The organism is Streptomyces sp. NBC_01446 (genome assembly GCF_026340095.1).
Taxonomy (GTDB): Bacteria; Actinomycetota; Actinomycetes; order Streptomycetales; family Streptomycetaceae; genus Streptomyces; species Streptomyces aureus.
The window spans coordinates 3,234,060-3,349,402 of sequence record NZ_JAPEPO010000001.1 but is presented as its reverse complement, the minus strand read 5'-3'; the positions used below and the strand labels follow the sequence as shown (position 1 = coordinate 3,349,402).

The 115,343-nt window shown below is 71.1% G+C and carries 96 protein-coding genes and 2 riboswitches (2 of these 98 cut by a window edge); of the genes, 55 read left to right on the top strand and 41 right to left on the bottom strand.

The window, feature by feature from the left end; all coding sequences use genetic code 11:
• Window positions 1-388 carry the 3' portion of a glycerol-3-phosphate dehydrogenase/oxidase gene (locus tag OG456_RS14790; protein ID WP_266561091.1) on the top strand. Its footprint begins 1,319 nt before the window's first position, so only the last 388 of its 1,707 coding nucleotides appear in the window; its start codon lies off the left edge, out of view; it ends in the stop codon at window positions 386-388.
• A 174-nt stretch (window positions 389-562) separates the two neighbouring features.
• Here the strand turns inward: OG456_RS14790 and OG456_RS14785 are convergent, their stop codons facing one another.
• Window positions 563-1,606 (bottom strand): serine hydrolase, encoded by a 1,044-nt coding sequence (locus OG456_RS14785; RefSeq protein ID WP_266561090.1) that lies wholly within the window; start codon window positions 1,604-1,606, stop codon window positions 563-565.
• Window positions 1,607-1,720: 114 nt separating this feature from the next.
• Here OG456_RS14785 and OG456_RS14780 point away from each other — a divergent pair, with 114 nt between their 5' ends.
• From OG456_RS14780 to OG456_RS14750, 7 genes are all read left to right on the top strand, one after another.
• The gene (locus OG456_RS14780; RefSeq protein ID WP_266561088.1) at window positions 1,721-3,805 is read left to right on the top strand and encodes a serine/threonine-protein kinase; all 2,085 of its coding nucleotides are present in this window, start codon (window positions 1,721-1,723) and stop codon (window positions 3,803-3,805) included.
• A 129-nt stretch (window positions 3,806-3,934) separates the two neighbouring features.
• Window positions 3,935-6,457 (top strand): protein kinase, encoded by a 2,523-nt coding sequence (locus OG456_RS14775; protein WP_266561086.1) that lies wholly within the window; start codon window positions 3,935-3,937, stop codon window positions 6,455-6,457.
• A 225-nt stretch (window positions 6,458-6,682) separates the two neighbouring features.
• A complete protein-coding gene (locus OG456_RS14770) occupies window positions 6,683-8,248 on the top strand; it encodes a serine/threonine-protein kinase (protein WP_266569251.1) in 1,566 nt (521 codons plus the stop codon).
• A gap of 100 nt (window positions 8,249-8,348) precedes the next feature.
• On the top strand, window positions 8,349-9,941 hold the full coding sequence (locus tag OG456_RS14765; protein ID WP_266561084.1) for a serine/threonine-protein kinase: 1,593 nt from the start codon (window positions 8,349-8,351) through the stop codon (window positions 9,939-9,941).
• A gap of 70 nt (window positions 9,942-10,011) precedes the next feature.
• A complete protein-coding gene (locus OG456_RS14760) occupies window positions 10,012-11,718 on the top strand; it encodes a serine/threonine-protein kinase (protein ID WP_266561082.1) in 1,707 nt (568 codons plus the stop codon).
• 128 nt (window positions 11,719-11,846) lie between these two features.
• A complete protein-coding gene (locus tag OG456_RS14755; RefSeq protein WP_266561080.1) occupies window positions 11,847-13,475 on the top strand; it encodes a succinic semialdehyde dehydrogenase in 1,629 nt (542 codons plus the stop codon).
• A 30-nt stretch (window positions 13,476-13,505) separates the two neighbouring features.
• On the top strand, window positions 13,506-15,347 hold the full coding sequence (locus OG456_RS14750; RefSeq protein ID WP_266561078.1) for a GMC oxidoreductase: 1,842 nt from the start codon (window positions 13,506-13,508) through the stop codon (window positions 15,345-15,347).
• 66 nt (window positions 15,348-15,413) lie between these two features.
• Here the strand turns inward: OG456_RS14750 and OG456_RS14745 are convergent, their stop codons facing one another.
• On the bottom strand, window positions 15,414-16,433 hold the full coding sequence (locus OG456_RS14745) for an LAETG motif-containing sortase-dependent surface protein (RefSeq protein WP_266561076.1): 1,020 nt from the start codon (window positions 16,431-16,433) through the stop codon (window positions 15,414-15,416).
• A 300-nt stretch (window positions 16,434-16,733) separates the two neighbouring features.
• On the opposite strand from OG456_RS14745, the gene OG456_RS14740 reads away from it, so the two are divergent.
• Entirely contained in the window at window positions 16,734-17,459 is a 726-nt protein-coding gene (locus OG456_RS14740) for a hypothetical protein (protein ID WP_266561074.1), read from the top strand.
• A 600-nt stretch (window positions 17,460-18,059) separates the two neighbouring features.
• On the opposite strand, the gene OG456_RS14735 is transcribed toward OG456_RS14740, so the two are convergent.
• Complete coding sequence (locus OG456_RS14735; protein WP_266561072.1) at window positions 18,060-18,377, bottom strand: chorismate mutase; 318 nt, start codon at window positions 18,375-18,377, stop codon at window positions 18,060-18,062.
• Window positions 18,378-18,700: 323 nt separating this feature from the next.
• Between OG456_RS14735 and guaA the strand changes: the two genes are divergently transcribed.
• Window positions 18,701-20,287 carry a glutamine-hydrolyzing GMP synthase gene (gene guaA, locus OG456_RS14730; RefSeq protein WP_266561070.1) on the top strand — a complete coding sequence of 529 codons (1,587 nt, stop codon included), beginning with the start codon at window positions 18,701-18,703 and terminating at the stop codon, window positions 20,285-20,287.
• Window positions 20,288-20,402: 115 nt separating this feature from the next.
• Here the strand turns inward: guaA and OG456_RS14725 are convergent, their stop codons facing one another.
• Window positions 20,403-20,882, bottom strand: a complete 480-nt coding sequence (locus OG456_RS14725; RefSeq protein ID WP_266561068.1) for a pyridoxamine 5'-phosphate oxidase family protein — start codon at window positions 20,880-20,882, stop codon at window positions 20,403-20,405.
• Between the two features lie 117 nt (window positions 20,883-20,999).
• Here OG456_RS14725 and OG456_RS14720 point away from each other — a divergent pair, with 117 nt between their 5' ends.
• The 3 genes from OG456_RS14720 to OG456_RS14710 all read left to right on the top strand — a co-directional run bounded on the left by OG456_RS14720 (window position 21,000) and on the right by OG456_RS14710 (window position 23,883).
• Window positions 21,000-21,791, top strand: a complete 792-nt coding sequence (locus OG456_RS14720) for a class II aldolase/adducin family protein (protein ID WP_266561066.1) — start codon at window positions 21,000-21,002, stop codon at window positions 21,789-21,791.
• A gap of 152 nt (window positions 21,792-21,943) precedes the next feature.
• Window positions 21,944-23,230: a hypothetical protein gene (locus tag OG456_RS14715; RefSeq protein WP_266561064.1), complete on the top strand. Its 1,287-nt coding sequence runs from the start codon at window positions 21,944-21,946 to the stop codon at window positions 23,228-23,230.
• A 125-nt stretch (window positions 23,231-23,355) separates the two neighbouring features.
• Window positions 23,356-23,883, top strand: a complete 528-nt coding sequence (locus OG456_RS14710) for a DoxX family protein (RefSeq protein WP_266561062.1) — start codon at window positions 23,356-23,358, stop codon at window positions 23,881-23,883.
• Window positions 23,884-24,014: 131 nt separating this feature from the next.
• On the opposite strand, the gene OG456_RS14705 is transcribed toward OG456_RS14710, so the two are convergent.
• Both OG456_RS14705 and OG456_RS14700 read right to left on the bottom strand, forming a co-directional pair.
• Window positions 24,015-24,239, bottom strand: a complete 225-nt coding sequence (locus OG456_RS14705; RefSeq protein ID WP_266561060.1) for a hypothetical protein — start codon at window positions 24,237-24,239, stop codon at window positions 24,015-24,017.
• Window positions 24,226-25,617: a PspC domain-containing protein gene (locus OG456_RS14700; RefSeq protein ID WP_266561059.1), complete on the bottom strand. Its 1,392-nt coding sequence runs from the start codon at window positions 25,615-25,617 to the stop codon at window positions 24,226-24,228. The genes OG456_RS14705 and OG456_RS14700 overlap by 14 nt, the downstream gene beginning before the upstream one ends.
• A 186-nt stretch (window positions 25,618-25,803) precedes the next feature.
• Between OG456_RS14700 and OG456_RS14695 the strand changes: the two genes are divergently transcribed.
• Window positions 25,804-27,093: an ATP-binding protein gene (locus OG456_RS14695; protein ID WP_266561058.1), complete on the top strand. Its 1,290-nt coding sequence runs from the start codon at window positions 25,804-25,806 to the stop codon at window positions 27,091-27,093.
• Entirely contained in the window at window positions 27,090-27,815 is a 726-nt protein-coding gene (locus OG456_RS14690) for a response regulator transcription factor (protein ID WP_266561056.1), read from the top strand. The genes OG456_RS14695 and OG456_RS14690 overlap by 4 nt, the downstream gene beginning before the upstream one ends.
• A gap of 159 nt (window positions 27,816-27,974) precedes the next feature.
• Here the strand turns inward: OG456_RS14690 and OG456_RS14685 are convergent, their stop codons facing one another.
• Window positions 27,975-29,045, bottom strand: coding sequence for an NlpC/P60 family protein (locus OG456_RS14685; protein WP_266561054.1), 1,071 nt, complete (start codon window positions 29,043-29,045; stop codon window positions 27,975-27,977).
• Window positions 29,046-29,338: 293 nt separating this feature from the next.
• Between OG456_RS14685 and OG456_RS14680 the strand changes: the two genes are divergently transcribed.
• The gene (locus OG456_RS14680; RefSeq protein WP_266561052.1) at window positions 29,339-29,692 is read left to right on the top strand and encodes a hypothetical protein; all 354 of its coding nucleotides are present in this window, start codon (window positions 29,339-29,341) and stop codon (window positions 29,690-29,692) included.
• Window positions 29,693-29,765: 73 nt separating this feature from the next.
• On the opposite strand, the gene OG456_RS14675 is transcribed toward OG456_RS14680, so the two are convergent.
• The gene (locus OG456_RS14675; protein ID WP_266561050.1) at window positions 29,766-30,713 is read right to left on the bottom strand and encodes a tellurite resistance/C4-dicarboxylate transporter family protein; all 948 of its coding nucleotides are present in this window, start codon (window positions 30,711-30,713) and stop codon (window positions 29,766-29,768) included.
• A gap of 27 nt (window positions 30,714-30,740) precedes the next feature.
• Complete coding sequence (locus OG456_RS14670; RefSeq protein ID WP_266561048.1) at window positions 30,741-31,910, bottom strand: C40 family peptidase; 1,170 nt, start codon at window positions 31,908-31,910, stop codon at window positions 30,741-30,743.
• Window positions 31,911-31,918: 8 nt separating this feature from the next.
• A riboswitch (cyclic di-AMP (ydaO/yuaA leader) is annotated at window positions 31,919-32,082 on the bottom strand.
• A 254-nt stretch (window positions 32,083-32,336) separates the two neighbouring features.
• Between OG456_RS14670 and pcrA the strand changes: the two genes are divergently transcribed.
• Window positions 32,337-34,847, top strand: coding sequence for a DNA helicase PcrA (pcrA, locus tag OG456_RS14665; RefSeq protein WP_266561046.1), 2,511 nt, complete (start codon window positions 32,337-32,339; stop codon window positions 34,845-34,847).
• Window positions 34,848-34,874: 27 nt separating this feature from the next.
• On the opposite strand, the gene OG456_RS14660 is transcribed toward pcrA, so the two are convergent.
• Window positions 34,875-36,467 carry a M23 family metallopeptidase gene (locus OG456_RS14660; protein ID WP_266561044.1) on the bottom strand — a complete coding sequence of 531 codons (1,593 nt, stop codon included), beginning with the start codon at window positions 36,465-36,467 and terminating at the stop codon, window positions 34,875-34,877.
• Between the two features lie 221 nt (window positions 36,468-36,688).
• A complete protein-coding gene (locus tag OG456_RS14655) occupies window positions 36,689-37,693 on the bottom strand; it encodes an alpha/beta fold hydrolase (protein ID WP_266561042.1) in 1,005 nt (334 codons plus the stop codon).
• A gap of 438 nt (window positions 37,694-38,131) precedes the next feature.
• Here OG456_RS14655 and OG456_RS14650 point away from each other — a divergent pair, with 438 nt between their 5' ends.
• Complete coding sequence (locus OG456_RS14650; RefSeq protein ID WP_100594811.1) at window positions 38,132-38,548, top strand: cobalamin B12-binding domain-containing protein; 417 nt, start codon at window positions 38,132-38,134, stop codon at window positions 38,546-38,548.
• Window positions 38,549-38,660: 112 nt separating this feature from the next.
• On the opposite strand, the gene OG456_RS14645 is transcribed toward OG456_RS14650, so the two are convergent.
• Both OG456_RS14645 and OG456_RS14640 read right to left on the bottom strand, forming a co-directional pair.
• The gene (locus tag OG456_RS14645) at window positions 38,661-40,298 is read right to left on the bottom strand and encodes a DUF5691 domain-containing protein (protein WP_266561039.1); all 1,638 of its coding nucleotides are present in this window, start codon (window positions 40,296-40,298) and stop codon (window positions 38,661-38,663) included.
• A gap of 62 nt (window positions 40,299-40,360) precedes the next feature.
• A complete protein-coding gene (locus tag OG456_RS14640; RefSeq protein WP_266561037.1) occupies window positions 40,361-41,758 on the bottom strand; it encodes an SWIM zinc finger family protein in 1,398 nt (465 codons plus the stop codon).
• A 179-nt stretch (window positions 41,759-41,937) separates the two neighbouring features.
• Here OG456_RS14640 and OG456_RS14635 point away from each other — a divergent pair, with 179 nt between their 5' ends.
• The 7 genes from OG456_RS14635 (at window position 41,938) to sucD (ending at window position 51,906) form a co-directional block, all read left to right on the top strand.
• Window positions 41,938-43,077, top strand: a complete 1,140-nt coding sequence (locus tag OG456_RS14635) for an AAA family ATPase (protein WP_266561035.1) — start codon at window positions 41,938-41,940, stop codon at window positions 43,075-43,077.
• Window positions 43,074-45,482 carry a DUF5682 family protein gene (locus OG456_RS14630; protein WP_266561033.1) on the top strand — a complete coding sequence of 803 codons (2,409 nt, stop codon included), beginning with the start codon at window positions 43,074-43,076 and terminating at the stop codon, window positions 45,480-45,482. Before OG456_RS14635 ends, OG456_RS14630 begins: the two co-directional genes overlap by 4 nt.
• A complete protein-coding gene (locus OG456_RS14625; RefSeq protein WP_266561031.1) occupies window positions 45,482-46,684 on the top strand; it encodes a VWA domain-containing protein in 1,203 nt (400 codons plus the stop codon). Before OG456_RS14630 ends, OG456_RS14625 begins: the two co-directional genes overlap by 1 nt.
• Window positions 46,685-47,132: 448 nt before the next feature.
• Window positions 47,133-47,798, top strand: a complete 666-nt coding sequence (locus OG456_RS14620; RefSeq protein ID WP_266561029.1) for a hypothetical protein — start codon at window positions 47,133-47,135, stop codon at window positions 47,796-47,798.
• 149 nt (window positions 47,799-47,947) lie between these two features.
• Entirely contained in the window at window positions 47,948-49,333 is a 1,386-nt protein-coding gene (locus OG456_RS14615) for a hypothetical protein (RefSeq protein ID WP_266561027.1), read from the top strand.
• Window positions 49,334-49,821: 488 nt separating this feature from the next.
• Entirely contained in the window at window positions 49,822-51,003 is a 1,182-nt protein-coding gene (sucC, locus tag OG456_RS14610) for an ADP-forming succinate--CoA ligase subunit beta (protein WP_266561025.1), read from the top strand.
• Window positions 51,004-51,024: 21 nt separating this feature from the next.
• Window positions 51,025-51,906, top strand: a complete 882-nt coding sequence (gene sucD, locus OG456_RS14605) for a succinate--CoA ligase subunit alpha (RefSeq protein WP_266561023.1) — start codon at window positions 51,025-51,027, stop codon at window positions 51,904-51,906.
• Between the two features lie 115 nt (window positions 51,907-52,021).
• On the opposite strand, the gene OG456_RS14600 is transcribed toward sucD, so the two are convergent.
• Window positions 52,022-53,194, bottom strand: coding sequence for a helix-turn-helix domain-containing protein (locus OG456_RS14600; RefSeq protein WP_266561021.1), 1,173 nt, complete (start codon window positions 53,192-53,194; stop codon window positions 52,022-52,024).
• A gap of 122 nt (window positions 53,195-53,316) precedes the next feature.
• Between OG456_RS14600 and OG456_RS14595 the strand changes: the two genes are divergently transcribed.
• Window positions 53,317-54,999 carry a DUF6350 family protein gene (locus OG456_RS14595; RefSeq protein WP_266569249.1) on the top strand — a complete coding sequence of 561 codons (1,683 nt, stop codon included), beginning with the start codon at window positions 53,317-53,319 and terminating at the stop codon, window positions 54,997-54,999.
• 74 nt (window positions 55,000-55,073) lie between these two features.
• Here the strand turns inward: OG456_RS14595 and OG456_RS14590 are convergent, their stop codons facing one another.
• Window positions 55,074-55,919: a hypothetical protein gene (locus tag OG456_RS14590; RefSeq protein ID WP_266561019.1), complete on the bottom strand. Its 846-nt coding sequence runs from the start codon at window positions 55,917-55,919 to the stop codon at window positions 55,074-55,076.
• Window positions 55,920-56,132: 213 nt separating this feature from the next.
• Between OG456_RS14590 and purN the strand changes: the two genes are divergently transcribed.
• Both purN and purH read left to right on the top strand, forming a co-directional pair.
• Window positions 56,133-56,798 (top strand): phosphoribosylglycinamide formyltransferase, encoded by a 666-nt coding sequence (gene purN / locus OG456_RS14585; protein ID WP_100594959.1) that lies wholly within the window; start codon window positions 56,133-56,135, stop codon window positions 56,796-56,798.
• The gene (purH, locus tag OG456_RS14580; protein ID WP_266561015.1) at window positions 56,795-58,357 is read left to right on the top strand and encodes a bifunctional phosphoribosylaminoimidazolecarboxamide formyltransferase/IMP cyclohydrolase; all 1,563 of its coding nucleotides are present in this window, start codon (window positions 56,795-56,797) and stop codon (window positions 58,355-58,357) included. Before purN ends, purH begins: the two co-directional genes overlap by 4 nt.
• Window positions 58,358-58,629: 272 nt before the next feature.
• On the opposite strand, the gene OG456_RS14575 is transcribed toward purH, so the two are convergent.
• Window positions 58,630-59,262 carry a hypothetical protein gene (locus tag OG456_RS14575; RefSeq protein ID WP_266561013.1) on the bottom strand — a complete coding sequence of 211 codons (633 nt, stop codon included), beginning with the start codon at window positions 59,260-59,262 and terminating at the stop codon, window positions 58,630-58,632.
• Between the two features lie 235 nt (window positions 59,263-59,497).
• On the opposite strand from OG456_RS14575, the gene OG456_RS14570 reads away from it, so the two are divergent.
• The 9 genes from OG456_RS14570 (at window position 59,498) to OG456_RS14530 (ending at window position 71,725) form a co-directional block, all read left to right on the top strand.
• Window positions 59,498-60,361 carry a bifunctional methylenetetrahydrofolate dehydrogenase/methenyltetrahydrofolate cyclohydrolase gene (locus OG456_RS14570; protein ID WP_100594794.1) on the top strand — a complete coding sequence of 288 codons (864 nt, stop codon included), beginning with the start codon at window positions 59,498-59,500 and terminating at the stop codon, window positions 60,359-60,361.
• A gap of 37 nt (window positions 60,362-60,398) precedes the next feature.
• The gene (locus OG456_RS14565; protein WP_266569247.1) at window positions 60,399-60,818 is read left to right on the top strand and encodes a DUF3017 domain-containing protein; all 420 of its coding nucleotides are present in this window, start codon (window positions 60,399-60,401) and stop codon (window positions 60,816-60,818) included.
• A 644-nt stretch (window positions 60,819-61,462) separates the two neighbouring features.
• Complete coding sequence (locus tag OG456_RS14560) at window positions 61,463-62,605, top strand: XRE family transcriptional regulator (RefSeq protein WP_266561010.1); 1,143 nt, start codon at window positions 61,463-61,465, stop codon at window positions 62,603-62,605.
• Between the two features lie 341 nt (window positions 62,606-62,946).
• Window positions 62,947-63,939: a malate dehydrogenase gene (locus OG456_RS14555; RefSeq protein ID WP_116510870.1), complete on the top strand. Its 993-nt coding sequence runs from the start codon at window positions 62,947-62,949 to the stop codon at window positions 63,937-63,939.
• A gap of 394 nt (window positions 63,940-64,333) precedes the next feature.
• Window positions 64,334-65,836, top strand: a complete 1,503-nt coding sequence (locus tag OG456_RS14550) for an aldehyde dehydrogenase family protein (RefSeq protein WP_266561009.1) — start codon at window positions 64,334-64,336, stop codon at window positions 65,834-65,836.
• Between the two features lie 102 nt (window positions 65,837-65,938).
• Window positions 65,939-67,477 (top strand): GMC family oxidoreductase, encoded by a 1,539-nt coding sequence (locus OG456_RS14545; protein WP_266561006.1) that lies wholly within the window; start codon window positions 65,939-65,941, stop codon window positions 67,475-67,477.
• Complete coding sequence (locus OG456_RS14540; protein ID WP_266560999.1) at window positions 67,477-68,757, top strand: glycine betaine/L-proline ABC transporter ATP-binding protein; 1,281 nt, start codon at window positions 67,477-67,479, stop codon at window positions 68,755-68,757. The genes OG456_RS14545 and OG456_RS14540 overlap by 1 nt, the downstream gene beginning before the upstream one ends.
• Entirely contained in the window at window positions 68,757-70,730 is a 1,974-nt protein-coding gene (locus tag OG456_RS14535) for a proline/glycine betaine ABC transporter permease (protein WP_266560997.1), read from the top strand. The genes OG456_RS14540 and OG456_RS14535 overlap by 1 nt, the downstream gene beginning before the upstream one ends.
• A gap of 53 nt (window positions 70,731-70,783) precedes the next feature.
• Entirely contained in the window at window positions 70,784-71,725 is a 942-nt protein-coding gene (locus OG456_RS14530) for an ABC transporter substrate-binding protein (protein ID WP_266560995.1), read from the top strand.
• 60 nt (window positions 71,726-71,785) lie between these two features.
• On the opposite strand, the gene OG456_RS14525 is transcribed toward OG456_RS14530, so the two are convergent.
• Together OG456_RS14525 and OG456_RS14520 are read right to left on the bottom strand one after the other, a co-directional pair.
• The gene (locus OG456_RS14525; protein WP_266560993.1) at window positions 71,786-72,235 is read right to left on the bottom strand and encodes a carboxymuconolactone decarboxylase family protein; all 450 of its coding nucleotides are present in this window, start codon (window positions 72,233-72,235) and stop codon (window positions 71,786-71,788) included.
• Complete coding sequence (locus tag OG456_RS14520; protein ID WP_266560991.1) at window positions 72,232-72,756, bottom strand: carboxymuconolactone decarboxylase family protein; 525 nt, start codon at window positions 72,754-72,756, stop codon at window positions 72,232-72,234. Before OG456_RS14520 ends, OG456_RS14525 begins: the two co-directional genes overlap by 4 nt.
• 47 nt (window positions 72,757-72,803) lie before the next feature.
• Between OG456_RS14520 and OG456_RS14515 the strand changes: the two genes are divergently transcribed.
• On the top strand, window positions 72,804-74,228 hold the full coding sequence (locus tag OG456_RS14515; RefSeq protein WP_266560989.1) for a PLP-dependent aminotransferase family protein: 1,425 nt from the start codon (window positions 72,804-72,806) through the stop codon (window positions 74,226-74,228).
• A gap of 52 nt (window positions 74,229-74,280) precedes the next feature.
• Here OG456_RS14515 and OG456_RS14510 read toward each other — a convergent pair whose 3' ends face one another.
• Together OG456_RS14510 and rocD are read right to left on the bottom strand one after the other, a co-directional pair.
• Window positions 74,281-75,126, bottom strand: coding sequence for a hypothetical protein (locus OG456_RS14510; protein ID WP_266569245.1), 846 nt, complete (start codon window positions 75,124-75,126; stop codon window positions 74,281-74,283).
• Between the two features lie 162 nt (window positions 75,127-75,288).
• Complete coding sequence (gene rocD / locus OG456_RS14505; protein ID WP_266569243.1) at window positions 75,289-76,506, bottom strand: ornithine--oxo-acid transaminase; 1,218 nt, start codon at window positions 76,504-76,506, stop codon at window positions 75,289-75,291.
• A gap of 126 nt (window positions 76,507-76,632) precedes the next feature.
• Window positions 76,633-76,719: riboswitch (ZMP/ZTP riboswitch) on the top strand.
• 61 nt (window positions 76,720-76,780) lie between these two features.
• On the opposite strand from rocD, the gene OG456_RS14500 reads away from it, so the two are divergent.
• Entirely contained in the window at window positions 76,781-78,229 is a 1,449-nt protein-coding gene (locus OG456_RS14500; protein WP_266560986.1) for a glycine hydroxymethyltransferase, read from the top strand.
• Between the two features lie 80 nt (window positions 78,230-78,309).
• On the opposite strand, the gene OG456_RS14495 is transcribed toward OG456_RS14500, so the two are convergent.
• From OG456_RS14495 to OG456_RS14485, 3 genes are all read right to left on the bottom strand, one after another.
• On the bottom strand, window positions 78,310-78,951 hold the full coding sequence (locus OG456_RS14495; protein ID WP_266560984.1) for a hypothetical protein: 642 nt from the start codon (window positions 78,949-78,951) through the stop codon (window positions 78,310-78,312).
• A 250-nt stretch (window positions 78,952-79,201) separates the two neighbouring features.
• Complete coding sequence (locus tag OG456_RS14490; RefSeq protein ID WP_266560983.1) at window positions 79,202-80,071, bottom strand: hypothetical protein; 870 nt, start codon at window positions 80,069-80,071, stop codon at window positions 79,202-79,204.
• Complete coding sequence (locus OG456_RS14485; RefSeq protein ID WP_266560982.1) at window positions 80,058-80,705, bottom strand: RNA polymerase sigma factor; 648 nt, start codon at window positions 80,703-80,705, stop codon at window positions 80,058-80,060. The genes OG456_RS14490 and OG456_RS14485 overlap by 14 nt, the downstream gene beginning before the upstream one ends.
• A 287-nt stretch (window positions 80,706-80,992) precedes the next feature.
• On the opposite strand from OG456_RS14485, the gene trpS reads away from it, so the two are divergent.
• Entirely contained in the window at window positions 80,993-82,006 is a 1,014-nt protein-coding gene (gene trpS, locus OG456_RS14480; protein ID WP_266560980.1) for a tryptophan--tRNA ligase, read from the top strand.
• 51 nt (window positions 82,007-82,057) lie between these two features.
• Complete coding sequence (locus OG456_RS14475; RefSeq protein ID WP_266560977.1) at window positions 82,058-82,639, top strand: 2'-5' RNA ligase family protein; 582 nt, start codon at window positions 82,058-82,060, stop codon at window positions 82,637-82,639.
• 37 nt (window positions 82,640-82,676) lie between these two features.
• On the opposite strand, the gene OG456_RS14470 is transcribed toward OG456_RS14475, so the two are convergent.
• Window positions 82,677-83,432 (bottom strand): decaprenylphospho-beta-D-erythro-pentofuranosid-2-ulose 2-reductase, encoded by a 756-nt coding sequence (locus OG456_RS14470; RefSeq protein WP_266560972.1) that lies wholly within the window; start codon window positions 83,430-83,432, stop codon window positions 82,677-82,679.
• Between the two features lie 199 nt (window positions 83,433-83,631).
• Window positions 83,632-84,969: an FAD-binding oxidoreductase gene (locus OG456_RS14465; RefSeq protein ID WP_266569241.1), complete on the bottom strand. Its 1,338-nt coding sequence runs from the start codon at window positions 84,967-84,969 to the stop codon at window positions 83,632-83,634.
• Window positions 84,970-85,338: 369 nt separating this feature from the next.
• Here OG456_RS14465 and OG456_RS14460 point away from each other — a divergent pair, with 369 nt between their 5' ends.
• The 4 genes from OG456_RS14460 (at window position 85,339) to OG456_RS14445 (ending at window position 88,401) form a co-directional block, all read left to right on the top strand.
• Window positions 85,339-85,857, top strand: coding sequence for a phosphatase PAP2 family protein (locus OG456_RS14460; RefSeq protein WP_266560970.1), 519 nt, complete (start codon window positions 85,339-85,341; stop codon window positions 85,855-85,857).
• Between the two features lie 143 nt (window positions 85,858-86,000).
• Window positions 86,001-86,909 (top strand): decaprenyl-phosphate phosphoribosyltransferase, encoded by a 909-nt coding sequence (locus tag OG456_RS14455; protein ID WP_266560968.1) that lies wholly within the window; start codon window positions 86,001-86,003, stop codon window positions 86,907-86,909.
• Between the two features lie 119 nt (window positions 86,910-87,028).
• Complete coding sequence (locus tag OG456_RS14450; protein ID WP_266560966.1) at window positions 87,029-87,493, top strand: GtrA family protein; 465 nt, start codon at window positions 87,029-87,031, stop codon at window positions 87,491-87,493.
• A complete protein-coding gene (locus tag OG456_RS14445) occupies window positions 87,481-88,401 on the top strand; it encodes a YihY/virulence factor BrkB family protein (RefSeq protein WP_266560964.1) in 921 nt (306 codons plus the stop codon). The genes OG456_RS14450 and OG456_RS14445 overlap by 13 nt, the downstream gene beginning before the upstream one ends.
• Window positions 88,402-88,478: 77 nt before the next feature.
• On the opposite strand, the gene OG456_RS14440 is transcribed toward OG456_RS14445, so the two are convergent.
• Window positions 88,479-89,999, bottom strand: coding sequence for a D-alanyl-D-alanine carboxypeptidase (locus OG456_RS14440; RefSeq protein WP_266560962.1), 1,521 nt, complete (start codon window positions 89,997-89,999; stop codon window positions 88,479-88,481).
• On the opposite strand from OG456_RS14440, the gene OG456_RS14435 reads away from it, so the two are divergent.
• The 3 genes from OG456_RS14435 (at window position 89,938) to OG456_RS14425 (ending at window position 93,360) form a co-directional block, all read left to right on the top strand.
• Window positions 89,938-90,177 (top strand): SCO4848 family membrane protein, encoded by a 240-nt coding sequence (locus OG456_RS14435; RefSeq protein ID WP_266560960.1) that lies wholly within the window; start codon window positions 89,938-89,940, stop codon window positions 90,175-90,177. The two genes, OG456_RS14440 and OG456_RS14435, sit on opposite strands and share 62 nt — an antisense overlap.
• Before the next feature lie 83 nt (window positions 90,178-90,260).
• Window positions 90,261-91,577, top strand: a complete 1,317-nt coding sequence (locus OG456_RS14430; protein ID WP_266560958.1) for a metallophosphoesterase — start codon at window positions 90,261-90,263, stop codon at window positions 91,575-91,577.
• 226 nt (window positions 91,578-91,803) lie between these two features.
• A complete protein-coding gene (locus OG456_RS14425; protein ID WP_266560955.1) occupies window positions 91,804-93,360 on the top strand; it encodes an ABC transporter substrate-binding protein in 1,557 nt (518 codons plus the stop codon).
• Between the two features lie 95 nt (window positions 93,361-93,455).
• Here the strand turns inward: OG456_RS14425 and OG456_RS14420 are convergent, their stop codons facing one another.
• A complete protein-coding gene (locus OG456_RS14420) occupies window positions 93,456-94,895 on the bottom strand; it encodes a HAMP domain-containing sensor histidine kinase (protein ID WP_266560949.1) in 1,440 nt (479 codons plus the stop codon).
• Between the two features lie 161 nt (window positions 94,896-95,056).
• The gene (locus OG456_RS14415) at window positions 95,057-95,731 is read right to left on the bottom strand and encodes a response regulator transcription factor (protein ID WP_266569239.1); all 675 of its coding nucleotides are present in this window, start codon (window positions 95,729-95,731) and stop codon (window positions 95,057-95,059) included.
• Between the two features lie 328 nt (window positions 95,732-96,059).
• Between OG456_RS14415 and OG456_RS14410 the strand changes: the two genes are divergently transcribed.
• A complete protein-coding gene (locus OG456_RS14410; protein WP_266569237.1) occupies window positions 96,060-98,558 on the top strand; it encodes an MMPL family transporter in 2,499 nt (832 codons plus the stop codon).
• On the opposite strand, the gene OG456_RS14405 is transcribed toward OG456_RS14410, so the two are convergent.
• Window positions 98,488-99,813 (bottom strand): MFS transporter, encoded by a 1,326-nt coding sequence (locus OG456_RS14405; RefSeq protein WP_266560947.1) that lies wholly within the window; start codon window positions 99,811-99,813, stop codon window positions 98,488-98,490. The genes OG456_RS14410 and OG456_RS14405 overlap by 71 nt on opposite strands.
• A gap of 94 nt (window positions 99,814-99,907) precedes the next feature.
• On the opposite strand from OG456_RS14405, the gene OG456_RS14400 reads away from it, so the two are divergent.
• Window positions 99,908-100,414 (top strand): MarR family winged helix-turn-helix transcriptional regulator, encoded by a 507-nt coding sequence (locus tag OG456_RS14400; RefSeq protein ID WP_266560945.1) that lies wholly within the window; start codon window positions 99,908-99,910, stop codon window positions 100,412-100,414.
• 217 nt (window positions 100,415-100,631) lie between these two features.
• Here the strand turns inward: OG456_RS14400 and OG456_RS14395 are convergent, their stop codons facing one another.
• From OG456_RS14395 to OG456_RS14370, 6 genes are all read right to left on the bottom strand, one after another.
• The gene (locus OG456_RS14395) at window positions 100,632-101,846 is read right to left on the bottom strand and encodes a D-alanyl-D-alanine carboxypeptidase family protein (protein ID WP_266560943.1); all 1,215 of its coding nucleotides are present in this window, start codon (window positions 101,844-101,846) and stop codon (window positions 100,632-100,634) included.
• A 24-nt stretch (window positions 101,847-101,870) separates the two neighbouring features.
• Window positions 101,871-102,713, bottom strand: a complete 843-nt coding sequence (locus tag OG456_RS14390; protein ID WP_266560941.1) for a TetR/AcrR family transcriptional regulator — start codon at window positions 102,711-102,713, stop codon at window positions 101,871-101,873.
• Between the two features lie 9 nt (window positions 102,714-102,722).
• Window positions 102,723-103,232 carry a thiol-disulfide oxidoreductase DCC family protein gene (locus tag OG456_RS14385; RefSeq protein ID WP_266560939.1) on the bottom strand — a complete coding sequence of 170 codons (510 nt, stop codon included), beginning with the start codon at window positions 103,230-103,232 and terminating at the stop codon, window positions 102,723-102,725.
• A 5-nt stretch (window positions 103,233-103,237) separates the two neighbouring features.
• On the bottom strand, window positions 103,238-103,648 hold the full coding sequence (locus tag OG456_RS14380; protein ID WP_227296884.1) for a hypothetical protein: 411 nt from the start codon (window positions 103,646-103,648) through the stop codon (window positions 103,238-103,240).
• 111 nt (window positions 103,649-103,759) lie between these two features.
• Window positions 103,760-104,161, bottom strand: a complete 402-nt coding sequence (locus OG456_RS14375; RefSeq protein WP_266560936.1) for a VOC family protein — start codon at window positions 104,159-104,161, stop codon at window positions 103,760-103,762.
• 44 nt (window positions 104,162-104,205) lie between these two features.
• Window positions 104,206-105,135, bottom strand: a complete 930-nt coding sequence (locus tag OG456_RS14370) for an SMP-30/gluconolactonase/LRE family protein (RefSeq protein WP_266560934.1) — start codon at window positions 105,133-105,135, stop codon at window positions 104,206-104,208.
• Between the two features lie 110 nt (window positions 105,136-105,245).
• On the opposite strand from OG456_RS14370, the gene OG456_RS14365 reads away from it, so the two are divergent.
• On the top strand, window positions 105,246-105,701 hold the full coding sequence (locus OG456_RS14365; protein WP_266569235.1) for an Lrp/AsnC family transcriptional regulator: 456 nt from the start codon (window positions 105,246-105,248) through the stop codon (window positions 105,699-105,701).
• 81 nt (window positions 105,702-105,782) lie between these two features.
• Here OG456_RS14365 and OG456_RS14360 read toward each other — a convergent pair whose 3' ends face one another.
• The 5 genes from OG456_RS14360 to OG456_RS14340 form a co-directional block, all read right to left on the bottom strand.
• Window positions 105,783-106,547, bottom strand: coding sequence for a succinate dehydrogenase iron-sulfur subunit (locus tag OG456_RS14360; protein WP_116510811.1), 765 nt, complete (start codon window positions 106,545-106,547; stop codon window positions 105,783-105,785).
• Window positions 106,547-108,301: a succinate dehydrogenase flavoprotein subunit gene (sdhA, locus tag OG456_RS14355; protein ID WP_266560930.1), complete on the bottom strand. Its 1,755-nt coding sequence runs from the start codon at window positions 108,299-108,301 to the stop codon at window positions 106,547-106,549. The genes OG456_RS14360 and sdhA overlap by 1 nt, the downstream gene beginning before the upstream one ends.
• A gap of 23 nt (window positions 108,302-108,324) precedes the next feature.
• A complete protein-coding gene (locus tag OG456_RS14350) occupies window positions 108,325-108,813 on the bottom strand; it encodes a succinate dehydrogenase hydrophobic membrane anchor subunit (protein WP_266560928.1) in 489 nt (162 codons plus the stop codon).
• An 8-nt stretch (window positions 108,814-108,821) separates the two neighbouring features.
• A complete protein-coding gene (sdhC, locus tag OG456_RS14345; RefSeq protein ID WP_100594758.1) occupies window positions 108,822-109,202 on the bottom strand; it encodes a succinate dehydrogenase, cytochrome b556 subunit in 381 nt (126 codons plus the stop codon).
• Window positions 109,203-109,351: 149 nt separating this feature from the next.
• Window positions 109,352-109,951 (bottom strand): 2-oxo-4-hydroxy-4-carboxy-5-ureidoimidazoline decarboxylase, encoded by a 600-nt coding sequence (locus tag OG456_RS14340; protein ID WP_266560924.1) that lies wholly within the window; start codon window positions 109,949-109,951, stop codon window positions 109,352-109,354.
• Window positions 109,952-110,278: 327 nt separating this feature from the next.
• Between OG456_RS14340 and OG456_RS14335 the strand changes: the two genes are divergently transcribed.
• From OG456_RS14335 to OG456_RS14320, 4 genes are all read left to right on the top strand, one after another.
• Complete coding sequence (locus tag OG456_RS14335; protein WP_266560923.1) at window positions 110,279-111,880, top strand: glycoside hydrolase family 20 protein; 1,602 nt, start codon at window positions 110,279-110,281, stop codon at window positions 111,878-111,880.
• A 157-nt stretch (window positions 111,881-112,037) separates the two neighbouring features.
• Window positions 112,038-112,547: a hypothetical protein gene (locus OG456_RS14330; protein WP_266569233.1), complete on the top strand. Its 510-nt coding sequence runs from the start codon at window positions 112,038-112,040 to the stop codon at window positions 112,545-112,547.
• Between the two features lie 75 nt (window positions 112,548-112,622).
• On the top strand, window positions 112,623-113,180 hold the full coding sequence (locus OG456_RS14325) for a hypothetical protein (RefSeq protein WP_266560922.1): 558 nt from the start codon (window positions 112,623-112,625) through the stop codon (window positions 113,178-113,180).
• The gene (locus OG456_RS14320) at window positions 113,180-113,944 is read left to right on the top strand and encodes a hypothetical protein (protein WP_266560920.1); all 765 of its coding nucleotides are present in this window, start codon (window positions 113,180-113,182) and stop codon (window positions 113,942-113,944) included. Before OG456_RS14325 ends, OG456_RS14320 begins: the two co-directional genes overlap by 1 nt.
• A gap of 295 nt (window positions 113,945-114,239) precedes the next feature.
• Here the strand turns inward: OG456_RS14320 and OG456_RS14315 are convergent, their stop codons facing one another.
• Window positions 114,240-115,343 carry the final stretch of an FG-GAP-like repeat-containing protein gene (locus OG456_RS14315; protein WP_323136329.1) on the bottom strand. It continues 1,578 nt past the right edge of the window, so 1,104 of the gene's 2,682 nt are visible here — the last part of the coding sequence; its start codon lies beyond the right edge, outside the window; its stop codon occupies window positions 114,240-114,242.

The window sequence follows — 115,343 nt, the reverse complement described above, 5'->3', positions numbered from 1 at the left end:
TCTGCTCAACCGGTACGGGTCGTTGGCGGAGGAGGTGCTCGACCTGGTGGCCGCCGACCCCGGGCTCGGCGCGCCCCTCACCGGCGCCGACGACTATCTGCGGGCCGAGGTCGTGTACGCCGCCTCGCACGAGGGGGCGCGGCATCTCGACGACGTGCTGACGCGGCGCACGCGGATCTCGATCGAGACGTTCGACCGGGGGACGCGGTGTGCGCGTGAGGCGGCGGAGCTGATGGCTCCGGTGCTCGGCTGGGACAAGGACCAGATCGAGCGGGAGGTGGAGCACTACGAGAAGCGGGTGCAGGCCGAGCGGGAGTCTCAGCGTCAACCGGATGACCTCTCGGCCGATGCGGCGCGACTGGGGGCGCCGGATATCGTGCCGCTGTGATGGGGTGCGCCGGGGTTGCGCTGGGGGCTGTGCCCCCAGGCCCCCTTCGCCCTGCGGGCTCGTCCTCAGACGCCGGACGGGCTGGAAGGGTGTGTGCTCGGCCTCAGGTGCCGGGCAGGGGCAAAGGGTGCGCTCTGCCTCAGCCGCCGGGCAGGGTGAACGGTGTGCTCGGCCTCAGGTGCCGGATCGGCTGAATGGCTGACAGAACTCTGCTGTCAGTAGGCGGCGTTCCAGTTCTGGGGTGTTCTTCGCGGTGTCTGTGTTGGTGCGGAACGTGACGACTCTTGACGCCGTTCTCGTTGCCTCCGTGCGGACGTAGCTGCCCTCGATTCGTCCGTTGTGGCCCCATATCGTCGTTCCGCAGGGGAGCTTCGTGGGGTAGAGGCCCATGCCGTAGCGGCCTTGTGCGGTGCGGGTGTTGAGCATTGTGCGGAGTTGGTCCGGGGGGAGGAGGCGGCCCTTCAGGAGGGCCGTGTAGAAGCGGTTCAGGTCGGTGAGGGTGGAGATCAGTTCGCCTGCGGCGCCGGCCACGCGGGGGTTCAGAGTGGTTACGTCGTCGCCTGTCGCGTCGTACGCGCGGCCGTGTGGCGTGGGCAGCGTGGTGCGGGTGCCGGGGAACGACGTGCCGGTGAGGTGGAGCGGTTCGATGATGCGGCGGCGGGCCTCGGTCGCGTACGAGTGGCCCGTGACCTGGCCTATGACCATGCCCAGTACGACGTAGTTGGTGTTCGAGTACGACCAGTGGCCGCGAGGGCTCGGAGGGTCGGCCTCGGCCAGTTGTACGGCCGTTCTGGGGGATACCGGGATGGTGCCGTGCGTGCGCGCCGTGAAGTCGGGCAGGCCACTGGTGTGGGTGAGAAGCGAGTGGAGGGAGACGGCATGGTCACGCAGTAGGCCGGGGAGGTGGTCGTCCACCGTGTCCGAGAGGCGCAGGCGGTGTTCGGCGGCGAGTTGCAGCACGACCGTCGCGATGAACGACTTCGTGATGCTCCCGGCTCGGAAGTGGTCGGTGCGGCGGATCGTGGGGCCGGTGCGTACGAAGCGCGTCGTCCCGCCCTCGCGGGCGAGCAGCGCCGCGGCGGGGGCCTTGCCCTCCGTGACCAGCAACGGAAGAGTGGCGTCCGTGGCCGGGGTCGCGAGCGTCGTGGAACTGCCCGGAAACATACAGAAGAGGGTCGCTGCCAGGGGTATCGCCAGCAGTGTCCGAAGTGCGGGCATGGCGGTCCCTCCGTGTGTGCGGTCCATCATGCGGGACGGCCGACCCTGGGCGTGGAGTGGTCCCCGGGTAAGGGACAATGAAGGCTCTGTCAGGGCGGGTTGCAGAGGGGACGCATGTCGGAGGCGGAGCAGGCGGGCACAGCTCGTCAGGACAAGAGTGCACGTCTCCTCGCCGGGCGCTACCGGCTGGGAGAAGTCCTCGGCCGCGGCGGCATGGGCACCGTGTGGCGGGCGAAGGACGAGACGCTCGGCCGGACGGTCGCCGTCAAGGAACTGCGGTTCCCGTCGAGCATCGACGACGAGGAGAAGCGGCGCCTGATCACGCGAACGTTGCGTGAGGCGAAGGCGATCGCGCGGATCCGGAACAACAGCGCGGTGACGGTCTACGACGTGGTCGACGAGGACGACCGGCCGTGGATCGTGATGGAACTCGTCGAGGGCAAGTCCCTCGCGGAGCAGATCCGCGAGGACGGCCTGCTGGAACCGCGGCGCGCCGCCGAGGTCGGGCTCGCGATCCTCGACGTGCTGCGCGCTGCGCACCGCGAGGGCATCCTGCACCGCGACGTGAAGCCGTCGAACGTGCTGATCGCCGAGGACGGGCGCGTCGTCCTCACGGACTTCGGCATCGCCCAGGTCGAGGGCGACCCCTCGATCACGTCCACCGGCATGCTCGTCGGCGCGCCCTCGTACATCTCGCCGGAGCGGGCGCGCGGGCACAAGCCCGGCCCCGCCGCCGACCTGTGGTCGCTCGGCGGACTGCTGTACGCGTCGGTGGAGGGCGTTCCTCCGTACGACAAGGGGTCCGCCATCGCGACCCTGACGGCCGTCATGACCGAGCCGGTCGACCCGCCCAAGAACGCGGGGCCGCTGGAGAAGGTCATCTACGGGCTGCTCGCCAAGGACCCGGAGCAGCGGCTCGACGACGCCGGGGCGCGGGCCCTCCTCAACGACGTCCTGCACGCTCCCGAGCCCAAGGACGAGGAACCTGAACCGGTCGACGCGACCAAGGTCGTGCCGCTGCCGCCCATTCCCGAGCAGACACCCAAGGCGCCCAAGGCGCCCAAGGTGCGCTTCGGTAAGGGAAGTTCGCCGGGGGTTGCCGCGGGGTCCGGGGCTTCGGCTGCTTCCGTGAGCCCCGCGGACGCCGGTGACGGCACCGGCGCGGGTAAGAGGGGCGAGGAAGCCGCCGAGAAGCTGCGCGGTGCGCTGCGGTCGGTGCGGAAAGCCGCTGCCGCGGCCACCGCTGCGACGGCGGCCGGTGCGGCCGGCAAGAGTGGCGGGGCCGCGTCCGGCGGTACGGAGGAGGCATCCGCGCATCCCGCGGCCGGGCAGGGCGGTTCGGGTGTTCCGGCGCAGCCCGCCGGGCCGCCGCGTACGCCGGCGACCAGGGCCTCGCTCACGGACGTGGTCCCGCGGCGCACCCTCGTGATCGTCGCGGTGCTCGTCGCGCTCGCCGTGATCGGCACCGTCATCGGTATCGCGTTCAGCGGTGGCGACGACGGCGGTTCCGCCAAGGGCGGCGACAAGTCCGCCTCCGCGGGAGCGACCGGAGGCGGCGGCGGAGGCAGCGGTAGCGGTAGCGGTAGCAAGGACAAGGGCAGCGGGTCCGGCGGCGGCAACGACGCGGCTCAGGACGGCGGCAAGGGCTCCGACAAGGGCCAGGGCTCCGGCTCGGACACCGACAAGGGCGGCGACAAGGACAGCGACGCCGGCCAGGGCGCGTCGCCCGGCAGCACCAGCGGCGGCAGCGGGGTCCCGGGCGGCAGCGGCGCAGCCTCGACGTACAAGCACGACCAGGGCTTCTCCATCGGCCTCCCGAAGGGCTGGAAGTACAGCTCGACGAGCGCGGCGGGGGCCCGCTTCACGGGTCCCGACGGGCAGAAGCTGCTCGTCGGCTGGACGACGACACCCAAGTCGAACCCGGTCCAGGACTGGCGCAACCAGGAGCAGTACATGCGCCGCTCCCAGTACGACCGGATACGCATAGCGGCCGTCGACTTCCGCGGCTGGAACACGGCGGACTGGGAGTTCACGTACGTCGACGGGGGCACCAAGTACCGCTCGATCGACCGCGGTTTCGTGGTCAACAGCGGTCTCGGGTACGGCCTGATGTACACGGCCAAGGCCGCCGACTGGGACGGTGCGCAGCGCAAGGCCGCCTGGCAGACGTTCACCAAGACGTTCAAGCCGAAGTCCTGAGCCTGAAAGGGGTCCGACACGTATCGTGAGTGCCTGCGGACCGTGCGCAGCCGTATCGGTACGCATCACTGCGCACAACAGGGCGCAGAACGAGCGGAATTGACCACCGGGCGGACAGGGGGACGCGTCGTGGAGGACTATGCCGGCCGAGTGCTCGCCGACCGCTACCGCCTGCCGCTGTCGCCGGCCGACGCGTACGAGTTCGCCCAGACGCGGGCGTTCGACACCTACAGTGGCCAGGAAGTCCTGGTCAGGCAGGTGCCGTTACCCGAAGTCGTCGAGGCCGAGGTGCTCGACACCGGAGGGCTCCCGGACGGGTTCGTACCGCGTGAGTCGCGTGGCCGGCGCGAGCGGGGGGACGCGGCGCGGACCACGCGGAGGCCGACGGACCCAGCGGTGCGCCGTGCCATCGAGGCCGCGCAGGCCGCCGCCCAGATACCCGATCACCCAAGGCTCGACCAGGTCTTCGACGTGTTCGCCGAGGGCGGTTCGCTGTGGATCGTCAGCGAGGTCGTCTCCGCGCGCCCGCTCGCCGCGCTGCTCGCCGAGGAGCCGCTGTCCCCGTACCGGGCGGCCGAGGTCGCGTCCGACGTCCTCACCGCGCTGCGCGCGCTGCACGCCCACGGCTGGGTCCACCGGAACATCACCGCCCGCACGGTCCTCGTGTGCGACGACGGCCGGATCGTGCTGACCGGACTCGCTGCCGGTGCGGCGGAGGAGGCGCTGTGCGGCTATGACCCGACGCCGGCGCCTCCCGCCGCTCCGGCACCCCCGGCCCCACAGGAGCCGCAGCCCTCGGCGCCCGCGCCCCCCTACACGCCTCCCGCTGCTCTTGCTCCCGCGCCGTCCCGGCCCGCCGCTCTTGAGGCCGGGAGTGACCCGCGGGCCGCGCGCGCGGGGGCGATAGCCGCGTACCGGGCGGGTGCGCGGGCCGCCGCGCGCGGGGGTGTGGACACGGACGGGACGCCGGGGCCGCCGCGGCGCGGGCCGGGCGCGGAGCGCGGGGGCGAGTCCGGCACCGGTGCGAAGGACGGCGGTGCGCACAGCGGCGGCGCGGAGCCCGGCCGGATCGACGACCCCTACGGCGTACGCGGCTCCGCCGAGCGTCCCTGGCACGGGGCGGTCCCGCGGCCCGGCATGGAGCGGCCCGAGCCGGGCGCTCCCACCCCCGGGACTCCCGACCCCGCGCCCGGAGCGCCCGGGTCCACGCGTTGGGACCAGCTCATCCCCGCGCAGCAGCAGGCGGCCCCGGCGGCCGGTCGCGGGCCCACCACCGCCCTCGCCGCCGACCGTGCGCGGCAGGCGCGGATGACCGTCGTCGGGCCCGTCACCGAGCGCTGGGCGCCTGAGCAGGCGGGGCCCGTCCACGAGAACTGGCAGCTGGCCGCTCCGATCGGCCCTGCCACCGACCTGTGGGCCCTCGGGGCCCTCCTGTTCCGCGCGGTCCAGGGGCATGCCCCGTACCCGGAGGAGAACACCGGCGAGCTGGTGCAGATGGTGTGCGCCGAGCCTCCCGCGTTCGCCGAGGAGTGCGGGCCCCTGCGGCCCGTCGTCGAATCGCTGCTGCGTCAGGACCCCACGGAGCGGCTCGACTTCGAGGAGCTGCGGGGGTGGCTCAGGTCGCTGGTGCGGTCCGCGCCCGAGCCGGAGGCGGGCACGAACATCGTGGCCGCGCCGCCCTTCGACGCCACGCGGCTGCCGGTCGTACGGCGCCGGGGCGAGCTCGTGCGCAGGCGTCGCCGGCGCTTCGCCGCCCAGGCCGGGACCGGGGCCGGGCACGCACGGCACAAGCGGGCCAAGGCGCATCCGCAGCGGTCGGAGCCTCGCACGCGGCCGGAGCCTCGCACGCGGCCGGAGCGGGGCTCGCCGGAGCGTCGCACCCAGGCGGATCGGCAGCCCAGGAAGCCCCGTTCGCTCGGCCGCACCCTGCTCGTTCTCGTACTGCTCGGCCTGGCCGCCGCGGTCGCGTACGCCGTGGTCTTCATGCCGAAGGCCGAGCCGAGCGGCGGCACGCCGGGCGGCGGCGCGAAGGACCACGCGGGCGCCACCGGCGGAGGCCGGCCCGCGCCCGAGGGCGGCAGGTCCACGCCGGCGCCTTCGGCGGGCGAATCCGCCGAGGGCCAGGGGAAGAACGGCGGCAAGAGTTCGTCGACCCCGGCCGCCACCGATCCGCAGACCGACTCGTCCGAACCCGAGGTCGCGCAGGGCTTCACCCTGCGCAAGGACCCCGAAGGGTTCCGCGTCGCCGTCGCCAAGGGCTGGAACCGGCAGGGCAGGAACGGACAGGGGCAGGTCCTCTACACGCACGGCGACTTCGAGCTCGTCGTCGTCCCGGGCCGCGACAGCACGTCCGCGTACGGCAGCGATCCGATGACGTACCAGCGGGAGAAGGAACGCGAGTTGCAGCCGTTCCGCGACTCGACGTGGGCGACGTCCAGCGGGATGCGCCGGATCGACGTGGGCGGGCGGGCCATGGCCGAGGGCCAGTTCACCTGGCAGAACTCGGCGGGCCGTGAGACGTACGTACGCAACCTCGCGATGATCGTGGGCGGCCGCTACCACGTGGTGCAGCTGCGGGGCCCCGAGGCCGAGCGCGACGAAGTGACGCGCCTGTACGAGCAGGCCTCGGCGACGTATCAGAGCACGGGCTGACGTATCGGAGCACGGGCTGATACAACGCCAGACGTCGTACCGGCGTACTGAATACGCCTAGTTGATGGCCTGTCGGCTCCCATCCGGACAGGCGACAAGCGTCACAGTGCGGTCTCCGTGCACCCCCGCCGGTTCCCTGTGCCTGGGCCGCTCCCTAATGTGGCTCTGTCAAGGCCATGAGCGGCCGTGGCACGACCAATGCGCCTGCGGGGGAACGTGAATCAGATGCAGGGCCTGCTCCTCGCGGGCCGCTATCGACTCGGTGACTCGATCGGGCGCGGCGGCATGGGCCGGGTGTGGCGCGCGCACGACGAAGTGCTGCACCGTGCCGTGGCCGTAAAGGAACTGACGGCGGCCCAGTACGTGCAGGAGGCCGACCGCGCCGTGCTGCTCGCGCGGACACAGACGGAGGCGCGGGCCGCCGCGCGGATCAACCACCCGGCGGTCGTCACCGTCCACGACGTGCTGGAGCACGACGACCGGCCGTGGATCGTGATGGAACTCGTCGACGGTCCCTCGCTCGCGGACGCCGTGAAGGAGTCGGGCCGCATCCTGCCGCGCGAGGCCGCCCGCATAGGCCTGTGGACGCTGCGGGCGCTGCGCGCCGCGCACGCGGCCGGGGTGCTGCACCGCGACGTGAAGCCGGGCAACGTCCTGCTCGCCCTCGACGGACGGGTGCTGCTCACGGACTTCGGCATCGCCCAGGTCGAGGGAGACTCGACGATCACGCGGACCGGGGAGATAGTCGGCTCGGTCGACTATCTGGCGCCCGAGCGGGTCAGTGGCGCGGCGCCCGGACCCGCGTCCGACCTGTGGGCGCTCGGTGCCACGCTGTTCACGGCCGTCGAGGGGAAGTCCCCGTTCCGGCGCACGTCGCCGATCAGCACGATGCAGGCCGTCGTCGAGGACGAGCCGGGCGAACTCATGCACGCGGACGCCCTCGCGCCCGTCATTCAGGCGCTGCTGCGCAAGGACCCGGCCGCGCGTCCGTCCGCCGACGAGGCCGAGTCGATGCTCGCCGAGGCCGCCGAGGGGCGGCGGTCCAGCGCGGCGCAGGCCTACGTGCCCACGCAGGTGCACGCCGCGGCGCCGCCGACACCCCCGGAGGAGTCGACTGCGATAGGCGTGCATCACGCCGCCATGCCGGCGGTCCCCGCGGCCGCTCGCCGCAAGTGGCCGCGTGTCGTCGCCGTGGCGCTGGCGGCCGCGCTCGTAGGCGGCGGTGGGATGTTCGCCGCGAACCACTACCTGAGTCACCGGACCTCGTCGAACACGAACTCAGGCGAGGGCAACGCCGCGGGTACCTCGTCGGGTTCCGGAAGCGGCGGGCACAAGGCCGGGAGCATTCCGGACAACTGGGTCCGCATCGACGATGTCGAGGGCTACAGCCTCATGCTCCCGAAGGGCTGGAAGCGGCAGGCGGACGGCTCCCAGGTCGACTACACGCCGGACGGCGGCGCCCACTTCGTACGGATCGCGGTCGACAAGTCCCCTGACTGGCCCGACTCGTACCACCACCAGCTGGACCTGGAGCGACAGGTCACGAAGCTGCCCGACTACCAGCAGGTCAACCTGCAGCCCAACACCTACCGAGACCGGTCGGGATCCCTGTGGGAGTTCACCTGGACCGCGGGTGACAAGGACACGACGTCGGGCCCGCGGCACGCCATCGAGCAGACGTACGTCGAGAACGACGGCACCGAGTACGCCATCTATCTGTCCGTGCCGTCGGCCGACTGGGACGAGGCGCGGCAGCAGTTCGACGCGATCCTGCGGAGCTGGCAACCGTAGGCACCCGTGGTGTGCGGGCGGCCGCCTGCGGTTTCGTTGATCCCTTGACGGCCCGGAGCACGCCCCTCCGGGGCCCGTTCCGTGCGGCATGATGGAACGCATGGGGACCGAGGGGGAGGACAACGTCCGTGTGATCGCCGGGCGTTACCGACTGGAGGCGCGCATCGGCCGGGGCGGAATGGGCGTCGTGTGGCGCGCCTCAGACCAGCTGCTCGGGCGGCGCGTCGCGGTCAAGGAACTCGTGCTCGACGAGACGCTCTCCGCCGACGAGGCCCGCCGCCAGAAGGACCGCACCCTGCGCGAGGCCCGCGCGGTCGCCCAGCTCAGCCACCCGAACGTCATCGTCGTCCACGACGTCGTGGAGCACGGCGAACGCCCTTACATCGTCATGGAGTTGATCGAGGGCGGCTCACTCGCCGACCGGCTCTCGCGGACCGGGCCCGTCGACGCGCGGGAGGCGGCCCGGATCGGGATCGCGCTGCTCGGCGCGCTGCGGGTCGCGCACGCGGCGGGGGTGCTGCACCGGGATCTGAAGCCGGCGAACGTGCTCGTCGAGGCGGGCAGTGAGCGCGTCGTGCTCACGGACTTCGGGATCGCGCAGGTCAGCGGCGCGACGACGCTCACCGAGACGGGTTCCTTCGTCGGTTCGCCCGAGTACACGGCGCCCGAGCGCATGGCAGGGGAGCGGACCGGGCCCGAGTCGGACCTGTGGTCGCTCGGCGCGATGCTGTGCGCCGCCCTGACGGGCGAATCACCGTTCCGGCGCGACTCGCTGGGCGGGATCATGCACGCCGTGGTGGTCGGCGAGATCAATCCGCCCGCCGAGGCCGAGCCGCTGCTGCCCGTCGTACGAGGCCTCCTTGAGCGCGATCCGGCGCTCAGGCTCGGCCTGGACGAGGCCGACCGGCTCCTTCGCGCGTACGTCGCCACGGGTACGACGCCGCGGGCCGTGGCCGGTTACACGCCCACTGCCCGGAACACCCCCACGTCGCCCGCTCCGGCGCCCACGCAGAAGCGTTCACCCCGCGCCGTTCTCGCCGCCGCCGCGCTCGTCGCCGCGATGGCCGGGGCCGGGGTCTCCGCGGCCGCGCTCCTCGTGAACGGCGGCGACGGCGGTGGCACCCACCGCCCCACGGCGTCCGCGCCGGGCCCCACGGGCGACACGGCGTCCCCCTCGGACTCGGCCCCGGAGCCCCGCCCGACGGTCACGGTCACGGAGCAGCAGACCGGCACGCGTCCCGCGTCCCCCGCCGGTTACCGCACGGCCGTCGACCCGGAGGGGTTCTCCCTGGCCGTGCCGGACGACTTCAGCCGCAAGCCCGACGGACCCCGGATCTTCTACATGTCGCCGGGCGACACGTTCAGGATCGGCATCAAGGCGGCCGCCCCCGACCCGGGCGGGCCCGGCGCGGTGCAGCGCCGCTCCGACGCGAAGGGGCCCGCCAACAACCCGGGCTACCGCGACGGTTCCGTCACCGACACCACCCACGGCGGCCGGCCGGCCGCGCTCTGGCGGTTCACGTGGAACGGCTTCAGCACGGCGGAGGGCGCGCGGCACACGTACGACCTGTGCTGGGAGCAGGACGGCCGGATGTACGACGTGTGGGTGTCGGCGCCGGTCGGGCGGATCACGGAGGCCAAGCGGTACTTCGACACGGCGGTCGCCACCTTCGTGCCGTCCGGGGGCGGTTGAGGCATCGGGGCGGTCACAACTGCGTGACCGGAGTGGATCCGGAGGCGTCCCGCACGGTAGGCATGGGGGCATGAGTAACAACGGGGGACCCGCCTACGGCCCGAACGATCCGACGAGCTTCGGACTCCGGCCGCCGCAGCAGCCGCACACGCCTCAGCAGGGGAACCCGTACGCCCAGGAGCCCCCGGCGCCGCAGCAGCCCCCCACCGCCTATCCGCGGCCGCAGCCCTCGCACCAGCCGCCGCCCACCCAGGTCGTGCCGCCGCGGCAGAGCGCGGAGTCCGAGCCGGGAGCGGGGCGCCTCATCGGCGGGCGCTACCGGCTCCTGAGCAAGCTCGGGCACGGCGGCATGGGCACCGTGTGGCGCGCCAAGGACGAGACGGTGGACCGTGAGGTGGCGGTCAAGGAGCCGCGCGTCCCCGACCATCTGCCGGAGCGCGAGCGGACCACCGTCTTCGAGCGGATGCGGCGCGAGGCGCGTGCGGCGGCCCGGCTCGACCATCCGGCCGTGGTCAACGTCCACGATGTCGCCGTCGAGGACGGACAGCCGTGGATCGTCATGGAGTTCGTGCAGGGGCGCACGCTCGGCGACGCGCTCCAGGAGGGCACGCTCGGCGCCCGCGACGCTGCCAGGATCGGCCTCGAAGTGCTCGGCGCCCTTGAGGCCGCGCACGCCGCGGGCGTCCTGCACCGCGACGTGAAGCCCGACAACGTGATGCTGGGCCGCCACGACCGTGTGGTCCTCACCGACTTCGGCATCGCCCAGATCGAGGGCGAGACCAATCTGACGGACACCGGCGGCTTCGTCGGTTCACCCGAGTTCATCGCCCCGGAGCGCGTCCTCGGGCAGCGCCCGGGCCCCGCCTCCGACCTGTGGTCCCTCGGCGTCGTCCTGTACGCGGCCACGGAGGGCGTCTCGCCGTTCCGCCGCAACAACACGCCGGCGACGCTCCAGTCCGTGATCAACGCGACCCCGGCGGCGCCCGCCGCGGCCCAGGGCCCGCTCGCCGAGGCCATCAACGGCCTGCTCGCCAAGGACCCGGCCCGGCGCCCGAACGCGGCGCGCGTGCGGGACCTCCTGGAGCGCGCGGGCAACCCGCCGCAGCAGCCGCCCACCCAGGTCGTCCAGCTCGCTGGCCCCGGCGGCAAGGGCGTCAGCCTCAGCCGCAGGGCGCTGCTCGGCGTCGGCGCGGCGGTCGTCGCGGCGGCGGTGGTGGCGTACCTGGTGATCGCGAAACCGTTCGCGGGGCCGCTGCCGGACGGGTGGCAGGACCATCAGGAGAAGACGCTCGCGGCGACGTTCGCGGCGCCGCCGGAGTATGTGCGGTTCCAGGCGGACAACAGCATCACCAAGACCGATCACTGGGTCTCCTTCCGGGATCCGAGCTACGCGGTCTCGATCACGCTCTCTCTCACGAAGCAGTCCGAGGACAGCCTGAACGCGATCGCGAGCTCCGCGTCCGCGCAGGCCTACAAGGACTCCGACGAGATCAACAAGGGCGACAACTCGAAGATGGCGGACAAGCCCGCTCCCCACAGCAGGACTGCCAAGACCACGTACAGCGACCGCGAGTCCGCCGAGAACACCATCACCTACACGGATGACACGGACTCCGATGCCCCCAAGCCGCGCGAGGCGAAGGTCTTCTACTACAAGACCAGGTCGGGCAACATGTACCAGCTCTGGATCGACTACCCGGGCAAGGGCGACTTCCTCGACCGCGGGCGTGAGGTGGCGAAGACGGCGATCGCCAACCTGGATATCCAGAAACTGTGACCGTCGCACGCCGACAACCCGCTGATCAGGGGCTTTGTTGCCAGCGATCGCTGGCGGCGTGTGAGTGCTTGGTGAAACCTCGTTACCCGTGGGTACCCAAAACGTTGACGGGCGCTTACGCTCGCGCCATGACGGACTCGCAGGCCATCTCCAAGGACCGTACGGACAGGACCGGCACGAACCCGGTCGCCCCCGCCCCGCAGGGCGCGCGCACCGCGGCCGACGTGGTGACGCCCGAGCTGGTCGCCCAGCTCACCAAGGGTGTGGCCGGCTCAGGTCGCACCGCCAACCACACGCCGTTCACCGGCGAGAAGCTGGCGGACCTGCCCGAGTCCACGCCCGAGGACGTCGCGAAGGCCTTCGAGCGGGCCCGCGCCGCGCAGGCCGTCTGGGCGAAGGTGCCCGCGCGGCAGCGCGCCGCCGTGCTGCTCCGCTTCCACGACCTGGTGCTCGCCCGCCAGGCCGAGGTCCTCGACCTGATCCAGCTGGAGACCGGCAAGGCGCGCCTGCACGCGCACGAAGAGGTCCAGGCCGTCGCCGTCGCGGCCCGCCACTACGGCCGCAAGGCCTCCGCCTATCTGAAGCCGAAGCGGCACACGGGCGCCGTCCCGACCCTCACCAAGGTCACCGAGCTGCGCCAGCCGCGCGGTGTCGTGGGCCAGATCGCGCCGTGGAACTACCCGTTCGAGCTGTCGGTCGGCGACGCGCTCCCCGCGTTCGTGTCCGGCAACGCCGTCGTCATGAAGCCCGACACGGAGACCTGCCTGACGGCGCTGTGGGCGCGTGACCTGCTCATCGAGGCGGGGCTGCCCGCCGAGGTCTTCCAGGTCGTCCTCGGTGAAGGCCCGGTCGTGGGGCCCGAGTTGGTCAAGCACGCCGACTATGTCTCGTTCACCGGCTCCACCCGTACGGGCCGCGAGGTCGCCCAGGGCGCCGCCGCGCGCCTCGTCGGCGTCTCGCTCGAACTCGGCGGCAAGAACGCGATGCTGGTCCTCGAGGACGCCGACATCGACAAGGCGGCGGCCGGCGCGGTCCGCGCCTGCTTCTCCTCCGCGGGCCAGCTCTGCATCTCCATCGAGCGGCTCTACGTCCACGAGTCGATCGCCGACGCGTTCGTCGAGCGGTTCGCCACGCGCACCAAGGCGATGCGGCTGGGCAAGTCCCTCGCGTACGGCGCCGACATGGGATCCCTCGTCGGCGAGCGGCAGTTGGAGACGGTGACGCGGCACGTCGACGAGGCCGTCGCCAAGGGCGCGAAGCTCGTGGCCGGTGGCGTCGCGCGCCCCGACATCGGCCCGTACTTCTTCGAGCCGACCATCCTCGACGGCGTCGAGGCGCCGATGGCCGTCTGCAACGAGGAGACCTTCGGCCCGGTCGTCTCCATCTACCGCTTCACGGACGAGGACGAGGTCATCGACCTCGCCAACGGGACGCCGTACGGCCTGAATTCCTCGGTCTGGACGAAGGACGCGAAGCGCGGCCACGTCGTCGCCTCCCGGCTGCGCACCGGCACGGTGAACATCAACGAGGGCTACGCGCCTGCGTACGGCAGCGTCCAGTCGCCGATGGGCGGCATGAAGGACTCGGGCCTCGGCCGCCGCCACGGTTCCGAGGGCATCCTCAAGTACACCGAGGCGCAGACAGTCGCGCACCAGCGGATCATGCCGATGGCGCCGTCGTTCGGGATGACCGACGAGAAGTACGCCGCGTTCATGAGCCGCAGCCTGAAGGCGATGAAGACCTTCCGTCTTCGTTAGAGCACCACCCGTTCTCAACGAGGAGAGCCAGTGTCACAGGAGAACTCTGCCCGGAGTGAAGCCGGGAGCGCCGACGACGCCGCGTACGACTACGACGTCCTCGTCGTCGGCTCCGGCTTCGGCGGCTCCGTGTCCGCCCTGCGCCTGACCGAGAAGGGCTACCGCGTCGGTGTGCTCGAAGCGGGCCGCCGCTTCTCGCCGGGCACGCTGCCGAAGAACTCCTGGGACCTCAAGAACTACCTGTGGGCGCCCAAGTTCGGTATGTACGGCATCCAGCGCATCCACCTCCTCGGCAACGTGATGGTCCTCGCCGGGGCGGGCGTCGGCGGCGGCTCGCTGAACTACGCCAACACCCTCTACGTGCCCCCGAAGCCCTTCTTCGAGGACCCGCAGTGGAAGGACATCACCGACTGGCAGGCCGAGCTGAAGCCGTACTACGACCAGGCGCAGCGCATGCTGGGCGTGCGGCTCAACCCGACCATGACCCCGGCCGATGTCCACCTCAAGGCGGCGGCGCAGGACATGGGCATCGGCGATACGTTCCACATGGCGCCGGTGGGTGTCTTCTTCGGCGACGGCAAGGACGCCGGCGGCGGGGAGGAGGTCGGCTCGGCGAAGGTCGCGCCCGGCACGCAGGTCGACGACCCGTACTTCGGGGGCGCGGGCCCGGCCCGCAAGGCGTGCACCGAGTGCGGCGAGTGCATGACGGGCTGCCGCCACGGCGCGAAGAACACCCTCAACGAGAACTACCTGTACCTCGCCGAGAAGGCGGGCGCGGTCGTGCACCCGATGACGACGGTCGTCTCCGTCACCGACGACTCGCAGGGGGGCTACGCGGTCGCGACGCTCCCGACGGACGACAGGAAGAAGGGCGCGGGCCGTACGTTCAAGGCCCCGCGCGTCATCGTCGCGGCCGGCACGTACGGCACGCAGACCCTGCTGCACCGGATGAAGTCCGGCGGTCAACTCCCGTATCTGTCCGCCAGGTTGGGTGAGCTGACGCGCACGAACTCCGAGGCGCTCGTCGGCGCCCAGACCAACAACCGCCGCTACAAGAAGCGCCACGGCAAGCCCAAGGTCGACTTCACGCAGGGCGTCGCGATCACGTCCTCGATCCACCCGGACGAGAACACGCACATCGAGCCGGTCCGCTACGGCAAGGGCTCGAACGCGATGGGCGGCATGACGATCCTTCAGGTCCCGTACGCGCAGGGCTCGTCCCGCGTGGCCGGGTGGCTCGCCAACGTGGCCAAGCACCCGACGCTGCTGGCGCGTTCGCTCTCCAACCACCGCTGGTCCGAGCGGACCATCATCGGCCTGGTCATGCAGTCCCTCGACAACTCGCTGACGACGTACCTGAAGCCGGACGGCGTCGGCAAGGGCCTGCTCACGGCCGAGCAGGGCCATGGCGCGCCCAACCCCAAGCAGATCAAGGCCGCCGTGGACGCCGCGTCCACGATCGCCGCCGAGATCAACGGCTTCGCGGGCTCGAACATCGGCGAACTGATGGGCACCCCGCTGACCGCGCACTTCCTGGGCGGCTGCCCGATCGGCGACTCCCCGGAGACGGGCGTCATCGACCCGTACCACCGCGTCTACGGGCACCCGGGCATCTCGGTCGTCGACGGCGCCGCGGTCACGGCGAACCTGGGCGTGAACCCGTCCCTGACCATCACGGCGCAGGCCGAGCGCGCGATGTCGTACTGGCCCAACAAGGGCGAGGAGGACCCGCGTCCGGCACAGGGCGTGGCGTACGCGCGGCTGTCCGCGGTCGCGCCGAAGAACCCGGCGGTCCCGGAGGACGCGTTCGGCGCGCTGAAGCTGCCGTTCCTGGGGATGCCCGCGGTTCCGCCGAAGCCGACCGGCAAGTAGCCCCGGACACACGAAAGGACCTGCGCCCCCCTCCGAGCGCAGGTCCTTCTCGTTCCCTACGGGGTGTTACGCGGTGGCGCCGGCCTTGCGGCGACGCACGGCGAACACGGCACCGGCACCGGCGACGACGGCGACGCCGCCGATCAGGCCGATGGTCGGGACCATGGAGGACGAACCGGTCTCAGCGAGGCTGCCGGTCACCTCCTGGGTGTTGTTGTCGTTCGGCTTCTCGGACGGCATCGGAACCTTGCCGCCTTCCTGCGGCTTGGTCCCGTCGGTGTCCGTGCCGGGCTTCACGATCTCGATCAGGTAGCTGGCGGAGCTGTCGCTGAGGCAGTCCAGCTCGTCGTCGTTGTAGAAGCCGCCGCCGATGGTCAGACCGGCACCGATGGGGGCGCTGGCCTTCACGTTCAGGCGGAGCTGGTAGTTGACGGACTTGCCGGCCTTGATGCCCGACAGGTCGAGGAAGCCGAACGAGTAGCCGTCGCCGTCGTCGATGTCGACCCAGGTGCCGTCGACCTTCGCCTGGAGGTGGACCTGGCTCGCCTTGTACGCGTTGTCGGCGTTCTCGTCGTTCGGGCCGACACCCGCGTAGAAGAGGGCCTCGTCGAGGTCGGACTTCGTCGGGTTCTTCACGGTGAGGGTGAAGCCGTGCCAGCCGCTGCCCGCCGCGATCTTGCCGGGCAGACCGCTGAGGGAGACGGCCAGCTTGGACTGGTAGCCCTCGTTGTCCTCCTCGCAGATGCCGGTCGGGTCGGTCGGCTCGTCGGACGGCGTCTCGGACGCGGACGGCGACGGCGACGTGGAGTTGGACGGCGTGCTGGACGCGGAGGCGGCCGGGGTGGTGGTGCTGACCGTGGAGGGAGTGGTGGTGTTCTCCGCGGGGGTGGAGCTGGTGTTCTCCGACGGAGTCGTGGGCTCGGAGGCCGGCGTGGTGGTGGCAGCCGGGGGGGTCGTCTCGCCAGAAACCGCTGCGGGGGCGTCGGGCGCCTCCCCGTCGGCAAACGCTGCCGGCGCCGACAGCAGCGCGATCGGGGCTATTGCAGCCGTCGCGGCCGCGGCGGCCAGGACACGGCGAAGCTTCATGAAGACCTCGGAAAGTCCGGCGTACTGCTGTGGCGCAGTACGAGCTGAGAGGCCTCCGCGTTGTGGGGTCGCGGGTGTGGCCGTTGGTTCCGCACATGTGACCGGCAACCCCGGGAAATGGTTGCCCTCGAACTAACACGATTCTTATGTGAGCTGGCTCACCCGGGGCCCCGTACAACCTTTGTGGCGATCTTCGATCGTTACGCAAAGCGCTGGCAAAGGAGGCCGGTCGCGGGCTTGGATGGCGCCTCGGTACGGGCCGACGCGTGGCGCCGTGCCGCAGAGAACGAAGGTGGGAATGTGAACTCAGGTGTGAGGCGTGCCGTGGCGGCCGCCGCCCTGGTCGCGGCGCTGGGTGTGACGACGGCGTGCGGGGGGTCCTCCGAGACCACCGACGCCAAGAAGCCGGCCGCTTCGGAGAAGACCTCGGCGCCGGCGAAGCCCGCCGAGGAGGGCGCGAAGGCGCTCACCGCTGCCGAGCTGGAGAAGGCCGTCGTCGCGACGGGCGACGTCAAGGGCTACAAGGTCGAGAAGGTGGGCAAGAGCGACCTGCCGCCGGCCGAGAGCGTCCCCGCGAAGCCGGCCGCGTGCCAGCCGCTCGCCGACATGTTCATGTTCTCGACCCAGCCGACGGCGAAGGACCGGGTCGTGCGCACGCTCATGGCGACGGACGAGCTCGACCCCAAGGTGACCTCGCTCGCGCTGCTCGCGCACGACGGCTCCGACGCCGCCGAGGTCATGAAGGGCCTGCGCACGGCCTCGAAGAACTGCACCGCGTACGAGCACGTCGACTACAAGTACAGCGGCGTCAAGGAGCGGCCCGCGCCCGACGCGGGTGACGAGGCGGTCTCGTACGACGTGAAGGGCGTCATCGACGGCGACAAGGTCCCGATGACCTTCACCGTGGTGCGCAGCGGCTCGACGGTCGTGGCCTTCTACACCATGAACATGCTGGACTCGAGCAAGACCGACGTGCCGCAGGTGATCGTCGAGGCGCAGCTCGCGAAGCTGGCGAAGACCGCCTGATCCGCACGGTCCGGATCGGCTTGTGGGCACAGAGAAGGGCCCCGCGGACGCGTCCGCGGGGCCCTTCGCCTTCAGCACCGACGTCAGGGCGGCGTCGGTGCCGGGGAGCGGCGCCGGGGGGTTGCGCCGCTGGTGCGGGTCTGCCAGGGGTCGCCACCCCGGCGCGCGGTGGCGCGCGGATGGGGCGGACCTGCGGCAATTCACTTGTGCAGCCCGGGACTTGGGGCTTTGTGGGGTGTGGGGTTTCCTGCGCATCGTGCTCGCGGGTCTGTCGTGCGCGCAACCGTTTCGACCGACCGTTTCGACCACAGGGGCGAAGGGTTCTGCTGGGAGGCCGACCGGCCCCGGGCGTCCCCGGGACCGGCCGTTCTCTTGGGTGACCGGGCTGCTGTCCCCTGCCGTCCGGTCACAAACGCTGGAGTGAGGTCCCACGACGTACGGCATGGATCCCTACGTCTCATCGCTCCAGCGGAGCCACGCGTGGATTGAGCGGGCCCGCCCCTGGCTGGCACGGACATCGGGACCAACGAAGGGCGCCGCGCACCGGTCACGCGCCGTACGGGTGAGAGCGGATCCGAACGTGGGTGCGTCGCGTAGGCCTCAGACCCGGCCGCGGCACAGCTCCAGGAGCGTCATCGCGAGGCCGGTGCCGGGCTTGCCGAGGGCGTCCCTGTAGTGGCCGAGGACCTCCATCTCGCGGGCCAGGTTCACGCGGCGCCCGCCCGAGGAGATCCGCGCCTCCTGGATGACGGCCGAGACGGCCATCCGTTCCTGGATCAGGCCGATGATCCGGTCGTCGAGCGAGTCGACGCGCTCACGGGCGCCGGTGATCACGTCGGCGGCCTCGGAGGTGCGGGCGCCGGTCTTCTCGGCGGTGGTCGTGGCGGTGGTGCTCATGGCGGTCGTGGTGGCAGTCATTCTGGGGCTCCTCGTCGTATGGGTGACGGGTGTCCCGGAGCGGCAAGGACCGGATACGACAGAGCGCCCCGGGCCTTGTCGGCCCGGGGCGCCCGGTAAGTCGCTTGTCAGGTGATCAAGCAGCTCGACCATGGCAGCCGGCGGGCCGGTTGCCATAGGTAAAGAGGAAGTCGATGCGGTGCTTGGTCACAAGACCAGTATGCCCGGCATGAGTGGCCCCGGCCACCGCGTCCGTGGGATGAGACGAAGAGTCTCCTCGCGGGCCCGTTAGAATCGACAAATACAGACCCCTGCTCGTGTTCCACCGCCGGAAGGCCGCCGCCGTGCCATCAGCGTCCCCCGCTGCCGCCCCTGACACCGTTCTGGTCGTCGACTTTGGTGCGCAGTACGCCCAGCTCATCGCCCGCCGCGTCCGCGAGGCCCGCGTCTACAGCGAGATCGTGCCGAGCACCATGCCGGTCGAGGAGATGCTCGCCAAGAACCCGAAGGGGATCATCCTCTCCGGCGGCCCCTCGTCCGTGTACGCGGAGGGCGCCCCGCGCCTGGACCGCGCCATCTTCGAGGCCGGCGTCCCCGTCTTCGGCATGTGCTACGGCTTCCAGCTGATGGCCACGACCCTCGGCGGCACCGTCGACGACAACGGCGCCCGCGAGTACGGCCGCACGCCGCTGACCGTCTCCCGCCCCGGCTCCACCCTCTTCGAGGGCACCCCGGCCGAGCAGCCCGTGTGGATGTCGCACGGCGACGCCTGCTCGGCCGCGCCCGAGGGCTTCACCGTCACCGCGTCCACGGACGTCGTGCCGGTCGCGGCCTTCGAGAACGACGCGAAGAAGCTGTACGGCGTGCAGTACCACCCCGAGGTCATGCACTCCACGTACGGCCAGCAGGTCCTCGAGCACTTCCTCTACCGGGGCGCCGGCATCGAGCCGACCTGGACCACGGGCAACGTGATCGAGGAGCAGGTCGCCGCGATCCGCGAGCAGGTCGGCACGAAGCGCGCGATCTGCGGCCTGTCCGGCGGCGTCGACTCCGCGGTGGCCGCGGCCCTCGTGCAGAAGGCCATCGGCTCGCAGCTGACCTGCGTGTACGTCGACCACGGCCTGATGCGCAAGGGCGAGACCGAGCAGGTCGAGAAGGAGTTCGTCGCCTCGACCGGCGCGAACCTGAAGGTCGTCGACGCGAGCCAGCGGTTCCTCGACGCACTGGCCGGCGTCTCCGACCCGGAGACCAAGCGGAAGATCATCGGCCGCGAGTTCATCCGCGTCTTCGAGCAGGCGCAGGCGGAGATCGTGGCCGAGGGCGCGGCCGACGGCGAGGACGTCGCGTTCCTCGTCCAGGGCACGCTCTACCCGGACGTCGTCGAGTCCGGCGGCGGCACCGGCACGGCGAACATCAAGTCCCACCACAACGTGGGCGGCCTCCCCGAGGACCTGGAGTTCGCGCTCGTCGAGCCGCTGCGCCAGCTCTTCAAGGACGAGGTGCGCATGGTCGGCGCCGAGCTCGGCCTGCCGGACGACATCGTCCAGCGCCAGCCGTTCCCGGGCCCCGGCCTCGGTATCCGCATCGTCGGCGAGGTCACCAAGGACCGGCTCGACCTGCTGCGCGAGGCCGACGCCATCGCCCGCGAGGAGCTGACGGCGGCCGGTCTCGACCGTGACATCTGGCAGTGCCCGGTCGTCCTGCTCGCGGACGTCCGCAGCGTCGGTGTCCAGGGCGACGGCCGCACCTACGGCCACCCGATCGTCCTGCGCCCCGTCTCCTCCGAGGACGCCATGACGGCGGACTGGACGCGCATGCCGTACGACGTCCTGGCGAAGATCTCGACCCGCATCACGAACGAGGTCGCGGACGTCAACCGCGTCGTGCTCGACGTGACGAGCAAGCCGCCGGGCACCATCGAGTGGGAGTAGTCGCTCCCCGACACCGTGTGTGAAGGCGCCGCCCACTGCTGCAGGCAGGGGGCGGCGCCTTCACGTGTGTCCTTCGCGTGTGTCCTGAGCGTGTGCCCATTTCGTGCCGCGGGGCTCAGGTGCGCTTGGCGGTGCGTACCGGCTCGCCCGGCTTCCACACCTGTACGACCAGGTAGGTGTCGTCCTCGATGAAGGTGCGGGTGACCTCGGTCAGCTCGGTGCGGAAGAGGTGGAAGTCGTCCGGGTCGGGCACCTGGACCGAGTCCGTGTACGAGGCGATGACCTCGGGGTCCTCGACGAGCAGCGCGCGGCCCGAGATCCGTACGTCCCCGCCGCCCATGCCGGTGCCGTCGCCCGGGTTGGCCTGGACGCCGAAGCGAGGGTCCCGGAGCAGATCGCGGGCCTTGAGCGAGCCCGGCATCATGCCGAGCCAGAACTCCCCGCGCAGGAACCGGACCTCCAGTCCGCTCGTGCGCGGCGAACCGTCCCTGCGGAGGGTCGCCAGGATGTGGTGCTGGAACTGACCGAAGCGCTCCTCGACCGTCTTGGCGAGGTCCGGTTCGGCCGCGGTGAATGTGGCCCAGTTCGACGTCATACGTCGAGTCTGGCGCGGATACCCGACACCTGCTGTCCGGTATGAGCGGCAGTTCGGCGCACTCTCTTCACCGCCCGCCTCTGTCCTCCTGCGCTCCCCGGAGGTAACTTCCGCTCCATGTCCACGCAGACGCCCCCGCCGGTACCCACCGAACACCTCCAGTTCGCGATGCCCCCCATCCACGACTCCCCGGCCGGCGAGCGCCGGCACCGCAAGGAGCGGCTCGCGGGCGCGCTGCGCATCTTCGGGCGTCTCGGCTACGAGGACGGGGTGTCGGGGCACATCACGGCGCGGGACCCGGAGTACGACGACTGCTACTGGGTGAACCCGTTCGGGATGCCGTTCAAGCACGTCACCGTGTCCGACCTGGTCCTCGCCAACGGGGACGGGCAGGTCGTCGAGGGCCGCCGCCATGTGAACCAGGCCGCGTTCACCGTCCACGCCGAGGTCCACCGGGCGCGGCCCGACGTCGTCGCCGTCGCGCACTGCCACTCGCTGTACGGGCGGGCCCTGTCCACGCTGGGCGAGCTGATCGACCCGATCACCCAGGAGGCGTGCGCCTTCTACGAGGATCACGCGCTGCTCGACGAATACACCGGCGTGGCCGTGGACCCGGACGAGGGGCGGCGGATCGCGGCCGCGCTCAGCTCGAACAAGGCGCTCATCCTGCGCAACCACGGGCTGCTCACCGTGGGCGGCTCCGTCGACTCGGCCGCGTGGTGGTTCCTGTCGATGGAGCGCTCCTGTCAGGTGCAGCTCGCCGCGCGGGCCGCGGGCCGACCGATCCTGATCGACCACCGCAAGGCCGTGTCGACCCGGGAGCAACTGGGCGGCGACCTGGTCGCGTGGATCAACCATCAGCCCCTGTGGCAGGACATCAGCAGCGCGGAGCCGGATCTGCTGTCCTGAGCACGGGGCTGTGGCCTCGGGGGTCAACACCGGCGTTCACCGTTCACCCCCTCTGACCGGACCTGGCGGCCCTGGACGGCCTTGCGTACGGCACAATTCCCAGTCATTACACGGAAGTTGACGTGCGGCCGTTCGGGTCGGGCGGGCTCCGGATGGGAAGGCGGGCGTACCGGGTGGCGGTCCAGGAGGCGCGAGAGGGAACGCACAGCGGGGGCTGCACCTGCGGCGACTGCCCGCACGGAGCGCGCGAAGGGCACCGCAGGGCCGTGGCCGCGTTCCTCGCGAAGCGGGACGAACTGGCGGCCGGACAGGGGCTGCCCGCCGCTGTCGCGCACTCGGCTGGCGCGTCCCGCCAGTGGGTCTCGGACGAACTGACGCAATCCGCGCGGGACATGGCTGATCGCGGGCGCGCCGAGGGTGACGCGTGGCTCGCGGGGCTGTGGCCGCGCACCGTCGGCGTGGTGTGGGGAGGGTGCGCGCTGCTCCTGATCGTGCAGGCGCTCACGGCGATCGGCGCGGGCTGGACGACGGCGCGCACGGCCGGGCTGCTGGCGGCGGTCGTCGTGGGCGGCCTCCTGACCGGCGCGGCCTACGCCCACCGGGCGGCCGGCGGGGTGCTCGCCCCGGTCGTCGGCGAGGACAACCGCCTGTCCACCTCCCGCGCCGTCGCCGCCTGCTGGGTCCTCGTCGTGGTCTACGCGGTCCTTGTCCTGGCGGGCGAGTTGGCCGGCACCTCCGGCCACCGCGAACGGGACGCGCTGATCTCGGGTCTCGAACTGGCCCGGGGAGCCGGGGTGGTGACCGTCCTCGCCGTCGTCTGCGGGGTCGCCGTCCTGGTGCGCCGGGTCGTGGGGCTGCGCGTGCTCGGCCAGCGCCTGCAGAAGGTGCGCGCGGACCGGCCGCGCGCCGCCGACCTGCTCACCGACGACTCAGGACGCGGCACCTTCGCCGACATCCAGTACGTGCTGATCTCGGCCGTCGCCCTGGTGTTCGTCGCGGTGCGCCTCGCCCGCCGCCCCGGACAACTGCCGGATCTTCCCTGGGGACTCGCCCTGCTGGTCCTGGTCTCGGCGGCCGCGTATCTCGCGGCCAAGTACGCGGAGGGCGGCCGGCCCGTGATCCTTTCGGTCGTGCGGTCCCGTGAGGCCGGGGACCTGGACGCGCCGATCCGCACCGGCGACGACATCGAGATCCGCGGAGCCGGCTTCGTGCCGCCCGGCGCGGCCACCGCGGACCGGCTCGCCCGCATGGTCGTCCGCATCGGACCCGTGCACGTCCACGTACCTCTCGTCCCGGTACGGGGCGGCTTCACCAACCCCACCGACTCGGCCCTGACGGTCCCGGTCCCCGTGGACGTCGAGCCGGGCCGGGTCGACGTCCAGGTCGTCACCGCGGCGGGCGTGGAGACGAACCGGTGCGCGATCGACGTCGCGGACTGAGCGCCCGCGTCCGGCCTGCGGCAATGACCAGACGTTACTGAGCAGTCACGTCCACTCGTACGTATGGTCTGGGTACGGGCAATTTTGCGGGCACCGATGCGGGCGCGAGAGGCGGCGGACGAGCGATGGCTCATGGCATGCGGACGGACACCCATACCAGTTACGTCAACAGCAGAGGCAGCTGGCGGGACAACGCTCAACGGTTCGCACTCCTTCCCTTGCGGATCTTCCTCGGCGTCACCTTCATCTACGCGGGGCTCGACAAACTGACCAACAGCGCGTTCTTCCACGCCACCGGATCGGGGTCGATCGGTGAGCAGATGCGCGGCGTGCGGGACATCTCCGCCATCCCCGCCATGGTCGACCTGGCGCTCAAGAACCCGGCCGGCTTCGGCTACGCGATCGCCTTCGGTGAACTGGCCGTCGGCATCGGCACGTTGATCGGTCTGCTCGCCCGGCTCGCCGCGGTCGGCGGGATGCTGATCTCGCTGAGCCTGTGGCTGACGGTGAGCTGGGCGACCGAGCCCTATTACCTGGGCAACGATCTCGCCTACCTGATGGCGTGGCTGCCGCTGGTGCTTGCGGGGGCGTCGGTGTTCTCGGTGGATGCGATTCTTGCGGCTCGGCGCCGGGCCCGGGGTGGGCTGAGCTGACGGGATCCTTGTGTGCGGCGACGCGTCCTTTTTTCTGGGGGCGCGTGTTGTAGTTCGGTCGCGGGGCGCGTGGAGCTGGGCGCGCAGTTCCCCGCGACCCCGCGCCCCTTACGCGGCGCCTCTCGCGCCCTTTACCGGGAGCCGGAATCCGTTACGTGGGGTCTTTGGCGGCGGCGGATCGCGTACGTTGCCGTGCCTGCTGCTCCGGCCAGGAGCAGGCCGGCGGTGACTACGGGGATCACCGTGAACCACGGCAACTCCCAGCTTCCCAGCGCGTCGCCCAGATAAAGGGCTCCGGCCGCGGTCAGGAACAGGCCCGCGATCAGCTTTCCCGGCTGGAACTCATGACGTGGCACGGGCCACCTCCGCCTGTCCGACACCGACTTCGAGCCGCAGCTCGACCGTGCCGCCGTCCTTGCTGCCCACCGGAGGTACGAGGGTCATCCTTTGCTCCTGTCCCGGACGGATGTCCACGTCCTGTGTCTTTTCGTCCGGCAGCCGGATGTCACCGAGGCCCACCTCGGCCCGCAGCACGACCGTCGCGTCCTTCGGTACGACGACCTTGAGCTGCCCCGCCCCGACCTCCGCTCTCGTCGTCAGTGTCTTGCCCTTGCCGACGTCGATCCCGCTCAGATCCAGCGTGCCGACGCCCGTCCCGAGCTCGTATCTCGGCGCGACCTGGGCGACGGAGGCCGGGGTCCAGTCGGTGCGCACCCAGTGGGTGGTGATGTTGGAGGGGAGCACGGCGGACGCGGAGAGGAGTCCGGCCGTGACGACCGCGAGGACGATCGAGCCGGCGCCGGTCCGCCCGACGAACGCGCTGAGCGCGATGCCCAGGCCGAAGACGACGAGCGCACACGCGAGACCGGCCTGGAGAGCCGTGCCGAGCGGGTGTCCGTGCCACGTCGCGGCGGTGCCCGCGCAGCCCGCGGCCAGCGCGAGGAGGAACGTCCAGCCACCGATCCAGCGCGGCCCGCGCTGCTTGGGCGCTCGGCTCTCCGGCCCGTGGGAGGGGACGTCAGGGCCCCAGACCGTACGGTGCGCGGGCGCCGTGGGCTCGTAACGGATGTCGACGCCGCTGTCGGGCCCCCAGAAGTATCCGGTCCCGCCGACGTGCGTGCCGTCCTTGATTATCGGGTCCCGCCACCAGGAAGGCGCCCCGGTGACCGGCGGTGCCTGGGCCTCGGGCGGCGCGTCGGCCACGGTCTGCGCGGCCAGAGGGTCGGGGTCGGCCGCTCCGCGCTGCTGGGACCAGTACCCCGCGCCCGCGAGGAGCAGGGCGAGGACGGCGGCGAATGTGAGCACCCCGCCGTTGTTCAGCATGGACAGGAAGAGGCCGCAGCCGACGAGCGCGAAGAGCACGGCCGTCAGCGCCGGGCCGTCCACACGGCCGGAGAGGAGCTTGCGCGCCTCGTTCTCCTCTTCGTCGTCGTACGGGACGAAGAGCCAGGCGAAGCCGTAGAAGATCAGGCCGAGCCCGCCGGTCGCGGCGAGCACGGCGAGGCCGATCCGGAAGATCACCGGATCCATGTCGCAGTGCCGGCCGAGGCCCGCGCACACACCGCCCAGCGTCCCGTGCCGGCGGTCGCGCCGGAACCTGCCCGGCGGCGCGGGGACGCCGGGCTCCTGTCCCGGTGCGGGCGGCGCGGACGCACCGCCGGAGCCGCGCCCGGACACCGCGTCCTGCGGCTGCCCGGCCTGCGCTCCCGTCGAGGCGTGCTGGTGATCTGTCATGCGTCCATGGTGACGGGCGCAGGTCCGCCGCGGCAGTCGGGACGACCCTGGACGAACCCTGAAATCGCCCCTGACGGCGCTCGGGGCCGGGCCGGAGATCAGCCTCGGGGCGGGGCCGGAGATCAGGGGAGTCTCCGGGCTCAACCCTGATGCCCGGGGTCCGCCCCACGTGTGACCATCAATGGCATGCCGGAAGCCGCAGCACCCCCCGTTGACGTCCCGCGGCCGCCGCGCAAGCTCTACCGCTCCAGCGACGGACGCTGGCTCGGTGGAGTGGCGCGGGGGCTCGCCGGGCATCTCGGCCTGCCCGTGATCTGGGTGCGGCTGGTCTTCGTGGGCCTGTTCATGGCGGACGGCCTCGGCGCGCTCCTGTACGCGGCGTTCTGGTTCTTCGTCCCGCTCGGCGTCGGCGGCGTGGGCAGTGAGCGGCCTCCGGCCTTCACCACGGAGACGGCGCAGGACGGGCGGCGCCGACTCGTCGCCCGCAAGCCGGACAAGGGGCAGATCGTCGCCCTGCTGCTCATGGTCGTCGTGTCGATGGTGTTCGTCGGCAACGTGAATCTGGCGGGGAACGCGAAGGCGTATCTGTGGCCGACGCTCCTCGTCGGTGCGGGCGTGGCGCTCGTCTGGCGCCAGGCCGACAATGCGCGCCGGGCCCGCTGGATGGAGGTCGGGCGCCGCAAGCGCACGCTGAATCTGGCGCGGGCCGCGGCCGGTGTCGTACTCGTCGGGGCCGGTGTCACCGGGATCTTTGTGCTCCAGGGGTCGGCCGAGCACCTCGGCTCCATCCTTCAGGCCGCCCTCGCCGTCCTCGTCGGAATCGCACTCCTCGCCGGCCCCTATCTCGTGCGCATGACGCAGGATCTGTCCGAGGAACGCCTCATGCGGATCCGCGCGCAGGAGCGGGCCGAGGTCGCGGCCCATGTCCACGACTCGGTGCTGCACACGCTCACGCTGATCCAGCGGAACGCGGAGAGTGCGAGCGAGGTGCGGCGCCTCGCCCGTGCCCAGGAGCGCGACCTGCGGGCCTGGCTCTACAGACCGGAGGGGAACGGGAAGGACGAGGCGGAGGAACCCGGCACGGTCGCGGAGGCGGTCAAGCGCAGCGCGGCCGAGGTCGAGGACAAGCACGGAGTGCCCCTCGAGGTCGTGGTGGTCGGCGACTGCCCGCTCGACGACGGTCTCTCGGCACAGATGCAGGCCGCGCGGGAAGCGATGGTGAATGCCGCCAAGTACGGTGGCGAGGGCGGTGCGGTCCAGGTCTATGCCGAGGTCGAGGAGGAGACGGTGTTCGTGTCCGTACGCGACCGGGGCCCCGGCTTCGACCTCGACTCGATTCCCGCGGACCGGATGGGCGTACGAGAATCGATCATCGGCCGGATGGAGCGCAACGGCGGCACGGCGCGGCTGCGCGCGGTGCCGGACGGCGGCACGGAGGTCGAACTGACCATGAAGAGGGCGGAGAAGACCCCATGAGTGACGAGCAGGTCAAGCCTGACGCGACAGCGGCGAGCGCACCGGAGACGGAGCCGGTCGGCCGTCACGCACGCGTGGTCCTTGTCGACGACCACCGGATGTTCCGCACCGGCGTCCAGGCGGAGATCGGCCGCACGGAGACGACGGGTGTCGAGGTGGTCGGCGAAGCCGCGGACGTGGACCAGGCGGTCACGGTCATCACGGCCACGCGCCCCGAGGTCGTCCTCCTCGACGTGCACCTTCCCGGTGGCGGCGGCGTCGAAGTCCTGCGCCGCTGTGCCCCGTTGATGGCGGCCGCCGACAACCCGGTCCGCTTCCTGGCCCTGTCCGTCTCGGACGCGGCGGAGGATGTCATCGGCGTCATCCGAGGCGGCGCCCGCGGGTACGTCACCAAGACGATCACCGGCACGGACCTGGTCGACTCGATCTTCCGCGTCCAGGACGGCGACGCGGTCTTCTCGCCGCGCCTCGCGGGTTTCGTCCTCGACGCGTTCGCTTCGACGGACGCTCCGCCGGTCGACGAGGACCTCGACCGTCTGACGCAGCGCGAGCGCGAGGTCCTGCGCCTCATCGCCCGCGGCTACGCGTACAAGGAGATCGCCAAGCAGCTGTTCATCTCCGTCAAGACGGTCGAGTCCCACGTCTCGGCGGTCCTGAGGAAGCTCCAGCTGTCGAACCGCCATGAGCTGACGCGGTGGGCTACGGCGCGACGCTTGGTGTGACGTCCCCGGGCCGGGCGCGCGCCGTCAGCGGTGCGCGCCGCCCCGTGCCGACGCCGGGCTCAGCCTCCGCACCGCCCAGCGGTAGTGGCCCAGCGTCTTCGTGACGCCCATGAGAGCCGTCAGCCAGAGGATGATGCCCGCCGCGCCCACCGCACCGGCTCACGCCACTCGCGTAGCCCCCGCAAAAGGCATCTGGTCGATCGGCGCGATGCGTACCGGCGCGCTCGGGTTCGGTGCGTGGATCATCTTGCCGCCGCCGATGTAGATACCCACGTGGCTGATGCCCGAGTAGAAGAACACCAGGTCACCCGGCTGCAGTTGGGAGCGGGGGATGCGCGGGCCCGCATTGATCTGGGAGTACGTCGTGCGTGGCAGGGAGATGCCCGCGGAGCGGTACGCGGCCTGGGTGAGGCCGGAGCAGTCGAAGGCGTTCGGGCCCGTGGCGCCCCACACGTAGGGGCTGCCGAGGGCGTCGTAGGCGTAGGCGATGGCCGCCGCCGTGCGGGAGTCCGGAGCCTTCGGGAGGGCGCCCGACGGCATGTCGCGGGAGGAGTCCGAGCGGGAGACGCGGTCGGCCGCGCCGGTGTCGCCGGCGCCCGCTCCGACGCCGGCACGCTCGGCCGCCGGAAGCTGGTCGAGCAGACGCTTCGCCTCGGCCAGCTTCCCGGTGACCGCCTTCTTCTGCTTCTTCAGCTCGCCCTGCCGCTTGCGCAGCTCGGTGAGCCGGCCATCGGCCTCGGAGCGCAGCTGTTCGATCTGCCGGAGCTCGCGCTGCACGCGCCCCACCGCGGAGGCCTGCCGGGTGCCGAGCCGGTCGGCGAGCGCCGCGTTGTCGAGGTACCGGGCGGGGTCGGAGGACAGGACGAGTTGGACCGCCGGGTCGAGGGCGCCGGTGCGGTACTGCGCGGCCGCGGCCGAACCGAGCGCCTCGCGCTGGGTGTTGAGCCGGTCCGTCCTGCGGGCCGCCTCGTCACGCAGGGAGCCGAGCTTCTTCTCGGCCTTGTCCGCCTTCTCCTGGGCGCCGTTGTACTTCTCGGTGGCCTTCTCGGCCTCCTGGTAGAGCCGGTCGACCTTCGCCTTCACCTGGCTGGGGGTGAGCCAGGGGTCCGCGTGCGCCGCGCCGTCCAGGGCGGTGGCGGTCGCCGCGGAGGCGAGAGCGAGGGTCGCCGCGGTGCGGGCCGTGGGGCCGGTGAGCGAGCGCTGTCGGGGCTTGCGGTGCGCTGCCGACACGAGGGGCACGTCCTTCCGGTACGTACTGCTTACGCGTCCGGCGGCGGCCCGCACAGGGGAAGCGGGCCGCCGCCGGACCTTTCTCGGCGGTAGGTGCCCGACTACCGCCCCCGAGCGGGGCGGCGGTGGGGAGCCGGTCACCTGAGGAAGGACGCTAAACCTGACCGTCACGGCTTGGTGACGGATTGTCCGCAACTGGCCCCTGTGTTCCGCGTGTGACCGTATGTGACCGGCGAGGGATCGGTGCGGGCCGGTTCATGGGGGCAGTGAGGCCCCGGCTAGGCTCGCCGGTCATGGACGTACTCATCCACCTCTTCGTCGGCCTGCACATCATCGGCATCGCCTCGCTCCTCGGTGGGTTCCTCACCCAGATGAAGGCGATGGGCAAGGGAACGGCCCGGTTCGTCCCGGCGATGCTGCACGGTGCGCTGACCATGCTGGTCACGGGTGTCGTCCTCGTGGGCCTGAATCAGGCCGACGGCAACACCGTCAACAACATCAAGATCGGCGTGAAGCTCGCGCTGCTGATCGTGATCCTCGGCCTCGTGTACGTGAAGCGGGACGACGAGAAGGTGGACAAGGGCCTGTTCGGCCTCGTCGGCCTCCTGACCACCGCGAACATCTTCATCGCGGTCCTCTGGACCTGAGCCGTCACGCCCCTCTGGACCTGAGCCGTCACGCCCCTCTGGACCTGAGCCGTCACGGTCCTCTGGACCTGAGTCAGGCGGGTGTTCGGGACCTGAACGTCCCGAACAGGGTGGCGAGCCACGCGGCCACCGCGATCCACACCAGTACCTGCCCCGGCCCCTTGAGCCAGGGCACATCGGCGGCGGCGCTCACGGACAGTGCTGCCGCCGCTGTCATTCCCATCGGGAAGACCGTCGACCAGCGCCGCACGTCGTAACGCGGCCTGGGCCACCGCAGCTCCGCCAGCGCCAGCACGACGTACCAGGCCACATCGAGCGCGAGCAGCAGGAAGCTCATGGTGCGCAGGACGTCCGTGTCGTCCTCGTTCCACAGGCCCGTCGCGACGAGCTTCGACGCGGCGAGTGCGGAGATGGCGAGCGCGCCGCCCGCGACCCACTGGTCCCCGGCACCGGAGGCCACCTCGCGCAGGTCGAAGTGGAGCAGCGCGAAGCAGTACAGGACGACCCCGCCCCAGAAGAGCACCATCCCCGTGTACGCGAGCCAGTGCGCGCCGACCGCGGGCGCGAGCGTCGCCGCCAGGACGACGAGGCCCTGCGTCGCGACACAGCCGAGGAACACGCCCCCCGGCATCCGCGGCTTCCAGTGCCGTACGACGTTGATGAGGAGCACCGGCCAGACGAGCACGGCCAGGGCGAGGAGCGCCTCGGCCAGGGTCTGCCAGCCGAACATGGAGATCCGGGTGCCGAGGACCGTGGTCGCCGCGACCGCGGTGAGCGCGGGCGGGGTGTCGGCCTCGGACTGCCAGCGGTCGCGCTCCCGCAGCAGCCGGCTCGCGAAGTCCGCCGCGAGGACCAGCCAGAGGGCGGCGGCGAGCGCCAGCATGATGCCGGACAGCACCGAGTGACCGGTCAGGTTCAGGCCGACCGAGATGATGCCGGTGGCCATGACGGCGGCACCGGCGGCCGGCGGGAGCTGGGACCACGTGGGTCCGGGACCTGGGGTTGCGTTCGGGCCGCGCACCGCCCGAACGTAACCCCACGAAGGTGGTCAGGCGGGGCGCACCACGCTGTGGATCGGCATGTAGTAGATGGACTCGACGCGGACGTTCGCGCCCGGCTTCGGGGCGTGGATCATCTTGCCGTCGCCGATGTAGATGCCGACGTGGCTGATGTCGTCGTAGAAGAAGACCAGGTCGCCGGGCTGGGCGTTGGCCGTGGTGACGGTCGTTCCGACCTTGACCTGGTCCCAGGTCGTGCGCGGCAGCGAGATGCCGGCCGCCTTCCACGCGGCCTGCGTGAGGCCCGAGCAGTCGTAGGAGTCCGGGCCCGTGGCGCCCCACACGTACGGCTTGCCCATCTGGGACTCGGCGAAGGCGATGACCTTCGCGGCCTTGGCGGCGTAGCCGCTGCCGGTGCTGCCGGAGCCCGTACCCGTACCCGTGCCGGATCCGCTGCCCGTGCTCGGGTTCTCCTTCTGGCGTGCCTCCTCGGCCGCCTTGCGCTTGGCCTCCGCCTCGGCCTGCTGACGCGCCAGCTCCTCCGCCTTCTTCCTGGCGGCCTCCTGCTTCTTCTTCTCGATCGCCGCGAGGCGCGCCTTCTCCTCGGCGGTCAGCTTCGACAGGAGTTCGCGGGCGTCGCCGAGCTTCTGCTGGACGTCCCTCTTCGTGCTCCTGAGCGTGGCCTGCGAAGTGGTCAGAGTCTCCAGGCTCTTGGCCGCCTCGGTGCGCTTCTTCGTGGTGGCGGCCTGCTCGGTCTGGTAGTCGTCGACGGCCTTCTTCTGGCGGCTCGTGAGCCGGCTCATCAGCTGGTCCTGGTCGAAGTAGTCCTGCGCGTCGTCGGCGAGGAGCAGCGTCGCGGTGTCGGAGACGGCGCCGGTGCGGTACTGGGCGGCGGCGAAGGTGCCGAGCTCCTGGCGGGCCTTGTTGAGCTTCTCGGTGCGCTGCGCGACGTCGTCGAGCAGGTCGCCGACGCGCTTCTGCTGCTTGGTGGTGCGCTCCTTGGCCGCGTTGTACTTCTCCGTGGCGACGCCCGCCTGGTGGTAGAGGGTGTCGACCTTCTTCTGGACCTCTTCCAGGCTCGGCTTCGGCGGCGCGGAGGGGGCGGCGGTCGCGCTCTGCGAGAGCAGGGCTATGGAGGTGAGGGCCGCCGTGGTGATTCCGACGACGGGGGCCGTGCGGGGACCGGCTGTCCTGCTGCGCGGCTTGCGGTGCGACGCCAAGGGGCGCGTCTCCTTCCCATGGCCGCCTACCGGGTTAGCTGTCGGGTTCGGGCGGAGATTCGGAAGGCTGCCCTACGGTCGCGCCCTGACGGGTCGTCGGCCGATTCACCCCAAAGGTCGTGGGTCCCCGGTTCCATGCCTCTCGGCGTACTGAACTCAGCGGGGGCGACCCGTTCGCGGCGCGGTTGCCGGCGGGGGGACGGGCGGCCCGCGGAGCACGCTAGCCAACGCGTGTGGCTGCTGTGAAGGTTGATGTTCGATATGCCCGATACATTTTCGTGACCTTCGGCAATCTTGTTCGTGACCTCCGGTAACTCTCACGGAGAGTGATCTCCGCACTACGAGAGGTGGTCGGGTCCGCGAAGTCGGGGGGAAGTTTCCGGGGCGGCCGTGGGTGTCAGTGGGGCGGCCTAGACTCGTAGAGCGATGAGCAGCCTCTTTGACGACAGCTTCCTGGCGGACCTCACGGCTTCGAAGGCCAGTGAGGAGCATGCCCCGCCGCCGCCCGAGGACGACACGGCTCCGGAGCACGTTCCGGACGACCTGTTCGACGGGAAGTTCGACGTGCCCCCGGCCAGGGACGCGTACTACCGGGACGGCGCCCCACGCCCCGCGCTCGACCCGGCGGCGCTCCTCGACGGGCTGAACGAGAACCAGAGGGCGGCCGTCGTCCACGGCGGCTCCCCGCTGCTCATCGTGGCGGGCGCGGGTTCCGGCAAGACCCGCGTGCTCACGCACCGCATCGCGTATCTCCTCGGCGAGCGTGGCGTGCACCCCGGCCAGATCCTCGCGATCACGTTCACGAACAAGGCCGCGGGCGAGATGAAGGAGCGCGTCGAGTCCCTCGTCGGCCCGCGGGCGAACGCGATGTGGGTGTCGACGTTCCACAGCGCCTGCGTCCGTATCCTGCGCCGCGAGTCGAAGAAGCTCGGCTTCACGTCGTCGTTCTCGATCTACGACGCCGCCGACTCCAAGCGCCTCATGGCCCTGGTCTGCCGCGACCTCGACCTGGACCCGAAGAAGTTCCCGCCGAAGTCCTTCAGCGCCAAGATCTCGAACCTGAAGAACGAGCTGATCGACGAGGAGGACTTCGCAGCTCAGGCCGCCGACGGCTTCGAGAAGACCCTCGCCCAGGCCTACGCGATGTACCAGTCCCGCCTCCGCGAGGCGAACGCGCTGGACTTCGACGACCTGATCATGACGACGGTGAACCTCCTGCGCGCCTTCCCGGACGTCGCCGAGCACTACCACCGCCGCTTCCGCCACGTCCTGGTCGACGAGTACCAGGACACGAACCACGCGCAGTACGCGCTGGTCAGGGAGCTGGTGGGGTCGGTCGACAGCGGCCGCGCGGAGGACGAGCCGCCGCGTGAGGGCGATCTTCCGCCGGCCGAGCTGTGCGTCGTGGGTGACGCCGACCAGTCGATCTACGCGTTTCGCGGAGCCACCATCCGCAACATCCTCCAGTTCGAGGAGGACTACGCCGACGCGACGACGATCCTGCTCGAGCAGAACTACCGCTCGACGCAGACCATCCTCTCCGCGGCCAACGCGGTCATCGAGCGCAACGAATCCCGCCGCCCCAAGAATCTGTGGACGAACGCGGGCGCGGGCGCGCAGATCACCGGCTACGTCGCGGACACCGAGCACGACGAGGCGCAGTTCGTCGCCGACGAGATCGACCGGCTCACGGACGCGCGCGACGCGAAGGCCGGTGACGTCGCCGTCTTCTACCGGACGAACGCGCAGTCCCGTGTCTTCGAAGAGATCTTCATCCGCGTCGGCCTGCCCTACAAGGTCGTCGGCGGAGTCCGCTTCTACGAGCGCAAGGAGGTCAGGGACGTCCTGGCCTATCTGCGGGTGCTCGCCAACCCCGAGGACTCCGTCCCCCTGCGCCGCATTCTCAACGTGCCCAAGCGCGGCATCGGCGACCGTGCCGAAGCGATGATCGACGCGCTCTCCCAGCGCGAGAAGATCTCCTTCCCGCAGGCGCTGCGCCGCGTCGACGAGGCATACGGAATGGCGGCCCGCTCGACGAACGCGGTGAAGCGGTTCAACACGCTGATGGAAGACCTCCGCACGATCGTCGAGTCGGGCGCGGGCCCGGCCACGGTTCTGGAGGCGGTCCTCGAACGGACCGGCTATCTCGCCGAGTTGCAGTCGTCGACGGACCCGCAGGACGAGACCCGCATCGAGAACCTTCAGGAACTCGCAGCCGTGGCCCTGGAGTTCGAGCAGGAGAGCGCGTCGGCGGACGGCACGGCCGAGGGTGAGGGCGAGGCGAGCGTCGGTACGCTCTCCGAGTTCCTGGAGCGGGTCGCGCTCGTCGCCGACTCCGACCAGATCCCGGACGAGGAGGACGACGGCTCCGGCGTCATCACGCTGATGACGCTGCACACCGCCAAGGGACTTGAGTTCCCGGTCGTCTTCCTGACCGGCATGGAGGACGGCGTCTTCCCGCACATGCGCTCCCTCGGCCAGGTCAAGGAGCTGGAGGAGGAGCGCCGGCTCGCCTACGTCGGTATCACGCGCGCACGCGAGCGGCTGTATCTGACACGCTCCACGCTGCGCAGCGCCTGGGGCCAGCCCTCGTACAACCCGCCGTCGCGCTTCCTGGAGGAGATCCCGGACGCGCACCTGGAGTGGAAGCGGACCGGCGCCATGGCGCCCGCTAAGTCGACCGGACCGACGAGCGGCATCGCCGCGTCCCTCTCGTCGTCGCGCTCCCGCACGACACCGGCGTTCGCCACGCGCCGGGCGACGGAGAAGCCCGTCGTCGCGCTCTCGGTGGGAGACCGGGTCACGCACGACCAGTTCGGCCTCGGCACGGTCGTCGGCGTCAAGGGCACCGGGGCGAACACGGAGGCGACGGTCGACTTCGGCGAGCCCAAGCCGAAGCGCCTGCTGCTGCGGTACGCGCCGGTGGAGAAGTTGTAGGGAAGGCCGCCGCCGGGAGGCTCGGCCCTACGTCGGGTCGAGCCCGTGGCTGCGGAGCCACGGGAGCGGGTCGACGGCCGAGCCGCCGCCGGGACGCACCTCGAAGTGCAGGTGCGGACCGGTGGAGTTGCCGGAGTTCCCGGAGTGCGCGATGACGTCACCGGCCTTGACCGGTCCGCTCATCACGGTGTGACTGGAGAGGTGGCAGTACCAGGTCTCCGTGCCGTCCTTCGCGGTCAGGATCGTCATGTTCCCGTACGCGCTGTTCCACTGCGTACGGACGGTGCCGTCGGTCGCGGCCATCACCGGGGTGCCGTACGAGACGGGGAAGTCGATGCCGGTGTGCACGGACATCCAGTTGATGCCGGCCTGTCCGAAGTACGCGCTCAGCCCGCGCTGCTTGACCGGGAGGACGAACTTGGGCCGCAGGCGCTCCTTGCGCGCCGCTTCCTCCGCCGCCTGCTTCCGCTCGGCCTGCTGCTTGGCCCTGAGGTCGATACGTTCCTGGGTGCGGCTCGCCCGGTCGGCGAAGTCGCCCGCGTCCGCGGAGAGGTCCGCGAGCTGCGTGTCGAGCTTGTTGTTGGCGACGGAGGGCTTCACGGCGGTCGCGTCGGGCGCGGAGGCCGCCGTCGTGTCCTTGCTGTCGTCTCCGCCGAGCCCGCCGACGGAGGCCGCGGCGACTCCCGCGACGCCCATCACGCACACCGAGGGCACCGCGACCGTGAGCAGTGCGGAGCGCTTGGCGGGGGAGCGGCGGCGGGAGCGTGCGCGCTGGGCCGGCGTGACCGGGGCGGGCCGCTCGTCGCGGGCGACGATTTCCTCGACGTCGTCGCTGTAGCTGTCGTGGCGACTGTCGTCGTGGCTCAACTCCTGCTCGGAAGCTTCGGGTTGGCCGTAGTCGTGTCGGGCGTCGGGGGCGCTGTCGTCACCTTCGGCGCCCGCGGAGTTCCACGCGGTGGCGTCGTACGCGCCGGTGTCGAAGACCGGCGCTTCGAAGGTCTGCGTCGCGAAGGGCTGGGCCTCGAATGCCTGCGTCTCAAAGCCCTGCGTCTCATAGGCCTGCGTCTCATAGGCCTGCGCGTCGAACGCCTGGGTCTCGAAGGCCGCCGGTGCCTGGAAGGTCTGCGTGGCGAACGCGTCCTGTGTGGTGAATCCCTGCGCCTGCGCCCCGAAGGCGTTCGCGTCCCACTGTCCGGTCTGGTCGGCCCACGCACTGTTGTCCCACTGGCCGGAATGGTCCGGTCCGGACTGGGGCGGAATACCGCCGAGTTGGTCGTGAGCGGCGGTCCCCCAGACAGCGGTGGTGTCGTAGCTGCCGGTGCCGTACACGGCGGCCTGTTGCTGCGCCGCGTACGGGTCGTGGTGCTGGGGTTCCTGCGTCGTCAGCGTCTGGTGCGCGCCGGTCGACCACTGACTGCTGTCGTACGCGCCGGTGTTCTGCGCGCCGGGCAGGTCGCCGAAGAGGGGGTCGGCGGCGAAACCGCCGGTGGCGTAGCCGTCGTAACCGGTGTGGCCGCCGTACTGGGCGCTCTGCTGGTCATATGCAGCGTAGGGCGCGTAGTCGGCGTCCTGAGCCGGGGCCGGGTTGGTCTGAGCCCCCGACGGGTGACGGTCGTTCACCAACTTCTCTTTCGCCTCGACAACAGGGGCTGCCAGAGCAGTGCGGTGACTGTACCCGGCGGTACGCGGGCGCGACAATCTTCAGCAGGTTTCCCGCTCGCAGGAAACGGGCATTCGGCCGTCTTTCGGCGGACTGTGGGCAGAGCTTTGGCCCTGCGTTCGAGGATCGTTCGACGTCTGGCCAGTTCGGGGACCGTTCCGGGGGCAGGTTCAGGCCGGACTCAGGCGACCGTCAGGCCATTCACCGCGTCGGTGGTGTGTGCTCCTTCCGCCTCCTCGGCGTCGAGTGCCTGTCGGATACCGGCGGCGACCGCCGGGTGGACGGGGAGCGCGAGGTGACCGACGCCCGTGACGCGGACGTTCTGCGCGATCAGGTCGGGGTGGTCGATGCAGGCCGTCTCCAGCGGAACCATGATCTGGTCGAGGTCGCTCCAGAAGCTCACGAAGTGGGTGCGGCAGCCGGGGGCGGGCCGCGACAGCTCCTCGATGACGGTCGAGCCGGGTCGCATCTGCCGCACGATCGGGTGCGCGTCCATCAGCGGCGCGACCGTGGTCCCGCCGTGCGGGGTGCCGAGCGACACGAGGGTGCGTACGCGCAGATCGCCACCCAGGCATTGCACGTAGTAACGGGCGATGAGGCCGCCGAGGCTGTGCCCCACGATGTCCACGCGGTCGTGGCCCGTGCGTTCGCAGAACTCCTCGACATGACGGGCGAGCAGCGCGGCGGCGGTGCGGATGTCGTAGGTCAGCGGCGAGTAGTTGAGTGACTCCACGTGGTGCCGGCCGTGCTGGGCCAGCGAACGGCGCAGCAGGACGAAGACGGAGCGGTTGTCGATGAAGCCGTGCAGCAGCAGAACAGGCGGCTTGCTCTCGGAGGCCGGCAGGCGGGCGCTGCACGCGTTGTGGGTGTTGTCGGTGCTGTGAGCGTTCTGGGCGCCAGGACCGGGCAGGGTGGCGCTCTCCGTCAGGTACGAGGCATCGTCGTCCCCCTCGCCCATGTCCGCCGGGGTGGGGACGTAGCCAAGCGCAGGGAGCGCGGGGGCGGTCCAGCGCTCCTGGATGATGCCGGACGGGTACAGGAGGAGGTGCCCGGCGAGAATCGCGACCTCGAGAGCGGTCGCCTTCAGCAGAGAGACGGAGACTCCGGCCAGTCTGGCGGGGAACACCAGCCTGGCGGGGATCAGCTGACACAGCGGGCGAAAAGGCAGGATGCTCGTGACCTTCATGGCCGACCTCCCGTCGGCACCCGGGAAAACGGCTCTGTCTCCCGTGTGCCCTCATGGGAAGCATGCGCCGAGGTGGCCGACGATGCGCGTCGTACGCGGGCGGTTACCGCTCGGTGCCCGTGAGTAACGGTTGCGGTGCGTCACAAAATCCCCGTACGTACCGCCCCGCCGATGCGCGCCGTGCCGCCCGCCGCGCGGCCGGCGGCGGTGTGGTGCGGCTGTCTCTTTGCGGCTCCCCTTGCGCCAATAGCCCCCGTATGCGGCTTCTGAGCCGCCTGCGGCGGTTGTGGCGCGCAGCGAACGTGTCCCATCGTGTGATTTCCCCCTCGCTCCGCACCGCGAAACGGCCGGTTGCGGGATGCTGTCGATAACGTTCGTTCACTTCCCGGGTACGCATCAGGTCAGGTATCGGGTAGAAGTCGCTTCATGGAGGCAGTGATGGGTGTGGCAGCCGGTCCGATCCGCGTGGTGGTCGCCAAGCCGGGGCTCGACGGTCACGATCGCGGGGCCAAGGTGATCGCGCGGGCGCTGCGCGACGCCGGTATGGAGGTCATCTACACCGGCCTGCACCAGACGCCGGAGCAGATCGTCGACACGGCGATCCAGGAGGACGCCGACGCGATCGGTCTCTCGATTCTTTCCGGGGCGCACAACACGCTCTTCGCGCGCGTCATCGAGCTCCTCGTGGAGCGCGACGCCGCGGACATCAAGGTGTTCGGCGGCGGGATCATCCCCGAGGCGGACATCGCTCCGCTCAAGGAGAAGGGTGTCGCGGAGATCTTCACCCCGGGCGCGACGACGGCGTCGATCGTGGACTGGGTCAACGCGAACGTCCGCCAGCCTGCCGGGGCCTGACCCCTCCGGTCCCGCCCGGATGAGGGCGCAGGAGTGCCGGTTCGGTGCGTGGGTCGCGCTCCGCCCGAACCGGACAGTTCCCCTGCCCTCCCTCGTCGCGTACCTCCCCTGCCTACGTCTCTCTCAACTCGTCCCGCATCGCCCGCCGCAGGCGCAATGTGCTGACCAGACGCTGGAACGCTTCCGACCAGTAGCCGCCGGCTCCGGGGGCCGCGTCCTCCGGTTCGTCCGGGGTGGCGGTGAGGCCGTCGAGGCGGGACGCCTCCGCGGGATCCAGGCAGCGTTCGGCCAGGCCCATGACGCCGCTGAAGCTCCAGGGGTAACTGCCCGCGTCCCGCGCGATGTTCAGCGCGTCGACCACTGCCCGCCCAAGTGGCTCGGCCCACGGCTGGGTGCAGACCCCGAGCAGCTGGAACGCCTCGGACAGGCCGTGCGTCGCGATGAACCCCGCCACCCACTCGGCGCGCTCGCCGTCGGACAGCGAGCCGAGGAGCTTCGCCCGTTCGGACAGAGATACGGCGCCGGGGCCTCCGGCATCCGGTGACGCGGGCGCGCCCAGGAGCGCGCGCGACCAGACGGCGTCCCGCTGGCGCACCGCGGCCCGGCACCAGGCGGCGTGGAGTTCGCCCTGCCAGTCGTCGGCCACCGGCAGTGCGACGATCTCTTCCGGAGTGCGGCCTCCGAACCGCGCGGTCCAGCCGCCGAGCGGCGTCGCCTCGACCAACTGGCCCAGCCACCACGACCGTTCACCCCGGCCGGTCGGCGGCTTGGCGACGACGCCGTCGCGCTCCATGCCCGCGTCGCACTCGTGCGGCGCCTCGACGGTGATCGTCGCCGCGCCCTGCGTGCGGTCGACGGCGACGCAGGAGGTGGCGCGTGACGCCATCCGGGCCGCGAGCGCCGAGCCGGGGAGTGCCGAGAGCAGCTCCGCGGCGGTGGCTCTGACGTTGCGGCTGCGGTCGGACAACGCCTGTTCCAGGAACGGCTCGTCGGCGTCGGCGAGCCCCGACCGCAGCGAGTCGAGGAACATCAGCCGGTCCTCGGCCCGCTCGGCGGACCAGGTGGTGGCGAGCAGTTCGCGTGCCGCTGCTGGGCTGTGCTCACGTACCGCTGCCAGGAGCGTGACCCGTTCGGCGAACAGGCCCTCCTCCCACAGACGTTGCACGTCGGCCGCATCCTCGGGCGCCGGGAGAGCTTTGCCGCCGCCGGGGGTGGAGCGCAGTGCGAACTTCCAGTCCGGGTTCAGCCGGGCCAGCCACAGCGCGCGCGGGCCGGCGAACGTGAGGGCCTGTGGCCGCAGATCCGTGCGCCCGCGGGCCGCGTCGAGGAGCGCGGGAAGGAGATCCGGAGGCGCCGCGTACCCCTGTTCGTTGGCCCCGGCCAGCCACTGGGGCAGCAGCTCCATCAGGTCGGGGGCTGTTCCGCGGCGGCCGCCTCCGGTGCCGGGGCGGTCGGTGAGCAGCATCGCGAGTCTGCGTCGCGCGGGGGCCGGGAGCGGGGGCCGCGGGTCGTCCGCCGCCCGTGCCGGGCGCGCGGCGGCGGGCGCGGGCCGCAGCCCGGCCCGCCGTCGTACGGTCTGTACGGCGGCGGCGTCGAGAAGCGCGGTGGGTGCGTCGGCGCCGGGCGAGTGCCCTGGCGGCGTCCGCCGGTCTGTTCCCAGCAGGGCCACGGTGACCAGCTCTTCCCATGCGTCACCGGAGCTGGTGCTGGTGCTCGTGGCCGTGGCGTCGGCGGTCGAAGGGCCCTTCATGCCGCTCCTCTCCATGGAATGGGTTCGCCTGGTGGGCTCCGTCGTCTTTGGCGGCCGGCTCGTCAGCACAGCGCCACCGCCTCTCCCGGGCCTTCGGGCCAGGCCGTGAGAGGGGTGAAGCCTCGGTGGCCGCACTCGCCGAAGACGGTGACCGGGGCTCCGCCGGACACCGCGGCCAGTCGCCACAGCCCGGGACCCGACGCCGCCTTCGGAGTGATCGGGACCGCTAGTCGTTCCGAAGCCGCTCCCGCCGGATCCGGTCGCTCCAAGTCACCGTCCGCGTCCGCCAGTTGCCAGCCGCCGCTCGCCTCGTCCGGGGTCGGAACGACCCGGCTCAGCGTCACCGGCCAGGACTCCAGCCATGGGTCGCGGCCCAGCGCGTCCCCGTACCGTGCCGCCGCCTCCGCCACGCCTGCCCCCTTGGGCCGTACGGGACTTGGGGCGGGCGCCGTGAACTGCTCGCCCAGGTCGGCGCGGAGCTGACCGTCTCCCGCGTACGCGGAGAGCTCGGCGTCCAGTGCGAGGCCGACCGGCAGCGAGAGCGCCGGGGCGCGGCCCGCCGCCCCGTAGGAAAGGAGGAGCGCCGTGTGGCCGGACTCTGTCCCGTGCAGCCATGTCCGGCGTGTGGTGAGCCGGCTGTCGGCCGTGTCGTACTGCGCCAGGACCAGCCATCGGTCCCGGGTGGGCCGCCCGTCCGCCGATGACGGCAGTCCGATGCGGGAGCGGACCGTCGCCGCGAGTTCGGCGGGGAGCAGGTCGCGGCGCAGCCAGCCGCGGTCGAGGAGGTGCAGCAGCGCGCATTCCTCCAGGAGCCGCACCGGCCAGCCGGGACCGGACGCGGGTATCGCTCCCAACTCTCTTACGCGCGCGGCCAGTCCGGGCGCCTGCGCGTCCACCATGCGGGCCGCGGTCTCCTCCCACATCCCGTAACCGGCCTGCTCGGCCGAGGCGAGGCCGCCGCGCAGCAGGTCCGCGAGCCGCTGCTCCAGCTCGCTCGCGCCCGCCGTGACCCGCTCGGCACGGCGCTCGGCCCTGCGGCGCACGGCCTCGGGATCAGCGGCAGCGCCTCCAGACGCATCCGTCTCCCGCTTGGTCTGCGCCCGCTTCCTGCGCCCTTCGGCCCACGGCTCCGCCCAGTCCGGAAGCGTCTGCGCGTCCGGCACCGAGCCGTCCGCCCCCGCCCACAGCAGGAGCAGCCCGAGCGCGTGCTTGCACGGGAACTTACGACTCGGGCAACTGCACTTGTAGGCCGGGCCCGCCGCATCCGCGACATCCACGACCGTCTGATACGGCTTGCTTCCACTGCCCTTGCAGAGCCCCCACACCATCCCCTCGCCCGAACTTCCCGCCTCCGACCACGGTCCGGCGACGCCCAGCTTGCTTCCCGCCTTGCGTGACGGAGCGTCAGGCGCCAGTGCCAGCACCTGGTCCGCCGTCCAGCGCACCCCCTGCTGAGTCATGTTCTCGAAGGTAGGTCCCGCCACTGACAATCGCCGGTGGCGCGGGTGTCGGCGCAGGTCAGCGGCGTGCGACCGGTGATTGTCAGTGGTGTGGTGCACGGTGGAGTCACATCCCGGCCGCGTGCTCGGGACGTGCCGGACGTGCCGGCTGAGCCCGGCCGAAATCGAGGGGGATCGCCATGACCGTGTCCGTCGAACCGACCGAGAAGAGCGCCGCGTCCGCGGGGGATCAGGGAGCCGCGCAGGCGCTGCGGCCGCATGCCGAAGACGCCTTCGCCGCCGAACTCGCGGCGCTGGCCGCGCAGGACGACCGGCCGCGCCCGGAGCGCTGGCGCCTCTCGCCGTGGGCCGTTGCCACGTACCTGCTCGGCGGGACGCTGCCCGACGGGACCGTCATCACACCGAAGTACGTGGGGCCGCGCCGCATCGTCGAGGTCGCCGTCACCACGCTCGCCACGGACCGCGCCCTGCTGCTGCTCGGTGTGCCGGGCACCGCGAAGACATGGGTCTCCGAGCATCTCGCGGCGGCCGTCAGCGGCGACTCGACGCTGCTCGTCCAGGGCACGGCGGGTACTCCCGAGGAGGCGATCCGGTACGGGTGGAACTACGCGCGGCTGCTCGCGCACGGCCCCAGCCGTGACGCCCTCGTGCCCAGCCCCGTCATGCGCGCCATGTCCGAGGGCATGACGGCCCGGGTCGAGGAGCTGACCCGCATCCCGGCCGACGTGCAGGACACGCTGATCACGATCCTGTCGGAAAAGACCCTGCCGATACCGGAGTTGGGCCAGGAGGTGCAGGCCGTCAGGGGCTTCAACCTGATCGCCACGGCGAACGACCGGGACCGGGGGGTCAACGACCTGTCGAGCGCGCTGCGCCGCCGCTTCAACACCGTGGTGCTTCCGCTGCCGGAGAGCGCCGAGGCGGAGGTCGACATCGTCTCGCGCCGCGTCGACCAGATCGGCCGCTCCCTCGACCTGCCGGCCGCTCCGGACGGTTCGGACGAGATCCGCCGCACCGTCACGGTCTTCCGCGAGCTGCGCGGCGGCGTCACCGAGGACGGGCGTACGAAGCTGAAGTCGCCGAGCGGCACGCTGTCCACGGCCGAGGCGATCTCCGTCGTGACGAGCGGACTCGCGCTGGCCGCCCACTTCGGGGACGGGGTGCTGCGGCCGTCGGACGTCGCGGCGGGCATCCTCGGCGCCGTCGTCCGTGACCCGGCCGCGGACCGGGTGGTCTGGCAGGAGTACCTGGAGGCCGTGGTGCGTGAGCGGGACGGCTGGAAGGACTTCTACCGCGCGTGCCGCGAGGTGAGCGTATGAGCCAGCGGGGGAGGGGGCCGCTGCTGCTAGGGGTGCGGCATCACGGCCCCGGTTCGGCCAGGGCTGCGAGGGCCGCGCTCGACGCGGCCGGTCCGGGTGTCGTCCTGGTCGAGGGGCCGCCCGAGGCGGACGCGCTGGTGTCGCTCGCCGCCGACGAGGACATGGTGCCGCCGGTCGCGCTGCTGGCGCATGTCGTGGACGAGCCGGGGCGTTCCGCGTTCTGGCCGCTGGCCGAGTTCTCCCCGGAGTGGGTCGCGATCCGCTGGGCCCTGGAGCGGGACGTGCCGGTCCGTTTCATCGACCTGCCGGCGGCGCACAGCCTGGCCCTGCGCGCGCAGGCCGTGACGCCGGACGACCTCGAGGGGCTCGGGGAGCAGGGCGAGGATCAGAGCGGGGACGACGTCAGGGAGGCGATGCGTGTCGATCCGCTCGCCGTACTCGCCGAGACCGCGGGACACGACGACCCGGAGCGCTGGTGGGAGGACGTCGTCGAACACCGGGCCGGGGCGGAGGACGCGTTCGCGCCGTTCGAGGCGCTCGGTGAGGCGATGGGGGCGCTGCGGGAGGAGTACGGCGACGGGGGGCACGGGCTGGACCTCGTGCGGGAGGCTTATATGCGCCTTCAACTGCGCGCCGCGCAGAAGGAGTTCGCGGACAGGGTCGCGGTGGTGTGCGGTGCGTGGCACGTTCCGGCGCTGCGCGTGAAGACGACCGTCGCCGCGGACCGGGCCGTCCTCAAGGGACTGCCCAAGGCCAAGGTCGACATGACCTGGGTGCCCTGGACGCACCGCCGTCTCGCGCGGGCCGGGGGATACGGAGCGGGCATCGACTCGCCCGGCTGGTACGGGCATCTGTTCAGCGCCCCGGACCGGCCCGTCGAACGCTGGATGACCAAGGTCGCCGGGCTGTTCAGGGACGAGGACAGGATCGTGTCGTCGGCACACGTCATCGAGGCGGTGCGGCTGGCCGAGACGCTCGCCGCGATGCGGGGCCGTCCGCTGGCCGGACTGACCGAGACGACGGACGCGATCCGCGCCGTGATGTGCGAGGGGTCGGACGTACCCCTGTCGCTCGTCCACGACAAGCTGGTCGTGGGAGACGTGCTCGGCGAGGTCCCGGACGCGGCGCCCGCCGTGCCGCTGCAACGCGACCTCACACGGCTCCAGCGCTCCCTGCGGCTCAAACCGGAGGCACTGGAGCGGGAGTTGGAGCTCGACCTGCGCAAGGAGACCGACGCGGCGCGCAGTCGGCTCCTGCACCGGCTCCGCCTCCTCGACGTCGGTTGGGGCGAGCCGGCCCGGTCCGTGCGCGCCTCCACCGGCACGTTCCGGGAGACCTGGCGGCTGCGCTGGGAACCCGAGCTGTCCGTGCGCGTCGCCGAGGCGGGGGTCTGGGGCACGACCGTGCTCTCGGCCGCCACGGCCAGAGCCGAGGCGGACGCGATCGGCGCCCAGGCCCTCGCCGACGTCACGGCTCTCGCCGAGCGCTGCCTCCTCGCCGAACTGCCGGAAGCCCTCCCGGTGGTGATGCGCGTACTGGCCGACCGCGCCGCGATGGACGCGGACGTCGGCCATCTCGCCCAGGCACTGCCCGCGCTCGTCCGCTCCCTGCGCTACGGCGACGTGCGGGGCACGGACACCCAGGCATTGAGCGAGGTCGCGGCCGGTCTCGCCGAGCGCGTCTTCGTAGGCCTGCCACCCGCGTGCGCGGGGCTCGACGGGGACGCCGCGGCCGAGATGCGCGGGCATGTGGACGCGGTCCACACGGCGGTGGGGCTCCTGGAGAACGACGGGACGGCCGGACACAGAGGCCGCTGGCACTCCGTGCTGCGGGTCCTCGCTGCACGCGACAGCGTGGCCGGCGTGATCCGGGGACGGTGCGCGCGCCTGCTCCTCGACGACGGACAGCTGGCCGAGGGCGAGGCCGCGCGGCTGATGGGGCTCGCCCTCTCACCCGGCACCGGGCCCGCCGAGGCCGCCGCCTGGATCGAGGGGTTCGTCGGCGGCGGCTCCGGCGGCGGGCTGCTCCTCGTACACGACGAGCGGCTGCTCACGCTCGTCGACGACTGGCTGACGGGCGTCTCCGCCGACGCGTTCACGGACGTACTGCCGCTGCTGCGCCGCACCTTCTCCGCCTACGAATCCGGTGTGCGCCGCACGCTGGGCGAGCTGGTGCGGCGCGGGCCCGCGGGGACGGGACCCACGGCGGCCGTGAGCGCGGCACCGCCGGGGTTCGCGCCCGGCCTCGACCACGCGCGCGCGGACGCGGTGCTGCCCGTGGTGCGGCTGCTGCTCGGGACGGACGACGCGGACGCATACGCAGAAGCCACATCCGGATCCTGCTCCTGCCCCGGGTCCGGGTCCGGTTCCGGCCGGGGTGACAACGACCTTGTGGGGGTGGCCTGATGGCGGTCGACCAGGTGGACGAGCTCAGCGAGGGAGCCCGGGACGAGCGGTTGCGGCGCTGGCGGCTCGTGCTCGGCGGGGACGAGGCGGACGGCACCGGCTGCGCGCTCGGCGGCCAGGACGCGGCGATGGACGGCGCCCTGACCGCGCTCTACGGGAGAGGGGACAACAAGGAGGGACGGGGGCACGACCGTTCGGCCGGCCTCGGGGCGTCCGCGCCGTCCGTGGCGCGCTGGCTCGGCGACATCCGGACGTACTTCCCGTCCTCCGTCGTCCAGGTCATGCAGCGCGACGCCATCGACCGCCTCGGCCTGTCCGCGCTGCTGCTCGAACCGGAGATGCTGGAAGCGGTCGACGCCGACGTGCACCTCGTCGGCACGCTGCTCTCCCTCAACAAGGCGATGCCGGAGACGACGAAGGAAACCGCACGCGCGGTCGTGCGCAAGGTCGTCGAGGACCTGGAGAAGCGCCTCGCCACGCGGACCCGCGCGACGCTCACCGGCGCGCTCGACCGCAGCGCCCGTATCAACAGGCCCCGCCACCACGACATCGACTGGAACCGCACGATCGCGGCCAACCTCAAGAACTATCTCCCGGAGTACCGAACGGTCGTCCCCGAGCGGCTCATCGGATACGGCCGCGCGTCCCAGTCGGTGAAGAAGGAGGTCATCCTCTGCATCGACCAGTCGGGCTCGATGGCGGCGTCCGTCGTCTACGCCTCCGTGTTCGGCGCCGTGCTGGCCTCGATGCGGTCCATCAACACGAGGCTCGTCGTGTTCGACACGGCCGTCGTCGACCTCACCGACCAGCTCGACGACCCGGTCGACGTCCTGTTCGGCACGCAGCTCGGCGGCGGCACCGACATCAACAGAGCGCTCGCGTACTGCCAGTCGCAGATCACCCGCCCCGCCGAGACCGTCGTCGTCCTCATCAGTGACCTCTACGAAGGCGGCATCCGGAACGAGATGCTGAAGCGGGTCGCCGCGATGAAGGCGTCGGGAGTGCAGTTCGTCACGTTGCTCGCACTGTCCGACGAGGGGGCACCCGCGTACGACAGGGAACACGCGGCGGCGCTCGCGGCCTTGGGAGCACCGGCCTTCGCGTGCACTCCGGATCTCTTCCCGGAGGTGATGGCGGCGGCGATCGAGAAGCGGCCGCTGCCGATACCGGACGCCGGGAACCCGGCGAACGGGAAGTCGTAAATCCGGACATGACTACCCATCGGTAACAGGGGGCTTGCGCAACCTCGGGCGTCCCGTGCAAGGATCGGTGCGGCTGTTCTCATCCCCGCGCCCACGCGTCCCCGCGTCCCCGCGCCCCTCGTACGGGAGGGTTCCCCCCACCTTGACTTGCCCGATCGCTCTGCCTGGTGCCGCTCCGCGCGTCGTGCGCGCAGCGGCCGGGCGGCGTGCGCTGAACGTGGCGCTCCGGGTGATGTTCCTTGCGGGCGGCCTGATCGTGCTGGGCCTGCTGTGCGGGGGAAGGGCGCACGCGGCGGAGGGAGTTCTGCCGCCGACCGAGGCCGCTGGCGAGCAGGCGGTCCACGCAACCGCTCACGCGCCGGTTCACGTATCCGTCCCCGCGCGGGCGGCACACCACACGCCTCCCGCCACCGGTTCCCGAGCAGTCGGGGCCGTGCGGGAGCAAGCCGTGGAGCCTGCCAGGAAGCGCATGGTCGAGCCGGTCCGGACCCACGTGGCCGAGCCGGTCCGGAACCAGGTCGCCGCACCCGTCGTACGAGAAGTACGCGAAGCGCGGGGGACGGTCCGGGACGCCGTACGGGAAGAGGCCCGGGAAGTGGGTGAGTTCGCCGGAGGGATCGTCGGCGAGCTCGCCGACGAGGCTCCGCCGCGGTTCCTGCCCGCACCGCCGTCGATGCCGGGCCTGCCGGGCAACCCGGGCCGGCCCGGCGAACCCGGCACCCCCGGTCCCGCAGGGGACGGCGCCCACGCGGCACCGGCTCCGAGCGCCGGAACCCATGCGGCCGCCGGGCACGGTGATGCCGCGCGGCCCGGCAAGCGAGAGGCAGCCGAAGCAGCCGTCGGCGACGTGTTCGCCCCGGCAGGCGCCGCCGCCGTACCCGCACGGACCACGGCCACGAAGGCGTCCGGAACCTCGACTCCCGCCCCCGCGTTCCCCAGCGGCAGCGCGGTCGGCCAGTCGGCGGGGGACGGCAGTTCGACGCGGCACTCCGATCTCGCCGCGGCAGCCTTCGGCAGCGGCGCGACGGCCCGGCTGCTGCCCGGGGCGACGGCGTCCTCCCACGCCGCGCCCACCCGCGACAGGTACCGAGACATCCCCGAATTCCCCGGCTAGGGCAGCCCGTTCCCCGCACGTGACCTGCCGCGCGGGGGCGGCACAGGTCTGCCCGCCGACCGGACCACTCCGGCCGGATGCCGCCGGCCCACCGCTGGACCACTCCAGCGCGGGACCGGAATCCAGAATTCGAAGGATCTGACGCAAGCATGAACAAGAACATCCGCCGTTCCATCGTGATAGCCGCCGGCGTCTCCGGTGCGTGGGCGCTCGGCTCCGCCGTCGCCAGCGCCGACGAGATGCCCGCCCACTCCGTGGCGGTGCCGGACCTGGCCGGTGACGTGGTCACCGATGTGCAGGGCACGGTCTCCCACGTCCAGGGCACCGTCGACGACGTCACCCACGGCACCGTCGGCTCGGTCACCGGCAAGGCCCAGGACACCGTGGCGGGCGTGACCGGCCAGGCCCGGACGACCGCGTCCGGCGCCGCCTCCACGGTCTCCGGAACCGTCTCCGGCACCGCCGCCAAGGCCGCTCCCCAGGCCGGTCCCGCCGTCACCGGCGCCCAGGGCACCGTCCGGCACGCCGACGCCCGGGTCGAGGCGGCCGCCTCGCACGCCAAGCAGCAGGCCCGCAGCTACGTCGAGGGCGTCACCACGGTCGCCGACACCGCCCGCACCGCCGCCGCCCGCGCCGCGCACGCCCGCACCGCCGGGGTCCCGAACGTGTCGGCCGGCGCCGTCGCGCAGAACGCCGGCGACCGGGCCGCAGCCGTCCAGGACGGCGCCACCCAGGAGATCGACTACCTGTTCGGCCCCCTGTCCGCGTTCGCCCCCGACGTCGACCGCACGGTGACCGGCGCGCAGGGCCAGGTCCAGGGCGCCACCGCCCAGGTCCAGAACATCGCCGCCCAGGCGTACGGCACCGCGGCGCAGGTCCCGGGCTACGCCCAGAACGTCCCGGCCACCGCCTCCGGCGCCGTGGGCGGAGTGACGACCGCCGCCGGTCCCGTCGTCGACGAGACCTCGGCCGCGGTGCTTCCCCCCATCGCCGCGACCGCCGTGCACGGCGTGGTCCCGGTCGCCGGACAGGCCGTCGGTGACGTCGGCACGCTCGCGGGCGGCGCGGTCGGCGACGTGACGCCGTTCGCCGGTGGCGTCGTCAGCCACGTCACGCCGTTCGCGGACGGGGTCGTGGGCCAGGTCCAGCCCTTCGCGCAGTCGGTCGTCGCGGACGACGTGACGCCGTTCACGGGCGGTGTCGTCGGCGCGGTCCAGCCCCTCGTGCAGGCCGTGTACGACCAGGTGCAGCCGGTCGTGCAGGGCGTCGGCGGCAGCGCGACGTACCTGGCGCAGGGCGTCGTGGGCGACGTCGCGCCGTTCGCCGGTGGTGTGGTCGGCGACGTGACGCCGTTCGCCGGCGGGGTCGTCGGTGAGGTCTCGCCGTTCGCGCAGGACCTGACTGGCACGGTCGGCGCAGACGCGCAGCCGCTCGCCGGGAACGCGGTCCAGGGCGTCCAGGGTGTGGCCGCCTCGGTCGCCCCCAGCTACCTGACGCACGCCACGGACGCCGCCGCCAACGGCATCGGCATCTGAGGTTCCGCAACTGAGAAGTCCGCCTCCGCAACCGCGGAACGCGCCGACGCACTGAAGCAGGCGGACTGAATGCGTCGTCTGCGGGCAGCCGGGGACCGGAGTGACAGGCCGGGCCCGGCCCGGCAGATGGCGGCGGGTGGTCCCCATTGGGGTGAGGATCACCCGCCCGGGCCCTTCCCGGTCCGGCGGCAGGGCTCTCCAGGTCCTCCCACCGGGCCTTTCCGGGGCTCTCAGGGGCCTCACCGGGCGCACCCCAGGCCGGTGAGGCCCCGATCTGTGACTGTTATCACCGCCCAGGTGCGACCTGCGATTTAGGGGCCCGGGGCCAGCGGCGATAACCTGCGAGACGGACATGCCGCGTACCGGACTCCGTCCTACGCCTCCCTTGTGACAGCGCAGTCACGTTGCCCTCCGCGGCACGCCCACGCAGACAGCTGACCACAATGCAGCGAGATCGCAGCGAGATCACGGAAAAGGGACGGACGCGCGTGGACCTGTTCGAGTACCAGGCGAGGGACCTCTTCGCCAAGCACGGTGTACCGGTGCTGGCCGGTGAAGTCATCGACACGCCTGAGGCGGCCCGCGAGGCGACCGAGCGTCTTGGCGGCAAGTCCGTCATCAAGGCGCAGGTGAAGGTCGGAGGCCGCGGCAAGGCCGGCGGCGTCAAGCTCGCCGCCACCCCGGACGAGGCCGTCGCTCGCGCGACGGACATCCTCGGCATGGACATCAAGGGCCACACGGTCCACAAGGTGATGATCGCCGAGACGGCCCCGGAGATCCTCGAGGAGTACTACGTCTCGTACCTCCTCGACCGCACCAACCGCACCTTCCTCGCCATGGCGTCCGTCCAGGGCGGCGTGGAGATCGAGGTCGTCGCGGAGGAGAACCCCGACGCCCTCGCGAAGGTGCCGGTGGACGCCAACGAGGGTGTCTCCAAGGAGAAGGCCCAGGAGATCGTCGCCAAGGCGAAGTTCCCGGCCGAGGTCGCCGACCAGGTCGCCGACATCCTGGTGACGCTGTGGGACACCTTCATCAAGGAGGACGCCCTCCTCGTCGAGGTGAACCCGCTCGCCAAGGTCGCCTCCGGCAAGGTCATCGCCCTTGACGGCAAGGTCTCGCTCGACGAGAACGCGGACTTCCGCCAGCCCGACCACGAGGCGCTCGAGGACAAGGACGCAGCCAACCCGCTCGAGGCTGCCGCCAAGGCCAAGAACCTCAACTACGTCAAGCTGGACGGCGAGGTCGGCATCATCGGCAACGGCGCCGGCCTGGTCATGTCGACCCTGGACGTCGTCGCGTACGCCGGTGAGAACCACGGCAACGTGAAGCCGGCCAACTTCCTGGACATCGGTGGCGGCGCGTCCGCCCAGGTGATGGCGAACGGCCTGGAGATCATCCTCGGCGACCCGGACGTCAAGTCCGTCTTCGTCAACGTCTTCGGTGGCATCACCGCCTGCGACGAGGTCGCCAACGGCATCGTGCAGGCCCTGGCCCTTCTCGCCGACAAGGGCGAAGCGGTCACCAAGCCGCTGGTCGTGCGCCTCGACGGCAACAACGCGGAGCTCGGTCGCAAGATCCTGAGCGACGCCAACCACCCGCTCGTTCAGCGTGTGGACACCATGGACGGCGCGGCCGACAAGGCCGCCGAGCTCGCCGCGGCTGCGAAGTAAGGAAGAGGGACTCAGACCACCATGGCTATCTTCCTCACCAAGGACAGCAAGGTCATCGTCCAGGGCATGACCGGTGCCACGGGCATGAAGCACACCAAGCTCATGCTCGGTGACGGCACGAACATCGTCGGCGGCGTGAACCCGCGCAAGGCCGGCACCAAGGTCGACTTCGACGGCACCGAGGTCCCGGTCTTCGGCACGGTCAAGGAAGCGATGGAGGCCACGGGCGCCAACGTGTCCGTCCTCTTCGTGCCGCCGGCCTTCTCCAAGGCCGCCGTCGTCGAGGCGATCGACGCCGAGATCCCCCTCGCCGTCGTCATCACCGAGGGCATCGCCGTCCACGACTCCGCCGCCTTCTGGGCGTACGCGAAGTCGAAGGGCAACAAGACCCGCATCATCGGCCCGAACTGCCCCGGTCTCATCACCCCGGGCCAGTCGAACGCCGGCATCATCCCGGGCGACATCACGAAGCCGGGCCGCATCGGTCTGGTCTCGAAGTCCGGCACGCTGACGTACCAGATGATGTACGAGCTCCGTGACCTCGGCTTCTCGTCGGCCGTCGGCATCGGTGGCGACCCGGTCATCGGTACGACGCACATCGACGCCCTCGAGGCGTTCGAGGCGGACCCCGACACCGACCTGATCGTCATGATCGGCGAGATCGGCGGCGACGCCGAGGAGCGTGCGGCGGACTACATCGCCAAGCACGTCACCAAGCCGGTCGTCGGCTACGTCGCGGGCTTCACCGCCCCCGAGGGCAAGACGATGGGTCACGCGGGCGCGATCGTGTCCGGCTCTTCTGGCACCGCACAGGCCAAGAAGGAGGCCCTCGAGGCCGCCGGCGTGAAGGTCGGCAAGACGCCGACCGAGACGGCCAAGCTGGCGCGCGAGCTGCTCTCGTAGTTCCGCCACCTGCCTGACATCAGTGGGCCCGCACCCTTCCGGGGGTGCGGGCCCACTGTCGTTCGTCCGTGCGGGAAGCCCATGAGAGAAGCCTGTGCGGGAAGCCCGTGGGGGCTCAGTCGACCTCGGGGGCGAGGCGGTGCGGGCCGCTCTCTGCCGCCTTGTGCAGCTTGTCGCGCAGCTTCTTGTCCGCGCGCGTGAGCGGTCCCGGCCCCGTCCGCGGCGGTACGCCGCTGATCATGGCGCCGGGGGCGGGGACGGGTTCGTAGCGGGTCGGGGCGGTGTGCAGCGTGAGGGCCGTCGCGCCGATGATCAGGACGGTGACGGCGATGGCCGAACGGGTCCAGAACCGGGTCCGGCGCTCGCCGTCCGTGCGGACGAGGGTTGACTTGGGGGCCTGGAGCTTCTCGGCGCCCGCGAGTTCGGTCAGGCGCCGGTGGAGCTGGTCGGGCACGGCGAGTGCGGGCAGCTGCTCGGCGACGGCCTCCCGCGCGTGGAGCAGCCGCTGTGCCGCCGCGGGCGTGGTGGCCTCCGTCTCGGCCGCGGTCTCGGGCAGATCGAGCCCGACCCCGTCGTAGAGGAGCAGGGTGCGGCGGTACGAGGACGGCATGCTCAGGAGTACGTCGAGCAGCGCGCGGTCGTCGGCGTCGGCGGGCGGCGCCTCGGGGTGCCGGTGGCTCGGGCGGAGCCGGTGCCAGGGCGACATGGCGTACTCGTACGCGGCGGCCCTGACCCAGCCGGCGGGATCGCGGTCCACGGCGACCTCGGGCCAGCGCTGCCAGGCGAGCTGGAAGGCGCGCTCCACGGACTCCCTGGCGAGGGTGCGGCGGCCGGTGAGGAGGTAGGCCTGGCGGACCAGGCCGGGGGCCGCGTAGGCGTAGAGCCGGTCGAAGGCGTCCGTGGCGTCCTTCGGGAACGCCGCCGGGCCGGTGCTCTCGCCCGCTTCGGCCGCGGCCCGCACCCACCCTCCGCCGCGCTCCTGACCCCGGTCGAGCGGGGCGGAGTCCCAGCGTCCGACGGATCGTCTGCTCCGGACGGGCGTCGCCGTGGCGGTGGCCGCGGCCGTGGCGGCCGGCGCTTGTCCCTCCGCCCCGACGCTCGCCAGGAGCTTCGCGTACGTATCCCTCTTGTGGCCCCTCGGGGTGCTGCGTCCGGATTCCCATGCGCGGACCGTTTCGCAGGTGACGCCTACTTTCGCGGCGACCTGAGCCAGGGTCAGCGACTTCGACTCGCGGAGCCTACGGCGCTCCTTGGGGGTCGGCAGCGGGGAGGCAGAGCTCTGTGTCATAGGGAACTCAACACACCCTTTCGCGTGAAAAACTACATAAACGTATCTTGGGCGACACATCCGGTCTTCGCCTGTTACGCGACTAAAGCGTGTGTCATTGGGAGCATGGCCGCGTGACCCAAATGACCGACCGTGGCCTGTCGTTGCCGCTCCTGCTCTCCCGCGTGCGTGACCGCTCCCCGGGGCCTGCCGCCTGCTTCTTCGGCGGGGTCCTGGCGGCCGGGCTCGGGCTCGGCTCGTCCGCCGTGCTCGTCATGGTGCTGTGGATCAGTTCGCCCTATCCGGACAGCGGTCCCGGCGGTGCTCTGCACGCCGCCGCCGCGCTGTGGCTGCTCGCGCACGGCGCCGAGGTCATCAGGACGGACACGTTCTCCGGGACCCCGGCGCCGATCGGTGTCGCGCCACTGCTCCTTCTGGTGCTTCCGGTGTGGCTGCTGCACCGTGCGGCGCGGGACTCGGTGGAGGGCGAGGACGACGGGGACGCCCCGCAGATGGCCTGGTGGACACCGTGGTGCGGGGTCGTGGCCGGGTATCTGCTGGTGGGCGGCGGCGCCGCGTTCTACGCGTCGGGCGGTGAACTGCGGCCGTCCTGGCCGAGCGTCGCCGCGCATCTGACGGTCGTCGCCGTGGCCGCCGCGGGTGCCGGGATCTGGACGGCCCACGGCCGCCCGGGCACCCCGCTGCCCGCACGCCTGCGCCATCGTCTCGACGCTCTCCCGGACGGCAGGCGCGAGGTGTTCGTACGACGTCTGCTGCCGGTCGCCGCGCGGGCCGCGGCCGCCGGGGTGCTCATGCTCTTGGCGGGCGGCGCGCTGGTCGTGGCGGCGTCGACGGTGTGGCACATGGGGGCGGTGCGGCATTCGTTCGAGCAGATGACGGACGTGTGGTCGGGACGGCTCGCGGTGCTCCTGCTGGCCGCCGCGCTGGTGCCGAACGCGGCGGTGTGGGGCGCCGCGTACGCGCTCGGGCCCGGCTTCACGCTCGGCGGGGGAAGCGTGGCCGGGCCGCTCGGGGTGTCGTCGGGGCCGCTGCTGCCCGCGTTCCCGCTGCTCGCGGTGGTGCCGGAGCCGGGTCCCGGGTCGCCGCTCACCTGGTCGGCGGGGGCGGTGCCGATCGTGGCCGGGCTGACGGTGGCGTGGTTCGTGGCGGGGGCGGCGGCGCCCAGGCACGGGGAGCGGGACGAGGTGTGGTCGCGGGGGAGCACGGCGATGGCGGTGGCCGTCGCGGCGGTGCTGTGCGGGCTTCTCTTCGCGGGGCTCGCGATGGCGGCCGGCGGGCCGATGGGCGTCGCGGGGCTCGCGGAGTTCGGGCCCGTGGGGTGGCCGACAGGGCTCGCGGCGACGGGGTGGACGGTGCTGGTGGGGGTGCCGGTGGCGGTGGGACTGCGGGCCCGGCGGGTCAGGGTGCCGCGCGACGAGCGGGTCGGTGAGCCGCTTGAGGGGCGGACCGGGGAATCGTTCGAGGGGCGGGCCGGAGAATCGTTCGAGGAGCGGGCCCCGTCGTGGTGGCGGCGCCCCCGGCTCCCCTCCCCGAAGAGCTGGCTGCCGCGCCGGAGCCGGGAGGGGGCGACTCGGGCCGGGCAGGCGGAGTCGGACGACGCCGCGTTCGAGCCGTACGACTTCTTCCCCGCGGACCCGTTCTCCGCGGACCCCTTCCCGGGCGGGCCCTGGCCGGACGAGGCCACGAGGGAAGCGCGCTGGGCAGCGCTCAAGGAAGCGTCGGACACGAGCAGGGACACGGACCCGGACGACAGCGCCGGTGAGAACGGAGGCGCGGCCCGCGAAGCACGGTCGGACCCGTCCTAGCCAGGGCCTCTCGCATGGATCATCTGGGCTCGCACAACGCGGCAGATGTGCGTGCCTGATCCAAACGAAAGACCCTAGTCGCGCGTGCCGAGCAGCGTGCGCAGTTCCTTCGGGAGCTTGTCGTTGCACGCCTTCTGGGACGCGCTGGTCAGCGCGTCGTTCACGCACGTGTAGTAGTCGCTGTAGACCAGCTGTGCCGTGAACGTGGCGGCGACCAGTGCCAGGGCGAGGGAGCCGGTGACCAGGCCGCTGACGGCCGCCGTGGTCTGCGGTCTCGATCCGGTGGCGGGACCCGTGGGGGCCGGAGCGTCCGGGTTCGGCTTGCGGGGCTTGGCGCGCAGGGCGCTGACGCCCCAGTACAGGGCGAGCGCGCCGAGCAGCAGCGCCACGTAAGGCCAGCTGAACAGGGCGAAGAAGAAGCCCCACATGCCGGAGAGCAGAGCGTAGCGCGCGCGGCGCTGGGCCGGGTCCGCCGGGTCCCAGCGCATGCCGGAGCCGGGTCCCTGAGGGCCTTCGGGCCCGCCCTGGCCCCCGGGTCCGCCGCCCTGGCCGGGGCGGTCGCCGAAGCCGCCGCCCTGGGCGCGGCCCGGCTGCCGGTCGCTCCACTGGCCGCCCCACGGGTTCCGGTCCCCGCCCGACCCGTCGCCCTGCCCGTCCTGGCCGCCCTCGGGGCGGCGCGGCTGCCACGGGCGGTCGGGCGAGCCCTCGGGCGGCGGCGCGAACGGGTTGTCGTCCTTGGCGGGCTTGGAGAGCTTGGAGGGCTTGGACGATTCAGGGGACTCAGGGGACCCAGGGGACTTCTTGGGGGAATCCGACGACTTGGGTGGTGTGTCCTGGGGCGGAGGAGGCGTGGGACGGCCTTCGCGCAGCAGGGTCGAGCCGGCGGGCAGCAGCGGCAGGCGGAGGCTTCGGTCCGGCATCAGGTGTGCGTCTTCCCCTAGGTCGATCGTGGCGCGGCTGCGGGCGAGCCCGTCCTGAAGTGAACGTCCCGCGAGCGGTCGGCGTTCCTTCGGTCGGCGAATCCGCCACAGACGCTACCTTCCGGCCGCGCCCCCGTCCCGTGGGGGCCGCTCCATGTGCCGGTATCGTTGCTGACGGTCGACCGCTTCGTAGAGTTCCCCGTATCGGGAACCATGAAGCCTTTGTGCGACCCTACAAACGCACTCCCGAGAAAGGCCCTCGCTGTGGCCAAGCGGCTCGTCGTGCTGGTCTCCGGATCAGGCACGAATCTGCAGGCTCTGCTCGACGCCCTCGCGGCCGAGGGCGCGGAGGGTTACGGCGCCGAGATCGTGGCCGTCGGCGCCGACCGTGACTCCATCGCCGGGCTCGAGCGCGCCGAGCGCGCCGGGCTGCCCACCTTCGTCTGCCGGGTGAAGGACTTCGCCACCCGCGAGGAGTGGGACCGGGCGCTCGCCGAGGCCACGGCGGCGTACGAGCCTGACCTCGTGGTCTCGGCCGGGTTCATGAAGATCGTGGGCAAGGAGTTCCTCGCCCGGTTCGGCGGGCGGTTCGTGAACACGCACCCCGCCCTGCTCCCCAGTTTTCCCGGAGCCCATGGTGTGCGCGACGCGCTCGCGTACGGCGCCAAGGTCACCGGATGCACCGTCCACTTCGTCGACGACGGCGTCGACACCGGCCCGATCATCGCTCAGGGCGTGGTCGAGGTCCGGGACGAGGACGACGCGAGCGCTCTGCACGAGCGCATCAAGGAAGTCGAGCGCAGGCTGCTCGTCGATGTCGTGGGGCGTCTGGCCCGCAACGGCTATCGCATTGAGGGACGAAAGGTAGTTATCCAGTGACCGCCGAGAGCAACAAGCGGCCCATTCGCCGGGCGCTCGTCAGCGTCTACGACAAGACCGGTCTGGAAGACCTCGCGCGCGGGCTGCACGAGGCGGGCGTGGAGCTGGTGTCGACCGGCTCGACCGCTGCGAAGATCGCCGCTGCCGGGGTTCCCGTCACCAAGGTCGAGGAGCTCACGGGCTTCCCCGAGTGCCTCGACGGGCGCGTCAAGACGCTGCACCCGAAGATCCACGCGGGCATCCTCGCCGACCTGCGCCTGGAGGACCACCGGCGCCAGCTCGCCGAGCTCGGCGTGGAGCCCTTCCAGCTCGTCGTCGTGAACCTGTACCCCTTCAAGGAGACCGTCGCCTCGGGTGCCACTCCCGACGAGTGTGTCGAGCAGATCGACATCGGCGGCCCCTCGATGGTGCGCGCCGCCGCCAAGAACCACCCGTCGGTGGCCGTCGTCACCAGCCCCGCCCGGTACGCCGACGTCCTCTCGGCCGTCCGCGACGGCGGCTTCGACCTGACCGCCCGCAAGCGTCTCGCCGGTGAGGCCTTCCAGCACACGGCGGCGTACGACGTCGCGGTGGCCTCCTGGTTCGCCGACGGCTACGCGGCTGCCGACGAGAGCGGCTTCCCCGAGTTCCTCGGCGCGACGTACGGGCGCAAGAACGTCCTGCGCTACGGCGAGAACCCGCACCAGGGCGCCGCCCTCTACGTCGACGGCACCGGCGGTCTCGCCGAGGCCGAGCAGCTGCACGGCAAGGAGATGTCGTACAACAACTACACGGACACGGACGCCGCGCGCCGTGCCGCGTACGACCACGACGACCCGTGCGTCGCGATCATCAAGCACGCCAACCCGTGCGGCGTCGCGGTCGCGTCGAGCGTCGCCGAGGCGCACCGCAAGGCGCACGCCTGTGACCCGGTCTCCGCGTACGGCGGTGTGATCGCCGTGAACCGTCCGGTCACCAAGGAGATGGCCGAGCAGGTCGCGGAGATCTTCACCGAGGTCATCGTCGCGCCCGAGTACGAGGACGGCGCGCTCGAGGCCCTCACCAAGAAGAAGAACATCCGCGTGCTGCGCGCCCACCAGGGCCCGTCGGCGGTCGTCGAGACGAAGCAGATCGACGGCGGCGCGCTCCTCCAGGTCACCGACCGCGTCCAGGCCGACGGCGACAACCCGGCGAGCTGGACCCTCGCCACGGGTGACGCGCTGTCCCCGGGCGAGCTCGACGAGCTGGCGTTCGCCTGGAAGGCGTGCCGCGCGGTGAAGAGCAACGCGATCCTGCTGGCCAAGGACGGCGCCTCGGTCGGCGTCGGCATGGGCCAGGTCAACCGCGTCGACTCCTGCAAGCTGGCCGTGGAGCGCGCGGGCGCGGAGCGGGCGCGCGGCTCCTTCGCCGCGTCGGACGCGTTCTTCCCGTTCCCGGACGGGCCGCAGATCCTGATCGACGCCGGTGTGAAGGCGATCGTCCAGCCCGGCGGTTCCATCCGTGACGAGCAGGTCATCGAGGCCGCGAAGAAGGCGGGCGTGACGATGTACTTCACCGGCACGCGCCACTTCTTCCACTGAGACTCACTGAGACTCGCCGAGTCGCGCTGAGCGACGCACGACCGCGGGCCGTGCCTTCTCCTGTGAAGGCACGGCCCGCGCGTCTGAACTGTGCGTCGCTGTGCGGTGGTTCGGTCGGTGGCGGCGCCACGGCGACGCCGCACAAAGACCCCGTCCCCCCGCCGGACGATCCGGCAGAGCAGGGGTACAGCGAAGGGCCGCGCTCCCCTTGTGACGGGAGAGAGCGGCCCTTACGCGTGAAGGGTGGGGACCCTGGTTCGCCGCGAACTCGATCAGTAGCGCGGGCGGTTGAACCAGGTGGACGCGGCGCTGTTCACCATGGAGCCGAGGATGATGCCGGCGATGGCGAGCGAGATGAGTCCGCCGAAGGTCGCCGAACCGCCGCCGCCGCTGATGGTGTTCACGAGACCACCGATGATCATCAGCGACGCGTAGACGATCGTCGTGATGCGGATGCCGCTTCCGCCGTTCTTGAACTTGACGCCCAGGAAGATCGACAGAGCGCCGAGGGCCACCATGAGGGCAGCGACGAGGAAGCCGAGCCCGGCCAGCGTGTCCGTGGCGTCACCGGAGCCGACGCCGTTGGACACGTCCTGGGCCGCGCCGACCGCGATGCCCGCGATGACGCCGAAGAGGAGCTGGAAGCCGGCGAGGATGAACAGGAGCACGCGCGCGGTCTTCATCAGGCCGGGCATCTCGATCGGCATGACATTGCCGCCGGGGAAGCCGGGGTACGCGGGCTGGCCCTGCGGGTAGCCGTAGCCCTGCTGGGGCGGGGGGCCCTGGGGTGCCTGCGGGTAGCCGTAGCCGGGCTGGCCCTGGGGAGCCTGGGGCGCCTGCGGCGGGTAGCCGGGCTGCTGACCCTGCGGCGGACCGTAGGGGTTGTTCGGGTCGCCGAAACTCATGGCTTTTCCTCCGTTGCCTTAGTGCGGGGACAACGCGCGGCACCAAGTGGAGGAAAGGTCTACAGAGCGGTCGTCCCCCCGGTACTGCCCGCGGCACTGTTGCCGCTCATGGTTCTTTAGGTGCGGCTTATTTGTCCAGCCGCATTCCGTATGCGTTGTGGAAGTGCAACAACGGTGATCAAGCTGGGACGCCCGGATTGGAACCGGGGCGGTCCCATCCGCGAAGATGGGAGGCATGACCGCCCAGATTCTCGATGGCAAGGCCACCGCAGCCACGATCAAGTCCGATCTGTCCGCCCGTGTGGCGGCCCTGAGGGAGAAGGGCGTCACGCCCGGCCTCGGCACCGTCCTGGTCGGTGAGGACCCGGGCAGCCAGAAGTATGTCGCGGGCAAGCACCGCGACTGCGCCCAGGTCGGCATCGCCTCCATCCAGCGCCACCTGCCGGCCACCGCCACGCAGGAGGAGATCGAGGCGGTCGTCCGCGAGCTCAACGAGGACCCCGCCTGCACCGGCTACATCGTCCAGCTCCCGCTGCCCAAGGGCATCGACGAGAACCGCATCCTGGAGCTGATGGACCCGGCCAAGGACGCGGACGGCCTGCACCCGATGAACCTCGGCCGCCTCGTCCTGAACGAGCCGGCGCCGCTGCCCTGCACCCCCTTCGGCATCATCACGCTGCTGCGCGAGCACGGCGTGGAGATCAACGGCGCGGAGGTCGTGGTCGTCGGCCGCGGCGTCACCATCGGCCGCCCGATGCCGCTGCTGCTCACCCGCAAGTCCGAGAACGCGACCGTCACGCAGTGCCACACCGGCACCCGTGACCTGGCCGCCCACCTCAAGCGCGCCGACATCGTCGTCGCCGCCGCGGGCGTCCCGCACCTGATCAAGCCCGAGGACATCAAGCCGGGCGCCGCCGTGCTCGACGTCGGTGTCTCGCGTGACGAGAACGGCAAGATCGTCGGCGATGTCCACCCGGGCGTCACCGAGGTCGCCGGGTGGATCTCCCCGAACCCGGGCGGCGTCGGCCCCATGACCCGTGCCCAGCTCCTCGTGAACGTCGTCGAGGCCGCCGAACGGAACGCGAACGGTGTCGGCTGACGCCGGCACCGGCACCCCGGAAGGCGCCGAGGGTGCGGTGTCGGCCCCGGGCGCCGATGGGGAGCCGCGGCGTGCCTCGCGCCGGTTCCCGCTCTTCACCAGGGACACCGCGCGCCCCGAGGGCGGCGGCCGCGCGGCGCCGGGCGACGCCCCGGCCCCGGCGCGGCAGTGGCCGATCCTCGCGGTGATATCGCTGGTGGGCGTCGGGCTGCTGCTCACCGCGTTCGACGTGTTCCGGGTCGGGACGCTGCTGATCGGCGTCGCCCTGATCGGCGGTGCGGTGATGCGCTGGACGCTCCCGTCCGTGGGCATGCTCGCGGTGCGCTCCCGTTTCACCGACATGGTGACGTACGGGTTCCTGGGCGTCGTCATCGTGCTGCTCGCGCTGATGGTGCAACCGAATCCCTGGCTCGTCATCCCGTTCCTGAACGACACGCTGCACTTCACGATCAGCTGACGCCCGCAGCGCACGCACAAAGGCGGCGCCCGTCCTCTCCCCCGAGGGAGGACGGGCGCCGCCGGTCTTTGCGGTCCGGGTCGTCCACGTGGGCCTCGCCCGGGCCGTGCAGATCTCCTCGCCGTGGTCATCAGAGTCATGGACGCGTCAGGTGTCCTTCAAGGTTGAGCGGGCCGCTGTGGCACGGAAGTGACCATTCCGCCACGGTGTGCGAGGACGGCAACGATCGGTCTGCCGGACGCTTCCCGTAATGGCCCATTCCTCCTGTGTCGAAGTGTGTTGATGTATCGACAAGTTCACGGATTTGCCATCTGTTGCCTCAACAGCGGGGTTACCGTGGGCAATCGGGACGGTCCGGGGCGACCCAGGCGCTGAGCTGGGGCGTTCGAGGTTCCGTGCGGGGGTGGGGGACCCCGGTGGGACACTGGACCGTGGATCTCCGGTCGTGCAACGGCGCACGCCGGTGGGCCGAACGCCGTCGAATGCCCCCGTGCGCCCCCGCCCCCGGAACTGACATCCTGGCTCCGCGCATCCCACTGGGTAGCCAGAGTGGGCCGGCGAGGCCAACGCCGGCCGAGGCCGGCGCGAGGGGTGCGGCGCGGCGCGGGGGATCAGGGCACGTACGGGGGGAATAGGGGGAAGCAATGCCTCGTTGGAGGGCGCTACCGGATGAACTCGACCCGCAGGTCAGGGAGTTCGCAAGCCAGCTCCGCAGGCTCGTCGACCGCAGCGGACTGAGCATCGCCGCGGTCGCGGACCGCACCGGGTACAGCAAGACGTCCTGGGAGCGGTATCTGAACGGCCGGCTGCTCGCGCCCAAGCGCGCGATCGTGACCCTGGCCGAGGTGACGGGCACCAATCCGGTCCATCTGACCACCATGTGGGAGCTCGCGGAGCGCGCCTGGAGCCGCTCCGAGATGCGTCACGACATGACGATGGAGGCGATACGGATCTCCCAGGCGCGCGCAGCGCTGGGGGAGTTCGGGCCCACGGCCACGAAGGCCGGCAAGAACGGCAGCGCGGGCGGCGGCGGCAGGACGGCGGCCAGGCCGTCCGGCGGCGGCGCGACCGGCGCCGCGGGGCCCGCGGGCGTCGCACCGACCGTGCCGCCACAGGGGCAGGCTCCCCTGGCGGACTCGCTGCCGTACGGGAGCGAGAGGGAGCAGGCGTTCCGTCCGGGGGAGCGCGCCGGGGGAGGCGTTCCGTACGCGGAGGGGGCGGGGGCCTACGCGGGCGGCGACGGTCGCGGACCGGATGTGCAGCCAGGGACCGGCGGCGGTTCGCCGGACCGGCAGCGCCGCAAGCGCCGGCTGACGATGTTCCTCGCGGGCGTCGTGGGCGCGCTCGTCGTCATCGCCGCGGCTATGTACCTCACGGACGCGGGCAAGGGCGAGAAGGACGACCACGCGAAGCCGGAGGCGACGCCGACCAGCAGCGCCCCCGAGCTGCCCGCGGGAGTTCAGTGCAGCGGCAAGGACTGCACCGGCAAGGACCCCGAGGCGATGGGCTGCGGAGGCGAGTTCGCGCGGACCACGGACTCCGTGCTCGTCGGCCAGGCCAAGGTCGAGGTCCGCTACAGCAAGACGTGCGGGGCCGCGTGGGCGCGCATCACGCAGGCGGCGCCGGGCGACGAGGTCCGGATCCAGCAGGCCGGCACCACCGGTGTGCAGAAGGGCACGGTCAACGCGGACCTCGACGCGTACACCCCGATGGTGGCCGTCACGAAGGCGAGCGAGGCGAAGGCCTGCGCCACGCTGAAGGCCGGCCAGAAGGGCTGCACGCAGTAACGGCGGAGACGTCGCGAAATTCCATGCGACATGGGGGCATGCCTGCCCCGGTCCGGGGCAGGCGGAGCAGTACCCCCACGGGAGTAGTCACCAAGTGGCACCCCCCACAGGCGGCCGTCTGCCCACCTCTCCCGAGCAGGCGGCCGCCTGCCGTTGCGTCACCTCTCGCGTCGCGACGCCTCTCCCGTCGCGTCGCCTCCCGTTGCGGGGAGTGGGTGTTCTGTGGGGCGGGCCACATGCACCCGGAGGTGCGGGGGGTCCGGGGCGCGATAGCCTGACGGCGGATCTCTTGATGCCGAGAGATCGATCAAAAAAAGCCCTGCTGTCATACGGAGAACGCCATGACCCGCACTCCCGTGAACGTCACCGTCACCGGCGCAGCCGGCCAGATCGGCTACGCACTGCTCTTCCGCATCGCCTCCGGCCAGCTGCTCGGCGCGGACGTGCCGGTCAACCTGCGCCTCCTGGAGATCACCCCGGCGCTCAAGGCCGCCGAGGGCACCGCCATGGAGCTCGACGACTGCGCCTTCCCGCTGCTGCAGAACATCGAGATCTCGGACGACCCGAACGTCGCGTTCGACGGTGCCAACGTCGCCCTCCTCGTCGGCGCCCGCCCCCGCACCAAGGGCATGGAGCGCGGCGACCTGCTCTCCGCCAACGGCGGCATCTTCAAGCCGCAGGGCAAGGCGATCAACGACAACGCCGCGGACGACATCAAGGTCCTCGTCGTCGGCAACCCGGCCAACACGAACGCGCTCATCGCGCAGGCCGCCGCCCCGGACGTACCGGCCGACCGCTTCACGGCCATGACGCGTCTGGACCACAACCGCGCGCTCACGCAGCTCGCGAAGAAGACCGGCACGACGGTCGCGGACATCAAGCGCCTCACCATCTGGGGCAACCACTCCGCCACCCAGTACCCGGACATCTTCCAGGCGTCCGTCGCGGGCAAGCCGGCCATCGAGGCCATCGGCGGCGACGAGCAGTGGCTGGCCGACGACTTCATCCCGACCGTCGCCAAGCGCGGCGCCGCGATCATCGAGGCCCGTGGCGCGTCCTCGGCCGCCTCGGCCGCGAACGCCGCGATCGACCACGTCCACACGTGGGTCAACGGCACCGCCGAGGGCGACTGGACCTCCATGGGTATCCCGTCGGACGGCTCCTACGGCGTCCCGGAGGGTCTGATCTCCTCCTTCCCCGTCACCACCAAGGACGGCAAGTACGAGATCGTCCAGGGCCTGGACATCAACGAGTTCTCCCGCGCCCGCATCGACGCGTCGGTGAAGGAGCTCGAGGAGGAGCGCGCCGCGGTCCGCGAGCTCGGCCTCATCTGATCCACGCGTCCCGCAGGTACCCCTAGTCACCTGCACGCGGCCTTACCCGCGCCCCCGTCCGTCCGGTCGATCCGGAGGGGCGGGGGCGCGGCGTTTGTACCGGGCGTGTTCGTGCCGGGCGTGTTCGTGCCGGGCTTCTTGTGCCAGGCGTGTCCGTACGGGACATGCCTGTACGAGGCATGTTTGTACAGGGCATGTACCCCGAGTGGCCGCGCCAGTGGTGACTTTTCGGACTTATTGGCCATGTATGCGGTGACGCAGACCACTTTCGGCCACAGGTTGTGCATGCTTTCCGATCCCCAGGGCAGGGGCTTCCGACGTCGAAGGCTCTCCGTGAAAAGGGAGTTCCGCGACGTTCAGGGGGACTGTTCGGGAACGGAAGGCAAAACGGGACGTGTCTGAAAACCAGAGCATTTTCGTGGACGGAGAGTGGCGCAGCGCCGCCTCCGGGGCCACGCGCGAGATTCTCGACCCGGCGGATGCCCAGCCGTTCGCACTGATCGCCGAGGGCGGCACGCAGGACGCGGACGCCGCGGTCGCCGCCGCCCGCCGCGCCTTCGACGAAGGAACGTGGCCGGCGACGCCCGTCGCCGAGCGCGCCGCTCTGCTGCGCCGCGTCGCCGATCTCCTCGTACGCGACCGGGAGAAGATCGGCCTGCTCGAGAGCCGCGACGCGGGCAAGACCGTCGAGGAGGGGTGCGTCGACGTCGACTGCGTCGCCGACGCCTTCCGGTACTTCGCCGATCTGGTCGTCGGAGAGGGTGGCGGACGTGTCGTCGACGCCGGGTCCGACGAGATCCACAGTGTCGTCGTGCACGAGCCCGTCGGTGTCTGCTCCCTGATCACGCCGTGGAACTACCCGCTCCTCCAGGCCAGTTGGAAGGTCGCCCCGGCCCTCGCCGCCGGAAACACCTTCGTCATCAAGCCGAGCGAGATCACGCCGCTGACCACCGTGGTCCTCATCGAGCTTCTGGCGGAGGCCGGTCTTCCCGCGGGCGTCGCCAACATCGTGACCGGACCCGGCCACACCGTGGGCGCCCGGCTCGCCGAGCATCCGGACGTCGACCTCGTCTCCTTCACCGGCGGCCTGATCAGCGGCACGAAGGTCGCGCAGGCTGCGGCCGCCGACGTGAAGAAGATCGCCCTCGAACTGGGCGGCAAGAACCCGAACGTCGTCTTCGCCGACTCCTGCGAGACCGAGGAAGGCTTCGACACCGCCGTCGACCAGGCGCTGAACGCCGCCTTCATCCACAGCGGACAGGTCTGCTCCGCGGGTGCCCGGCTCATCGTCGAGGAGTCCGTGCGCGAGCGCTTCGTCGCCGAACTCGCCCGCCGTGCCGAGAGGATCAGGCTCGGCCGCGGCACCGAGGACGGTGTCGAGTGCGGCCCCCTCGTCTCCGCGCAGCAGCGCGACAAGACCGAGTCGTACGTGGCGTCGGCCCTCGCCGAGGGCGCCGTGCTGCGCAGCGGCGGCAAGCGGCCCGAGCCCAGCGAAGTACGGCCCGCCGACGGGTACTTCTACGAGCCGACCGTCCTCGACCAGTGCCACCGCGAGATGCGCGTCGTCCGCGAGGAGGTCTTCGGGCCCGTCCTGACGGTCGAGACGTTCCGCACCGAGGACGAGGCCGTCGCGCTCGCCAACGACACCGAGTACGGGCTCGCCGGCGCCGTCTGGACCGCCGACGCGGGCCGCGCGCGGCGCGTCGCCGGACGCCTTCGCCACGGCACCGTCTGGATCAACGACTTCCACCCCTACCTCCCGCAGGCGGAGTGGGGCGGCTTCGGCAAGAGCGGCATCGGCCGCGAGCTGGGCCCGGCCGGGCTCGCCGAGTACCGCGAGACCAAGCACGTCTACCAGAACCTGGCGCCGAAGCCCGTGCGCTGGTTCGCGGGCTGACCACCCACCCCTCGCACCGGGCTGACCACCCGTTTCCTTCGCGCTGGGCCGGCCGACCGCACTTCGCACTGCCCATTACGCGCAGAACCTTGGAGTTGACGCATGCCTGAGAAGCCCGTGAACACCTACGACTACGTCGTCGTCGGCGGCGGCACCGCCGGATCCGTCATAGCGTCCCGGCTGACCCAGAACCCCGACGTCACCGTCGCCGTCATCGAGGGCGGCCCGAGCGACATCGACCGCGACGACGTCCTGACCCTGCGCCGCTGGCTCGGCCTCCTCGGGGGCGACCTCGACTACGGCTACACCACCACCGAGCAGCCGCGCGGCAACTCGCACATCCTGCACAGCCGCGCCAAGGTGCTCGGCGGCTGCTCGTCGCACAACACGCTCATCTCGTTCAAGCCGCTGCCCGGCGACTGGGACGAGTGGGCCGCGGCCGGCGCCGAGGGCTGGGACCACAAGGCGATGGACCCGTACTTCGGCAAGCTGCGCAACAACATCGTGGCGGTCGACGAGAAGGACCGGAACGCGATCGCCCGCGACTTCGTCGACGCCGCGCAGACCGCCACGGGCGTGCCGCGCGTGGACGGCTTCAACAAGGCGCCGTTCAAGGACGGCGTCGGCTTCTTCGACCTCGCGTACCACCCGGAGAACAACAAGCGCTCCAGCGCCTCCGTCGCCTATCTGCACCCGCACATGGAGGCCGGTGACCGGCCCAACCTGACTCTCCTCCTGGAGACCTGGGCCTACCGGCTGGAGATGGACGGCACGCGGGCGCGGGGCGTCCACGTGCGGACGAAGGACGGCGAGGAACTGCTCGTCGAGGCGCGGCACGAGGTCGTCGTGTGCGCCGGCGCCGTCGACACGCCCCGCCTGCTCATGCACTCCGGCATCGGGCCGAAGGCCGACCTGGAGAAGCTCGGGATTCCGGTCCTGCACGATCTGCCGGGCGTCGGCGAGAACCTGCTCGACCACCCCGAGTCCGTGATCGTGTGGGAGACGGACGGGCCGATCCCCGACAACTCCGCGATGGACAGCGACGCGGGCCTCTTCGTGCAGCGTGATCCGGAGGCGAGCGGGCCGGACCTGATGTTCCACTTCTACCAAATCCCGTTCACCGACAACCCGGAGCGCCTCGGCTACGTCAGGCCGGAGCACGGGGTGTCCATGACGCCGAACATCCCCAAGCCGCGCAGCCGCGGCCGCCTCTACCTGACCAGCGCGGACCCGGAGGAGAAGCCCGCCCTCGACTTCCGTTACTTCACGGACGAGGACGACTACGACGGCCGCACGCTGGTCGACGGCATCAGGATCGCGCGGGAGATCGCGAAGACCGAGCCGCTCGCCGGCTGGCTCAAGCGCGAGGTGTGCCCCGGGCCCGACGTCGTGGGCGACGAGGAACTCGGCGAGTACGCGCGCAAGGTCGCGCACACCGTCTACCACCCCGCCGGGACCTGTCGCATGGGTGCAAAGAATGATGAACTCGCCGTTGTGGACCCGGAGTTGAGGATCCGGGGCCTGGAGGCGATCCGCATTGCCGACGCGTCCGTCTTCCCGACGATGCCGGCGGTGAACCCGATGATCGGGGTGCTCATGGTCGGGGAGAAGTGTGCCGAGCTGCTGGGTGGTGATGCGTGATGAGTACGAACACGACGGCGAACGCTGAGGTGACGGACGCGCAGGCGGGATCGCCGGTGTTCTCCGTGAACAACCTGTGGAAGGTCTTCGGGCCGAAGGCCGACCGGGTGCCGGGTGACGCGGAGCTGGCCGCCCTGAGCGCCGCCGAACTGCGCGCCCGCACCGGGTGCACCGCCGCGGTCCGCGACGTCAGCTTCGACGTGCGCAGGGGCGAGGTCTTCGTCGTCATGGGCCTCTCCGGCTCCGGCAAGTCCACCCTCGTACGCTGCCTGACCCGGCTCATCGAGCCGACCTCCGGCGGCATATCCATCGATGGCGAGGACGTCCTCGGCATGGACAAGGGGCGCCTGCGCGAATTGCGCCGGCACCGCGCCGCCATGGTCTTCCAGCACTTCGGGCTCCTTCCGCACCGCACCGTGCTCGACAACGTCGCGTACGGCCTGGAGATCCAGGGCGTGGGCCGCGCCGAGCGGCGCGCCAAGGCGGCGGAGGTCGTCGCGAAGGTCGGCCTCGACGGCCTTGAGCAGCGGCGGCCCGGGCAGCTGTCCGGCGGTCAGCAGCAGCGTGTCGGGCTCGCGCGAGCCCTCGCGGTCGATCCCGAAGTGCTGCTGTTCGACGAGCCGTTCAGCGCCCTCGACCCGCTGATCCGCCGCGACATGCAGGAGGAGGTCATCCGGCTCCACCGCGAGGAGGGCCGGACCATGGTCTTCATCACGCACGACCTCAGCGAGGCGCTGCGGCTCGGCGACCGGATCGCGCTGATGCGCGACGGCCGGATCGTCCAGCTGGGCACGCCCGAGGAGATCGTGGGCTCGCCCGCCGACGGCTACGTACGCGAGTTCGTCCGGGACGTGCCGCGCGAGCAGGTCATGACGGTGCGCCGCGCGATGCGGCCCGCCGACGCCGACGAGGAGGGCCGCGGCCCGGCCATCGCGCCCGGCGCGACCGTGTCGGAGGCGATCGAGGCGGTCGCCAGGACCGGGTTCGCGGTGCGGGTCATGGACGAGGGGCGCTGCCTGGGCGTCGTGGACCACGCCCGGCTGCTGGGTGTGGTGGCGGGGACGGACGGGTCCGCGGGAGAGGGGTTCTCCGGCGAGGCGGACGTGGCCGGGGCTGACGCTTCCGGTTCGGGTTCCGATTCGGCTGACGCTTCCGCTTCCGCTTCCGCTTCCGTTTCCGTTTCCGGTTCCGGCTCGGGTTCGGGTTCGGCTGTGGCAGGCGCCGACGCCGGCGCCGACGCGCCCGCGCCCGTCACGCCGCCGGGCGAGGAGGTCGCCTGATGGCTGCCGCCAGTACCGCCACCGCCCCCGCGGCGGACACTCCGCGCTTCGGCGCGCTCCTGCGCAACCGCGTCCTCGGCAAGCTCCTGCTGCTCGCCGTCGTCGCGGCCGTACTCGTACCGATCGTGAACGCCAGGTGGGCGAGCGGCAGCTGGCCGCACGCGCTCACCGTCGATCTGACCGGACCGCTGGGGAAGACCAGTGACTGGATCATCGACAACCGGGACAGCCACCCGCTGTTCCTCTACTTCTTCGGCCACATCAGCAACGCCGTCGTCGTGAGCGTGCGGGGCGTCTACCTGGTGCTCCTCGCGGCCGGCTGGGCCGGCGTCACCGCCGCGGCCGGGCTCATCGCCTGGCGGGTCGCGGGCCTGAAGCTCGCGGCGTCCGCCGTCGTCGCGATCCTCGTGTGCGGCTGGTTCGGCATGTGGGTGCCGACGATGCAGACCCTCGCGCTGATGATCGTCGCGGTCCTCGCCTCGGTCGTGCTCGGCATGCTCCTGGGACTCGCGGCCGGACTCTCCGACCGCACGTACCGGGCGCTGCGGCCCGTCCTCGACACGATGCAGGTCTTTCCCGCATACGCGTATCTGCTGCCGGTCGTCCTGGTGTTCGGCATCGGCGTGCCCGCGGCCGTCCTCGCGACCGTCGTCTACGCCGCCCCGCCGATGGCCCGTCTGACGGCGCTCGGCCTGCGTGGCGCCGACGGTGGCGTGATGGAGGCCGTCGCCTCGCTCGGCGCGACCGCGCGTCAGCGGCTCCTGACGGCCCGGCTCCCGCTCGCCCGCAAGCAACTCCTCCTCGGGCTCAACCAGACGATCATGATGGCGCTCTCGATGGCCGTCATCGCGTCGGTGATCGGCGCGGGCGGCCTCGGCGACCGCGTGTACCAGGCACTGGCCTCCGTGGACGTCGGCGCGGCCCTCGCCGCCGGCATCCCGATCGTGCTGCTCGCCGTGATCCTGGACCGTACGACGGCCGCGGCGGGGGAGCGGCTCGGCGCCGCCGAACCCGACGGCCGCCGCCTGCACGGCCCGTACGGCTGGGGCGTCGCCGCGGTTCTCACGGTGGTCGTCGCCCTCGTGGCCCGTCTCGCGGGCCGGATCGACTGGCCCGACACCTGGACCGTGAACATCGCGGACCCGGTCAACAGCGCCGTCGACTGGATGACCGACCACCTCTACTCCGGTGTCCCCTACATCGGCGGAACCGCCGACTGGGCCGGGCACTTCACCACCTGGGTCCTCGACCCGCTGCGCGACGGGCTGCAGTGGCTGCCCTGGTGGTCCGTGCTCCTCATCGTCGCCGCGCTGGCCTGGCTGATCGGCACCTGGCGCACCGCCGTGACGGCCGTACTCGCCATGGCCGCGATCGGTGTCCTCGGTGTGTGGAAGCCGTCGCTCGACACGCTGTCGCAGGTGCTCGCGGCCGTCGCCGTGACGCTCGTCGTCGGCTTCGCGGTCGGGATCGCGGCGGCGCGCAGCGGGCGGCTCGAACGCCTGCTCAGGCCCGTGCTCGACGTCTTCCAGACGATGCCGCAGTTCGTGTATCTGATCCCGGTGGTCGCACTGTTCGGCGTCGGCCGTGCCCCCGCGGTCGCCGCCGCCGTCGTCTACGCGCTGCCGGCCGTCATCCGCATCACCACGCAGGGACTCCGCGAGGTCGACGGGGCCGCCATGGAGTCGGCCCGGTCGATGGGCGCGACGAGCGGGCAGCAACTACGTCAGGTCCAGCTGCCGCTGGCCCGGCCCGCGCTGCTCCTGGCCGTGAACCAGGGTGTCGTCCTCGTCCTCGCCGTCGTGATCATCGGCGGTCTGGTGGGCGGTGGCGCGCTCGGCTACGAGGTCGTGTTCGGCCTCGCCCAGGGCGACCTGGCGACCGGGCTCGTCGGCGGCGCGGCGATCGTGTGCCTCGGTCTCATGCTCGACCGGGTCACCCAGCCGACCGAACGCCGCGCGAAGAAGGGAGCGTGATCGCGATGCGAGCACTTCGATCTTTCCGCCCGGTGCGGGCACGCAGGATGACCATGGGGCTCGCGGCCGCGGGCACCCTGTTGGTGGCGACCGGTTGTGGCGCCGCCGACATGACCAAGCAGTCCTCTCCGTACGCCAACGCGCAGGGCGCGAAGACGGTGACCCTGTCCGTGCAGTCCTGGGTCGGTGCGCAGTCCAACATCGCCGTGGCCGAGTACCTGCTCAAGCACGAGCTCGGCTACCGCGTCGACACCGTCCAGGTCGACGAGGTCCCCGCGTGGGACGCGCTCAGCCAGGGCCGCGTCGACGCGATCATGGAGGACTGGGGCCACCCCGACCAGGAGCAGCGGTACGTCAAGGACAAGAAGACGATCGTGAAGGGCGGCGACCTCGGCGTCACCGGACACATCGGCTGGTTCGTCCCCACGTACTTCGCCAAGCAGCACCCGGACGTCACCGACTGGAAGAACCTCAACAAGTACGCGTCCCAGCTTCGGACCCCGGAGAGCGGCGGCAAGGGCCAGCTCCTCGACGGCTCCCCGTCGTACGTCACCAACGACAAGGCGCTGGTCGACAACCTGAAGCTGAAGTACCAGGTCGTGTTCTCCGGTTCCGAGGCGGCTCAGATCACCCAGATCAAGCAGTTCGCCAAGGCCAAGAAGCCGTTCCTGACGTACTGGTACCAGCCGCAGTGGCTGTTCAAGAAGGTGCCGATGACGGAGGTGAAGCTGCCGGCCTACAAGGACGGCTGCGACGCCGACCCGAAGAAGGTGGCCTGCGCCTATCCGAAGACGCCGCTCCAGAAGTACCTCAACGCGGACTTCTCGAAGAACGGCGGCAAGGCGGCGGCCTTCCTGAAGAACTTCAAGTGGACCACCGAGGACCAGAACGAGGTCTCGCTGCTCATCGCCGACCAGAAGCTGTCGCCGGACGAGGCGGCGAAGAAGTGGATCGACGAGCACGAGTCGACGTGGCGGTCCTGGCTGCCGAAGTAGCCGTACGGCCCCTCCCCGCGCGCGTGCCGGGTGCCTTTCCTGACGGGGGCACCCGGCACGTCACCACTGTGGTCCGCCCGGCACGATCCGGCGGCTCACCATGAGCCGGTTCCAACTGTTGATGACGGTGATCACGCCGAGGAGATGGGCGAGCTCGTCCTCGCCGAAGTGCTTGGCCGCCGCCTCGTACGTCTCGTCCGGCACGAAGCCGTCGGTGAGGACGGTGACGGCCTCGGTGAGTGCGAGCGCGGCCCGCTCGCGCTCGGTGAACTGCTCGGGGGCCTCCGCCCACGCGTTGAGCAGCGCGATCCGCTTGGCACTCTCACCGTTCTTCTCGACGGCGAGGTCCACGTGCATGTCCAGGCAGAACGCGCACGCGTTGATCTGCGACGCCCGGATCATCACCAGCTCGGCGAGAACCGGGTCGCCGAGCCCCTTCTTCGCGGCGGCGCCGAGCGCGATCATCGCGTCGCGCACACCGGCGTCCAGGTGCGTCGTACGGGCTGTCACTTGAAGTCGCCCGCGGTGTAGTGCCCGGGGACCATCCGCGTCGACACACCGAACCGGTTCCACGCGTTGATCACCGTGATCGCGGCGATCAGCTGCGTCAGCTCCTTCTCGTCGTACAGCTTCGCCGCCTTCTCGTACGTCTCGTCCGGCACGAACCCGTCCGTGAGCACGGTGATCGCCTCGGTCAGCTCGATCGCCGCGATCTCCCTGGGCGTGTAGAAGTGCTGCGACTCCTCCCACGCGCCGAGCTGGATGATCCGCTCCACGCTCTCGCCCGCGGCGAGCGCGTCCTTGGAGTGCATGTCGAGGCAGAACGCGCAGTGGTTGAGCTGCGAAGCGCGGATCTTGACCAGCTCCAGCGTCACCGGATCGACGCCCTTACGGGCCTCCGCGTCGAGCCGGATCATGGCCTTGTAGACCTCCGGAGCGTGCTTGGCCCAGGCCAGCCGGGGCGCGTGCTCGTGGACGTACTCCTTGGTGGCCGGGCCGGTGCTGTCGGTGGTGTTCTGGTTCGCCGTCACGACATCGACCCTACGAGCGGAGTAGCCCACAGGTATGGTCCATTTCCATGGTGGAATCCTGGGCCACTTCGCCCTCCGGCCAGGCGCTCGGTATCGATCTGCACGTCGAGCCGACCGGCTCCGGCCTGCGCAAAGGCCTCACCGACGCGCTCCGTGACGCCGTACGCGGCGGACGCCTCGCCCCCGGTGTGCGCCTCCCTTCGTCCCGCACACTCGCCGCCGATCTGGGCATCGCCCGCAACACGGTCGCCGACGCCTACGCAGACCTCGTCGCCGAGGGCTGGCTCACCGCGCGCCAGGGCTCGGGGACGCGCGTCGCGGAGCGACCGGTCGAGGCGCCCCGGCCGGCCTCGACCCGCGGGCGGCGCGCCCCGGCCGGCCTCCGCCACGACCTGCACCCCGGCACCCCCGACCTCTCCTCGTTCCCCCGCGCCGAATGGCTCAAGGCCTCGCGCCGCGCCCTCAACGCCGCCCCGAACGACGCCCTCGGCTACGGCGAAGCCCGCGGCCGCGTCGAACTGCGCACCGCACTCGCCGGCTACCTCGCCCGCGCCCGAGGCGTCCACGCCGACCCGGACCGCATCGTCATCTGCTCCGGCTTCGTCCACGGCCTGATGCTGCTCGGCGAGGTGCTGCGCAACAGGTGCGTGCGCGACGTCGCCGTGGAGACGTACGGCCTCGACGTCCACTGGGACGTCCTGGCTCGGTCGGGCCTGCGCACCCACCCCCTTCCTCTCGATCAACTCGGCACCCGAACCGACGAGTTGGCGACCGGCGAACCGGCTGTGGGCGCCGCCCTCCTGACCCCCGCCCACCAGTTCCCGATGGGCGGGGCCCTGCACCCCGACCGCCGCGCCGCCGTCGTCGACTGGGCCCGCCGCACCGGCGGACTGATCCTGGAGGACGACTACGACGGCGAGTTCCGCTACGACCGCCAGCCCGTCGGCGCCCTCCAGGGACTCGACCCCGACCGCGTCGTCTACTTCGGCACGGCCAGCAAATCGCTCGCACCCGGCCTGCGCCTCGGCTGGCTGGTGCTGCCGCCCTCCGTCATCGGGGAGGTGATCGAGGCGAAGGGCGTCGCCGACTGGTCGTGCGGCGTCCTCGACCAGCTGACCCTCGCGGAGTTCATCGACTCGGGCGCCTACGACCGCCATGTCCGCGGCGCCCGCCTGCGCTACCGCCGGCGCCGCGATCAGCTTGTCGCCGCCCTCGCCGAACGCGCCCCCGGCGTGCGCGCCACCGGGATCGCCGCGGGCCTGCACGCCGTCCTCCAACTCCCGCCCGGCACCGAACAGTCCGTGGTGCGCGCCGCCGCCTGGCAGCGCCTGGGAGTCTCCGGCCTCTCCAGCTTCCGCCATGACGCGGCCACCGCCGAACCGCCCCTGGACGCTCTGGTGGTCGGCTACGGAACCCCACCGGACCACGCCTGGGCAAGCGCGCTGGAGGCCTTGTGCCGGGCGCTGCCGTAGGGGACCGGCATCGGGCGGCAGGCGTCTCGGGTCGGGTCGGCCCGGGTTCGGGTCAGACCCGGGCCGGTGCGGACGTGTTCTCCACCGGCGCCTCCCCGAAGCGCGCCAGCGCCAACGCCCCCGCCACGGCCACCACGAACCCGAGAGCCGCCAGCCAGCCCAGCCCCTCGCGCGTGCGATCCCCGAGCCAGATCACCCCGACCAGCGCCGGCCCCACCGTCTCGCCCACGACCATCCCCGCGGTGGCCGTGGTCACCGACCCCTTCTGCAACGCCGAGGTCAGCAGCAGGAACGCCGCACCCCCGCCGAGCAGCAGTGCATACGTCGCCGGATTGCTCAGCAGCGCGCCGGGCGACACGTCGTCGATGAGCCGTACCGACACCTCCACCACCCCGAACCCGAACCCCGAGCCGAGCCCCAGCGCGAGCGCCCGGCCCCGCCCCGGCAGCCGCCCGGCCACCGCCCCGATCAACAGCACCCCGAGCGCCGTCCCCAACATCGCGTAACGCAACGCGTCCGAACCGGCCTGCGCTCCCTCCGTCCCCGACGCCAGCCCCAACATCGCGAGCCCCGCCACCACCACCCCGACAGCGCCCCACTCGACGCCGCTCAGCCGTACGTCCAGCAGCCGCGTGGAGACGACCGCCGTCACCGCCAGACTCGCGGCGAGCGCCGCCCCGACGGCGTAGATCGGAATGGACCGCAGCGCCACGACCTGCAAGACGAACCCGAGCAGGTCGAGCCCCAGCCCGGCGACATATCGCCACTGCTGCAGTGCCCGCAGCAACAGCGCGGCGTCGACACCGGACCCCGACCCCGGCTCCGCGGCCCGCGCGGCCATCGCCTGCAACACGGACGCCGTACCGAAACAGGCCGCCGCCCCGAGCGCGCAAAGCATTCCAAGAAGCACAAAGCGACTGTAGAGGGTGTGCCTACGCCGACCGGCCCGTGAGCGGCTCCTTCTCCGGTGGCCCCGTGAGCGGCTCCCCGTCCGGTGATGCTCCCTTGAGTGGCCTGACCACGAGTCGGCCGCCGCCCGTGCGCCGGAGGCCCACCGCCGTCAGACCGCCAGGACCGCCCGGAGCTGGTCGAGCCCCCAGTCCAGGTCCTCCTTACTGATCATCAGAGGGGGAGCGATCCGGATCGTGCTGCCGTGGGTGTCCTTGACCAGGACGCCCTTGGCCATCAACTTCTCCGAGATCTCCCTTCCCGTCCCGTGCGACGGATCGATGTCGACCCCCGCCCACAGCCCGCGTCCCCGCACCTGCGTCACCTTGCCCGTGCCCGTCAGCAGCCCGAGCTCCGCGTGGAGATGCTCGCCCAGCTCGGCCGCCCGCTGCTGGAACTCCCCGGTGCGCAGCATCGCGATGACCTCGAGCGCCACCGCACACGCCAGCGGATTCCCGCCGAACGTCGACCCGTGCTCACCCGGCTTGAACACACCGAGCACCTCACTGCTGGACACCACCGCCGACACCGGCACGACCCCACCGCCGAGCGCCTTGCCCAGCACGTACATGTCGGGCACCACGCCCTCGTGCTCACAGGCGAACGTCCGCCCGGTCCGCCCGAGCCCCGACTGGATCTCGTCCGCGATGAACAGCACGTTCCGCTCGCGGGTCAACTCCCTTACCGCGGGCAGATATCCGGCCGGCGGTACGAGAACACCGGCCTCGCCCTGGATCGGTTCGAGCAGCACCGCGACGGTGTTCTCGGTGACAGCGCCGCGCAGCGCCGTCAGATCGCCGTACGGCACGATCTCGAACCCCGGCGTGTAGGGACCGAAGTCCGCGCGCGCCTCCTGGTCCGTGGAGAAGCTGACGATGGTCGTGGTGCGTCCGTGGAAGTTGTTGCCCGCCACGACGATCTTCGCTCTGCCGTCGAGCACCCCCTTGACCTGGTACCCCCACTTCCGCGCCGTCTTCACGGCGGTCTCGACCGCCTCCGCCCCTGTGTTCATCGGCAGCACCATGTCCATGCCGCACAGCTCCGCGAGCTGGGTGCAGAACGCGGAGAACCGGTCGTGATAAAAGGCGCGGGACGTCAGAGTCACCCGCTCCAGCTGCGCCTTGGCGGCCTCGATGAGCCGCTGGTTCCCATGGCCGAAGTTGAGCGCTGAGTAGCCTGCGAGCATGTCGAGGTAGCGGCGACCCTCGACATCCGTCATCCACGCGCCCTCCGCCGTGGCGACCACGACGGGCAACGGATGGTAGTTGTGCGCACTGTGCGCTTCGGACGCGGTGATGAAGGCTTCCGTTGCGGCATTCGGAGGAGTCACAGCAGTCACGGGATCTCCGTTCTTACAGCTCTGATGGCGCGAAGACGTGGGCTTGTGGCCTCTTCCTATCGTCGCTCGCATCGTGGACGTGGAAACCTCGTCCTGCGGCGCGCCCGGTAGTGTGGCCCGCAGGGCCGTGACTGGCGCGCTGGGATGGGACCGACCATCGGGGAGCGGCCTGTGAACTGTGTGCCGTGCGCCTGGGCCGACCCGTGAACCTCCCCCTCTCGACCTCGCTCGAGCAGGGGAGGTCCCATCCGTCCGGAGGTCCGTCATGTCAGAGCCCACCCTCTCCAGCGAATCCGTAGCGTTCCGCAGCGCCCTCGACGTGATCCGGGCTGTCGAGCCCCGCGTGGCCGACGCCATCGGCCAGGAGATCGCCGACCAGCGCGAGATGCTCAAGCTGATCGCCAGCGAGAACTACGCTTCCCCGGCCACCCTCCTCGCGATGGGTAACTGGTTCAGCGACAAGTACGCCGAGGGCACCGTCGGCCGCCGCTTCTACGCCGGCTGCCGCAACGTCGACACCGTCGAGGCCCTCGCCGCCGAACACGCCCGCGAGCTCTTCGGCGCCCGCCACGCCTATGTACAACCGCACTCCGGCATCGACGCCAACCTCGTCGCCTTCTGGGCCGTCCTCGCCCAGCGCGTCGAGGCGCCCGCCCTGGAGCTGGCCGGCGTCCGCAACGTGAACGACCTCTCCGACGCCGACTGGGCCGAACTCCGTCAGGCCTTCGGCAACCAGCGCATGCTCGGCATGTCCCTGGACGCCGGCGGCCACCTCACCCACGGCTTCCGCCCGAACATCTCCGGCAAGATGTTCGACCAGCGCAGCTACGGCACCGACCCGCAGACCGGCCTCGTCGACTACGAAGCCCTGCGCGCCACCGCCCGCGACTTCAAGCCGCTGATCATCGTCGCCGGCTACTCCGCGTACCCCCGCCTGGTGAACTTCCGCATCATGCGCGAGATCGCCGACGAGGTCGGGGCGACCCTCATGGTCGACATGGCGCACTTCGCGGGGCTGGTCGCGGGCAAGGTCCTCACCGGCGACTTCGACCCGGTGCCGCATGCCCAGATCGTCACCACCACGACGCACAAGTCGCTGCGCGGCCCGCGCGGCGGCATGGTGCTCTGCGACGACTCGCTCGCCGACCAGGTCGACCGCGGCTGCCCGATGGTCCTCGGCGGCCCGCTGCCGCACGTCATGGCCGCCAAGGCCGTCGCCCTGGCCGAGGCCCGCCGTCCCGAGTTCCGCGACTACGCCCAGTCCGTCGTCGACAACGCCCGTGCCCTCGCCGAGGGCCTGACCACCCGTGGCGCCACCCTCGTCACGGGCGGCACGGACAACCATCTCAACCTGATCGATGTCGCCACCTCCTACGAGCTCACCGGCCGCCAGGCCGAGAACGCGCTCCTCGACTCCGGCATCGTCACCAACCGCAACTCCATCCCCTCCGACCCGAACGGTGCCTGGTACACGTCCGGTATCCGCATCGGCACCCCTGCCCTGACCACCCGTGGCCTCGGCACCGCGGAGATGGACGAGGTCGCGGGCCTCATCGACCGCGTCCTCACCGCCGCCGAAGCGGGCACCACCAGCAAGGGCGCGCCCTCCAAGGCGCAGCACGTCCTGGACGAGAAGATCGCCGACGAGGTCTCCACACGAGCGTCCGACCTGCTGAGCGGCTTCCCGCTCTACCCGGAGGTCGACCTCACCTGATCGCTTGACCGGCCCGTCACCAGCCGCACCGACGGGCCGGTCAGTGCGCTCCCCCAGCCGGGAGAGCTGGAGAGCGACCCTCAGGAATCGATCAGCTGTTGCCTTGGTCCCGCGTCGGGCGGGGTCCCGCCCGTCCCGCGACGACCCGGCAGCCTGTCGGCCAAGGGCCGCAGCACCAGAGCCAGCGCGGCACCCGCCACCAGCCCCGGTATCGCCCACCACCAGTCCACGCCGCCTTGCGACCCGGCTGCCGGGGCCCGAGCGCTCTCGGAAGGCCCGGCATCGCGACCGTCGGCTGCCGGAGCCGGAGCTCCACCGAGCGCTTCCTTGGACCGGTCGGGCGACTGCCAGGGCACCGGGAAGATCGGACTCCCGCCCTTTGCGGACCGTGCGCCCATGACTCCGAGGTCCTTCAGCAGCGCCCGCAGCTCCGCCGGCTTGCGCGCCTTGTGCCAGTACCCGTTGTAGGAGTCCGGCACGTGAGTCGCTGTGTGTATCCAGACGCCCTTCATGCCCGGCGAGTCCGGATAGACCCGGTCGACCCGCCACGGCAGCACGTCGTGCACCAGCCATGTGACATTGAGCTGACGCCCCGCGCCTATTCCCAAGCCGGGCGGCTCCTCCCGGCGCCCCTGGTCCGGCTCGCCCAGGAGACTCTCCAGCGGCCCGTACTTCTTGTCACTGAAGTAGAGCGACGCGCTCTGGCCGCTCTCGGGCGACACCACCAGAACGCTCGTCGGTCCGCCAGCCGACGCCCCTGACGCGCTCAATAGCATCGCGGCGAGTGCCGCCACCAGTGCCACCGCCAGCGCGGCCGGCCTTCGTACTGTTCGCATCCGTTTCCCCCCAGCTGCTCCCGGCACGGCCCGCCCGTGTCGATTCACTTCTGGTACACCGCTCGACCCGACCGGGTTCCCAACTTCGGTGTGCGAGTTCTCGGTTGTGCGAGTCCGCCGGTCCAGCCCACGGACATCAGCGGAGGGCGTCCGGCTTTCGTACCGACCGTGCGATCTCGATCGCCCGTTCCCGGGAATCGACTCCCTCCAGGCGGAGCGTCATCTCCTGTCGGCGGGTCCACAGGAGCGTCGGTCCCGCGGTGCGTTCAGAACGGGTCCACCGGTCGCCGTTGCCGTCGAGCATCCAAAAACCGAGCAGATGCGGCTGGGCGAACCACAGCCCCGTACCCCGGCCGAGGTCGACCCAGTGCGGCTGCATGCGCACCGATTTCATGTACCCGATGTCGAGCTGCGCCGGGTACTCGTCGAGTCGGATCGTGTGCCCGGCATCGCGCCAGCACAGTGTGATCAAGAAGCGCGACTTCGGTTCCCGTGTCACCGTCACGGCGTCCGGCATTCCCAGCTCGCCCGGCACCAGCGGTTCGAATCCGGCGTCTCGTCGGGCCTCGCCCAGCGACAGCGACGTGCCGCACCCGGGGACGTGCACACCGGACGACGGCAGGGCCGAGGGGTCGTACCGGACCTCCACCCCGCCGAAGCCGAACCACTCGGCGACCTCGGCCCGCACCGGAGGCGTGAGCACGAGCACGGTCAGCACTCCGCACAGCCCCGCCGTGAGCATCCGCCACCGCTTCCGTATCCAGCGACGCGCGCGCCGCACCCGGACAGGGTCCGCCGTCGGCTCGGCCACCGGCGCCGGAACCGACTCGGCGATTATCTGTGCCAGCACCCGCTCGGCCATCGACTCGCCGCCGGGGCCCAGACCGTCCAGGGACCTGCCCAGCGCGCGCAGCTCAGCCGGCAGCCCACGGTCCGTGCGGGGCCCGTGCTCCTTGCCGGGGCGCCGGCTCCCGTCGTCCTCGTGACGCGGTTCACTCATGCTCATCACCTCCCTCGCGCGGGTCCAGCTCAGCCGGAAGAATGCGCTTCAGCTTCCGCAGCGCGCGATTGAGCCTCGACTTCACGGTGCCGCGCGGCCAGCCGAGCGCCTCGGCCGTCTCCGCCTCGTCCATCTCGAGCAGATACCGATACGTGACGACCAGCCGATGCTCCTCGCTCAGCTCCTCGAGCGCGGCGAGCAACGCCGTCCGCCGCTCGTAGTGGACGGCCGCGACCGCCGGATCCGTGGTCTCGGGTATCAGCGGCTCGGCCTCTATCAACGTCGCTTCCCGCCCCACGACCGAACGCTGCCGCACCGCCGAGCGCACTGTGTTCCTCGTCTCATTGGCGACGATCGTGAGCAGCCACGGCTTGAACGACGAGTCGTCCCGAAACTGTCCCAGGGCGCAGTACGCCTTGAAAAAGGCCTGCTGCACCACGTCCTCCGCGTCCGCTCCTGCCCCGAGGGCCCGGGCCGCCCGCAGCGCCAGCCCGGTGAAGGCGCGCACCAGTACCGCGTACGCCTCCACATCTCCGGCGCGCACGCGAGCGATCACCGCACGCTCGTCGTCGACGATGCGGCCCCCCTCCAGGACCTCCCCCTGTGTCCTCACATCGTTGATACACCGCACCCCTCGCATCGGTTCCCACCCGTCGCTCAGGTTTTTCCGAACTTGTTCCGCAAGGCAGTTCCGAAGCCGGGCCCCGTGGCCGGGCCCCGTGGCCGGGCCCCGTGGCCGGGCCCCGTGGCCGGGTCCCGTGTCGCCGGAACCTGGCCACGGGCCCCGTGGCCGGGTCCCGTGGCCAGGTTCCGGCGACACGCCGGGCGGGGTGGGCGACAGCGCTCCGTGCACGGTTTCAGCACTTGTCGTGCACCCGTCGCCCACCTGTTTCCAACTAATGAGGGACACCTGAGAGAATGAGGAGCATGGCCTCTGATCGTCCCCGCGTGCTCTCCGGAATCCAGCCCACTGCAGGCTCGTTCCACCTCGGCAACTACCTCGGCGCGGTCCGCCAGTGGGTGGCGCTGCAGGAGTCTCACGACGCGTTCTACATGGTTGTGGACCTGCACGCGATCACCGTGCCGCAGGACCCCAAGGAGCTCCGGGCCAACACCCGGCTCGCCGCCGCGCAGCTCCTCGCCGCCGGCCTGGACCCGGACCGCTGCACGCTGTTCGTGCAGAGCCACGTCCCCGAGCACGCACAGCTCGCCTGGGTCATGAACTGTCTGACGGGCTTCGGCGAGGCCTCACGCATGACGCAGTTCAAGGACAAGTCCGCCAAACAGGGCGCCGACCGCGCGACTGTAGGCCTCTTCACGTACCCGATCCTCCAGGTCGCGGACATCCTGCTCTACCAGGCCGACCAGGTGCCCGTGGGAGAGGACCAGCGCCAGCACATCGAGCTGACGCGCGACCTCGCCGAGCGCTTCAACGGCCGCTTCGGCGAGACCTTCACGGTCCCGGCGCCGTACATCCTCAAGGAAACGGCGAAGATCTACGACCTCCAGGACCCGTCGATCAAGATGAGCAAGTCGGCGTCGACTCCGAAGGGGCTCGTCAACCTTCTCGACGAGCCGAAGACCACCGCCAAGAAGGTCAAGAGCGCGGTCACCGACACCGACACCGTGATCCGGTTCGATCCGGCGAACAAGCCGGGCGTCAGCAACCTCCTCGCCATCTACTCCACCCTCACCGGCACAGGTATCCCGGAACTGGAGCAGAACTACGAGGGCAAGATGTACGGTGCGCTCAAGACGGACCTGGCAGAGGTCATGGTGGACTTCGTGACACCGTTCCGGACCCGTACCCAGGAGTACCTGGACGACCCGGAATCGCTCGACTCGATCCTGGCCAAGGGCGCGGAGAAGGCGCGTGCTGTCGCCGCCGAAACCCTCGCCCAGGCATACGACAAGGTCGGACTGCTGCCCGCGAAGCACTGAGCCCCAGCCCGTCTGAACCGCCTTACCGCCACACGACGACAGGAGTACGACGTGGGGACCGTAACGATCGGCGTTTCGATCGCGGTTCCGGAGCCACACGGCAGCCAGCTCCAGGAGCGGCGCGCGGGCTTCGGTGACCCCGCTGCGCACGGCATCCCCACGCACGTCACTCTGCTCCCGCCGACCGAGGTGGAGGCCAGGTCGCTGCCTTCGGTCGAGGACCATCTCGAGGCGGTCGCCGCCGCGGGGCGGAACTTCGCGATGCGGCTCGCGGGGACGGGAACCTTCCGTCCGCTGTCTCCTGTTGTGTTCGTACAGGTCGTCGAGGGCGCCGAGGCCTGTACGTGGCTGCAGAAGCAGGTCCGTGACGAGTCCGGTCCGGTCGCGCGCGAGCTGCAGTTTCCCTATCACCCGCACGTCACGGTGGCGCACGGCATCGCGGAGGAAGCGATGGACCGGGCGTACTCGGAGCTCGCCGGGTACGAGGCGGCCTGGCCGTGCACCGGGTTCGCGCTGTACGAGCAGGGCGCCGACGGTATCTGGCGAAAGTTGCGCGAGTTCCCCTTCGGCGGCCCAGCAGTTCCCGCGCAGGGCCCCGACCGCTCGAAGCGGGGCCGACAGCCGGCTCGCTGACGCGCAGCGAGTCGGCCGGCCGCAGTTGCGACACGGCCTACATCGGCAGGCGCCGGAACAGCGGACGCGGGACATGCCGCAGCGCCGACATCACCATGCGCAGGGCCCCCGGCACCCACACGGTCTCCGACCGGCGCCTGAGTCCCGTCTCGATGGCCTGTGCCACCGCCTCCGGGGTGGTGGCCATGGGTGCCTCCGCCATGCCCGCCGTCATCTTTGACCGTACGAAGCCGGGGCGCACGACCATTACGTGCACGCCGGTGCCGTGCAGTGCGTCGCCGAGGCCCTGCGCGAAGGCGTCCAGGCCGGCCTTGCTCGACCCGTAGATGAAGTTGGACCGGCGGGCCCGCTCACCCGCGACCGACGAGAGCACCACCAGCGAGCCGTGGCCCTGGGACTGCAGGGCGCGGGCGCAGATGAGGCCCGCCGATACGGCGCCTGTGTAGTTGGTCTGCGCGACGCGCACCGCGGCCAGCGGCTCGTCCTCGTCGCGGGCCTGGTCGCCGAGGATCCCGAACGCCAGCAGCACCATGTCGATGTCGCCCTCGGCGAACACCTTGCCCAGCGTCACCTCGTGCGCCTCGGAGTCGAGCGCGTCGAAGGCGACGGTACGGGCGTCGGCGCCCATGTCGCGGAGTTCGGCGGCCGCACGGTCGAGGGCGGGGGACGGGCGGCCGGCCAGCCACACCGTTCGGGTCCGCCGGGCCACGAGGCGTCGCGCGGTGGCGAGCGCGATCTCGGAGGTGCCGCCGAGGACGAGCAAGGACTGGGGGGTGCCGAAGGCGTCCTTCATGAGAACCAAACTCCAAATGGGCGGGACCGAAATCGGTGGGGGCGGGATGGGAACCCGGACGGCCCGAGCGGTGTACCAAAAGTGAATCGGTGCGGAGGGACCGTGCCGGGTGAGGGGGGTACGACGTGCGTGCGATGTGGGCGAGCGGGACTGTCGGTAAGTGCGAAGGCTCCGGTCACGGCACTCGTTCCCATTCCGGTCAGAGTCCGAGGCGCCGGGACAGATCCGAGCGGAACACGCCTCGCGGGTCCAACTGGGCTCGCAGGGCGCGGAATTCATCGAGATGGGGATACATCGCCGAGAGCAGCTCGGGCCTTAGCCGCGAGTCCTTGGCCAGGTAGATGCGTCCGTCTGCCGCGGCCACCTCCTCGTCGAGTTCGTCGAGGAACACGCCGAGTCCTGGCAGGTTCGCGGGAATGTCGAGTGCCAGCGTCCAGCCGGGCATGGGAAAGGACAGCCAGCCGGGATCCGCGTCGCCGAAGCGCTTGAGGACCGCCAGGAAGGAGGGGCACCGGCGCTCGGAGATGCGCCGCACGATGCGGCGAAGTGCTTCCTCCTGGCCATATCCGACGACGAATTGGTACTGGACGAATCCGCTGCGCCCGTAGATGCGATTCCAGTGCGGTACGCCGTCGAGGGGGTGGAAGTAGGAGGAGAGCCTCTGGATCTCGCCGACGCGCGACGTGGGGGCCTTGCGGTACCAGAGCTCGTTGAAGAGGCCGACGGTCCTGCGGCCCAGGAGTCCTTCGGGTACGAATCCGGGTGCGGCCGGAAGCTGCCTGGGACGGAACGTCAGTGGCGCCCTGCGTGCCCGTGCGGGAACGGCATCCAGCGGAGCGTGATCACCGCGGGTCAGTACCGAGCGGCCCATCGAGGCTCCGCGGGCCAGGAGGTCGATCCAGGCGACCGAGTAGCGATAGAGGTGATCGGTCTCGGTGAGGCGGGCCATCAAGTCGTCGAGGTCAACGGCGCGTTCGGTGTCGACCGACATGAACGAGGTTTCGACAGGGAGGAGTTGGATGGTGGCAGTGAGGATGATCCCGGTGAGTCCCATACCGCCGGCCGTCGCGTCGAACAGCTCGCTGCCGCGCTCGACGATCCGCACTTCGCCATCGGCTGTGAGCAGTTCCAGGGCGAGCACGTGGCGGGAGAACGATCCCGAGACGTGGTGGTTCTTGCCGTGGATGTCGGCACCGATCGCGCCGCCCACCGTGACGTAGCGCGTGCCGGGAGTCACGGGGACGAACCAGCCCAGGGGTAGGAGGACTTCCATCAGGCGGTGCAGTGAGACGCCCGCGTCGCACAGCACGGTCCCACCGGACGCGTCGATCGAGTGGATGCGGTCCAGTCCGGTCATGTCCAGGACGCTGCCGCCGGCGTTCTGTGCCGCATCTCCGTAAGCCCGGCCCAGGCCGCGGGCGATGTTGCCCCGGTGGCCCGGCGTCCCGCATGCACGGACCACGGCTGCCGCCTCCGCGTAGGAGCGTGGGCGCACGATGCGGGCGGCGGTGGGGGCGGTGCGGCCCCAGCCGGTCATGGGGACGGTGTCGAGAATGCCGTCGGAGGGGCCGTCGTGGACGGACTCGGGGGAAGGTGACGTGGTGGGGGGAGTGCCGGGTGCCGGGACGGCCGACGAGATGAGCGCGGGTGCGGGCGCAGAGGTGGGCGCAGTTGTGTTTGTGGACGGCGCGGCAGGGGCGGCTGGGTCGGAGGGTGTGACGCCGGGGGTGACGGCAGGTGTGCGGGCGGTGGGGGGAGCGGGATCGGCAGCCATGACCGCGACCGTATCGCCCATAGATAGGGCCTTCGCCCCAAACAAACCAGGCCCTCACCGAAATGGGTGATTGAATGGGTGTCACCCAAAATTGTCTGAGTTATGCGGGTTTTGACCCGCAGAGTGAGCCACATGGACGATATGGACCGCCGATTGCTGTCGGCATTGCGCGACTGCGGTACGGACCGGCGCGTGGCGGCGGTCGCGCGCGCTCTGTCCTGGAGCGGGGAGCACGGCGCGCTCTGGCTCGGCGCGGGGTTGTTGGGGGCAGCGGTCGACCGGGAGCGGCGAGGGGCGTGGCTGCGCGGTACGGCGCTGACCGCCGCGGCGCACGTGGCCAGCATGGGGATCAAGCGGGTCGTCCGGCGGCCGCGGCCGGGGGCGGAGAGCGGTGTGGAGCCGCTCGTGCGGACGGCGGGGCGGCATTCCTTCCCCAGTTCGCACGCAGCTTCGGCGGCCGCTGCGACCGTCGCGTTCGGGGCGTTGCGGCCGGCGGGAGCGCTGCTCGTCCCGCCGTTGGCGGCGGCGATGTGTGTCTCGCGCATGGTCGTCGGGGTGCACTACCCGTCGGACGTGGCGGCGGGGGCGGCGCTCGGGGCGGTCGCCGCGCGGCTCGGGGCTCACTGGGTGGCCGGGGGTGCCCGGCGATGACGGAACGAACTGAGCGAAGGGAAGGTGTGGGGGAGGCGATGGACGCGGGGGGAGCTGGAGACGGGACGCCGTTGGTGCATGCGTCAGCCCAAGGGCGGCGGGGCTCGGCCGCGGCGCTGTTGGACCGGCCGCGAGGGAAATCGGTGCCGGGGCCGCGTGCGGCGACGACGGTCGGGTTGCCCGTCGGGCTGCTGAAGACGGCGAGACCGCGGCAATGGGTGAAGAACGTGCTGGTCGTGGCCGCCCCCGCGGCCGCCGGCGAGCTGTTCTCGTGGCACGCTGCGGCTCAACTGGCCCTGGTGTTCCTGCTGTTCACTGCAGCCGCCTCCGCCGTGTATTTGATCAACGACGCGCGGGACGCCGAGGCCGATCGGGCGCACCCGGTCAAGCGGAACAGGCCCGTGGCCGCGGGCTACGTTCCGGTGGCGGTGGCCTATGCGGTCGGGGGTGGGCTCGCCGTTCTCGCGCCGCTGGCAGCCAGGACCTTGTGCAACCCGATGACAGCGGCGCTGTTGACCGCCTACGTGGTGATGCAACTGGCTTACTGCATCAGCCTCAAGCACGTTCTCGTCGTCGATCTTGTCGTGGTGACCATCGGGTTTCTGATGCGGGCCATGATCGGCGGGTTTGCGCTGGGGATTCCGCTGTCGCGTTGGTTCTTGATCACGACGGGGTTCGGGGCGCTGTTCATGGTGTCGGCCAAGCGGTACTCCGAGGCCGTGCAGATGGCCGGGAAGGCGGGGGCGACGCGGGCTTTGCTGTCGGAGTACACGACCGGCTATCTGCGGTTCGTCTGGCAGCTTGCCGCAGGCGTGGCCGTTCTCGGCTATTGCCTGTGGGCCATGGAGGAAGGCGGGGTGGCGCGAACCAGTCTGCTGCCGTGGAGACAGCTGTCGATGGTGGCCTTCATCCTCGCCGTCCTGCGCTACGCGGTCTTCGCCGACCGTGGCACGGCGGGTGAGCCGGAGGACGTCGTTCTGCGGGACAGAGCGCTGGCCTTGATCGGCCTGGTGTGGGTGGCGATGTACGGGCTCGCGGTCGCCAACTGGTGAACGTGGGAGGTGAGGGCGTGTCGGATCAGGGCGTGCCGGGGGACGGCCCGTCCAGGGAGGGCGCGTCCCGCGGGAGCGTGGGGGAGGAGCGGTCGTGGTGGGTTCGGGGGTGGTGGTGGATGAAGGGGCTTGGGCCCGAGTTGGTGGGGTTCGCGCTTGTGGGGAGCTGCGCGTACGTCGTCGACCTGGGGCTCTTTGTGTGGCTGCGGGGACCGGCGGGCTGGGGTCCGTTCACCGCCAAGTCGCTGTCGTTCCTGGCCGGTTGCACGGTCGCGTACGGCGGGAACGCGCTCGGTACCTATCGGCGGACGGCGATCGAGGTGTCACGGCTGCGGCAGTACGGGGTGTTCTTCGCGGTCAATGTGGCGGGGGCGGTGGTGCAGTTGTTGTGCATCGCTGTGTCGCACTACGGGTTCGGGCTCACGTCGCAGCGCGCGGACACGGTGTCCGGGGCGGGGGTGGGCATGATGCTGGCCACGGTTCTGAGGTTCTGGGGTACTCGGACCCTTGTCTTCCGGGCGGCGATTCCGGCGAGACGTGCGAGAACGGTCAGGGAGGGCAGGCTCGGATCATGGACTGGCTGAAGAGACTTCCCGGCGTCGGGCCGATCGTCGAACGGCTCATGCGTACGCACGCGTGGTCCGCCTACGAACGGCTCGACCAGGTGCACTGGACGCGGCTGGCGGCGGCGATGACGTTCATCAGCTTCCTGGCGCTGTTCCCGCTGCTGACCGTGGCCGCGGCGATCGCGGCCGGGACGCTCAGCGAGGAGCGGCAGAAGACGCTCCAGGACAAGATCGCGGAGCAGGTGCCCGGCATCTCCGATCAGTTGGACCTGGGCGCGCTCGTCGCGAACGCGGCAACGGTGGGTCTGGTGGCGGGGGCGTTGCTGCTCTTCACCGGCATCGGGTGGGTCGGCTCGATAAGAGAGTGTCTGCGCGCCGTCTGGGAGTTGGAGGACCCGGAGGAGAACCCGGTCATGCGCAAGGTCACGGACGCCGGGGTCCTGGTGGGGCTGGGTGGGGCCGGACTTGTCTCGTTGGCGGCGTCGATGCTCGCCTCGAGCGCGGTCGGGTGGACCGCGGACGAGCTCGGCATCTCCCATGACGGATGGGGCGGCGCGCTGCTCAGGGCGGTGGCGTTCGCGATCGCCGTGCTCGCGGACTTCCTGCTGCTGCTCTATGTGCTGACGCTGCTGCCGGGGGTGCACCCGCATCGGCGGCAGCTGTTGACGGCGGCGCTGATCGGGGCGGCGGGGTTCGAGCTGCTGAAGCTGCTGCTGGGCAGCTATATGAAGGAGGTGGCGTCGAAGAGCATGTACGGGGCGTTCGGGACGCCGGTGGCCCTGATGCTGTGGATCAACTTCACGGCGAAGCTGCTGTTGTTCTGCGCGGCCTGGACGGCCACGCGGGGGCAGCCCGACCCGGAGGTGCCGGACGAGGCCGGGCCGGGGGCGGAGCCGCCGGGGGTGGCGCGGGCCGGCGCCGCCTGAGACAGACGGCGCCGGTGCACTCGAGCGGGACAGCGGTGGCACCGCCGGACAGCGATGGCGCTCCGGGACGGGTCCCGTCAGCGTCGGGGGAGTCGGCGTACCAGTTCGGGCAGGGGCCAGCGGCGGTTGACGAGGAAGGCGGCCGCGGCCAGGAGGATGACAGCGCCGCCCGTGATGGCCAGGGCGATACCGATGCCGCTGGAGCCGTTCTGGACGGAGGCGTGGGCGGTCGACGCCTTGTCGGATGCGGCAGCTCCCTTGTTGCCCTTGGGGCTGGCGGAGGAGCCGTCGGCGCCGCCGGTGTCGGCGCTCTTGGGCGGGACGAGCTGTCCCACCGGCGTGACCTTGCCGTCGGCCTGGAAACCCCAGTCCAGGAGACGGGCCGCCTCCTGGTAGACCGCGTGGTTCTCGCCGGAGTCGGGGTTCATGACGGTGACGAGGAGGACCTTGCCGTTGCGTTCGGCGACGCCGGTGAAGGTGGCTCCGGCGTTGGTGGTGTTGCCGTTCTTGACCCCGGCGATGCCCTTGTAGGGGTCGAGGCCGATGTCGCCGGTGATGAGCCGGTTGGTGTTCTGGATCTCGAAGGAGCTGGTGGTCTTGCCCTTCTTCTGCGACTCGGGGAACTTCGCGGTCGCCGTCGCGCAGTACTCGCGGAAGTCCTTCTTCTGCAGGCCCGACCGGGCGAAGAGAGTGAGGTCGTAGGCGGAGGAGACCTGGCCGGGGGCGTCGTAGCCGTCGGGGCTGACCACGTGGGTGTCGAGGGCCTGGAGCTCGTCGGCGTGGGACTGCATGTCCTTGACGGTCTGCGGGACACCGCCGTTGAGGGCGGACAGGACGTGGACCGCGTCGTTGCCGGAGCGGAGGAACACGCCGAGCCACAGGTCGTGGACGGTGTAGGTGTAGTCCTCCTTGACACCGACCATGCTGGAGCCCTCGCCGATACCGGCCAGGTCGGAGGGGACGACCTTGTGCGTCTGCGTCTTGGGGAACTTGGGGAGGACCGTGTCGGCGAAGAGCATCTTGAGGGTGCTGGCGGGGGGCAGGCGCCAGTGCGCGTTGTGCGAGGCGAGTACCTGGCCCGACTCGGCGTCCGTGACGATCCAGGAGCGTGCGCTCAGATCCTTGGGCAGGACGGGGGCCCCGTTCGCCAGTTTCACCTGTGTGCCCGGCTTGCCCAGCTGCGCGCCGCCCACGGTCGACATCGAGGCCGGCGGCTTCGCCTTGCCTTTGGAGGACCCCGGCTTGTCGTCGGCCAGTGCGGGTGAGGCGCAGCAGACCGAGAGGAGAGTGGCGGAGGCGGCCACCGTGGCGGCGGCGGACCATCGCCCGGCACGCCGAGGACCGGAACGCTTCAGACCGGAACGTTCGAAAGGGGACTCGGTCTTGGCAGAGACGGTCGTGAAATACGACTCATTCGAGGCAGGCACGGTCGTGAACGTACATGGCTGGGGCCCGTAAGTCTCCGCCGAGGTGTCCTGTGTCTCCTGCTCCCCACCCCGGCGGCGGTGCGGACGGAGGACTGGCGATACTGAGGGTATGAAGCTCAGCCGCCCCCTCTCCTGGTTCCTGCTCGCCTTCGGTGTCTGGAGCTGGGTCATCTGGGTCACTTTCGTCAAGAACCTGTGGAAGGACGGGAGCGGGCTTGCCTTCGACGACGCCGGCGACCCGACCGCCTACTTCTGGGTGCATCTGACGCTCGCCGTTGTCTCCTTTGTCTTGGGGACGGTGGTTGGGGGCATCGGGTTCCGCGGGCTGCGTGCCCTGCGTCGTGCGTGACGCGATGAACACAGCGATGAGCGCCACTACGAGCAGCACAGCACTACGAACAGCGCCATGAACGCAACGGGGGGAGCGGCGTCGTGATCGCCGTCTTAGTGATCGCAGGGGTCGCCTCGCTCGCGGCCTTCGCCGGTCTGCACCGGTACGCGTGGCGCCGTCTGGTGCGCGACACCACGGCCCGCGCCGGTCTCGCGCGGCGGGCGGGCACGGTCGTGTTCGTGCTGGGGCCGTTGCTGATGTTCGCGGCGGTGGCGAGCGAGCGGGCCGGTGCGCCGTTCTGGTTGCAGCAGGTTCTGTCCTGGCCCGGGTTCTTGTGGATGGCCTTCTCCATCTATCTGGTGCTCGCGGTCCTGGTGGGTGAAGTGGTGCGCCCCCTGCTGCGGCGTTACCTCGACCGCGGATCCGCGCCGGGCGGCGCGGAGTCGGGGCCCGTGCCGGAGCCCGTACTGGTTCCGGCACGCGAGCCCGACGAGCCGCCCATCGCAACCACCACCCCAACCCCAACCCCAACCCCAACCTCACCCCCCACCCCCATCAAGCCCAAGCCCGTCACGCCATCGGCCGCGGCCGACTCCTCGCGTCGGCTCTTCGTCTCTCGCGTCGTCGGTGGTGCCGCCGTGGTCGCGGCCACCGGGATCGTCGGGAACGGTGCGTACGGCGTGCTTCGCGGGCCCAGGGTGAAGCGGGTCACGGTTCCGCTGGCCCGGCTGCCGCGCTCCGCGCACGGGTTCAGGATCGCGGTCGTCAGCGACATCCATCTGGGCCCGGTTCTGGGCCGGGGGTTCGCCCAGCGGGTGGTCGACACGATCAACTCCACGCAGCCCGACCTGATCGCGGTCGTCGGGGACCTGGTCGACGGCAGCGTCGAGGACCTGGCGCCGGCCGTCGCGCCGCTCGCGGGGCTGCGGGCCCGGCACGGCACGTACTTCGTGACGGGCAACCACGAGTACTTCTCGGGCGCCGAGCCGTGGGTCGAGCACGTCCGTGAGATCGGCCTTCGGCCCCTGGAGAACGCGCGCGTGGAGATGGGCGCGTTCGACCTGGCCGGGGTGAACGACGTGACCGGCGAGAACTACGGCGACGGGCCCGACTACGACAAGGCGCTCGGGGACCGCGACCCCGGCCGCGCCGCCGTCCTCCTCGCCCACCAGCCCGTGATGATCCACGAGGCGGTGAAGCGCGGCGTCGACCTCCAGCTGTCGGGTCACACCCACGGCGGCCAGCTCTGGCCCGGCAACTTCATCGCCGACGCGGCGAACCCGACCCTCGCGGGCCTGGAGCGGTACGGCGACACGCAGTTGTACGTGAGCCGGGGCGCCGGTGCGTGGGGCCCGCCGGTCCGGGTGGGCGCGCCCTCGGACATCACGGTCGTCGAGCTGGCGTCGAAGCGGGCGTGAGGTGGGGCCGGGGAGGTACGAGGTACCTCCCCGGCCCCCTGCAAAGAGCCGCCCGCCCTCACCTCTCCCTCATCCCGAAAAACACCCCGCCCCGAAACAGGCTCGAAACCCCCTTGCTCACAGGCTGCTCACAAGGTGCCTCTCGGTCTTCGAAACCTCATCACCTTCTCTTCCCACGGCTCAAACTCCTGTGATTCAGTGATCCACGTCACTGGGGAGGGGCGCGATGCGGTCGATTCGCATGCGGGTTTTTGCGACGTTCATGGTGCTTGCCGCCGCCGGAGCCGGCGCATGGCAGCTTCTTCCGGATCGGGACGAGCAGGGGAAGACGATCGCCGTCGGGACGACTGACGCCGTGACGTCGCTCGATCCGGCGGGTGCGTACGACGCCGGATCATGGGCGCTGTACAGCAACGTGTTCCAGTCACTCCTGACGTTCGACGCGGGTGGCGCCGCGCCCGTGCCGGATGCCGCGAAGCACTGCGGGTTCGTCGGCCGGGGGCTACGTACCTACCGTTGCGAGCTGCGCGACGGGCTGACGTTCCCGAGCGGTCGCGCGGTGACGGCCAAGGACGTGAAGTTCTCCTTCGACCGGGTCAGGGCCATCAACTCTCCGGTGGGCCCCGCGACCTTGCTCGACACCCTCGGCAAGGTCGAGACGAGCGGGGCGCGGACGGTGACCTTCCGGCTGTCCTCGCCCGACGCGACGTTCCCGTTCAAGGTCGCCACGGGCGCCGGTTCCATCGTCGACAGCACCCAGTACCCGGCGCACAGCCTGCGCACCCGTACCCGCGTCGACGGCACCGGCCCCTACCGCCTCAGCTCGTACACGCCTGGCAAGCAGGCGAAGCTCGTCCCCAACGCACGCTACGAGGGCGCGGTCAAGAGCGTCGGGGAGCCCACCACCCTGCGCTACTTCAAGGACTCGGCCGCCCTCGAGTCCGCCTGGAAGGCCCGTTCCGTCGACGTCGCCGCTCGGCAGCTGCCGCCCGCGCTGCTCGCCTCGTACGCGCCGAGCGACAAGGGGGAGCGGCTCACCGAGGTCGAGAGCGCGGAGACCCGGAACCTCGTCCTCAACGTGCGGACGGGCCGCCCGCTGCACGACCGCCGGGTGCGACAGGCCCTCGCCACGCTCCTCGACCGGGACCGGCTGGTCTCCTCGACGTACCAGGGCACCGTCGACTCCCTCTACTCCGTGATCCCGCGCGGCATCACCGGGCACACGACCGCGTTCTTCGACGCGTATCCGAAGCCGGACGCCGCCCGTGCGCGCACGCTGCTCCAGGAGGCCGGGGTGAGTACGCCGGTCCGCTTCGAGTTCGCGTACTCGCGCGGCGCCGCGTCCGCGTCGGAGGCGAAGGAGATCAAGCGGCAGCTGGAGGCCGACGGGCTGTTCAAGGTGAGCCTGCGCTACTACGAGTGGACCGACTTCCAGAGGCGGTACGCGAGCGGGAAACTCGACGCGTACGCGGTCGGCTGGCTGCCGGACTTCCCCGATCCGGACACGTTCACCGCGCAGCTCGTGCGCACCGGGTCCGGCATGCACAACGGATACAGCAGCAAAGAGGTCGACGGCCTGATCCAGGCCAGTCAGCAGTACGAGGATCGCAGCCGCACCATGGGCGACTTCCGCAAGCTTCAGGAAGCGGTCGCGCGGGACGTCCCACTCATCCCTCTGTGGCAGCGCAAGGAGTACGTGCTCAGCACGGAGAGCATCACCGGCGGGCAGTATCTGTCGGACGGGACCGGGGTGTTCCGGTTGTGGCAGCTCGGCTGGATCTGACCGGCTCCGGCGAGGAGGCCCCACCCACGGGTCTCTCACCCGCGGGGACCTCACCCGTGGGGACCTCACCCGCGGGAGCCCCACCCACGGGAGCCTCACCCACGGGAAACCGCCTCAGCCACAGCCGAGCCCACAGGCCCCCCGCCCCCCGGCAGCACCACCGTCACCCGCACCCCCGCCCCCGGAGCCGTGCGCACGGACACCTCGCCGCCGTGCGCCGACACCACGCCCTGCACGATCGCCAGGCCCAGACCGCTGCCGGCGCCCCCGCCCGCCCGGAAGAAGCGGTCGAAGATCCGCGCCGCGTCCTCCTCGTCAAGTCCGGGGCCCTCGTCGGCCACGCACAGCCGAACCGTCCCGTCCACGCGTTCGAGCGAGACGCTGACCGGGACGTCCTCCGGTGTGTGGGTGCGTACGTTGGCGAGGAGGTTCCCGAGGATCTGGCGCAGGCCCGACTCGTCGGCGCGGACCAGCAGCGCGCCGTCAGCTGCGACCTGGACCGGGCGGTCCGGCTGCTGCACGCGCAGGTCGTCGGCGGCTTCGCGGACCAGTCGGCTCAGGTCGACGTTCCGCAGGCGCAGTTCGGGTCCCTGGTCGAGGCGGGCCAGGGTGAGGAGTTCGTCGACGAGTCGGCTCATGCGGTCCGCCTCGGCGTGGACGCGGCCCAGGGCGCGGGCGCGCTCGGCCGGGTCGCGGAGCATCCCCTTGTCGTAGAGCTGGAGGTAGCCGCGGATCGCGGCGAGCGGTGTGCGCAGTTCGTGGGAGGCGTCGGCGACGAACCGCCGCAGTTGCGCGGAGCTGCGCTCGCGGGTCTCGAAAGCCGTTTCGACCTGGTGGAGCATGGAGTTGAGGGCGAGCCGCAGCTGTTCGACCTCCAGGGCGGTGTCGTGGTGCGGCGGCACGCGTCGTGCGAGGTCTCCGTCGGCGATGGCCGACGCGGTCTCGACCATGTCTTCGAGGGGCCGCATCCGGTGGCTGACGCCGATCATCGTGAGGACGGCGAGCAGGGCGAGCAGGCCCGTTCCGAGGGCGATGTCGAGCCTGAGCGCCTTGTGGATGCCGGTCTGGACGTTGGCCGTCGAGGTGGCGAGCAGCACGGTCGTACCGTCGGCGAGGCGGGCGCCCACCGCGCGGTACGGGTCGCCGTGCACGGTGACGTCGTGCGGCTCGTCGGCGGTGGCGAGCGCCTTCGGGTCGTCGACCGCGGAGGCGAGGTCGCGCTGGCGGGCGGTGGGGCGCAGGGTGCCTACGGGGATGGGCTCGCCGGCCCGGTCGACGGCCACGAACACGGTCTCGTTGCGTGGCAGTGAACTCGCGCCGGTGTCGGTCGAGTTGGGGCCGGGTGAGAGTTTGTCGAGGGCGATGCCCAGTTCGCTGAGCGACTCGATCTGTTTGAGGGTGAGGCCGGTGCGCTGGAGCGAGGTGCGTGACGACGTCAGCTCGGCGTCGACGTTCTCGAGGAGGTAGTGGCGCATTCCGATGAGGCTGACGGCGGTCGCGGCGACGATGCCGAGGGCGAGCAGCGCGACATTCACGAGGGTGAGCTTGGCGCGCAGGGAGTGGAACCGCCGGCTCCGGCCGCCCGTCTGCCCGCGTCGGCCATGGTCCTGCCCGCGTCGGCCATGGTCCTGCCCGCGTCGGCCATGGACCTGCTCGCGTCGGCCACGAAGGCCCTCACCCGCGCCCCGCCCCCGGTTCACGCCCCACCCGCAAGCCCGTATCCGACCCCCCGCCGCGTAGTGATCAACGGCGGCCCCAGCGCTTCGAGTTTGCGCCGCAGGTAGCTGATGTACGTCTCGACGACGGTCGACTCGGCGGTGTGCTCGTACTGCCATACGTGCCGCAGGAGTTGTTCCTTGGGCACGACGCGGCCGCCGTTGCGCACGAGGAAGCGCAGGAGCGCGTACTCGGTGGGCGTGAGCTGGACCGTGCGGCCCGAGCGGTGGACGGTGTAGGCCGTCTCGTCGAGTTCGAGGTCGCCGTAGCGCAGCGGCGGGCGCTCGGGCAGGACGTCGGCCGACCGGGTGCGGCGCAGGACGGCGCCCAGCCGGGCCACGACCTCGTCGATGTTGAACGGCTTGGTGATGTAGTCGTCGCCGAAGCCGAGCGCGCCCACGATCTCGGCGGGCGCGTCGCGTGCGGTGAGGAAGACGAGGGCCAGATCGGGCCTGCGGGCGCGCAGTTCGCGCCCGAGCGCCCGGCCGTCGCCGTCCGGCAGCATCACGTCGAGGAGCGCGGCGTCGGGCCGGGTGCGTGTGGCGAGGGCGAGGCCCTCGCGGACGGTGCCCGCGGTCATGACCTCGAAGCCGTGGTAGCGCAGGGCTATCGCGAGGACGTCGGCGATGCTCGGCTCGTCCTCGACGATGAGCACGGTGGCTCCCACGGGGTGCTCCGCGTTGTTCACGGGCCCGGCGTTCACGGGCCCGGCGCTCACGGGCCCAGCGCTCACGGGCCCCGCATTCGCGGGCCCAGCACTCACGGAACCGGCGTCCGCGTGCCCCGAGTTCACATGCCCAGCGCTCATACCCCCAGCGTTCATACGTCCAGTATCGGCGGGCCCGCCCCCGCTCGGCCCTGCTCGCCCCCTTGGAGTTCCTTGAGAGTCATGGGCGCGCCGTCCCGCCGTGCGCCCGCGTCCCCGGATGCTGAGGCCGAGGAAGACCCGGGGGAAGACCGAAGGAGTGGCAAACGTGACGGCATTGGCACGGTGGTGCTACCGGCACCGCCTGGTGGTCCTGGTGCTGTGGGTGGGAGCGCTGTTCGGCCTGGGCGCCGCGGGTACCTCGGCAGGGACCGACTACTCGAACGTGTTCTCCCTCCCCGACACGGACTCCAAGCAGGCGTACGACCTGATGACGAAGGCGTTTCCGCGGAGTTCGGGCGACACGGACACCGTGGTGTGGCGGTCGTCCGGCGACGAGGGGTCGGTGAAGGACACGGCCGTACGGTCCCGGATCGAGCCCGCGCTGAGGGAGATCGCCGGGATGCGGGGCGTCGGCGAGGTCGTGGGCCCCTACGACGCGAAGAACGCCGCCCAGATCAGCCGCGACGGCCGTACCGCCTTCGCGCAGATCACCTTCACCGACCAGGCGAACGGCGTCCCCAAGGACCTCGTCCAGAAGGTCGTCGACACGGCTCAGGGCGCCGAACGTGACGGTCTGCGGGTCGAGTTGGGCGGCCAGGCCATCACCCGTATCCAGGAGCCGCCCACCGGCGTCTCCGAGGTGGTCGGCATCGCGGCGGCGGCCGTGGTCCTCTTCCTCGCCTTCGGCTCGCTCTTCGCGATGCTGCTTCCGATCGTCGTGGCGATCATGGGCGTCGGCAGCGGCATGATGGCGACGATGCTGCTCAGCCATGTGACGAACGTGCCCGAAGTGGCCCCGCTGCTCGGCTCGTTGATCGGTCTGGGCGTCGGCATCGACTACGCGCTCTTCATCGTCACCCGGCACCGGCGCGGCATCCAGCGAGGGCTCGAACCAGAGGAGTCGGCGGTGCGCGCCCTCAACACATCCGGGCGCGCGGTCCTGTTCGCGGGCGGCACCGTGTGCATCGCGCTCGCCGGAATGCTGGTGATGAACCTGCGCTTCCTGGACGGAGTCGTCATCGCCACGTCCCTCACGGTTGTGCTCAGCGTCCTGGCGGCGATCACCCTTCTGCCGGCGCTTCTCGGTCTGCTCGGCCCGCGCGTCCTCAGCCGCAAGCAGCGGCGGAAGCTCGCGGCGGCCGGGCCCGACCCCGCCGAGGCGAGCGGTCCCGCGGCGCGCTGGTCGGCGTACGTGCAAAAACGCCCGCGCTCGATCGCGGCGATGGCGCTGGTGGTCATGGCGGTGCTCGCGCTGCCCGTACTGTCACTGCGGCTCGGCGCCACCGACCAGGGCAACAACCAGGAGTCGACGACGACCCGGCAGGCGTACGACCTGCTAGCGGAGGGCTTCGGGCCCGGCTTCAACGGGCCCCTACAGGTCGTCGTGCCGGGCGGCGCCGACACCACGGAGCTCGTCAGGACGATCCGTGCGACTGACGACGTCGCGCAGGCCGCCGCGGCCCCGCCCGCCGGGGGCATCACCGTCATCCAGGTCGTGCCGAAGACGTCCCCGCAGTCCGTCGGGACGGACCGGCTCATCGACCGGCTGCGTGACGACGTGATCCCGGAAGCCGGCGTAGAGGCGCACGTGGGCGGGGTGACGGCCGTCTTCAAGGACTTTGCGTCGGTGACCGGCGACCGGCTGCCCTACTTCGTGGGCGCCATCATCGGGCTCGGCTTCCTGCTGCTCCTGATCGCGTTCCGCTCGCTCGTCGTGCCGCTCACGGCCGCGCTGATGAACCTGATCGCGGCGGCCGCGTCGTTCGGTGTCCTGGTGGCGGTCTTCCAGTGGGGCTGGGGGACGGAGTTCCTCGGTATCGGGAAGGAGGGGCCGATCACCGCGTTCCTGCCGGTGATCATGCTGTCGTTGCTGTTCGGCCTCTCGATGGACTACCAGGTGTTCCTGGTGAGCCGGATGCACGAGGAGTGGGTGCACACGGGGGACAACGCGCGGGCCGTGCGCGTCGGCCTCGCCGAGACGAGCCGGGTCATCAACTGCGCGGCCCTCATCATGATCTGCGTGTTCTCGGCGTTCGTCCTGAGCGGCGACATGGAGGGCGCGATGGCGGGCATCGGGCTGGCCGCGGCGGTCGCGCTCGACGCGTTCATCCTGCGTACGGCGCTGGTCCCGGCGGCGATGCATCTCCTCGGCCGCTCCAACTGGTGGCTGCCGGGATGGCTGGAGGGCCGGCTCCCGCACCTGGCCGTGGAGCCGGCCGAGCCGCCCGCCGAATCCCCGGCCGGGGCCCACAAGAACACCGAGCACATCAAGAACACCGAGCACATCAAGACCGCCGAGCACACCACGACCGCGGAGCCGGAGAGGAGCGGTACCGGCGGAGCAACCGTCGTCCACGGATTCCTGCGCACCGCCGACGGCGATCCCTTGGCCGGTGCCTCCGTGACCCTCGTCTCCAGGGGCGGCCGCCAGCTCGACCGCGTCACGTCCATCGCCGACGGCTCGTACATCGTGTCGGTGCCCACGCCGGGGGCGTACATCCTGGCGGTGACGGCGCGCGGTCTGGCGTCGCGCGCCCACCACGTCACGGTCGGGGGCGGCCCGCTGGTGTACGACGTGGAGCTGACGGACGAGGGGGCCGGTCTCGTGAACTGACCTTCCCCGCAGGGGCATCGGTTGGGTCGTCGGCAGGGGTGTTCAGCGTGAACTGCCGTACGCCGGGCACCCCTGCCGTGGCCACGCAGGCCAGGCCCACCGCCGCCGCCGCGATCCACAGCGGGGTCGCCTCGCCCCAGGCGTCGGCGGCGAGCGGGGCGAGGACGTAGCCGAGAGGCATCGCGGCCAGTGACAGCAGCCAGTCGTACGAGGTGACGCGGGCGAGGACCGCCGCGGGAACGGCCGTTTGCACCGCCGTCTCCCACAGGGGGTTGAAGAAGCCGAGACCGGCCAGGGCGACGCCGAACGCGGCGGCGACCGCCGGTGCGGGGGCGTGCAGGGCGAGCAGCCCCAGCGGCAGGACGTACGTGGTCAGGACCAGGTTGCCCGTGAGGACCGGGCGGCGGGGGCGGGCCCGCCCGGACAGGAGTGATCCCAGGAGCAGGCCGACGGCGCCCGCCTGGGCGATCACGATCCAGGCGCCGTCGCCGCCGAGTTCCTTGACGGCGACGGCCGGTCCGAGGGTGGCGAACACGGCTGCCCCGCCGTTCCAGGTGGCGTGGGCGACCAGGCTCGTCCAGTACCAGCCGCGTGAGCGCACCTCGTGCCAGCCCTCGACGAGGTCGGACCGCAGGGAGCGGCGATCCTCGGCGGGTGTCGTGGTGCGGCTGAGCCGCAGGGTGGCGAGCAGGGCGGCGCTGACGGCGAACGAGGCGGCGTCCAGGACGAACGCCCACCCGGGGCCCGCGGTCAGGACAAGCAGCCCGGCGAGCGCCGGACCGCCCGCCAGCGTGCCGCTGCGCACCACGGCGAGCGCGGAGTTGGCGGCCTGCCGGTCCTTCTCGCCGACGATGCCGACGATCAGTGAGGCGAGCGTCGGCATGGCGAAGGCGGAGGCCGCGCCGCCGACCGCCTCGGCGACCGCGATCTGCCACAACTCCGGTTTCCCGGAGAGGAGTTCGATGCCTACGAAGAGCTGGCCGGCGCAGCGCACGAGGTCGGTGGTCAGGGCCACGATGCGCGGGTTGAAGCGGTCGGCGATCACGCCGCCGAGGGGGAGGAGTACGAGCCGAGGCACCATCGCGCAGCCCAGGACCAGTGCGAGCGCCGAGGCCGAGCCGGTGGCGCGCAGCACGGCGAGGGCGAGGGCGGAAGGGATGACGGCGTCGCCGACCAAGGAGAGGAGGCGGCCGAGGAAGAAGCGGCGGAAGCGGGCGTTGCGTAACAACGGGTGGCGGAGGCTGGGGCGCGGCATGCCAGCGAATGTATTTCGTCACCGAAGTATTCGTCAACGAAGTATTGGGCACCAAAATATCCGGTGCCGAAGGATTCGGCCGTAAACTGCCCCCATGGAACGCGACTGGACCGATGGGCATCTGGCGCGCTGGCTGCCGGTCATGCCGGACCTCGACCCGGACATCGAGGGCGCGATCACGCGCGCGGAAGAGCTCACCCGGTATCTGCGCAGGGCCCGTGAACAGGCCCTGGTGGACGTGGAGTTGGAACGGTTCGAGTACGACACGCTGCACAAGCTCGCGGGGCGCGGCGGACGCGCGGCGCCCTCGGAACTCGCCTCGGACCTGGGCCTGGCCCCGGCCTCGGTCACGGGACGCCTCGACGGCCTCGAACGCCGCGGCCTGGTCGCGCGCACCCCGTCCAGGACCGACCGGCGCCGGGTCGACGTGGAGCTGACCGAGGCGGGCCGCGCGATCTGGCGCAAAGCGATGGACCGGCTCGGCGGCGAGGAGCACCGGGTGCTCGGCGCGCTCGACGCGAAGGAGCGCAGGCAGCTCTCGGACCTGCTGCGGCGAGTGATGGTGGCCGCCGAATCGGGCCCCGCCGGCCGCCGATCCTGACGGGCACACCCCCTACTCAGATACGTCAGCCCTGACACCGCCCCCGCCCACCGGCCTGGCGTCGGCCCTGACACCGCCCCCGCGCACCGGCCTGGCGTCGGCCCTGACACCGCCCCCGCGCACCGGCCCGGCGTCAGCCCTGACACCGCCCTCCCCGCGCACGCACCGGCCCGGCGTCAGCCTTGACACCGCACCCCGCGCACGCACCGGCCCGGCGTCAGCCCTGACGTCGCCGGCGCCCGCTCGGCCGTTCCCGCTCTCGCCGCCGCAGCGCCAGCAGCCCCCCACCCGCAAGCACCGCGATTGCCGCCGAGCCGCCGAACGCCCAGTCGTCCATGTGGGACGTGGCCGTCGCCGCGACGGGAGCGCCCGCCGCTCCCGCGCCCGCGGCCCCCGCACGCCGCTTCGCCGCCGCCCCCTTGGGCTGCTCGCTCAGCGGCGTGACCAGCGTGCCCACCGGATCGGCCTTGCCCGCCGCCGCGAACCCCCAGTCGAGCAGCGCCGCCGTCTCCTCGTACACCGCCTCGTACCCGGACTTGGGGTGCATGACGGTGACGAGCAGGGTGCGCCCGCCGCGGGTCGCCGCGCCGGTGAACGTGTTGCCGGCGTGCGAGGTGTAGCCGTTCTTCACACCGATGAGCCCCTGGTACGCGGCCACGCCCTGCCCGGTGAGGAGGCGGTCCGTGTTCTGGATCTGGAACGTCTTCTTGCTCCCGGCGGGGAAGTCGGCCGTCTTCGTGGCGCAGTAGCCGCGGAAGTCGTCGTTCTTGAGCCCGGCGCGCGCGAACAGCGTCAGGTCGTACGCCGACGACACCTGCCCCTTGTGGTCGAAGCCGTCGGGGCTGACCACATGCGTGTCGTTCGCCTGGAGGTCCTTCGCGCGGGCCTGCATCTGGCGGACGGTCTCGTCCACCCCGCCGTTCATGCTGGCGAGCACATGCACGGCGTCGTTCCCGGAGCGCAGGAACACGCCCTGCCACAGCTGCTCGACGGTGTACGAGGTCCCCGCCTGGACGCCGACGAGGCTGCTGCCGTACGGGATCCCCGCGAGATCGGCGGCGGTCACCCTGTGGACCGAGGTCCGCCCGAACTTCGGCAGGACCGTGTCCGCGAACAGCATCTTGAGCGTCGACGCCGGAGGCAGCGCGCGGTGTGCCGCGTACGAGGCGAGGACGTCGCCGCTGTCGTGGTCGGCGACGAGCCACGCCTGCGCGGCGAGCTTCGGCAGCCGGGGCGCGCCGGACGCCACCTGGACACCGGACCTGCCGAGCCGCTCCCCGCCGACGGCGGCGGCGGCGGCCGCGGCCGCGGCACGCGGTCCTGCCAGGGTGACGGAGGTCGCGGCGCCGAGACCGAGGGCGAGCGCGGCGCGACGGCTGACGTGGCGCGATGAAGAGGAGCCGGGCATCAGACGACCGTACAAGCCGCTCATGAACCAAAGGTAAGAGCCCCCGCCTCAGCCCTTTCCCTGGTCGTTCCCGTACCCCTTCTCGTTCCGGTGCCCCTTCTCGTTCCGGTGCCCCTTCTCGCTCCCGGCCCCCTTCCCCTTCCCCTGCCCTTTCTCCCGCGCCGCCGTCGACGCCTCCGTCATGCCCGGCAGGAAGTCCGTGAACAGCTCGTGCACCTCGAGGACGAGCGGCCGCAGCACCCGGAACCGGGCGAGTGCGACCCCGCGCGTCGTCAGGCGGGCCCCCCGTTCGGCGAGGCGTCGGCTGCGCTCCCGGTCCTCGGAGCTGTCGAAGACCCAGTACAGGACGAGTCCCATCTGGGATAGCCACATCAACTCCGGCAGGATCGCGGCGAGCTCGGCCGGCACCTTCGCCTTGGACCCGGCCAGCACCTCGCGGTGCACGTCGATGGCCGTCTCGCGGGCGTGCTCCGACTCGGGCGAGAAGGGGCTGAGCGGACTGGTCGGGTCCGCGGCGGTCTTGAAGAACTGGGCCGCGAACTCGTGGTACGGCTCCGCGATCTCCAGCCAGGCGCGCAGCACCCCGGCGAGCCGCTTCTCCAGGTCGGTCTCCCGGTCGAGCACGGACCGCACGGCCGCCCGGTGCTCCGCGGAGATCTGGTCGTAGAACCCCTGGATGAGGTGTTCCTTGCCCGCGAAGTAGTAGTACGCGTTGCCGACGGAGACCCCGGCCTCCTTGGCGATGGCCCGCATCGTCGTCTTGTCGTAGCCCCGCTCCCGGAACATCCGCATCGCGGTTTCCAGGATCAGCGCCCGCGTCTGCTCACTCTTGGCGGGACTCTTGGCGGGGCTCTTCGCAGGGCTCTCGGGGGTCTCTTTCTCTGCTGGCACGCTCAGAGCCTAATCGGGCACGTGACAGCCGCTGTCGCAGCCCGCTGGGCCGTAGTACGTCCAGCCATCGACGCGGTCGTACGCCCAGCCGTCCGCCCTGCGGTAGGCGCCGCCCCCGGCCTTCCTGACCTGCTGGTCCCGGTGGGCCTGGCGGTACTTGGCGGCGGTGAGGACCGCGGCGCGCGCGAGGCGGGCGCCCGCCGGGGTACTGAACTTGTGGGACAGGGGCCGGTACTCGGACAGCGCCCACAGGGTGACGACCCAAGCAGCGGGTCCGCGGTAGATCTGGCCGCTGTCGCCGACGAGCGTGATCTCCGAGAGCGTGGAGATGTGGTCGATCCCGGGGCAGCGGCGCCGGGCCTCTTCGGACCCGGCCGGCACCAGGTCGAGCGGGACGAGCTGGCGCTGCCGGGCGAGCCAGTTCCGCAGGAACGTGCAGAGCGGGCACTGGGCGTCGTAGAGGAGGATGAGCCGGCGGACCGGGGCCCCCGTGGTGCCCCGGTCCGCGACCTCGCTCATCGCCGTCACGCCCCGGCCACCGGCGGCGCGGCCCAGCCCTGCGGGGGAACGGGCGGCAGTTGCTCCCGCTCCATCACGCCCCGCCGCCGGATCTTGTTGAGCACCCACACGTTCCCCAGGTGCATGACCCCCAGCACCAGGAGCACCACGCCGAGCTTCGTCGACAGGGCCTCGAAGATGCCCCGGGTGTCGGCGATGTCGTCGTCCCCGCTCAGGTAGAGCGCCACGAAGCCGAGGTTGACGAGGTAGAAGCCGACCACCAGCAGATGGTTGACGGCATCCGCGAGTTTCTCGTTCCCGTGCAGCACGTCGGCGAGGAAGACCCTTCCGTTACGGCTCAGGGTGCGCGCCACCCAGACGGTCAGGCTGATGCTGACGACGAGGTAGACGACGTATGCGACGACTGTGAGGTCCATTTCCCCACCCCTCCTTGAACGCGTTCAAAAACGCTGTCGAGAAGGACAGTAGACCTGTTTTTGAACATGTTCAAGCGAGGGTCGGCAGGCGGAGACCGGTGAACCCGGGCATCAACTCCGTGCCAGCTCGGGCCGCTTGAGATAGTCCGTGAGGCCGATGACGTTGCCCCACGGGTCCGCGAACTCCACGACGTAGCCGGTGGAGGTGGAGAACGGCGGATCGATGGGCGGGATCCCGGCCTCCGTCAGCGCGCGGGCCGCCGCCTTGGCGTCGCGCACCTCGAGCCATACGCGCGGGCCCGGCCACGGAGGGGGCCGGCGGCCGAAGTCCTCCTCCGCGCGCAGCAGTACGCCGGGTGTCTCCTTGCCGGCTTCGAGAAGGGCGATCCCGGCCTCGTCGAGGCAGAACTTCACGCGGAAACCGGCCCGCTCGTAGAAGGAGACCGCCTCGCCGAGATCGCCGACGGGGAACAGCACGTTGTCGAAGCCGAGCAGCTCAAGCTCAAGTGACATACCGTCAGATTAGCCGTGTTCAGGGCGAACTGGACAGCACATCGTCAGCGGCGGATACGTGGCGCGCCGGTCACGGACGTCATCAGGCAGTACAGGGACGTCGTCGCGGTGATGAAGAGGATGTTGTTCTTGGGGCCGCCGAACGCGACGTTGGAGACGGGCTCCGGGACGTTGATGCGGCCGATCCGGGTGCCGTCCGGGTCGTAGCAGTGCACACCGCCGTGCATGGCGGCGGCCCACAGCCGCCCGCCGTCGTCGAAGCGGATGTTGTCGAAGCGGCCGTCGTCGCCGCCGGTCTCGGCGAAGACCTTGCCGTCGCTCAGGCTCTCGCCGTCGTCGAGCACGTCGAAGACGCGGATGTGTCCGGCCCGGGTGTCGGAGACGTACAACTGGCGCTCGTCGGGCGAGAAGACGAGCCCGTTCGGCGCGCCGAAGCCGTCGGCGACCTGGCGCACCTCGCCGGTGGCGGGGTCGATCCGGTAGACGTTGTTGGCGCCGATCTCGGACTCCGCGCGGAAGCCCTCGTAGTCGCTGGTGATCCCGAAGTCCGGGTCGGAGAACCAGATCGAGCCGTCCGAGCGCACCACCGCGTCGTTCGGGCTGTTGAGCCGCTTGCCCTCGAAGCGGTCGGCGAGGACGGTGATCCGCCCGTCGGCCTCGGTGCGGGTGACGCGGCGGCCGCCCTGTTCGGCGCTGATGAGGCGCCCCTCGCGGTCGAGGGTGTTGCCGTTGGTGTGTCCGGCGGGGGTGCGGAAGAGGCTGACCGTGCCGGTCGCCTCGTCCCAGCGCAGCAGGCGGTCGTTGGGGATGTCGCTCCAGATGAGCTGGCGCCAGGCGGGCAGATAGACGGGGCCTTCGGTCCAACGGCTGCCGGTGTGCAGGGTGGTGAGGCTGTCGTCCCCGAAGGCGCACCGTCCGGTGCGGAAGCGCTCGTCCAGAATCTCGTACACACTGGGCTGGTTCTGGCCAGACATGATTATCCCCCAGGAACTGTAGACCGAATGACATACTGTCGTATGGGACTATGACAGAACGAGATACGGTTACGCCATGGTCGGCGGAGCGGGAGTGGATCACAGTGGCAGTGGATGACATCGACCGGAAGTTGGTCGCGCTGCTCCAGCACGACGCGACGACGGCGTACGCGGCGCTCGGCAAGGAGGTCGGCCTCTCGGCGGGCGCGGCCCACGAGCGGGTGCGCAAGCTGCGCGAGCGGGGCGTGATCCGGCGGACGACCGTCGACGTGGACCCGGCCGCGCTCGGGCAGGCGGTGCTCGCGTTCGTGATGGTCGAGTCGTCGTCGTGGATGGGCGAGTCGGCCGGGAAGTTCGCCGCGATCCCCGAGATCCAGGAGGCGCACATCATCGCCGGCAGCGCGTCGGTCCTGGTGAAGGTGCGCACGGAGACGACGCGGCAACTCCAGGACGTGCTGCGGCGGTTGTACGCGATCGAGGGCGTCGGCGGCACGCAGGCGACGGTGGCCCTGGAGACGTTCTTCGAGCGCCCCGTGACGTCAGGCCCCGTAACGGCAGGCCCGTGACAGCGGGCCCGTGACGCACCGAGGGCCCCGCCCCCGGTGCGAAACCGGGAGCGGGGCCCTCAGGGACGTAACGCCGGAAGGTCAGTAGCGGCGCGTGATCAGCGCGCGCTTGACTTCCTGGATCGCCTTGGTGACCTCGATACCGCGCGGGCAGGCGTCCGTGCAGTTGAACGTCGTGCGGCAACGCCACACGCCGTCCTTGTCGTTGAGGATCTCCAGGCGCTGCTCGCCCGCCTCGTCACGCGAGTCGAAGATGAAGCGGTGCGCGTTGACGATCGCGGCCGGGCCGAAGTACTGGCCGTCGTTCCAGAACACCGGGCACGAGGACGTGCACGCGGCGCACAGGATGCACTTGGTCGTGTCGTCGAAGCGCTCGCGGTCCTCGGCGGACTGCAGACGCTCGCGCGTCGGCTCGTTGCCCGTCGTGACCAGGAACGGCATGACGTCCCGGTAGGCCTGGAAGAACGGGTCCATGTCGACCACGAGGTCCTTGAGGACCGTGAGGCCCTTGATGGCCTCGACCGTGATCGGCTTCTCCGGACTGATGTCCTTGATCAGCGTCTTGCAGGCCAGGCGGTTGCGGCCGTTGATGCGCATGGCATCCGAGCCGCAGATGCCGTGCGCGCAGGAGCGCCGGAAGGTCAGTGAGCCGTCGAGCTCCCACTTGATCTTGTGGAGGGCGTCGAGGACGCGCTCCTTCGGATCGATGTCGAGCTGGAAGTCCTCCCAGACCGCGTCCGCGGAGACCTCCGGGTTGAACCGGCGGATGCGGAAGGTGACCGTGATGAGGTGCGAGCCGTTGTCCGCCTCGAGAGCCTCGAGCTTGTCCATGGTCGGGGTAGCCATCAGTACTTACGCTCCATCGGCTGGTAGCGGGTCTGGACGACCGGCTTGTAGTCCAGACGGATGGACTCGGAGCCGTCGTCGCCGACCTCGCGGTACGCCATGGTGTGGCGCATGAAGTTGACGTCGTCGCGGTTCGGGAAGTCCTCGCGGTAGTGGCCGCCGCGGGACTCCTTGCGCGCCAGGGCGGAGGTCGCCATGACCTCGGCCAGGTCGAGCAGGTTGCCCAGCTCGATGGCCTCCAGGAGGTCGGTGTTGAACCGCTTGCCCTTGTCCTGGATCGAGACGTTCCGGTACCGCTCGCGCAGTTCGGCGATCTTCTCGACGGCCGTCTTGATCGTCTGCTCGGTGCGGAACACCATCACGTTGGCGTCCATGCACTCCTGGAGCTCGTTGCGGATGACCGCGACGCGCTCCGTGCCCGTGGAGTTGCGCAGGCGCTCGACCTGCTCGACGACCATCGAAGCCGGGTCCTCGGGCAGCTCGACGTAGTCGGCCTTCTCGGAGTACTCGGCGGCCGCGATGCCCGCACGACGCCCGAAGACGTTGATGTCGAGCAGCGAGTTGGTGCCGAGGCGGTTGGCGCCGTGCACGGACACGCAGGCGACCTCGCCGGCGGCGTACAGACCCGGGACGACGGTGGTGTTGTCCGCGAGGACCTCACCCTCGACGTTGGTCGGGATGCCGCCCATGGCGTAGTGCGCGGTGGGCTGGATCGGGATCGGGTCCGTGTAGGGCTCGATGCCGAGGTAGGTGCGCGCGAACTCCGTGATGTCCGGGAGCTTGGCGTCGAGCTGCTCCGGCGGGAGGTGCGTGAGGTCGAGGTAGACGTGGTCGCCCTCGGGACCGCAGCCGCGGCCCTCACGGATCTCCGTGTAGATGGAGCGGGACACGACGTCACGGGACGCGAGGTCCTTCATGACGGGCGCGTACTTCTCCATGAAGCGCTCGCCGTCCTTGTTGCGGAGGATGCCGCCCTCACCGCGGGCGCCCTCCGTGAGAAGGATGCCCATGCGCCAGATGCCGGTCGGGTGGAACTGGAAGAACTCCATGTCCTCCAGCGGCAGACCGCGCCGGTAGCAGGCCGCCTGGCCGTCACCGGTCAGGGTGTGCGCGTTCGACGTCACCTTGAAGAACTTGCCGGTGCCGCCCGAGGCGTAGATGACCGACTTGGCCTGGAAGATGTGGATCTCGCCGGTCGCCAGCTCGTACGCCACGACACCGGCCGAGTGCTTGACGCCGTCGACCTCGGTGATCAGCTGGTCCAGGACGTAGAACTCGTTGAAGAACTCCACGCCCTCCTTCACGCAGTTCTGGTACAGCGTCTGAAGGATCATGTGGCCGGTGCGGTCCGCGGCGTAGCAGGACCGGCGGACCGGGGCCTCGCCGTGGTTACGGCTGTGGCCGCCGAAGCGACGCTGGTCGATCTTGCCCTCGGGCGTGCGGTTGAACGGCAGGCCCATCTTCTCCAGGTCGAGGACGGAGTCGATGGCCTCCTTCGCGAGGATCTCGGCGGCGTCCTGGTCGACCAGGTAGTCACCGCCCTTGATCGTGTCGAAGGTGTGCCACTCCCAGTTGTCCTCTTCCACGTTGGCGAGCGCGGCGGCCATGCCGCCCTGCGCCGCGCCGGTGTGGGAGCGGGTGGGGTAGAGCTTCGTCAGGACGGCGGTGCGGCTGCGCTTCGTCGACTCGATGGCCGCGCGCATGCCCGCGCCACCGGCGCCGACGATGACGGTGTCGTACTTGTGGATCTTCATGAGTGGTTACCTCAGCCCCGTGCCTATCGGATGTTCGGGTCGAAGGTGAAGATCACCAGCGTGCCCAGCAGGATCGTGAACACCGTGGCGGTGTACAGGAGGCCCTTCAGCCACAGGCGCGTGTTCGGGCGTTCGGCGTAGTCGTTGATGACCGTACGCAGGCCGTTCGCGCCGTGCAGCATCGCGAGCCACAGCATCAGGAGGTCCCAGCCCTGCCAGAACGGCGAGGCCCAGCGGCCCGCGACGAACGCGAAGCCGATCTTGCTCACGCCGCCGTCGAGGACGAGCTGGATGAGCAGGTGGCCGAGGACCAGGACGACGAGGACGACGCCGGACAGGCGCATGAAGAGCCATGCGGCCATCTCGAAGTTGCCGCGCGTCGAGCGCGGGGTCTTCGAGGTGCGCTTGCGGGGGGCCTCGATGAAGGGCGCCGGGTGGTCGACGTCGTAGACGGCGACGCCCTCGACGGGTCCGACGCCGGGCGTCTTCGCAGGGGTGGTGTCAGCAGACATGTCTGGCGTCAGCTCCCGAAGAGTTCACGGACGGCGTGGCCGAGGACCGGGTACAGCGCGCCCACCATCAGCACGACCCAGATGCCGACGACGGTCCAGAGCATCTGCTTCTGGTAGCGGGGACCCTTCGACCAGAAGTCGACGGCGATGACACGCAGGCCGTTGAGCGCGTGGAAGAGGATGGCGGCGACGAGGCCGTACTCGAGGAGCGCGACGATCGGCGTCTTGTAGGTGGAAACGACGTCGTCGTACGACTCGGGGGAGACGCGGACGAGAGCGGTGTCCAGGACGTGTACGAACAGGAAGAAGAAAATGAGGACACCGGTGACTCGATGAGCCACCCACGACCACATGCCTTCCCGGCCGCGGTACAGCGTTCCAGCCGGCACGGAAGAACCCTCCGGGAGCGGGGATTGGGGCCGCGCCGGCTTCAGTGTCGGTCGGGCCCGGCCGGGTACGGTCCACCGGCCGCTCGTCATCGTATCGACGAGTTGTCGGCTCGCTCGCCCGGGGGCCGCCGGTGTGATCAAACAGGCAATCAAACAGCCACGTACGGGCTATCGGACGCGCTGTCGGGGCGCCCGGAATCCGCTGGTTCCTGCGGGTCTATCGCTTCCCGGGGCTCTGTCCGGGCTTCCAGCGACCTTACGAGCCGGGCGAGTCGTCCCCGGGCGAGTCGGCGCAGCTCGTCCCAGGACAGGACGCGCTCCTCCTCGGGATCGTTGCCAAGGCGTGACCGGATTCCGGCCAGGAGCTGGTCGAGGGCCTCGTCGGGCCCGTAGCCGTCGAGGCAGATCACGAAGGCGTGGCCGAAGCGGCCCTCGTACGCGCTGTGCGCGGCGCCGAGCGCGGTGTGCGCGACGGAGTACGAGCTGTGCGGCGGCAGGGGGAGCGTCTCGCGGGACAGGGCCTCGTCGAGGTCGGCCGGCGCGAAGTCGTAGACCGCCTCGTCGGCGGCGGCGAGCAGCGCGTCGAGGTCCGGGTAGGGCCGGTGTGCCGCGAGGCGGCGGGCCCAGTGGAGCGAACCGCAGCAGGTCAGAAGCGCGCGCTCGGCCGTGATCGCGGGCAGCGTGTTGAACCGCGTGAGGCCGTGCGGGGACGACTGCACGGGTGACGAAGGCCCTGGTGGGGACTGCACCGGTATGGGGGCATGCCCGGGGAGGCGGGAGAAACGGTGCGAAGGCAGCGTGCGCTCCTCGGCGAGACGTGGGACGTGACTGGGCTGACACTGGGACGAGACGTGAGCCAGGAGTGTCACGGGACATGTGATGAAGGTGTGGCGGATGTGCGTACACGCTAGCGATCCGGGCCAGGAGCTGTCTGGTGGATGCACCGATTTCACCCGGACGGGAGAGTTCCGGGGCGTGTGGTGGACGGAAGATCGGGGGAGCCGGGCCATACGGTCGCCCCTTAGGACGCGGAATTCGATGTCGGGGTTGCTGTCGAAACCGGAGGACGGTCACTGATGGGTACGCGGAGTCGATCGAGGGTCGGCGCGGGAGTCGTCACGGCGGGGACGGTCGCGCTGACCTTCGTCCTCGTCGGCTGCGCCGGTGACGGGGGCGGCACCAGCGCCACCCGTGCCGAACGCCCCTCCGACGGAAAGTCCGCCTCCCCGGCCTCGGCGGAGCCATCGCCCTCGAAGTCGTACCCCCTGTCGAAGCCCCCGCAGACCATCCCCTCCGTGCGCGAGCACACACCGGCGCGCGGCCCCGGGTGGCGCCCCACCAGCGGCCGGGTCGTCATCGGGGACGCGAAGCTCTCCGACGAGGGCAAGCTCATCGCCGACGAGTTGAGGCTGAACTACGCGGGCAAGGTCAAGGCCGGCGCCGGTGACGTGGAGCTGGCGCTCGGCGGGAGCGGGAACCCGGAGTCGTACACGATGACCGTGAAGAGCGGCCGGGTGCGGATCGTGGGGCCGGGGGACGCGGGTGTCTTCTACGGCACGCGCACGCTCAAGCAGGAGGTGCACGGCGGGGGGACCGCGCCGGAGGGCGTGGTGAAGGACGCGCCGGCGAAGCCGCAGCGCGGGTTCATGTTGGACATCGCGCGCAAGCACTTCACGGCCGGGTGGATCAAGGACCGGATCCGGGAGATCGGCGACCTGAAGTACAACCAGTTCGGTCTGCACTTCTCCGACGACCAGGCCTTCCGTATCCAGTCGGACTCGCACCCCGAGATCGTCTCGCCCGACCACCTGACCAAGGCGCAGGTCCGCGAGATCGTCTCGCTCGCCGCCGAGCGGCACATCACCGTGATCCCCGAGATCGACTCGCCGGGACACCTCGGCGCGGTGATCCAGGCGCACCCCGACCTCCAGCTGCGGAACACCGCCGGGGTCGCGACGCGCGGCGCCGTCGACATCTCGAACCCCGGGTCGGCGAAGATCGTCGACGATCTGCTGCGTGAGTACGCTCCCCTCTTCCCCGGCGCCTTCTGGCACCTGGGAGGCGACGAGTACCAGGCCCTGACGGTGAAGAACCCCGAGGCGTCCTTCCCGCAGCTCGCGGCCGCCGCCAAGAAGAAGTACGGGCCGAACGCGACGGTCGAGGACCTCACGACGGGCTGGCTCAACGACCGGGTCGCCACGATGAAGCCGTTCAACCGCTCCCTCAAGGCGTGGAACGACGGGTTCTTCCGGGGCGGTGTCGTCCAGGCCGACAAGAGCCTTGAGGTCGCGTACTGGACCGGCAGGGAGATCGGGGCCCGCCCGCCGGAGGAGTACCTGGCCGAGGGCCGCAAGATGACCAACTACAACGACGAGTACCTCTACTACGTCCTCGGTCAGCCCAACAACTTCGTGTACCCGACCGGGCGGCGGATCTACGAGAGCTGGACCCCGCTCGTCGTGCGCGGCACGACGCCGGTGCCCTCGAGGTACGACAGCCAGATCCTGGGCGGCACGTTCGCCGTGTGGTCCGACCTGGCGAACTCGCAGACGCAGGCGCAGGTCGCGCAGGGGATCCGCATGCCGCTGCGGGCCACGATCCAGAAGCTCTGGTACCCGGGCAAGCCCCCGCTCACGTGGCCCCAGTTCGTGGCGCTCGCGAACCGGCTGGGGTCCTGACCGGCTGAGCAGTCGGTTTCAGGGGCTGAGCAGTGGACAGTGCGGTGGCGGCGTAATCGCCGGATCTGCGTTTTCGGTGGCGGAGCCACGTATGGCTGTGGTGTATTCGGCCCGAGCCGAGATCAGCCGCTTTCGAAGGCACCGGGGGGACACCGGCATGGGTTACTGGGGCTATTACGTCGTGGCCAAGAGCGAGCGGCCGCTCGTCGAGCTCGACGCGCTGGGCGGGGCGCGCGACGCGCTCACGCTCCTGGAACGGCGGGCCGACGGCTGGCAGGTCTGGGAGTGCCCGGACGGCGGGGAGCGGCGTCACGACGTCGGCAGCATGAACGCGCTGGCCGCCGAGACCGGCGCGCCCGCCCTGTTCGGCTACGTCATGGACAGCGACTGCGTCGTCATCGAGGCGGCCGCGCCGGAGAGCGGCGCGTGGACCACCTGTCTGGCGCGCGACGCCATGGCCGGATACCTCTCCGCGGACGAACTGACCCTGGAGGACTACTTCCTGGAGCCCGCGGACGCCGCGCGGCGCGCGGTCGCGTGGGCGCAGGAATGCGGCCGCACCGTCGCGCAGGGTCCGCTCGCCGACGTCCTGGGCCAGGACCCCGACCCGTTCGCCGAGCCGCTCTTCTTCCGCTTCCTCGACCGGCTCGGCGTCGCGCCGCTGTGACGTTCCTGCGCCCCGGCACGCAGTAGAGCCCAGTAGGGACGAAATGCCGTGTCGGCAGGGGAAAGGGCGTACGTCATGAGCCTGGTGGAGCTGATCGCGCAGGCCGACGAGCGGGGTCTCGCGGCCAGCGGTCTCGCCTGCCTCGACCGCTGCGTGCCGCTGCTGGGCGCCGAGGACGACGAGGCGCTGCGCCCGCTGTGGGGAAGCCTCACCGAGGGCGGTCCGCAGTGGGGCGAATGCCTGGCGCAGGCGCGGGCCGCGTTCCCGGCCGGGCCGGACGACGACGTGGACGAGGCGTCCGTGCTCGCCCGGCGCATGCTGGCCGCCGTGCCGGGCACCCCGTCGGCGCCCGCGCTGCGCGAGTGGGCCGACGCCTGCTCGGTCGGCGCGCTCCAGATCCACCGCATGCTGGACACGATGGAGGACGGCGCGGGCTCGGTACGGTCCCGGCGCGAGGGCCGCACGGACGGCATGTCCCCGCTGGTGGCGGCCGAGCTGAGGCGTCAGGTCAGGATCCTTGAGCTGCTCGCGGGCCGGGGCGCGGGCGGCCTGCGCCAGGCGCTCGACGTGTCGACGGAGGGCCGGCGCATCCTGCGGGCCGCCGTGTCGCGGCGGGCACGGGGCCGCGTCTGATGCACGGAATCTCCGGGCCCTCCCCGCGGGCGTGGGCGGCGATCGCACTGCCGGTGACGGCGGCACTCGTCGCACTGGCCGCACACCGGGGCATGCCGGACGATCCGACGGGCCGACTCCGCGTCGTACCAGGGGTGTTGAAGGATGCCGCGCTGCCCCATGGCGGCACGGCGTCGCTGTCCGGGTGCGGTGCGCGGGGTCCTGTGAGGCCTGCGCCGCGCGGAGAGGGTGAGCAGGCGCCCGCGCCCGCGCTCGTACTCACCTCTTACGGGTACTCGAGTTCGGGGCCGCGCTTCGACGGTCCGCCCGCCTTCACGGTCAGCGCGGTCATCGACCCGGGACCGCGACCGCTGACGCTGACCGCGCCGGTGGGCGAGCGGCGGATCACGGTCGATGTGTACGGGCCGCACGGCGAGGGCCGTATCGCGTCGGCGCGCGGGCTGACGGCGAAGGTGACGAAGGGGGCGAAGCAGCGGCCTGTCCCGCCGACTTCGGGCGCCTACCGCTTCACGGACATCGGGAACCTGGATCTGGAGATCGAGCTGCCCGAACGGGCGGTCTGCCCGGGCCACACGCGGGCGGACATCGGCCAGTGCGCGCCCGATCACACCAACCAGATCGAGGACTGTCCCGTGGTCGCGGTCACGCTCACCGACGAGGCGGTCTCGGCGCAGCGCGCCCTGGCCGCGGGGATCAAGAACCCCGAGCGGTTCAGCGACCGGCTCGTGGCGGTTTCGTTCGAGGAGAACGCCGCCGGAGTCTGAGCACACGGATCCGACGCCACGGACCCGAACGGACCCGAACGGACCCGAACGGAACCGAACGGAACCGGGCCCGGCCGCCCCCTCCTGCGGTCGGGTCCGCTTCCGTGGAAGGTAGTGACTAACCCATCCGGGCGCGGCGACGCAAGTGCGGGCACAAAGCAGACAGGGCTGTGAGGGCTGCCAGGGCCGAAACGGCTCTCGCCGCGCGGTTCCCGGGAGTGTCGGGAGCCGCGCGGCGAGAGGTTCTGGCACTTGCAGAGGTGGCACGGAGTCGTACAGGTGGTACGGGTGGTGCCTACGGGGCCAGCGTGGTGCCCAGGCGGGCGCCGGTCGGGGTGCCGAGCTGCGTCAGTCCGTAGTACTTGGACGTCGACAGGCCGAGACCCGTGCTGTTGCTGGGGACGTACAGGAGCGTGCCGTTGCCCGCGTCCTCGCCCGCGGCGCCGATCACCAGGTCCGCGCGGCCGTAGCCGGACAGGTCGGCGAGGGAGACGGCGGAGCCCAGGATGTCATCGGTCTCCGTGGAGCCGGGGACGCCGGGCTCGTCCTGCGAGATCGCGATGGCGCCGGTGCCGGTGAGACCGGTCGACGAGCCCTTGAACAGCAGCGACGTACCCGCGTTGGAACGGTTGCTGGTGCGGGTGATGTCCTCGTTCGGGGCGCCGGCCAGGACGTCCGCGTAGCCGTCGGCGTTGTAGTCGCCGACCGCTACGGAGCTGCCGAGGGCGTCGCCGGACTCGGCCGCGCCCGGGACACCGCTGGTGGCCTGGTGGATCGTCTTGGCACCCGTGGCGGTCAGGCCGCCGGGCGTCGTGGACGTGATCTTCGAGCCGTAGACCACGGTGACCTGGCCGCCCGCGTAGGCGTCGGACTCGGCGGTGTAGGGCTGGCCGATGACGATGTCGTCGACGCCGTCGCCGTTGAGGTCGCCGGAGGCGATGGAGCGACCGCCCTTGACCGTGAGCGTGCCGGCCTTGGTCAGGCCGTTCCTGCCGCCCTTGAACCAGACGACCCGGCCGATCGAGGTCGAGTCGCGGTAGTTGAGGGCGACGTCCGCGTAGCCGTCCTGGTTGAAGTCGCCGGAGGTGGCGGCCTCGTAGGCGAGGGCCTTGTCGCCGCTGGTGATGTTGGAACTGGACTCCTGGCCCTCGGAGTAGCGTGCGGTCCAGGTGCCGCCGGTGCCGGTGGAGGACGCGAAGACGTCCGCCTTGCCGTCGGCGTTGAAGTCGCCGACCGCCACGGCGGAGCCGTACTTGGCGCCGTTCGCGTAGAAGCCCTCGTCGAGGTTCATCTGCGCACCGGTGTTCAGGGCCGGTCCGTACAGGATGGTGACCGCGCCGCGGTCGGCGTGCCCGGAGGTGTCGTCCTCACCGGGCTGGCCGATCGCGAGGTCGGCGTA

Excerpts from the sequence above, each read along its gene's own strand:
- OG456_RS14785 (WP_266561090.1), bottom strand. The coding sequence starts at position 1,606 with ATGCCCGCACTTCGGACACTGCTGGCGATACCCCTGGCAGCGACCCTC.
- OG456_RS14780 (WP_266561088.1), top strand. The coding sequence starts at position 1,721 with ATGTCGGAGGCGGAGCAGGCGGGCACAGCTCGTCAGGACAAGAGTGCA.
- OG456_RS14770 (WP_266569251.1), top strand. The coding sequence starts at position 6,683 with ATGCAGGGCCTGCTCCTCGCGGGCCGCTATCGACTCGGTGACTCGATC.
- OG456_RS14765 (WP_266561084.1), top strand. The coding sequence starts at position 8,349 with ATGGGGACCGAGGGGGAGGACAACGTCCGTGTGATCGCCGGGCGTTAC.
- OG456_RS14760 (WP_266561082.1), top strand. The coding sequence starts at position 10,012 with ATGAGTAACAACGGGGGACCCGCCTACGGCCCGAACGATCCGACGAGC.
- OG456_RS14755 (WP_266561080.1), top strand. The coding sequence starts at position 11,847 with ATGACGGACTCGCAGGCCATCTCCAAGGACCGTACGGACAGGACCGGC.
- OG456_RS14745 (WP_266561076.1), bottom strand. The coding sequence starts at position 16,433 with ATGAAGCTTCGCCGTGTCCTGGCCGCCGCGGCCGCGACGGCTGCAATA.
- OG456_RS14735 (WP_266561072.1), bottom strand. The coding sequence starts at position 18,377 with ATGACTGCCACCACGACCGCCATGAGCACCACCGCCACGACCACCGCC.
- OG456_RS14725 (WP_266561068.1), bottom strand. The coding sequence starts at position 20,882 with ATGACGTCGAACTGGGCCACATTCACCGCGGCCGAACCGGACCTCGCC.
- OG456_RS14720 (WP_266561066.1), top strand. The coding sequence starts at position 21,000 with ATGTCCACGCAGACGCCCCCGCCGGTACCCACCGAACACCTCCAGTTC.
- OG456_RS14715 (WP_266561064.1), top strand. The coding sequence starts at position 21,944 with ATGGGAAGGCGGGCGTACCGGGTGGCGGTCCAGGAGGCGCGAGAGGGA.
- OG456_RS14710 (WP_266561062.1), top strand. The coding sequence starts at position 23,356 with ATGGCTCATGGCATGCGGACGGACACCCATACCAGTTACGTCAACAGC.
- OG456_RS14700 (WP_266561059.1), bottom strand. The coding sequence starts at position 25,617 with ATGACAGATCACCAGCACGCCTCGACGGGAGCGCAGGCCGGGCAGCCG.
- OG456_RS14695 (WP_266561058.1), top strand. The coding sequence starts at position 25,804 with ATGCCGGAAGCCGCAGCACCCCCCGTTGACGTCCCGCGGCCGCCGCGC.
- OG456_RS14690 (WP_266561056.1), top strand. The coding sequence starts at position 27,090 with ATGAGTGACGAGCAGGTCAAGCCTGACGCGACAGCGGCGAGCGCACCG.
- OG456_RS14680 (WP_266561052.1), top strand. The coding sequence starts at position 29,339 with ATGGACGTACTCATCCACCTCTTCGTCGGCCTGCACATCATCGGCATC.
- pcrA (WP_266561046.1), top strand. The coding sequence starts at position 32,337 with ATGAGCAGCCTCTTTGACGACAGCTTCCTGGCGGACCTCACGGCTTCG.
- OG456_RS14655 (WP_266561042.1), bottom strand. The coding sequence starts at position 37,693 with ATGAAGGTCACGAGCATCCTGCCTTTTCGCCCGCTGTGTCAGCTGATC.
- OG456_RS14650 (WP_100594811.1), top strand. The coding sequence starts at position 38,132 with ATGGGTGTGGCAGCCGGTCCGATCCGCGTGGTGGTCGCCAAGCCGGGG.
- OG456_RS14645 (WP_266561039.1), bottom strand. The coding sequence starts at position 40,298 with ATGAAGGGCCCTTCGACCGCCGACGCCACGGCCACGAGCACCAGCACC.
- OG456_RS14640 (WP_266561037.1), bottom strand. The coding sequence starts at position 41,758 with ATGACTCAGCAGGGGGTGCGCTGGACGGCGGACCAGGTGCTGGCACTG.
- OG456_RS14635 (WP_266561035.1), top strand. The coding sequence starts at position 41,938 with ATGACCGTGTCCGTCGAACCGACCGAGAAGAGCGCCGCGTCCGCGGGG.
- OG456_RS14630 (WP_266561033.1), top strand. The coding sequence starts at position 43,074 with ATGAGCCAGCGGGGGAGGGGGCCGCTGCTGCTAGGGGTGCGGCATCAC.
- OG456_RS14625 (WP_266561031.1), top strand. The coding sequence starts at position 45,482 with ATGGCGGTCGACCAGGTGGACGAGCTCAGCGAGGGAGCCCGGGACGAG.
- OG456_RS14615 (WP_266561027.1), top strand. The coding sequence starts at position 47,948 with ATGAACAAGAACATCCGCCGTTCCATCGTGATAGCCGCCGGCGTCTCC.
- sucD (WP_266561023.1), top strand. The coding sequence starts at position 51,025 with ATGGCTATCTTCCTCACCAAGGACAGCAAGGTCATCGTCCAGGGCATG.
- OG456_RS14600 (WP_266561021.1), bottom strand. The coding sequence starts at position 53,194 with ATGACACAGAGCTCTGCCTCCCCGCTGCCGACCCCCAAGGAGCGCCGT.
- OG456_RS14595 (WP_266569249.1), top strand. The coding sequence starts at position 53,317 with ATGACCGACCGTGGCCTGTCGTTGCCGCTCCTGCTCTCCCGCGTGCGT.
- OG456_RS14590 (WP_266561019.1), bottom strand. The coding sequence starts at position 55,919 with ATGCCGGACCGAAGCCTCCGCCTGCCGCTGCTGCCCGCCGGCTCGACC.
- purN (WP_100594959.1), top strand. The coding sequence starts at position 56,133 with ATGAAGCCTTTGTGCGACCCTACAAACGCACTCCCGAGAAAGGCCCTC.
- OG456_RS14575 (WP_266561013.1), bottom strand. The coding sequence starts at position 59,262 with ATGAGTTTCGGCGACCCGAACAACCCCTACGGTCCGCCGCAGGGTCAG.
- OG456_RS14570 (WP_100594794.1), top strand. The coding sequence starts at position 59,498 with ATGACCGCCCAGATTCTCGATGGCAAGGCCACCGCAGCCACGATCAAG.
- OG456_RS14560 (WP_266561010.1), top strand. The coding sequence starts at position 61,463 with ATGCCTCGTTGGAGGGCGCTACCGGATGAACTCGACCCGCAGGTCAGG.
- OG456_RS14555 (WP_116510870.1), top strand. The coding sequence starts at position 62,947 with ATGACCCGCACTCCCGTGAACGTCACCGTCACCGGCGCAGCCGGCCAG.
- OG456_RS14545 (WP_266561006.1), top strand. The coding sequence starts at position 65,939 with ATGCCTGAGAAGCCCGTGAACACCTACGACTACGTCGTCGTCGGCGGC.
- OG456_RS14540 (WP_266560999.1), top strand. The coding sequence starts at position 67,477 with ATGAGTACGAACACGACGGCGAACGCTGAGGTGACGGACGCGCAGGCG.
- OG456_RS14535 (WP_266560997.1), top strand. The coding sequence starts at position 68,757 with ATGGCTGCCGCCAGTACCGCCACCGCCCCCGCGGCGGACACTCCGCGC.
- OG456_RS14530 (WP_266560995.1), top strand. The coding sequence starts at position 70,784 with ATGGGGCTCGCGGCCGCGGGCACCCTGTTGGTGGCGACCGGTTGTGGC.
- OG456_RS14515 (WP_266560989.1), top strand. The coding sequence starts at position 72,804 with ATGGTGGAATCCTGGGCCACTTCGCCCTCCGGCCAGGCGCTCGGTATC.
- OG456_RS14510 (WP_266569245.1), bottom strand. The coding sequence starts at position 75,126 with ATGCTTTGCGCGCTCGGGGCGGCGGCCTGTTTCGGTACGGCGTCCGTG.
- OG456_RS14500 (WP_266560986.1), top strand. The coding sequence starts at position 76,781 with ATGTCAGAGCCCACCCTCTCCAGCGAATCCGTAGCGTTCCGCAGCGCC.
- OG456_RS14490 (WP_266560983.1), bottom strand. The coding sequence starts at position 80,071 with ATGAGCATGAGTGAACCGCGTCACGAGGACGACGGGAGCCGGCGCCCC.
- OG456_RS14485 (WP_266560982.1), bottom strand. The coding sequence starts at position 80,705 with ATGCGAGGGGTGCGGTGTATCAACGATGTGAGGACACAGGGGGAGGTC.
- trpS (WP_266560980.1), top strand. The coding sequence starts at position 80,993 with ATGGCCTCTGATCGTCCCCGCGTGCTCTCCGGAATCCAGCCCACTGCA.
- OG456_RS14470 (WP_266560972.1), bottom strand. The coding sequence starts at position 83,432 with ATGAAGGACGCCTTCGGCACCCCCCAGTCCTTGCTCGTCCTCGGCGGC.
- OG456_RS14465 (WP_266569241.1), bottom strand. The coding sequence starts at position 84,969 with ATGACCGGCTGGGGCCGCACCGCCCCCACCGCCGCCCGCATCGTGCGC.
- OG456_RS14460 (WP_266560970.1), top strand. The coding sequence starts at position 85,339 with ATGGACGATATGGACCGCCGATTGCTGTCGGCATTGCGCGACTGCGGT.
- OG456_RS14450 (WP_266560966.1), top strand. The coding sequence starts at position 87,029 with ATGAAGGGGCTTGGGCCCGAGTTGGTGGGGTTCGCGCTTGTGGGGAGC.
- OG456_RS14445 (WP_266560964.1), top strand. The coding sequence starts at position 87,481 with ATGGACTGGCTGAAGAGACTTCCCGGCGTCGGGCCGATCGTCGAACGG.
- OG456_RS14435 (WP_266560960.1), top strand. The coding sequence starts at position 89,938 with ATGAAGCTCAGCCGCCCCCTCTCCTGGTTCCTGCTCGCCTTCGGTGTC.
- OG456_RS14440 (WP_266560962.1), bottom strand. The coding sequence starts at position 89,999 with ATGACCCAGCTCCAGACACCGAAGGCGAGCAGGAACCAGGAGAGGGGG.
- OG456_RS14425 (WP_266560955.1), top strand. The coding sequence starts at position 91,804 with ATGCGGTCGATTCGCATGCGGGTTTTTGCGACGTTCATGGTGCTTGCC.
- OG456_RS14405 (WP_266560947.1), bottom strand. The coding sequence starts at position 99,813 with ATGCCGCGCCCCAGCCTCCGCCACCCGTTGTTACGCAACGCCCGCTTC.
- OG456_RS14400 (WP_266560945.1), top strand. The coding sequence starts at position 99,908 with ATGGAACGCGACTGGACCGATGGGCATCTGGCGCGCTGGCTGCCGGTC.
- OG456_RS14395 (WP_266560943.1), bottom strand. The coding sequence starts at position 101,846 with ATGAGCGGCTTGTACGGTCGTCTGATGCCCGGCTCCTCTTCATCGCGC.
- OG456_RS14385 (WP_266560939.1), bottom strand. The coding sequence starts at position 103,232 with ATGAGCGAGGTCGCGGACCGGGGCACCACGGGGGCCCCGGTCCGCCGG.
- OG456_RS14380 (WP_227296884.1), bottom strand. The coding sequence starts at position 103,648 with ATGGACCTCACAGTCGTCGCATACGTCGTCTACCTCGTCGTCAGCATC.
- OG456_RS14375 (WP_266560936.1), bottom strand. The coding sequence starts at position 104,161 with ATGTCACTTGAGCTTGAGCTGCTCGGCTTCGACAACGTGCTGTTCCCC.
- OG456_RS14370 (WP_266560934.1), bottom strand. The coding sequence starts at position 105,135 with ATGTCTGGCCAGAACCAGCCCAGTGTGTACGAGATTCTGGACGAGCGC.
- OG456_RS14360 (WP_116510811.1), bottom strand. The coding sequence starts at position 106,547 with ATGGCTACCCCGACCATGGACAAGCTCGAGGCTCTCGAGGCGGACAAC.
- sdhA (WP_266560930.1), bottom strand. The coding sequence starts at position 108,301 with ATGAAGATCCACAAGTACGACACCGTCATCGTCGGCGCCGGTGGCGCG.
- OG456_RS14350 (WP_266560928.1), bottom strand. The coding sequence starts at position 108,813 with ATGTCTGCTGACACCACCCCTGCGAAGACGCCCGGCGTCGGACCCGTC.
- OG456_RS14335 (WP_266560923.1), top strand. The coding sequence starts at position 110,279 with ATGGGTACGCGGAGTCGATCGAGGGTCGGCGCGGGAGTCGTCACGGCG.
- OG456_RS14330 (WP_266569233.1), top strand. The coding sequence starts at position 112,038 with ATGGGTTACTGGGGCTATTACGTCGTGGCCAAGAGCGAGCGGCCGCTC.
- OG456_RS14325 (WP_266560922.1), top strand. The coding sequence starts at position 112,623 with ATGAGCCTGGTGGAGCTGATCGCGCAGGCCGACGAGCGGGGTCTCGCG.
- OG456_RS14320 (WP_266560920.1), top strand. The coding sequence starts at position 113,180 with ATGCACGGAATCTCCGGGCCCTCCCCGCGGGCGTGGGCGGCGATCGCA.